This is a genomic window from Woronichinia naegeliana WA131 (assembly GCA_025370055.1).
GTDB lineage: Bacteria > Cyanobacteriota > Cyanobacteriia > Cyanobacteriales > Microcystaceae > Woronichinia > Woronichinia naegeliana.
Map to the genome: position 1 here is coordinate 2,710,561 of CP073041.1, position 115,343 is coordinate 2,825,903.

The following is a 115,343-nucleotide window of genomic DNA, read 5'->3' on the forward strand; positions in this document are numbered from 1 at the left end:
GGTCAGCGTTTTGCCAATCTTTTGGGCCAATCAGGAAATTATTGGTTGCTCTTTTTTTCCTTTGAAAATCCCCAACGTTGTCAGGAAGTTTTACCGGCAACGATCGCCCCTAATCAGTACAAGCTGTTAACGGAATGGGCAATGACGAGCCAAACCATTGAAGGTGGTAAACCCCAAATTACGAAACGATTACTGAAACAGGAATTTGAAAAGCTTAAACCTAAAATTATTGCCAAACTTTCGACGGTTAATCCTTCCTTTAATAAGGAAGTGTCAGGATTATAGTAATTGAGAGAACTTGTTTAACGCGATCGCCAACAGTCTCAGTTCTATTTCAAAAGGCTCTCAGTACTTTAGAGCAAAATAGTGCTACTCTGCCATCTGAAAACAATGATTCAAACAGCCCCCCATCCTCTCCTCGCAAAAATACTACCAGTGATGGGGATAGTAGTAATTTAGATACAGTGATTAGCCAGGCAGTTCCTGAGCCAAGAGAAATAGGGGGAATGAGCGCCGCCGCTTTGATGTTGGGTGGTTTTATCTGGAAATATCGCTCGATAAGGGCCAAGCATCACCGTCCTAAGAATATAGAATTGGTTGGTTGAGATTGTTCTACTCATCTTATTAGACCATAAGTTGGTATTTTTCCTGCGCTAAACGATAAAGGGGATGCCAGACTAAACGATTGGTTAAAACCACCAAAAAAGACATTACCGCCGTTGCAGCTAATAACACCGGATAGTTCGCACTAGCAGTTGATTGGGAAATCGTTTCTCCTAGGCCGGATGTGGTTAATAGTTTTCCCTTAAATTCCACATATTCACTGACAATACTAGCATTCCAAGCACCACCCACGGCTGTAATTATGCCGGTCATTAAATAGGGAAAAATGCCTGGTAAAATCAAATTCTGCCAGCGTTGAATGAGGGATAATTTATAAACCTTAGCAGCCTCAAAAAGTTCTGACGGAATCGCTTGGGCACCGGCAATCACATTAAAGAGAATATACCACATGGTTCCTAACATCATTAAAGCGACAGAACCGATCTGTAGGCCACCGCCAAAATTGATCAGAGCCAGTAATAAAACCGGAAATAAGGCCGTCGCTGGAACCGAAGCAGCAATTTGTACCAATGGCTGTAAGAATTGAGCAATGCGAGGATTACGCCCGATCGCCACCCCAACCGGAACTGTCCAGAGAAGAGAGAGAATCAAGGCGGTGATGACTCTAAGAGCCGTTAAGATCGCGCCTTTAATAATGATTTTCCACTCAGCAAAATCCACCATTTTTAATAGTAACGTTCCTTCCCAAATTCCCCAGAGGATGATAACAGTACATCCACTTAAAAATAGCCAATTTAACCAACGTGTAATTGTGAATGTTCCTGATACTTGCTGCGGCAAACTAACGGGATAGAATTTGACAGCGATCGCCTGATCAACAACGGACTGAATTTCTTGTACCTGTTGGCCAATGGCTCTGAGGGTTGGTGAAGCCTGTAAAAAATCTAAAATGAGGGATTGAGGAGCATCTTGAGTATTTTGGGTTTGATATTTAAACTTTTCTGCCCAGGCAATGAGAGGTTGCCAGATAAAAAAGTCGATAGCAATAATAATGGAGATCAAGACTCCTAAACCGGCAAAAATAGATCGCCAATTGCCGTGACTCGCTGCGGTTGAAAGATAGGAACCAAGACCCGGTAATTTGAAATTTTCTCCTCCTAAATTAAAGGATTCAATTGCCATCAAAAAAAACCATCCTCCCGCCATCGACATAGCACTATTCCAAACTAAGCCAATCGCCCCTGCGGGTAATTCTAATGTCCAAAAACGTTGCCAAGCATTCAGCCTAAATACTTTTGCCGCTTCTTTTAATTCGGTTGGAATACTGCACAGAGATTGATAAAAGCTAAAGACCATATTCCAGGTCATACCAGTAAAAATCAATAAGACCGCAGCAATTTCAATGCCGATTCTTTGACCAGGAAAAAGAGAAATGAGGGCTAAAACCACACCAGGTAAAAAAGAAAGGACGGGAATTGATTGTAAAATATCGAGTAAAGGAATCAAAACACTAGCGGCAAAGCGAAAACGGTAGGCTGTATAGGCATAAATCAGGGTAAATGTTAAGGAAATAAAATAGGCGATCGCCATTCTGAGTGGGTGCGACCTTTAGTTGATAAAAGCTGTTGTAATCAGGGTTCTACAGGGAACCCATATTGATCAAGTTTTGCCCAAAATTGACTCCATCGTTCCTTGGTCAATACCAAAGCTCGTAGGCTCAAAATAATTCCTGCTCCTTTTTCCTTCCATCGCATCCCTGAACAACATAATCGTTGTTTGACCAACGTCTTACAAGCTGCTTCCGTAACACCTGAACCAATCGGATACTTTTTCTCTAAGTATTCAGCATAATCCATTTGATGCTGATGATTCTCGTAATAAGTAATCGCCGCTTGTAGTTTCTCGGTAAGATTCTTAGAATGACTTTTTTCTTCTTTGACTTCTTTCATCAGATTTAGCAGTTCTCCTGCTTTTCCTTTTTCATGCTTGAGTTCTCGACAATTTTCAGTCAACCATTCTTTTTGTTTTGACACGGTATTCGGATGCAACGCTTCTGCCAAGGCACCTAAGTAACCAGAGGCATGATAGAAATCTAATATCTGTTCTTCCGTTTGCTTTTCTAAAAACTTCCAATTTGATTCTGCCCCGTCTGCTATCCCGACCAATGTTGCCTCTGGATAACGGTTTTTCGCTCGCTCAATTTCTCTTTCTAATCTTTCTAGAAAACTCTTTTTTCCATACTCTGGTGCCGCACCTAGATAGATTGTATGTTGACGTTCGCCTTCACTATCGTATAGGGAAACGGTTCCCACCATTGCTTCACGGTAGCCATCCTCACACATCAGCATACAGGTTCCATCTAATCCTATTCCCACTGTTGCAATTTGGCTATCCTCCTTGGGCGGGGCATAACTCCACGCTTCTTCTTTTGCCTGTACCACACTTCCTACTGCTTCACTCAATCTTTGGATATAGGATAGCGCTACTTTTCTACCATGATTTTCTAATAAATCATTTTTCACCTCTTTGCCTGCCATCCCTGACATTTTTGAGGATACCTGTTTTGCCAATAATGGCGTTGATGTTATGATTATCCTTGCTTCTCTTTCTAAGGGGCAATACGTTTTTCCTCAAAGGTGAACGCTGATATACATGACGATTCACTATAACCTCACCATAAGGTGTTTGATATTCTTTCGGTTGCTCTCCCTTACTCTTCCAGATTTCTTCACCGATTTTTAAGGGTGAACCATCTGTATCTAAATATTTCAAGGCTTCTTTGCTGGCGATGCAACCTACTTCGTTTAAGCCTTTTTGAATATTTATTTCTGTATCCAACATTGAACGACTGAGTTCTAATGTTAGTTCTATTTTTATCTTTGAACCCTCTACATTAATTAGTTTTGCTGTCATCATTGTTTCCTCTTTGTCACTTTTCATCCCATGTTAACACTTTTCTTTTCCTTCATCAACTAAAGGTCACACCCTTCTGAGTAGGGTTTGCAGAGTATAGCCAGGCAAAGCAGAAAGCCTCGTGCTAATAACCACATGGGGATCATAACTCGTATTAAATTGAGTAGCCGTTTTAATAATCAGAATCATGACGGCAAAAATGAGCATCATCATCAGACCATCTTGCCAATTCCAAAGACGGCGATCAGGGATTTGATTATCGGGCGTAAGGGGACGGGGCATTTTTAGTGAATAATTGATAATTGACAGTGGATAATTGATAATTGACAGTATTGACAGACAGATATTATATAAACAATGCTAAAGAAAGCATACGCTAAAAATAAGCTTAGGCGATCGCGGCTGGTTCGGGAGCTTGTTCTAAATAGATTGCACCTGCGGGTTCATCATAACCAAACAACTCGGTATAACGTCCCCAATCGATCGCCATTTTTAATTGTTTTTTAGACTCTTCAGGACTAAAATTAACTTCAAGAATTTCTAGGATTAAATCTTCCGAAATGCGTTGACTCGGATTAGCATCTAATAAGCGTTTAATTTGTTGGACAAGACGGATATTATCTAAAATGGATTGCCGAATTAAATGTTTGCGTTCGTCAATGTCCCCTTCAATAAATTGTTTACCCATTGCCGTTAGATAGATATCCCCTTCTTTGAGGGTTAACAACTTCATCATTTTAGCGGCTTCGATAATGGGAACAATATCATCTAATTCTAACAGTAATTCCTGGGCTAAACGATATAAATCCCCTTGACGATCTTCTAACAGTTCAATAAAACCCGCTACCGCACCAATTCTCACCAGGGGTAAGGATTGGGATTTTTCCACCGTTTTCTGTTTGGCTTGATTGGGGCTAAGAATGGGCTGAATATCTTCTTGGTCGGGATTGGTAATAATGCGATAAACCTGATCCACCAAAGCCTCAAAAGCTGGACTTTTGCGATCACGGTAATGGGCCAATTTAATCGGAAAATCAGCCCTAACTCGACCAGGATTTCTACCCAAAATGAGAATGCGATCGGCTAACATCACCGCTTCCTCAATCCCATGCGTGACAATCAAAATAGTTTTAGTCGGAATTCGTTTTTCTAACCAGAGATCCAATAATTCAATCCGTAGGTTTTCAGCCGTAAGTACATCTAAAGCCGAAAAAGGTTCATCCATACAAAGCAATTCTGGCTCCACCGCTAAAGCCCTAGCAAACCCGACCCGTTGCCGCATTCCTCCTGACAATTCCTTGGGATAAGCGTTCTCAAAGCCATCTAGGCCAATTACATCAATCATGTGCAGGGCTTTTTTCTGTCGAGTGGCCAGGGGTTCTCCCTTAGCCTTCAGTCCCAATTCCACATTTTCGAGCACCGTTAGCCAGGGATAAAGCGCAAAGTTTTGAAAAATAATCGCCGCCCCTGGATTTAAGCCCACTAAAGGACGTTGATGATACTTAATTTGCCCTGTACTCGGTGGGATCAGACCGGCAATCATGCGCATCAAGGTAGATTTGCCCGAACCCGATGGCCCCAATAGTGCCACAATTTCTCCCGTGGGGATCTCTAAACTAATGGCATCCAAAATCGAGATAGTTTGTCCGTTGGGCTGAAGATAGGACTTGGTAACATTTTCTAGAGCAATAAGCGTTTCTTTCATCGTTGAGACCAACCTCTATTCGCGAAGGGGTTACAATTACCTGTGGTGAAAAGGCAATTTTTTGCTAATCTAAACACGCTTTAGGCTCTCGTCAGATCGAAACAGCATGACAGGACAAGAACTCCATCAACTATTGTTCGCTAAATGGGGCCGTTCCTATGATATCCAGTTGCGTCAAGTTAAAGGCAAAATTTTTGTCCAGATCATGTGGAAATATCTAGAACAGGTTTCCTTTCCGCTTTCTGAACAGGAATATTTTGAACATTTGAATGCGATCGCTTTCTATCTAGAGGCTTGGGGCAGTAGTGAACAAGTAAGAGTTTTCTTGGCCAAGACAAAAGAGCAACCTCGATTGGGTAAAGCCGTGAGTATCCCTCTGGATCTGGGACAACGCGCATCGGAGTGGATTTTAAAGGAAATTTAACCTGAATGTAACTTGAGATTTACTTTAATTGTGATTCTATTTTTAGTTCTATTTTGATGGAGAAAAACACCAAGGATGAGTAAAATAAAAATTGTCTTGATTGAAGATGATGATTTAATTTGTTTAGGATTGCGAACAAACTTGGCTCAGGAAGCAGAAATCATTTGGTTAGGAGAGGCCCATAGTGGACAAGCTGGTTTAGCCCTATTACAGTCTGTTCAGCCGGACATTGCTATTATCGATCTGGGACTGCCCGATATGGATGGCATTGAGTTAACGCGGCAAATCAAGCATTTGCCCAATGGTAGTGACATTAAGATCTTGATTTTAACTCTCAATCACCAAGAAGAGTCCGTATTAGCGGCCTTTAGTGCCGGAGCCGATTCCTATTGTATGAAGGATATTCGTCTAGATTTGCTGTCGGAAGCTCTGAAGGCAACCCAGGCAGGAAATGCTTGGCTGGATCCGGCGATCGCTCGTATTGTTCTTTCCCATTGGCGGGAACCCCAATCTCCCCCGGCAACCACACCAGATACTCTCAAGGATAGTCCCCAGCCCTATCCCCTGACGGAAAGGGAGCTAGAAGTCTTACAACTGATTGTTAATGGTTGTAGTAATGCCGAAATTGCCAAGCAATTATTTATTACAGTGGGAACCGTTAAAACCCATGTTCGGAATATTTTAAATAAACTTTGCGCTGATGATCGTACCCAGGCGGCGGTTTATGCTCTTCGTTCGGGACTAATTGGTTAATCTCAGTTTTGGACATGGCTTTTTTTGAATGAATTTTTTGGATAAATCTGGGGGTTAAGTTGTATGCAATCCGTCACTTCTACGCTCTCTTTTACTACTTTGATTGCCGAGCAGCGAGCCTATTTTCAATCGGGTGTAACCTTACCTTTAGCCTTTCGACTGGCTCAATTACGCAAACTAAAAGCACTTATTCTTGAGCATAGAGCCGAGATTGAACTTGCCTTAAAAACCGATCTCAATAAACCCCAACTAGAAGCCTATATTGGTGAAATTCGTCCCGTCCTGCAAGAAATTGATCACGCCCTGAAACACCTCAAGCAATGGCTGAAACCTCAAACCGTTAGCACCGATCTAGCTCTTTTTCCCGCTCAAGCGCAACGCTATGCCGAACCCCTCGGTGTGGTTTTGATTCTAAGTCCCTGGAATTATCCCTTTGCCTTGGTTTTAACCCCTCTCATTGGCGCGATCGCCGCCGGCAACTGTGTAATCATTAAACCGTCGGAAATGAGTGAAGCCACTTCCGCATTGTTAACTCATTTAATTAACGAAAACTTTTCTCCTCAGCACATCCGAGTGATTCAGGGAGGAGTGGAAACCAGTCAGTCCCTATTAGCCCAGAAATTTGACCATATCTTCTTTACGGGTAGTACCCATGTCGGCAAAATAGTCATGGAAGCGGCTGCTAAACAGCTTATTCCCGTTACCTTAGAATTAGGCGGTAAAAGTCCCTGCATTGTGGAACCAGATATTGATATCCAAGAAACGGCTAAACGGATCATCTGGGGAAAATTCTTAAATGCCGGCCAAACCTGTATCGCCCCCGATTATTTGCTCGTCCATCAAGCCATTCAAGAGCCGCTTTTGGCTGCTCTAACTACCTGTATTCGAGAATTTTATGGTCAAGATCCTGCCCAAAGTCCCGATTATTGTCGTCTAATTAATGCTCAACATTTAGAGCGTTTAAGGCAGTTTTTAGCAGATGGTGACATTCTTTGCGGTGGTGAATGGGATGCCCAAAGCCGTTATTTGGCTCCCACGCTGCTGATCAATGTTGACCCGACGGCTCCCATCATGCAAAGCGAAATTTTTGGGCCGATCCTACCCATTTTTGACTATGACATCCTAGACTCCGCGATCGCTTTCATCAATGAACGTCCCAAACCGTTAGCTCTCTACCTCTTTTCCCAGAATCAATACCAACAAGAAAAGGTTTTAACCAGAACGTCTTCCGGCGGTATTTGTTTTAACGATACCCTGCTACAGTTTTCAGCCCTCAGTCTGCCCTTTGGGGGGATCGGTTCCAGTGGCATGGGTTCCTATCACGGTAAAGCCAGTTTTGACACCTTTTCTCACCACAAAAGCGTACTAAAACGTGGACTATGGTTAGAATTTAATCTGCGCTTTCCCCCCTATCTCCATAAACTGAAATGGATTCAGCGTTTATTAGGTTAACGACCCACCCTATCTCGTCCTATGAATTGCACTATTTGTTGAGTAAAATTTAGAAAATTCTGAATGAAGTCCAAGGTGAGCAAAAATAGTATGATGGAAGAATTCGTAAAAATTTTGGAAATTTGGGGATTGTTTTCTATCCCATCAAAATCAGTATGAAGTTATATTGAGTGAACGTGAGGATAAGCGAAGGACGGGCAAATTGATGAGAATCCTGGTGTTAGCTTGGGAATTTCCACCTCGAATTGTAGGCGGAATTGCTCGACACGTAGCAGAACTCTATCCAGAAATTGTCAAATTGGGCCATGAAGTCCATTTGTTGACAGTGGAATTTGAGAACGCACCTCGCTATGAGTTGGTGGAAGGGATTCATATTTATCGAGTCGTCGTCCCCTCTGGCAATGACTTTTTTCACTGGGTTGCTAATATGAACCTCAGTATGGATCAGCAGAGCCAAAGTCTGATTGCTCAAAAGGGAAAATTTGACCTCATTCATGCCCATGATTGGCTAGTGGGAGATGCGGGCATTTCCCTAAAACATCACTTCAAAATTCCCTTAATTGTCACTATCCATGCCACTGAGCATGGCCGCTATAACGGACTTTATAATGATACACAACGCTACATTGCCAGCAAAGAAGGGATCTTAATCTACAATGCTTGGCGAATCATTGTTTGTAGTAATTATATGCGTCATGAGTTGCAACGTGTCTTTGGTACGCCCTGGGACAAAATGAGCATGATTTACAATGGCATTCGTCCCGACAAAAAAAAGCGAGATCCCAATATTGACTATCAGGAATTTCGTCGTCGTTTTGCCCACGATTATGAAAAAATCGTTTATTACGTTGGCCGTATGACCTATGAAAAAGGGGTTTCGGTCTTGTTAACCGCTGCCCCTCAAGTTCTACAGCATCTCAATAACCATGTCAAATTTATTATTATCGGTGGAGGAGATACCGATCGCCTCAAACAGTTGGCTTGGAATTTAGGGATTTGGGAGCAATGCTATTTCACTGGTTTTATGTCGGACGAAGATCTTGATAAGTTTCAAACGGTAGCAGATTGTGCCGTATTTCCCAGCTTGTATGAACCCTTTGGCATTGTAGCCCTGGAAAGTTTTGCTGCCAGAGTGCCGGTGGTTGTCTCTAATACAGGGGGATTAGCAGAAGTCGTTCAACATGGTCAAACGGGGATTGTGACTCAGACCAATAATCCCGATTCCCTGGCCTGGGGAATTGTTGAAGTCTTGAAAAATCCTGATTCGAGCAAGATATTAGTCGAAAATGCGTATCAAGATTTGGACTTACGCTTTAGTTGGGAAAAATTAGCGAAGCAAACGATCGCCGTTTATCAACAGGTTTTCGAGGAGAGAAGCAACGTTCAGTGGCATTAAAAAATTCAAGCCTTTAACCAACCCTCGTCTCATCTGCTTTTTAGACTTGAGAACTTTGGGCAATAATTTCCTCAGCCTGATTGGTGCAACAACCGCACTGGGTTCCTAGGCGAGTCTGTTCTGATAACCGAGCTACAGAAGACATGCCCGCCGCGATCGCTTTGCGAACTTCCTTTTCTGTAACAGCATGACATACGCAAATATACATAGTTAATTAGCTCTATCTGGAGAAAGGCAATAATGGAGTGGGCTAAGGGGTAAACGTCAGTCCTTTATTGCAAGTAATTCTCATTATCCCGAAAAATATTCCAGCCGTCAAGTATGATAGACAAAGATTGTAAAAGTTCTAGGGAGACAAGACCGTATGCAAGGTCATCCAGATGTAAAGCGTCAACTCAATGAAGCCCTTAAGGGTCAACTGACCGCTATTAACCAGTATTTTTTACACGCTCGGATGTGTGGCAGTTGGGGACTTGAGCATCTGAATCAGCGCGAGTATAAATACTCAATCAAAGCCATGAAACAAGCCGATTTACTGATTGAAAGGGTTTTATTATTAGAAGGATTGCCCAATTTACAGGATTTAGGCAAGTTGCTGATTGGGGAAGATGTACCTGAAATTTTAGGAAATGATCTACAAGTTTGTCAGTCCATGCGATCCGGTCTTGTAGCTGGTGTACTTACCTGTGAAACTCATCAGGATTACGTCAGTCGGGATTTACTCGAAAAACTGGTGAAGGAAACGGAGGAACAGATCGATTGGCTAGAGTCTCAACTTTGGTTAATTGAACAGACTGGCTTGGCGAATTTCTTACAATCAATGGTTTAGTTATTTTTGAGGATTTTTTTGATGAAAGGTAGTGATCAAGTTTTACAACAATTATCGATTCTCTTGCGGGGGGAGTTAGCGGCCAGGGATCAATATTTTACCCATTCCCAAATGTATGCCGATTGGGGTTTAACAAAACTCTATGAACGCATTAATCATGAGATGCAGGATGAAGTTCAACACGCTGCGGCCTTGATTGAGCGTATTTTGTTTTTAGAGGGAACGCCGGATTTATCCCAGCAGGATGGCTTAAATATTGGCAAAACAGTGCCGGAAATGTTAAGCAGTGATCTGGCTTTTGAATATCAGGTCATTGGCAATCTGAAAACCGCGATCGCTGTCTGTGAACGAGAACAGGATTACGAGACTCGTAACATTTTGCTGAAAATTTTGGCAGAGACAGAAGAAGATCATTCCTATTGGCTAGAAAAACAGTTAGGTTTGATTGAAAAGATTGGCTTGCAGAATTATTTGCAGTCTCAAATGTAAGCATTCATGGTTAGGCGATCGTCTTTTCTTTTCACAAAGTAAGATTTAGGATGATCGCGCTTTGTGAAGTAGCGAAAGTGAACTATGAGATGGTTGTTATTTAAAATCAATAAGTATGAATTATCCTGAAGATTTTATAAACAAAATAATCTGTGGTGATTGCTTAGAAATTATGCAATATATGCCTGACAAAAGTATTGATTTAGTGGTTACATCTCCACCCTATAATCTCAAAAACTCCACTGGCAATGGCATGAAAGCTGGAACAAAGACTGGACGCTGGGCAGGGAATCCGCTTCAAAATGGATATGCTCATCATCATGATAATATGCCCCATCATGAATATGTTACATGGCAAAAAAAGTGCCTTAGTGAAGCCATGAGAATTTTAAGGGATGATGGTGCAATTTTTTATAATCACAAGTGGCGTGTACAGGCTGGTTTAATGCAGGATCGTGCCGATATTGTAAATGACTTTCCCATTCGTCAAATCATTATTTGGAAAAGAGCCGGCGGTTTTAATTTTAATCCTGGCTATTTTGTCCCAACTTATGAAGTTATTTATTTGATAGCTAAACCTAAATTTAAACTAGCATCTAAAAAAAACGGTTACGGTGATGTTTGGGATTTTCCACAAGAAATGAAAAATGCTCATCCTGCTCCTTTTCCTGTTGCCTTACCTTTTCGATGTATCGAATCTACAACGGCTCAAATTATCCTTGATCCATTCTCAGGCTCTGGAACTAGTGCGGTTGCAGCAAAGCAACTTGGCCGAAATTATATTTGCATTGATATTTCGCCAGAATATTGTGAAGCAGCACAAACACGGATTGATAAGACACCTAACATTTTAGGTCAAGAGAAAATCCAAAATACTCTTTTTGATCTTTCACAATTATGAAAATTTATACTAAAGAAACTCTTATTGAAAAGCTCAAAAGTATCCGCGATCTGGGTTTTATTCTTAATGCAAGACAAGGTAATCATGGTGGTATAGGAAATACCCTTGAAGATTTATTGGAAATCAAAGAAAATAATTTACCGATACCCAATGCAGCAGAATGGGAATTAAAAACACAACGCATCGGAACAAGTTCATTAACAACGCTATTCCATCTTGAACCATCCCCCCAAGCATTAAAATTTGTTCCCTCGTTGTTATTGCCCAAATATGGTTGGCCACATCAAGAAGCTGGATTAAAATATCCAACAACTGAAATGAGCTTCCGCCAAACCATTCATGGACTTTCGCCGAGTGATAGAGGTTTTAAGGTAAAAATAGCTGAAAGTGAACAAAAAATTTTAATTTCTTTTGATTATAAATCAGTTTCGGATAAACACTCTTGCTGGCTTGAATCAGTTAAAGAGCGGATTGGGCTAGGTGAACTTAATCCTCAACCTTATTGGGGGTTTGCTGATTTAGCAGCTAAAGCTGGAACAAAATTACGAAATTCCTTCTACGTTCAAGCTCAAATCAAACGAGAAAATGGTTTAGAATATTACCATTATCAGAAAATCTTAAAGTTAAGTCGTTTCAGTTTTGACGGTTTTCTAAAAGGCTTGCGAGAGAGATTTATCCTAATAGATTTTGATGCCAGAACTGGACATAATCATGGTACAAAATTTCGGCTCCGGCAAAACCGCTTACCAGATTTATATGAGCATACTGAGGAAATTTAGTATAATACAGCACCTTGCCTGATCACGGCGTACAGACAAAAAACTAAGATGCTTACTAAGCAAGGCTTACAGAAAAAATTGTACATTAAGATCCCGATAAGTTCTGTATTGTCGATAGTAACTCACTAAGCCACTGCGATCGCCATTTTCCCCTTCACCTCACTAAAAGCGATCGCTCTCGAAAAAAATATTTTATATCAAATCAAGCAAGTTCTTGTGTAGAATAAATAGATACGACTAGATGAGGTAACAGCAATGTTAGTTCGCTATGCTTTAAGCGATTATATCCAAGAAGCTCTTACTATTTCTACTATTGAACAATTAGAAGATGGTAGTTATGTTGGTAGAATCCCTAATTGTCAAGGGGTAATTGCTTTTGGAAATACTTTTGCAGAGTGTCAGATTGAGTTGCGTTCTGCGCTTGAAGATTGGGTTTTAGTGGGTTTAAAATTAGGTCATACTTTGCCTGTTATTGCAGGAATTGATTTGAATCAGGAATAGATTAATGAGTCGCCTAAGTCCCTGTAAACGAAAAGATTTTATCAATAAGTTGCGTAAGTTGGGTTTCGAGGGGCCAAAATCCGGCACAAGACATCAGTTTATGATTTATCAACAATGCCGTCTAACAGTTCCTTCTAATTCTGAATATTCTGTCCCTCAATTAAAAATGATGATTCGAGAAGTTGAAGCCATTATTTACCGTCAAATAGATGTTGATGAATGGAACAGACTTTAAATCGTCCTTTCCAATGATCACCGATTAAGAAAAACTTTGTAATTCACAAAAAGCGATCGCTATACCGCAAATCCTTTAACAGATAGATAATTGAGGAGATTGTGCTTCACCAGAGAAGGCGATCGCAGTAACTCAACGAATTAGCTAAAAACAGAGTTATAATTCTCCTACAAGATCAGTAATCAAGCTTGAGTCGTTACGCAGTAATCCACAATGAGGTTATCATTGACCCCAGTTTGGTTGCGTTCCTTAACTAAACCTACTCGGCGATCGCAATCCTTGCCCTCCCTGACCAAGAAGAAACCGAGGTAAACCAATGACAGACAGTGACAACCAACGTCTAGACCGCATCGAAAAATTAATAGAATCAAACGCCAAAAGCATTGAGGCGATCGCCAGTAGTATTGCCCAAGACCGTGAAGAAGCAAAAAAAATAAGAGACACCCAAAGAAAAGACCGCGCTCATGTCTTTGAATGGATGTCTCGCTTGGCCGCCGCTCAAGCTGATTATTATGAAGCTCAATCTGACTATCTTCGCCATGTGGAACAAATAGATGATAGGTTGACCGAACTTTTAACCCGACTAACACCGAATCCTTAACAGACTCGATAACAAAAAAACCTTAACCCAGTGTTAGGGGTTCTTTATTTTATCCCCTTCTATTTTTGAACTTTCTAATCTGTCGAGTTCATCATCAATGGTTATGAGTGGGCTGGTGGTTGCCATCAGTTTCGTTTTTTTCCGTTGAGCAATCCTTCGTTTCTATGCCATCATTTAAGATTAAAAAGCGATCGCCTTTTCCAATCTCATACCCACAAAAAAAGATCGCAGCTTTCCCCTTCAACCTCCAAAACGATCAAAATTTTCCCCTTCACCTTACAAAATCGCCGTTTTCTCCTTCACCTCTCAAAAATGATCGCCGCTTTCCCCTTCACCTCACCAAAAGCGATCGCATTTAGAAAAAGCACTTGAATATAATCTAAAATATTGGACTTTATAACATCCTTAAAAAAAGTGAAGGACTCAGAATTTGTGTACCGTGAAAATATTTTAGCGGGAGTAAATGCCGCCGATCTAAACTGACTAAATAATTTGCTTTTGCTTCGTAAGCAGCCGCTAAAAAAATATTGTCGTTGGGATCTATATTGTCCAAAATTGTTGTTTCATAAGCTCCAGGAATAAACAAGCTGGTTTTTGCAATTACTGTAATTAACGATTGAATATCAAGTAAAGAAATGCCTTGCCGATTTAAGATAACTATCAATTCTTGTAACAGTTGAGGAGACATAATAAGGGTAAATTGGCTGTTGCGCCAGGCATCTAATACTTGAGGTGGAGAACTCTGAGAATTTTTGCTGAGTAGTGCGGCAACAAATACGGAGGTATCGAGAATAACTTTAGGGAGTGATTGGGTCACGGTTGGCTATTTTAGTACGAATACTATCAAGTTCTGACCAGATTTTTTCGGGGGACTGATGGCCAGATTCTTCGGCAAGTTTCCAGGCTTTAGCGATAATAGCATCCGCGATCGCCAATTCTGTTGAGGTAGTCGGCGGCATATTTTGAGTACCGAAATTTTGAAAGTCTTCTAATTCGGCGGGGGTTAGGATGAGTTCTTGAGTCTGCATGGCAATCTTTCGCTTTTGACTCTATGATATCTTTTACCGAGAGCGATCGCCCCCTCAACACCCAAAACATCATGATCCCCTAGAAATAACGACTCACAGAAATAGCGATCGCCTTTTCCAATCTCATACCCACAAAAAAAGATCGCAGCTTTTCCCTTCAACCTCCAAAACGATCGAAATTTTCCCCTTCACCTTACAAAAATCGCCGTTTTCTCCTTCACCTCTCAAAAATGATCGCTGTTTTCCCCTTCACCTCCCAAGAACGATCGCATTTAGAAAAAGCACTTGAATATAATCTAAAATATTGAACTTTATAACATCCTTAAAAAAAGTGAAGGACTCAGAATTTGTGTACCGTGAAAATATTTTAGAGGGAGTAAATGCCGCCGATCTAAACTGACTAAATAATTTGCTTTTGCTTCGTAAGCAGCCGCTAAAAAAATATTGTCGTTGGGATCTATATTGTCCAAAATTGTTGTTTCATAAGCTCCAGGAATAAACAAGCTGGTTTTTGCAATTACTGTAATTAACGATTGAATATCAAGTAAAGAAATGCCTTGCCGATTTAAGATAACTATCAATTCTTGTAACAGTTGAGGAGACATGATAAGGGTAAATTGGCTGTTGCGCCAGGCATCTAATACTTGAGGTGGAGAACTCTGAGAATTTTTGCTGAGTAGTGCGGCAACAAATACGGAGGTATCGAGAATAACTTTAGGGAGTGATTGGGTCACGGTTGGCTATTTTAGTACGAATACTATCAAGTTCTGACCAGATTTTTTCGGGGGACTGATGGCCAGATTCTTCGGCAAGTTTCCAGGCTTTAGCGATAATAGCATCCGCGATCGCCAATTCTGTTGAGGTAGTCGGCGGCATACTTTGAGTACCGAAATGTTGAAAGTCTTCTAATTCGGCGGGGGTTAGGATGAGTTCTTGAGTCTGCATGGCAATCTTTAACTTTTGACTCTATGATAGCTTTTACCGAGAGTAATCGCCGCTTTCCCCTTCAACCTCCAAAATGATCGCCACCTCCAATCTCATCCCCACAAAAAGCGATCGCCTAACAATCATGACTCACAGGAATAGCGATCGCCCCTCCAATCCCATCTCTACAAAAAGCGATCGCCAATTGCGGAATTAACAATTATATTTAATAAACCTCATCGTGAGTTCCAATATCAATTAGGTTAATTTCTTCGTCTTTGGTTTCAGGATTTTGTTCAAAATTAAAGATAATTCGGCAATTATACTCAACAGAAAAAGCCCAAGCACCTGATAATTTTCCTTTTAATTTATGAGTGCGTAATATTGGATTATAGGGATTGTCAGCAAGTAGTCTTAATTTGGCTTCTATTTTCGATTTTAATTCGGGTTGTCGTTTAATCGTTGTTTTAAAAGCGCGTTTAAATGATTGGCTAAAAACTAAGTTAATCATTGTTCAGTTCGGCAATAATGTCATCAACATTTCCTCGAAAAACATTACCATTTTGATAGTCTTGTCGAGCTTGAGAAATATTTTGAGCAATTTGTTCTCGTCTTTTTTCGATTTGCCGATGTTTAACAATATTGATCAAGTCGTCTTGTTCATCAAAAGAGAGATAGTCAATCATTTCTAAGATTTTACTAAATTGCATGGTTTGCGGCATTGTTACTTTCCTCTTTTTCAATACAAGCTTTTATTTTACCCAAAAAATGGGTTTAAAGCCTCGTCCTTTAGGGCGACTTCGATTGTTTTTGCATTTAGTTTAGACTTTTAGTTTAGAATTGAAGGACACAGGCAAGGTATTCAACCTGTTTAAAAACCTAGCTATCTAAACGATAGACGCACCTTGAAAACTAGAGTTAGAGGGTTCTGTACAGAATGGCTTGTACAGGTAAAAGCACTAAGCTTTAAGTACCAGAGAAACCAATATTGTAGGTTTTAAACTGTATCGTAGGGCATACGAAAACAGGCTTCTGAAATGGAGTAAACGTCTGGGGAGAGATTGCCTCTGGGTTGAGTATCGCAAGGTATTTGATTTAAGCAAACTCGTAGAACCAGAAATTCTAAGGGGTGACTCTGGAAGAATCCTCGTTATTTATGACGGGGAGTATGTCAATCTGCTTGAGCGATTATGACATCCGCGATCGCCACTTTCCCCTTCACCTTACCAAAAGCGATCGACTAAAAATCACGACTCACCAAAAGCGATCGCCTTCTCCAATCTCATCATCACAAAAAACGATCGCACCTTCACTTCACTAAAAGCGATCGCTATTCCCCCCAAATTGACCATCCCAAAAATGATCACAGCTTTCCCCTTCACTCTCCAATAATCCTCTCCTCCAGTCTCATTCTCAGAAAACGTGCTTACACTGTTTTATTCAGATCTCTCGATTCTAGATTATATGCGCTAAACGATGTCGAAAAAAAGACTTGATTTCTAAAACATTACTCAATCTAATAATATTATCTTTTGATAGACTTTCTTTTTTTCTATTTAAGACAAATTCAATTTGATCTGATAAATCATCGTCATAATCTACGAGTGATTTATTCATTTGGGTGGCAAACCAATACCATAATAAATTACATGGATATATTGAGCTATTACCATCTATTTTTTCTGGTGTGCAACCCCATCTTTCAAAAATAGCTTCATTTTCTTTAATAATATCTAAATTTTTCTTATGGGTAGGATACCATTCCATCGCTATATTAATGTCCCTACAATTCATAATCACGGTATAGGGAATGTTTTTTGATTTTATAAACTCAAACATTCGTGCTTCAGGCTCACCTAAAGTTCGGTTATTGGTCAAAACAACTATGGCATAGTTTGCTTCATCTAATGAACGAGTGACATTATCCGTATCTTGCTCATTTGCATCGAATCCTGGAGTATCGATTAACTCAATTTTTTTGAGAATCTCTGTAGGTAAAGTAATTTCTGCCTGAAATGCGCTAGTTTGAGAAATTTGGTCAAGGTTAGCACACTTTAAATATTCATCCAAGGTTATAGACTCTAAGCCCTGACTAGTACGAAACTTAACACTAGTAGATTCTCCCCAACGGTAACGAGTGGATATTTTAGTAGTTACTCTTCCATCACCAGGGCGTGCTACTAGCTTATCGAGAAGACAATTAATAAAAGTTGATTTGCCATTTTGAAAGCATCCAACAACGGATATTTTAGGTAATTCTCTAAATCGACCTTTTGAGGAAGGTTCTATCTCTTCTATTATCTTTAAATAGTCTGTCCAACTTTTCATTTCTGGGTATTTTTTATTTTTGATTAAACAATTCAAAAATGTTGAGAAAATAGTTAAAGTAACCAGACTTGGTATTTCTCAACAAGTTAATTAACATCAAAGTTACTTCAAGAAGGTTCTTTCCAAATGTCTTCTACAGAAGATTTAAATTTCTTTAATTCTTGACGTAAAGGTTCAATATCACTCTGTCTAAAATCTTTTGCAATATATGCAATTTTGTCTCTTTCTGATTGAGTGCTACTAAAGATAGCCTTTGCTTCTTCAATTCGTTGTTCGAGTTGCTTACTCATTTTTTTAAATGAATTAGTTATAGAGTGCAAGTAAAAGTTGCGAACTACTTGCAATTTTTCTTGGAGTTTTACAGTTATATCTCCCTGATTTAATTTGACTCCTTTCTCTAACTCCTCGTTGATTTTGTCTGAAATGTCTGAAATGTAATCTTCCTTCGACTTAAATCGACTAATAATTACTATTGCTACAACTGCTGCTGTGAATAGAACCATACCTAAGCCAGGAAATACAAAGTCGAACAGAAAAAGAAAATATAAAGAGGCAAAAGTTATACTTATATCTTGGAATGGCTTCTCTATTGATTTGTCCACAGCTCCATCAAACCCTATACTGCTAAACTTTTCCATATCTCTTCGGATATCACCACTTAGCTTAGGTATATTAACATCAAGACCTTGCAAATAAGAATTGTGGTTAAGATCAAGACTTTCCCATTCCTTTACAAGCAATACACAAGCTTTTACAACTCTCCGAAGAATCTTTGTCTCATAATCTTGATTTCCACCTTTTTTGAGGGAGTTAAACCATCCCTGAGATTTAATATTTACATTATTTTCAAATTCATTTCTAATAATTTGACCACACCTTTCCTTTAGTGTTTCAGATAGCTCGATGTCACCAAAATTAGTATTAAAATTTTCATTAACCTTCGTTGTTAGCCAATTCATTACGGGAGTGATAGTATTACCGATGTTAGTCAATGTATCTCTAAGGGCATTTTTAATAGTAGCCTCGTTTGCAATAATAGGCGCAGCAGTTTTGCCTGTAGCTTTTATAGAAGGAACAAACACCTCTTTCCAAAAGCTTTGAGCAAGGACGATATCCCAGTTATCATCGATGTAGTCAGTAATTATTGCTTGAGATTCATCTTGAAATGAAGCAAGTTTTTGTCTTGCGTCTTCCCATTCTTGTTCAGCTTGTTCTAGACCTTTTTTTGCATTATCTTCAGCTACTTTAAGGCTAGTTTCGGTTTTTCCTAAAGTATTTATAACAGGTTCACATCCTAAATCAATCAGAACAGACCAAGCTTTAGTTTCAAAAACATACTGCTTGATTTGATCTGTGACTAAATCCCACTTAGATTCAGATTTAACAAGTTCCACCGTCCTCTCAGTAAATCCTGAAGAGAGAATATCTTTTCGTCGTGACTTAGTTACAACTTTATTTAACACATCCTCCACACTCTCTAGCCATGCTTGCTCAACTGAATCAAATTCACTACCTTCGTCAAGTATTCCCATTGCTATTGCATCTTGTTTAATTTGTTCCTGACTATAAGAATCTAAGCGATTATTAAGAAGTTTTTCTCCTTGCACAGCTCTAAGGGCAAGAAAAGCATTGAAATAAAGAGGTTGCGTTTGGTAAGAGTCTGTAAATCCTAATTTTTTGAGTTCTTGCAAAATCTCCGAAAAAACATTTTTCTTTGTGTCTGGATTATCCTTATAGTTAACACCAAAAAAAACTTTACTTGCAAGACCAGCACCATTGATGATACTTAACGCTTCTTTTTCTAATTTGGAAAGTTGCTTATCCCCAGTAAGTAAATACCAAATTGCTGAAGATTCTTGCATCGCTATACGAGCAGTCAATGTATCATAATGACTGACAAAAAGCCCAGGGCAATCAACGATTTGCGCTCCTGATTTTCTGAGATTCTCTGAGTTTACTATGTAGGTTACTTCTTCGATAAAAGCATACATGACTTCTGAAAGTCTAAATTCTTTGCCCACTAAATTCTCTTGAAAATTATCAAAGCATTTATTCCATCGTTCTCCAAATTTCGCAGGAAATTTAAGATAATTTTCTATCTCATTTGGTTGAAAATCAGTCTGTTCTTGGAGAGATTTTAGAGCAGGATTATTATGGTAAGCAAGAACAATCATCGCGAATCGTAAAAGGTCTAACTTATCTTCTATTTCTTCAGAACCTTTTTGCACACTATCGTTGCAAATTTTCAACTCTTCCATTAAAGCCTGCTCAAGTAAAATTTTACCTGATAGAGTTCTAAAGTCTATTATTGAAAAATATTCTTGATTATATTTTTCTTTCTCTTTTTCTATGATAGAGTTAGCCTTGTTTTGCTTTATCAAACGCAGCTTTTTTGAAGTTTCAGAATCAGGTATCTGACAAGCAGTCATACCAAGAATTTCATCTAAACGCAAGAGCAAATCTTTATGCGTTCTCCAAGTTATTTTAGCAGTTTCTTTTTCTCCCTGATTAGGATTACGAACCTTTACTAGACAGGCACTGGTTTTAATGCCACCACCACCTAAACCGCGTGGGGCGATTTCTCTACCATCAGCAAATGTATTCAGAGTTGTTGATTTGCCTGACTGAAATGAGGCAATTAAAGCAATAGTAAATAATCCTTCATGGCAACGCTGACTTGTAGTATTAATTTGGTTGCGTAAATCCTCAGTATCAGATGGAAAATAACCTGATTCATCAAGTCTGTCAACAATTTCGCGTGACTTGTTTAACAGATTTAACAGTTCAGTACGCTTGGCATCAAACTGATCATCCATGTTTTGTTGATTGATATTGTTCATTTTCTTGATGTCTCCTTAAAAAGTGTTTATATTTTATTAAATTAAAGGCGATTAACTAGTCGTTTTTGTTTATCTCTTGCCTTGTTGATTAGAGAATTAACAGCTTCGCTTAATAAAGCGTTTACCTTGTCTGTATTACCTTTAACTCTTTCCCATTTTGGCTTAAACTCCTCGCCAACTTCCTTTACTGCTATAGGTAATTCTCTATTTTGATAAAGGGTTTTGAGAGTAGCAACTGTAGCAACACCGAAAATAGCAAATATTACCAAACCAGGAGGTGTAAATCCAAATGTACCTAATGTTGCGATAAAAGCTATTGGTCCTAATAACAATAAAAATACAACAGCCACAAAACCAGGCCAGCCACCCTTTACAAGAATCACACTAATTATTTTAATTACGTCTCCACTGTCTAGGGCAAAGAGTTCCTCTAAGTTAACTCGACTGTTTGCAGTGTTAACAACCTCATCCATAAAAATGTTGAAGGAGTAGTATTTCGTTGCCATAACTTAAACTCAGTGATTTTGTCTTGATTAAAGCATATGCTGAAAGCATACTCTTAAAAACAGTTTGCTGTCAAGGGGAAAACATTAAGATATGTAAAATTTGTGACGCGCCACTATAGTGTGAACTTCAGCTAAACTAACTCGTCAGAAGCATTCAATCATCATCTTAAGTTCAAGAAGAGATCGCCCTCTCTAAAATTAGAAAAAAGCGATCGCCCCTTACCGATAAAGATAAAAAGCGATCGCATTATCGTTGACCACGAGGTTATGAGCTATCCAGCGATATGATCGCACATCAAAAAAGAATTATTGATCAAACACCATGCAATACGAATATGAATGGGATCACAACAAAGCACGTTCCAACCTTCGTAAACATAGCATCCAATTTGCAGACGCAGTTTCTGTCTTTAATGACAACTTCGCCATCATCATTAGCGATGAGCATCCCGACGAAGAAAGATTTATTATAATAGGATTAGACTTTTTCAGACGAATTCTGGTTATTGCTTATACCTATCGAGATCAAAATACAATCAGAATCATCTCAGCCCGCAAAGCTAACAAAATTGAACGCCAACAATATGAAGGATAAATCATGAAAGAACAATACGACTTTAGCACTGGAAAACGAGGTGCGATCGATCCCATTCCCCAAGGAAAAACCCAGATCACCCTATATCTTGATGATGAAATTATTGACTGGTTTCGAGAAACCGTCAACGCCCAAAATGGCGGTAACTACCAAACCTTAATTAACCAAGCTCTACAAGACTATATTCAACAAAAAGGAGAATCCTTAGAATCATTATTACGCCGCATTTTACGCGAAGAATTAACCACATCTAAATAAAATAATGCGATCGCCTCTTACCGATAAAGATAAAAAGCGATCGCAGTATATTTAAACTTAAATCGAGAAACTGTTACTGATCACTAAAAACAGGTTTGCGATCAGAAGCATAGCGGTTATAGTTAGTTGGTTTACCAGTAGGCTTATTGCTAAAGGTCTTACCCCCTTCCGGCTTATTAAATTTGCGTTTAATGAGGGGTTTCTGGGTTCCCACATCAGGAACTTCCCAATCTGTTTTCATCCAGTTAGGACAATTTTGATCGTAGATCATCTGGAGAGCCGCCGCGGCGATCGCTTGGGGATCATAGTCTGCACTCAAATCCCGTACCAAGGGTAAGAAAGAGGCCATCCGTTCACCCGTTAGAGCTTCTTGGATTTGATTTTGTAATTTCTCCAGACGTTTGGCTTCTACCTGGGAGCGATCGGGAATTTGAGAGGTTTCAATGCGTTGTTTTAACCGTTGTTCAATTTGACGTAATAGACGACGATCAATGGGTTCCACTAAGGCGATCGCCGTTCCAGTTTTACCCGCCCGGCCAGTACGACCAATACGGTGAATATAGGTTTCAGCATTATCCGGCAAGTCAAAGTTAATGACATGGCTGAGATTTTCCACATCTAGCCCCCGTGCAGCAATATCCGTTGCCACCACCAATTTGATCTTATTGTCCCGAAAACGTTGAACTAAGCGTTCCCGTTGGGATTGACTCAAATTACCGTGATACTCATCCACCGTGTGACCGGCTTCTTGTAGCTTGCTGGTTAACTCGGCGGCAGTTTGCTTAGTACGGACAAAAATAATGGCCGATTCAGGATTTTCCATTTCGAGGATAGGCTGAAGGGCTTTCATCTTCGACCAACCGCGAGGAACCATATAAACCTGTTGGTCAATTTTGGAGGGTGTGCTCTGTTGTTGTTTGACTGAAACCGTTACCGGATCTTTGAGAAACTGATTGACCAAATCCCGAATTTCGCGGGGCATGGTGGCAGAAAAACAAGCAGTTTGTCGGGTTTCAGCCGGAGTCTTTTTGAGAATGGTTTTGACATCATCAATAAAACCCATACTGAGCATTTCATCAGCTTCATCTAGCACCACCCAATTGACGGTTTCTAGATTTAATTTACGGCGGTCTAACAGATCAATGACTCGTCCCGGTGTTCCGACCACAATCTGTACACCCCGCTCTAAACTGCGAATTTGGCGATCAATCGCTTGACCACCGTAAACCGTCAGCACATAGAGGCGACGCTCATTGGCAAATTCTTTGATCGCTTCCGCCACCTGTTGGGCTAACTCACGGGTCGGAGTCAGAATTAAAGCCTGAACACCAGGACGACGTTCAATCTTTTCGAGAATGGGTAAGGCATAGGCCGCCGTTTTTCCCGTACCAGTTTGGGATTGGGCAACCATATCTTGACCGTTAAGCAATAAAGGAATCGCTTCGGCTTGAATGGCGGTTGGCTCTGTAAAACCCAGACTTTCTAAGTGAATAGAACGCTCTTCAGATAAACCTAAGCTTTGAAAGGAAATAGTCATAGGATGGCAATAAATTTAAGTTGACAGTTGACAATTGAAATAGGCGTTTTTATAGAACTTTTTGATTCTAGGTGACACGCCGAGGAAAACAGGGTAGGAAAAATCAGCCTCTTAAGCCACTTGACCGTAGAGATCATAGACATCAGCCGCAGTAATGTTGACGGGAACAATACTGCCGAGCGTTGCTTCTCCCGTGACGTAAACCAAACCATCTACTTCCGGGGCAAAGCGGGCCGAGCGGCCAATCAGTTCCCCCGTTGCTGGATTTTCTTGCTCAATCAAGACTTCGACGGTTTGACCTATACAGGCAGCATTGTTACGGGCTGAAATAGGCTGTTGACAGGCCATTAACCGCTCCCGTCGTGCCGTCATCTCGGCTTGAGTCATTTGATTGGGTAAATGGTAGGCTGGTGTTTCTTCTTCCGGGGAGAAGGTAAAGACTCCCACATGATCAAATTCATGCCGTTGGACAAAATCGATTAAATGCTCAAAATGAGCTTCGGTTTCGCCCGGAAAACCAACAATGAAGGTGGTTCTTAGGACGGCATCGGGGATCGCATCTTTAATACGGTGAATAATGGCATCATTGACTTGACCTTGCCAGGGTCGATTCATGGCTTTGAGGACATCGGGGTGAGAATGTTGCAAGGGTAAATCTAGGTAGGGTAAAACATTGGGCGTTTCCCGAATCGCTTTGATCACCTTGGGCGTTAATCCGGTTGGGTAAGCGTAATGAATGCGAATCCAAGGCACATCCACTTCACCCAGGGCAGACAATAGTTCAGCCAATCGGGGTTCACCGTAAAGGTCTAGTCCGTAATTGGTGGTAATTTGAGAAATTAAAATTAATTCCTGTACTCCCTGAGCGACTAATTGTTTCGCTTCTGCCACGATGGATTCAATATCGCGCGATCGCTGCTTGCCCCGCAGTTGGGGAATAATACAAAAAGCACAGCGATAATCACAACCCTCGGCCACACGAAGATAGGCAACCCCTTCCGTTGTGGTTCGATAGCGAGGCAAGTTTTCATCTGCAATAAAGGTCGGATGCTCAGAGATGGCCTTAACCCGTTGCCCCTGCTCAACCTGTTCAACAATTTCAACAATCTTTTGATAGTCTCCGGTTCCCACCACCGCCACGGCTTCAGGGATTTCGGTCAATAACTGCTCTTGAAAGTGCTGGGCTAAACAACCCGAAATAATGATTTTCTTCTTTGCTTCTGCCAGTTCTACGAGAGTCCGAACCGATTCTTCTCTCGCATCTTGAATAAAACTACAGGTATTAACGATAACATAATCCGCAATTTCTTCGTTGGCATCGACAGGATAACCTGCCTGAACCAGTAAACCGAGCATATGCTCTGAGTCTATTCGATTTTTTTCGCATCCCAGATGGGAAATGGCGATGGATGGCTTATTGCCCATGAATATTGATAGTAATGAGTCCGCTAAAGTTGCCCTAGGGACTAAAACCAAGCTGCTTGTCTCACTTTCACCAAATACGGCGATCGCGGGATCTTTCCTTGAGCTTCTTGCCCCTAATTTCGTATGTTAAGACATTGTAACAGATGGGAACAGGGAAAACACAGAGAACTGTCGAAATTTATTTAGCGATTTGCTGACAAAGGAGTTTATCGGTAGCGATCGCCGTGTGTTGATTGAGTTCTGAGCATTCCTGGGTCGTCAAATCCCTTTCTGTCAAGTCTCTTCGTATTACCCAGCCATTAACCCCCGTAATTAGACGCGGTAAAATTTGGCTATCTACCACCTTAAGGGTTCTCATGTCATAGGTGGTATAAACGGTGGTGGCAGCATTGAGATCAATGTCCACAATTGTGAGGGTCTTGGTCGGCGGAAGATTGCTATTCAGGAGTTTACGCGCCCCTGCTCCTAAGGCTCCGGTGTGTAGTAATTCTAATTTGCCTCGTTTGCCCGGATAATAGGCGTGTTGATGGCCACTGATATAGGTGTGAACGTGATATTTTTCCAGTAGAGCGCGTAGGGCATCGGCATTGCTTAAAACTTCTCCAGCCTTATTGCGGCCAACAGCAACAGCGTAGAGAGGAATATGACCGATCGCGATTCTCATTTTGGCCGATTGGGCCGCAGGAGAAGCCAGACTGTTTTCAATCCAGGCTAATTGTTCCTGAGAAAAGCGATCCGTCGAAGCATCCCAAACCAGATAAAATACCTCATTTTGCTGAAAGCTGTAATAAAAGGGAAACTTGGCTCGATCAACAAAGGTTAACCCTAAATTATGGTCAGGCCCATTCCAATAGGCGACGGCCAGTTCCCGTTCTTTTTGATAGGGTTTGACTCCTTGAACGATCGCCCCCGAAGCATCATGATTACCCAATGTAAAACCGAGCGGTAAATTCGCCTGCCGTAAAGGGGCCGCAATATGAAGGTCAAAGCCAGCCCACATGGCTTCAATTTGGGGTTTCGTTAATGACGCTTTCTGGCCAGCCACCATATCCCCACCACTCAAAACCAGATCCGGTTGCCAACCAGGAATGAGCGCGATCGCCTTATCAACTTCCGCTTCGTAATCCGTTGAACCATACTGACTATTCAGATCACTAATCACCGCAATTCGCACATCTCCTCGTGGGGGCGCGGTTAAGCCTGGAGGAGCGAGGGCCAATTTCTGGGGTTGAGCTTGAATACTGCTGGCGGCTACCTGAGATTGGGCAATGGGAGAAACCGAGTTTTGGTAAGTTCCATAACCCACCACCACCGTTAAACAGGCGATCGCGGCGATGACAATGAAGAGGATATACTTGCGAACCATAACCAACTGTCTAACCCAACAGCGATCGCTGCGTTCAAAATCATTAACAAAACCAAACTATTTGCCACTGGCTTTGGGACGAGGAAACTTAGACGCAGCCGGAAAATATTCGACAGGTAAATCCTTAACCGCCTGGGACATAAATTGTCGCCACACCGGAGCCGCATAATGTCCCCCAGTAACGCCTTTCCCTAGCTGACGGTTATTATCATCCCCAATCCACACGGCGGTTGACATTTGAGGTACATAGCCCACAAACCAAACATTGCGCTCATTATCGGTTGTGCCGGTTTTACCCGCCGTCGGTCGTCCTAAATAGGCCAATCTTCCCGTCCCACCATTGACCACTGAGGTTAGAACGGAAGTCATCGTCGCTGCTGCCCAGGGATCTAGAACTAATTGCGGTTTAGGGGTATTATCCAACAACACATTGCCCTGACTATCCGTCACTCGCAGAATCACCGTTGGGTCAGAATACCAGCCATTACTGGCGATCGTTGCGTAGGCCGTTGCCATATCAAGAGGCGTAACATCCACAGAGCCAAGGGGAAGCGATAAAACCGGTTGCAGAGGACTTTTGATCCCCATCCGATGACAGTTTTCAATCACTTTACTAATCCCCACCTTGCTACCGATCAAGACGGCTGGAATATTTTGGGAAACCATTACCGCACTACGAATCGACATGGCTCCAGAGAAACTACCGCCATAGTTTTTAGGGGTGTAATACAATCCGCCGTCACGCAGTCGGATCGGGGCATCCATAACCACCGAATCGGGGGTATATTTACCACTGGCAAAGGCCGTGTAATAGACAAAGGGTTTAAAAGAAGAACCTGGCTGTCGTCGAGATTGCGTGACTCGATTTAATTGACTCTTTTGATAATCTCCTCCCCCCACGATCGCCTTAATAAAATGGGTACTTGGCTCAACCGAAATTAAAGCCACTTGAGTGGTATTTCCACGCACCCGGCCCTTCAAATTCAGGTAAGCATTATGAATAACATTCTCAGCCTTTTTCTGAAGGTCATAATCCACCGTTGTTTGAATCCGCATTCCCCCCTTGAGAACCGCTTCCTTGCCAAATTTATCCCTTAACTCCTGCATCACCGTATCGGTTACATAGGGCAATTTACTGCCAGACCAAGCCGTGAGCTTACCCAATTTTAATTTTTCTTTCTTAGCCAAGTCTTCCTCTTGGGCCGTAATCCAACCGAGATCCCGCATCCGAGTTAAAACAACTTCTTGACGTTCCTTGGCTGCTTTAAAGTTTCCGTAGGGACTATAGGCTTCCGGGGCTTGGATCATCCCTGCCAACATTGCCGATTCAGCTAAATCTAACTTCGCGGCTGGCTTGCCAAAATAACTTTCAGATGCCGTTTGTATTCCATAGTTATTATGACCCCAATAAATATAGTTGAGGTACATATCTAAAATTTGATCTTTATTAAAAACCTGTTCTACCCGAATCGCTAAAACGGCTTCCGCTGCCTTACGGGTGAAAACACGCTTTTGAGACAAAAAGATATTTTTAACCAATTGCATGGTTAGGGTAGAAGCCCCTTCCGATACACCACCACTTTTGAAGTTTGCCAGTACAGCCCGACCAATACTATTGGGGTTAATCCCCACATGATTATAAAAACTACTATCTTCAATCGCCATCACCGCCCGCTTCAGATTAGGTGAGACTTGATCTAAAGAGACAATTTTGCGGTTCGCTTCGTCATGCAGACTTTGAATTTCCCGACCCTTGGCATCATAAATATAACTCGTTTGGGCGGGAACATAGGTTTTGAGGCTACGAACATCTGGAAGATTACGGAAGCTAATCGCCAATCCCACTAATCCACCAGCCGTAACAGCACTGGTTAATAATCCTAACCCTAAAATAGTACCACTCGTAACCTTGAGTAACCCTTTAAGAAAAGAGGTTTCCTTCGCAGGTTGTTGTTCCGTAATGCTAGGGGGGGCTGCACTAGTAGTAGATGACACGGTACGTTGACTTCCTCACGCCAGAATATTTTAGATTTGAAACGAAATGTTAACTTGATTTAGATTAAGGGAACTATTAGTAACAAATTTAATCTTGTAGTCTTACAAGAGTTTAGCAATAAGTCAACCCCCTCCTTCAGCCTTGATGTCAAAGGGAGATCGAAATGTGACTTTTCGTTACAACTGTTCAGATCCCAATCTCCCGTTTCAATCTAGCGTTTAGCCAGTTTTTGGGCGCGAACTTTGCGCAGGCGAATCGATTGAGGGGTAATTTCTACCAGTTCATCACTACCAATATACTCTAGGGCACGCTCCAGGCTCATATCGACGGGAGTCTGCAATTGCACTAATTCATCGCCAGTCGCAGAACGATGATTGGTTAACTGCTTGGTTTTGCAGATGTTCAGGTCTAAATCCTGGGGACGATTGTGTTCTCCAATAATCATGCCCTTATAGACTTTAGTACCAGGTGTAATAAAAAAGATGCCTCGATCTTCGGAGTTTTTAAGAGCGTAGAAAGTAGCCGTTCCCTCTTCAATGGCAATAATTACGCCGTTATAACGGGTTTCAACGGTTCCGCAAAGTTGACGGTATTCCAGGAAGCTGTGGTTCATAATGCCTTCGCCCCGCGTCATACGGATGAACTCACCTCGGAAACCGATTAAACCCCGCGCTGGAATCACAAACTCCAATTGGGTTCGGCCATTCGTTCCCGTTTGCATATCCTGCATTTCTCCCCGTCGTTGACCCAAACGTTCAATACAGGAACCAACGGCTGCTTCCGGTACATCTAAGACCAGATATTCAAAGGGTTCGCAAGGCTGGCCTTTAACTTCGCGGTAAATTACCTGGGGTTGGGACACCTGGAACTCGTAGCCTTCCCGACGCATGGTTTCGATTAAAATGCCCAGATGTAATTCTCCCCGTCCTGAAACGAGGAATTTTTCGGCACTGTCGCCTTCTTCTACCCGCAGGGCCACATTGGTTTCTAATTCCCGATCCAGGCGATCGCGGATTTGACGGGAAGTGACAAATTTACCTTCTAGACCGGCAAAGGGAGAATCATTCACCGAGAAGGTCATCTGTAAAGTGGGTTCATCCACCTTAATCAGAGGCAAGGCTTGAGGCTCATCGGGACAAGTTAAGGTTTCTCCAATATTGGCATCGGCAAAACCGGCCACTGCTACGATATAACCCGCACTGGCTTCAGGTAGTTCCACTCGTTTTAAACCATCAAAACCCAGTAACTTAGTGACTCGCCCCTTCACAATCTCGCCGGTATCTTTTACTAAGGCCGCCTGTTGACCTGCTTTGATTGTACCGTTGTGAATCCGACCGATAATGATACGACCAAGATAGTCGGAATAATCTAGGGTCGTAACTTGCAGTTGCAGGGGTTTATTCGGGTCGCCGGCTGGGGGCGGAACATGGTGCAGAATCGCTTCAAATAGGGGTTTCATGTCTTCCCCTTCATCTTCTAGGTTTTCTTTGGCATAACCCGCCATACCAGAGGCAAAAAGCGTGGTGAAATCACACTGGTCATCATCAGCCCCTAATTCCACGAACAGATCAAACACTTTATCAACGGCAGTATTCGGGTCAGCGCGGGGACGGTCAATTTTATTAACGACAAGAATGGGACGCAGACCTTTTTCTAGGGCCTTTTTCAGCACAAAACGAGTTTGGGGCATAGGGCCTTCGTTGGCATCCACGATCAGAACACAACCATCCACCATACCGAGGACGCGCTCCACTTCTCCCCCAAAGTCCGCGTGACCTGGGGTATCAACAATATTAATTAAGGTGTCTTGGTAATGAACCGCCGTATTTTTGGAAAGGATGGTAATACCCCGTTCCCGTTCCAGATCATTGGAGTCCATGACGCAATCTGGAACCTCTTCCCCTTCCCGAAAAATGCCAGATTGTTTGAGGAGTGCGTCAACCAGGGTTGTTTTGCCGTGATCAACGTGGGCAATAATAGCGACGTTGCGAATGGGAAGGGACATAGAGAAACTTGCGTCTGTACGCAGAACGGTAACATTTTGTAATAATTCTAGCTTACAGACGAGACTTCTGACTATAGACTTCTATTTTTCGTAGGCATTCATTTTGGTCGATAGTGGAGTCGGGACTTGTTTTGTTAATGAGTACTGTGATCTCCCCTTCCCTCAATAGTCTATGCTCCTCACGATGCCATTACGGAGCAATTGGTCATTTTAGAAAAGTTACAGGCTCGTTTTTCCTGTGACACTCTCAATATTGGGGTGATTGGCATCATGCGTCAGGGGAAAAGTACCCTATTACAAAGTTTGACGGGGCTAGGAAATAACGTGATTCCAGCCCAGAGCGGTGGAGCTTGTACTGCGGAGGGAAACCAACAATAGTAAGTGGATCTCTGTGAACTATGAATAAGAATCCCCCGTCGTTCACGCGGGGGAGTATGTCAAAACGGTTAAAAGCAGTCTGGCATCAGTGACAGATTGATGTTGTGATGATGGCTATGTTAGGGTTAATTAACAGTAAAAGTACTTTTCCCTGCTAATCCGCGTTTGTCTGTCCTGTCTGCTTGCTTCTTCTGGTAATTGTTCTTTATGGCCGCCACTCTGCCTTTCTCTCCTCTCTCCTCCCGTAAAATCGAAAGTGACTGGCGATTATTACTTAAATTATTGCCCTATCTGCGGCGGTATCCTCGTTTGTTGCCGCTCTCCATTATTTTACTGATTCCAGTGGCTTTTACTGGGGCGGTGCAACCTTTAATTGTTGGTCAGGCGATCTCTCTACTCCGCAAAGAATCGGTCTGGCCTATTTTGGCTCAATTACCTTTAACAGAAGCTCTTCATAGTTTAGTGCTCTTTTTATTGTTTACCATTGTTTTGCGACTGATTTTTGCGGGTATTCAAGGATATTTAGTGCAAAAAATTGGCCAGGAAATTACGGCCAATGTTCGCAAAGATCTATTTGACCATGTTACTTCCCTTTCATTGACTTTTTTCCATCGCACCCCCGTTGGTCGTTTAGTGACCCGATTAACGAGTGATGTGGAGGCATTAGGAGATGTTTTTGCCAGTGGTGCGATCGGGGTTATTAGTGATTTTATTTCTATTTTGGTGATTATTGTCACGATTTTTTGGTTGCAATGGCAATTGGCCTTAATGTTAGTGGCGATGTTAATTCCTGTCACCCTTTTAATTATTTATTTTCAGCAACAATATCGTATTGCTAATTATCAGGTGAGGGAAGAATTATCTAAGCTGAATTCGATATTACAAGAAAATGTGACTGGCATTAATGTGGTGCAGTTATTTCGACGGGAAGTTTATAATGCTGAACAGTTTCGAGCAGTAAATAAACGTTATCGTCATGAGGTGGATCGCACCATTTTTCATGATTCGGCCGTGTCAGCGACTTTGGAATGGATTAGTTTAGTAGCGATCGCGGGGGTGTTGTGGTTAGGGGGAATTTTAGTGTTAAAGGATGCCTTAAGTTTTGGTAGTTTAGGAGCTTTTATTCTCTATGCCCAACGTCTCTTTAATCCTCTGCGTCAATTTGCAGATAAATTTACCATGTTTCAATCTGGATTTACGGCGATTGAGCGTATTGGAGAATTAATGAGTGAACCGATTGATATCCGCGATCGCGACGTTTTAAGTAATCTCGACAGTAATCCTGAAAATCTCAGTTTGCAGGGAGAAATTCGTTTTGAACAGGTTTGCTTTGCCTATAAAGCGGATGAATATGTTTTAAAAAATCTCAATTTCACGATTAAGCCTGGTGAAAAAATCGCCTTTGTCGGGCCTACAGGAGCCGGAAAAAGTTCTATTATCCGTTTGCTCTGTCGTCTTTATGAACCGACTCAGGGAAGAATCCTAGTGGATGGTATTGATATTCGCGAACTGTCCCAAGCTCAATTACGACGTTATATTGGGGTAATTCTTCAAGATAGTTTCTTATTTGCAGGCGATGTGAAGCGAAATATTACTCTCGGTGAAAATTATAGCCTCGCGGAAGTACAAAGAGCCGCCCAGCTAACCAATGTGGATCAATTAATTGAAGCTCTTCCCCAGGGATATAATACAGAATTGCGAGAACGGGGGAGTAATATTTCTGGAGGACAAAAGCAATTATTGGCCTTTGCGAGGGTCGCTATCCGAGAGCCAAAAGTCTTGGTGTTAGATGAGGCTACGGCTAATTTAGATGTGGGAACAGAGGCCCATATTCAAAATGCCTTGATGCACTTATTAGAAAATCGTACTGCGATTATTATTGCCCATCGCCTGTCAACCATTCGTCACGTTGATCGTATTTTTGTCTTAAAACAAGGAGAAATTTTAGAAGAAGGAAACCATGAACAATTGTTAGAAAAGGCCGGTCTTTATGCCAGCCTATATCAATTACAGAGATTGGGTAAGGATTAATATTAAATTCTAGGGATAAAGACGAGATAAATTTCAGGAGACCAGAATGATTATCTCAGAACCGATTACTTTAAGTTTCAAAAATATCATCTTAAGTGACGATCAATTTTATCAACTTTGCCAAGACAATGAAAATTGGCAACTGGAAAGAACGGCCCAAGGAGAATTAATAATTATGCCCCCTGTTGGTGGAATTAGTGGTAATAGAGAAGCTAATTTGAACGCGGATCTGGTTATTTGGAATTGTCAAACTCAATTAGGAAAAGTATTTAGTTCTTCTACGATATTTCGCTTACCCAATGGTGCAGCCCGCTCTCCTGATGTAACTTGGGTTAAACGCGATCGCTGGGAATCCCTGACCTTAGAAGAACAGGAAAATTTCCCCCATTATGTCCAGATTTTGTGATTGAATTGCTTTCTCGGACTGATTCTTTAAATCAACTTCAAGAAAAAATGCAGGAATATCTGAATAATGGTTTGCAGTTAGGTTGGTTAATTAATCCCCAAGCACAAGAAGTTAAAATTTACCGTCCTAATCAAGTCGTTGAAATTGTCAAATTACCCACAACTTTATCGGGAGAAAAGGTTTTACCTTGATTTATTTTAGACATTTCTTGGTTCTTCCCCCAACTGTGTGGAAAGTGTATAATGGTAATACCACAGTAGGAGGTGGAGTATGTGGATAAACTTGGATGAGCTACTAGGTTTGCCAAAGGTAACAGTCGTAAACTATCGAGAAATAGATGGTGCTTTGTTCTTAAAATTAAAAATGAAAAACGAAGTAATGGAATGTCCAAATTGTCATAAAGAATTGGAAGATATAAATCAAATAGAATATAATTTGGTTCGGGATTTATCCCTATTGGGAAAGAAAGTATATCTGGAAGTGCCCCGCCGCCAGTTCCATTGTGAAAAATGTCAGAAATACATAACAGAAAGACTGGACTTTATGCAGCTAAGAAAACATTATACAATTCGTTATGAAGAAAAGATTTATGAGCAAGTAAAAAAGAAAAATGTAGAAGAGGTAAGGCAAGAAGAAGAAATAAGTTGGGGAACATTGGAATCAATATTTGAAGAGTATGCAAAGCAGGCAGAAAAGAAGGAATGGGAATTACCAGAAAAGATAAGTTTAGACGAATTTAGTAATAGAAAAAGAAAAAAAGACTTTATTACAACAGTGATAGATATAAATAAAAAGGAATTGTTAGAAGTAATAAAAGGACACAAAAAAGAAGAGATAATAGAAGCCCTAAAAGTGCAGCCAGCAAGGGTTAGAGAGAATGTAAAGGAAGTAAGTGTGGATATGTGGGAGGGATTTACGTCAGCAATAAAGGAGTTATTTGTAAATGCTAAAATCGTCTATGATAGATTTCATGTAATGAAAAATATAAATGAAGAATTGAATAAATTGAGAAAGAAAATGAATATCCATAAAAAGGGTTTAACATACCTATTATGGAAAAATAAAGAAGAGTTAAAAGAAGAAAAAAGAGAAGAGTTAGAAGAGATATTGAAGGGTACATCCCGGATAAAGTAGTACATAGAATCTGGGGTAAAATGGAAAAAAACTGATGAGCGAAAAAAGTATGTTACCGATTCCCCCAGAAGAAAAAGCACTGTTAAAACAGCATCTCACCGAATCAGCCCGTATCCTGCGCAAATATACGGAACCAGAGAAACAGAAGGACTTTGGAAGCATCGAAGTAGAAGTCAGAACCCAGATGTTAGAAATTGTGGGGCCAACAATGGGGGAGTTTTTTTTTCAGAAGGGGGAAAAAAACGGTCTGGAAACAAGCGAAAAATCAAAACCCTAGTCGGAGAAGTGGAAATAAGCCAAAAACAAGCCAGAAAACTAAAGGTGTCGCCAAAAATCGTCTTAAGTCCAGGTTTAGAGAAATGCTGTCTAAGAGCCAGTGCGAAAACATCCTACCAACAAGCAGAAGAAGATATAGAGGAGTTGATGGGGATAAAAGTAGGACATAGCAGTTTACATCGCTTGGTAGAACGGACAGAACTGCCCTTAGCTCAAGCTCAGTCAGAGAGTGCGGGGGTCAGTATAGATGGGGGAAAGATTTGTCTGCGGGGCGAGGAGAAGGAAGGGGGACAGTGGCGAGATTATAAACTGGTGAGTCTTCATGGCAATGTCTGTGAAGCCTTTTTCCAAGACCCAGAGGGCTTAAAGAATTGGAGCAATGTTCAACCTTTGTCTCCAATAGTGACCTTTTTGGGAGATGGTCATCCCGCAATCTGGAATGCGGTAGAGAGTTTCGCCACTCAATCGTGGCTGATACGACGAGAGGTGTTGGATTGGTATCATCTCAAGGAGAATCTGTTCAAAGTGGGTGGCTCTCTCAAACGGCTAGAAGCAGTGGAGCATTTACTGTGGCGGGGTTTTGTGAACAAGGCAATAGATGCGTTTGATGGAGTCAAAAGCAAGAGGGCAAAGAATTTTCAAGCCTATTTGACGAAGCATTATCAGCGTATCCCTGATTACCAATACTATCAACAGCTTGGTATTGTGATTGGTTCTGGTGATGTGGAGTCTAAGATTAAACAGGTGGGAGCTAGGGTTAAATTGTCGGGAGCACGTTGGCATCTTCATAATGTTTCTCGTATTCTTCGGCTACGATGTGCTTATCTCAATCACTCTCCTCTTTTGAGTGTCAATGTATTATCTTAAGTGGGATGCACCCGATATTGAAAATGTATCCTTGTTTAGGAATAGCGTATGAAATGAAGGAAGAGATTAGAGATATTTATGAGCATTCAAGAACAACAAATGGTGCAAGGAGAAAATTTGAAAAATGGATGAGAACAGCGAGCCTATTCTATAAAAAAAGTGTGGGTATGCTGAAAACTCATTTGACAGGTATATGCAATTATTTTGAAAACCATACAACTAATGGATTAACGGAAGGGATGAATACAAAAATTAAATTAATAAAAAGGAAAAGTTATGGATTTGCTAATTTTGAGCCCACATTCCGCAGGTAAGTCAAGAGACAAAGTAGTACTTTTGACATGAAGAGCCAAGAAAGGAAAGAATATGTTTGTGTTTGGAGGTCAAATTAACGATAGTTTGAATGCCGTCAATCTCTAACCAACGGATAAACAGAAAAGACTGAAAGACCCAAAGCAGAGTGGGAATGGCGGTCGGTTTACCCTTTTGATTAGGAATAGTCTGATGGGCAAGAGCCAAAGCCTGTCGTAGGCGACGTTGTGCCAAAGTATAAACCAATAAAGAGACAACCATAATCATCATCAAAGCCATAATGCGTTGAGGATTCTTGAGAAAAAGAGCAGAGGCAAAAAAGAAAGGGTCTTTGAGAAAGCGAAAGCCGCGCTCGGTGTTTTGTTGAGCCTTATATTCAGCCAACATCTGGTCGGGACTCAAAACCTGAGAATCAAGAACATTAGTAGCTAAAATAAAACGTCCAGCCCGTTTAGATGCGGCTTCCAAGCAAGAGGAATCAAGGCTTAATTGCCCAGTTAAGCGGTAATGAAAACCGAGAGGGGTAGCCCCTTGTTTCGGTCTTCCTCCCTTGGCATAGTAAGGAATAGTCTGAACCTCAACTTGACTGAGTTGATGATAAGTCAAGGTTTTTGGCCAGAGTTGAGCCTCAGTAAGAGCATCGGCCTCACAAGCAAAATTCTGTCCACAAAGTTTCTGCCATTCTTTTTTGACAACTTTATCGGCTTTCTCAATTTTTTGACTTATAGCTTTATTATCGGACTGGAGACGTTGAGCACTTTCGACCACAAGCCATCGTTGCTGTTCACCCCCATATTCCGAAGCCCTCACTTGCCAACGATAACCGTCCTGTTCACCCTGCTGCCATTGGTCTTCTGATATATTTGCCAAAGTCTCAGTGGCTTCTTTCAGAGGGACACGACTTAACCATTGAATTGACCTCGCCATGCCCACATTTTCCGCCGTATAAAAAGCTCCATCCATCACCGATAAACCTTCCATATTCAACCTTTCTGGTTCTCCTGAACAAAGAGTGATAATTAAAGCTTATCATGAAAAGCAAGCTAAAAAACGATTTCGCATATTATCAAAGTTCATAAATCCATAAGCTTGACGCTTGATTAGTTTAAGACGATTATTGATGCCTTCCATTGCCCCATTCGTCGTTCGACTCAAAAAGTAGTTACAAATAGAGTCCAAATTCCTACGAATTGTGCTAATTACATCTGTATAAATGCTCTTTGCATTCTCTAACCATTCTGTAAATTTTAATCTTCCTTCTTCCTTATCATTTACTTTTTCATATATCTCTCTAAATGACTCTTTATATTCATACGCTTTACGCAAACGAGCAGATTGCTTTAACACCAATTCTAGTTTTTCTAACTCTTCCTCTTTTAGGTCTTCTTTATTTTTTAATAATAGCCACTTTTCTCCCTTGATTTTTACATTCAATTTTGTCTGTTTACGGATTTTATTCAATTCTTCATTCAACGCCTTCATTACATGAAATCTATCTGTTACAATTACTGCATTCGGAAATACTTTTTCTATTACTTTAGGAAATCCTCCCCACATATCTACACTCACTTGTTCTACTCCTTCCCTGGGTGTGACCTTTAGTTGATGAAGGAAAAGAAAAGTGTTAACATGGGATGAAAAGTGACAAAGAGGAAACAATGATGACAGCAAAACTAATTAATGTAGAGGGTTCAAAGATAAAAATAGAACTAACATTAGAACTCAGTCGTTCAATGTTGGATACAGAAATAAATATTCAAAAAGGCTTAAACGAAGTAGGTTGCATCGCCAGCAAAGAAGCCTTGAAATATTTAGATACAGATGGTTCACCCTTAAAAATCGGTGAAGAAATCTGGAAGAGTAAGGGAGAGCAACCGAAAGAATATCAAACACCTTATGGTGAGGTTATAGTGAATCGTCATGTATATCAGCGTTCACCTTTGAGGAAAAACGTATTGCCCCTTAGAAAGAGAAGCAAGGATAATCATAACATCAACGCCATTATTGGCAAAACAGGTATCCTCAAAAATGTCAGGGATGGCAGGCAAAGAGGTGAAAAATGATTTATTAGAAAATCATGGTAGAAAAGTAGCGCTATCCTATATCCAAAGATTGAGTGAAGCAGTAGGAAGTGTGGTACAGGCAAAAGAAGAAGCGTGGAGTTATGCCCCGCCCAAGGAGGATAGCCAAATTGCAACAGTGGGAATAGGATTAGATGGAACCTGTATGCTGATGTGTGAGGATGGCTACCGTGAAGCAATGGTGGGAACCGTTTCCCTATACGATAGTGAAGGCGAACGTCAACCTACAATCTATCTAGGTGCGGCACCAGAGTATGGAAAAAAGAGTTTTCTAGAAAGATTAGAAAGAGAAATTGAGCGAGCGAAAAACCGTTATCCAGAGGCAACATTGGTCGGGATAGCAGACGGGGCAGAATCAAATTGGAAGTTTTTAGAAAAGCAAACGGAAGAACAGATATTAGATTTCTATCATGCCTCTGGTTACTTAGGTGCCTTGGCAGAAGCGTTGCATCCGAATACCGTGTCAAAACAAAAAGAATGGTTGACTGAAAATTGTCGAGAACTCAAGCATGAAAAAGGAAAAGCAGGAGAACTGCTAAATCTGATGAAAGAAGTCAAAGAAGAAAAAAGTCATTCTAAGAATCTTACCGAGAAACTACAAGCGGCGATTACTTATTACGAGAATCATCAGCATCAAATGGATTATGCTGAATACATAGAGAAAAAGTATCCGATTGGTTCAGGTGTTACGGAAGCAGCTTGTAAGACGTTGGTCAAACAACGATTATGTTGTTCAGGGATGCGATGGAAGGAAAAAGGAGCAGGAATTATTTTGAGCCTACGAGCTTTGGTATTGACCAAGGAACGATGGAGTCAATTTTGGGCAAAACTTGATCAATATGGGTTCCCTGTAGAACCCTGATTACAACAGCTTTTATCAACTAAAGGTCGCACCCCCTTCCCTCACCTCTAATTCTTTCTCCATCAGCACTTCGATGATTTTATCTTGTTGATGACTATCTATCACTTCTATTAATTCTCCTTTCTCTATATCTCCTAACACTGTTACAAAATTCTGATGACCTTTTCGTTTCGCTATTTCATCCATCCCGAGGTGTTTTACTCCTTGCCAATCTTTTTTTTTAGCTTCACATTGACGTTGGTAAATTCCATTCACTTGATCCCATGATAGAGATTCCTCTCTACCTACTTGTTCCACACTGCTCACATTTACTCGTCCATAAATATATTCTTCATACCTCACTGTGTATTTCCTACGGGCTTCCATAAATTCTAGATTTTCTGTAAAAAACCTTTGACAATCTTTACAGTAAAATTTACGACGAGGGACTTTCAGATATACCATTTGACCAGAGATAGACAAGTCCCTTACTAATACACTGTTCGTCTGATGTAATTCATCCGTTAAGCTACCACAATAATTACATTTGACTTCTTCCTCTTGACAACTCAGTATTAAAAACGCTTGTTTTCCCTCTTGAATCACATTTCTTATGTTTACCTTTGGCAAATCTACCAGATTTTCTAGAAAAAATAACATTGATGCCATCCTCATATAGTGTATCTTATTATACATCTTCTACCGCAAAGCCAGAAGAACCCCTTTCTTGACAGTCTTTGATTATCTGGGGAAACACCTTTTTATCCGATTCATTGCCATCTCCTAATTGCATAAAGAGAGGGACACCACCATCTCCACTACATATCATATTTAACATAAACTGTTTTAGGTCTGGTCGTTTATCTCTGGAATAACCAAATTTTATTTTTATGGCTTTTGTCTGCTCGTCTTCCTCATCTTCTATCCTTTCCTTATACTTCCCTTGTACAGACATTGAGGTTGAGTCTAAATGCTTTGACTTTTGTTCTATTCCAAAGATTGCTGCCGCTTTTAGGACTATTTTCGTGAACCGGTTTTTTACCCCCACTCCAAATACCTTATCCAATGACCTTCCTAGCTTGTCATCATTTAAATCTTCTGCTTTTATTCCTTCTCCTAATAGGTATTCTAATGCTTTTCCTTTAAAAAACTCACTCAACAAATATAACGGAGCATTGATACATCCTAAGCAGTTTAATATCATTGCTTTTACTATTGTACCTACACTGAGCTTTTCTTGAGGATGAGTTCCCACTTCCTCATCGATAATTTCTACTAAACCCATTTCATCTATAATTCCCGCTACGATTCCTAAGTGGTCGAGGTCTTTAATATTTAGGTTATTCATTTTTACTGTTGATTCTATCTAAGACAAGACTCCATTTTAGAACTTTATTGACATTTTTTATCCTTGCCCGAAATCAATGCACAAGTACCGATACTAGCTCGCGTGAACTAGTGCTCCTCTTCGACAACCTGCGGAATGTGGGTTCCATCTATCTGTATCAGCTCTATGTCCATTTTCTCCGTTAGACTGCTTATCCAGCTCAGAAAACTTTTTTCTAGTTCTTCTGTTTCCAACATTCCAAATACTCTTCCAAAGGTATCGTGAGAGGGAATTCCCTTTGGTAACTCTAGAAACATTTCTAGCCATTCTCGTTTGGCTTTGCCATAGGCTTCAATTGCTACGAAGCCATCTGCCCCTGACAATACTGCCAATATTCCGATGATGTTATAAACCTGTGGATCGATCCTCTGAATCGTAGTCACTTTGCCCATTAGAAAGCTATCTATCCACATATTCAGAACACTACCTAAACCCCTATGGTGACAATTGCTGTTAAGTTATGGTCTTGCCTTCTCCCTGTTCTCGGTTCTTTTAGGCACTGAAAATGTTTCAGTATGCTTCTTTTGATAATTTTGACTTCTTTTTCTTGTTGTGGGGTTAGAACTCTTGCGCCGAAGCCTTTTGCCATCTTTGACCTCACTCACTTACTTTTTTTAAATAATAAGCTGTCATCACTCTAAGTGGATATAAGGTAGAATATATAGACTTACTTTTTTGGTAATTAGTCACCGCAATAAAGAAGGAAATTATTGAGAATGAGAAGCAAATGAAAAAAGTAAAGAATAATGAAGAAAGGAAAGGCGGTTAAAGAGATAGGTTAGAATAGGGAGACTATGAAAAAACTAGACCCAGTTCCAGACTTAAACCAAGAAGAAGTGAAAATGCCATGGCAAAAAGAAGTGGCAAAAGATTGGTATGAAGATTATCAGAAAGAAAAAGAAGAGAACGAAAAGCTGAGAAAAGAATTGGTAGAGTTAAAGAAAGAGATAGAAAAGTTGAAAGAAAAGCTGAAAAAGCTTAACCAAAGAACGAGTGAAAATAGCTCTCAGCCCCCAAGCAGTGACGGTTACAAAAAGAAAGTCGCCAAAACCTTCGGTCAAAAAGGAAAAAAAAGAGGTCCAAAGTACGACCATGTGGGTAAAACCAGAAACGGGTTTGGTCGGGTAGATGAAATAGTAGATTTAAGGATGGAAAAATGCCCAAAATGTGGTGCGTCAGTGGAAAAGCAAAAGGAGACTATCATCAAAAAAAATCAAATAGCTGAATTAGTCAGTAAACCAGTAGAGGTAAGGGAATATGTTAGGGAAAAGTATCAATGCTCAAAATGTGATTGGGAAGGTTATGCCCCACTTCCTTTGGGATGTCGTGAAGATTTTAGCTACGGTGCAACCTTATCCAGCTTAGTGGGATGGCTGGGATATGGGGGAAATTTGACTTGGCTAAAACAACGATACTTGGTAGAAACGGTCTTTGGCATTCCTCTGTCTCAAGGGAGTTTAGCTAAAATGCACCGATGGTTTTGCGAAAGCTTGTATCCTAGTTATGAACAGTGGTGGACTTACATACAGGAGCCTGGAGTCCGTTGTGTGGACGAAACCAGCTATCGCGTCAATGGGGTTAACTATTGGATGTGGGTGGCTACTTCCTCCTCTGTTTGTGTTTTGTTTCTGGCTCCCAGCCGGAGTTCCGATGAGGTTCATTCCCTATTAGGTAAAGATTTTCATGGGCTTCTCAGTACGGACTGTTGGGGGGCTTACCATCGCCAAAATGCCCAGCATAAACAGAAATGTCTGGCTCATATTGGGCGGGAATTGAAGGCCTTGGAAACTTCCCACTTTTCTGAAAATAAACTTTTTGCTCAGAGAGTTTTTCCTATTCTAGAGCAAGCTCGTCAATCCCATCGAGATTATCATCAAGGCAAACTGAGCTTAGAAGCTTTACAACAACAGCGACCCCTAGTAGAAGCTCAACTTCAAGAGGTTCTGGATAATCCGCCGCCCACGGGATGGGCAAGTGATTCCCAATTGTTATCTAATCGCTTTCGACGTTATTGGCATGATTGGTTTACTTTTCTTACTTTTCCTGAAGTTAAACCTGATAACAATGATGCCGAGAGAGCCTTGCGTCCTGTTGTTATTCATCGTAAGGTTAGTGGCGGTGCTAGAAGTCATTGGGGCGGACAACTTGTTGCCATGATGTTTAGTTTTCTTGAAACCATGAGACTTCAAGGTAAAAGTGCGGTCGAACAGTTATCTCTTATTTTATCTTCCTCTGGTCTTTCTCCTCCTTCCATTGATGACTTTCTTCCTCTCTAGTATTTTTGGGGCTTAATGAGAATTAAGCCCCACTTATTGCTGTGACTAATTACAAACTTCTTAGACCAAAAGACCAAGAAAGAGCTACAAAAAGCCCTTAAAACGGAAGAGCACGCAGTTACAAGAGAGAGAATATTGATTATGTTACTGAGAAATGAAGGAAAAACGTATGATGAAATATCAGGATTATTAGGATGTTGCAAACGACAAGTGTGGTACTGGTGCAATAATGGAAATCCGAAAGAGATAGAAAGCTTAAGAGACAAAAGAAAAAAAGGAAATCACAGGAAAGTAACAGAAGAATACATAGAGAAATTGACGGAGATAATAATCAAAGAGCCTGAAGAGTTTGGATATGAATTTGGACGTTGGACAGTAGCAAGACTATCAACTCATATGGAAAAAGAAACGGGTATATTGTTAGGAAATACACAACTTAGAAATATGCTTAAAAAAAAGCGATTTGTCTACATCTGGGCAAAATATAGTCTAGAAGATAAAAAAGATGAGCAAAAAAGAGAGGAATTTAGAAAGAAAGTTGAAGAGTACAAGAAGCTTTTGAAAGAAAAGCCAGAATCAATCCAGATATGGTTTTGGGATGAAAGTGGCTTCAGCTTAAGAGTAATACGGAGAAAACATTGGACAAAAAAAGGAAAGCGTAAAAAAGTGAGGGGAGATAGAAGAAAAGGAAGAGTCAATGTAATGGGTGGTATTAGATATACTGACAAAAAACGGTGGGTTGATTTGATTCCCACTGGTAACTCTCAGAACTTCAAGAGTGTATTATTAAAATTTTACAAAGACATACAAAGAGAATGGATAGAACAAGGAAATAAAAAAGAAGACTTTGAAAAGAATGGTCCGAAGATTGTGATTATTTTAGATAATGCGAGCTTCCACAAAAAGCAAGAAATTCTAGACGAGAGCACGGAAGAAATGCCAAACATTATTTTGGAGTTTTTACCCCCCTATAGTCCCGATTATAATTTAATGGAATTGGTATGGCATTCAGCAAAAGAATATATTGCAAATAAATTATTCAAATCAATTGAAGAATTAGAATCTCTCATCCATAAACTTCTTAATGAAGGTGGATTGACAATATGTTGGGGACGTAAAATCAAAAACAAGGGCTCAAGTATTATTGCAAGTTAAACTGATGACAGCTTATCCATACCCTTTTTGTGGGGTCGGATTTGTCGTTAAAGCGTAACTCTTTGGTTAATCTGATTTTCTGGGGATTCCGTAAACGTTTTATCCCATCAATACCGGGAGTATTTTTACCCTTGTTATCTTGGGTCACTTTTCTGACAGCCAAAACTTTGGCATACCACGAATTAGTCAACAGCCTTTGTAATTTACGCACTGCCTTAACATCAACACCTTCAGAGGCTTGATAGATTCTCTTTTGAAGCTTGAAAACATATCGCTGAACCTTAGCCCAGTTTATTGTTTCCCATTCATACATCGGTTTAAAAGCCGTGTTCATGACATTTGTATCTTTACTTGATTTAATTTTCTATCTCCAAATCACCGTGATTCCGTCAGCATATCCTTTAGCTTTCCTAAAGGCGTTGGCTTCTGAATCAATCTCGCTGGGTGCGACCTTTAGTTGATAAAAGCTGTTGTAATCAGGGTTCTACAGGGAACCCATATTGATCAAGTTTTGCCCAAAATTGACTCCATCGTTCCTTGGTCAATACCAAAGCTCGTAGGCTCAAAATAATTCCTGCTCCTTTTTCCTTCCATCGCATCCCTGAACAACATAATCGTTGTTTGACCAACGTCTTACAAGCTGCTTCCGTAACACCTGAACCAATCGGATACTTTTTCTCTATGTATTCAGCATAATCCATTTGATGCTGATGATTCTCGTAATAAGTAATCGCCGCTTGTAGTTTCTCGGTAAGATTCTTAGAATGACTTTTTTCTTCTTTGACTTCTTTCATCAGATTTAGCAGTTCTCCTGCTTTTCCTTTTTCATGCTTGAGTTCTCGACAATTTTCAGTCAACCATTCTTTTTGTTTTGACACTGTATTCGGATGCAACGCTTCTGCCAAGGCACCTAAGTAACCAGAGGCATGATAGAAATCTAATATCTGTTCTTCCGTTTGCTTTTCTAAAAACTTCCAATTTGATTCTGCCCCGTCTGCTATCCCGACCAATGTTGCCTCTGGATAACGTTTTTTCGCTCGCTCAATTTCTCTTTCTAATCTTTCTAGAAAACTCTTTTTTCCATACTCTGGTGCCGCACCTAGATAGATTGTAGGTTGACGTTCGCCTTCACTATCGTATAGGGAAACGGTTCCCACCATTGCTTCACGGTAGCCATCCTCACACATCAGCATACAGGTTCCATCTAATCCTATTCCCACTGTTGCAATTTGGCTATCCTCCTTGGGCGGGGCATAACTCCACGCTTCTTCTTTTGCCTGTACCACACTTCCTACTGCTTCACTCAATCTTTGGATATAGGATAGCGCTACTTTTCTACCATGATTTTCTAATAAATCATTTTTCACCTCTTTGCCTGCCATCCCTGACATTTTTGAGGATACCTGTTTTGCCAATAATGGCGTTGATGTTATGATTATCCTTGCTTCTCTTTCTAAGGGGCAATACGTTTTTCCTCAAAGGTGAACGCTGATATACATGACGATTCACTATAACCTCACCATAAGGTGTTTGATATTCTTTCGGTTGCTCTCCCTTACTCTTCCAGATTTCTTCACCGATTTTTAAGGGTGAACCATCTGTATCTAAATATTTCAAGGCTTCTTTGCTGGCGATGCAACCTACTTCGTTTAAGCCTTTTTGAATATTTATTTCTGTATCCAACATTGAACGACTGAGTTCTAATGTTAGTTCTATTTTTATCTTTGAACCCTCTACATTAATTAGTTTTGCTGTCATCATTGTTTCCTCTTTGTCACTTTTCATCTCATGTTAACACTTTTCTTTTCCTTCATCAACTAAAGGTCGCACCCATCTCGCTTCTTGGCATCATGCGGCTTGACTGCCTACTCAGGTATTCGACCTCCTGAGAGATTACCGAGAAGTTATACCGTTCCTAATTCCTGCTTTGCGATGAGGTTAGAGTCCTGCTATCCACCGGGTTTCTTTGGGAATGCTCTAGGTCAAACTTCGAGTTGCCTAGCCCTTATCCTTGCCTTTTGGCTCAGCCAATAACCTATACTGAACACGGTCACAAGTTGCGAATTTTAAAAATAAGAGATAATATAGTAAAAATAGAAAAAGTAGTCAAGAGGCTGAGAAATGATTAAGTTAGAATTTACGGAAGAAGACAAAAGACTGTTGTCTTACGGTCGGTTTAATCACCCGCATCCTAGAGTACAGCTAAAGATGGAAGTTTTATGGTTAAAAAGTCAGGGATTATCTCATCAAAAAATTGCTCAATTCGCAGGAGTTTCAGTAAATACGGTGACAAGCTATATCCGTGATTATCAAGAGGGCGGGATAGAAAAACTAAAAGAAATAAAATTTAATCGCCCGAAAAGCGAGTTAACAGAGCATCAAGGGACAATTGAGGCATATTTTGAGTCAAATCCACCAGCAACAATAAATGAAGCAGTAAAAAGAATAGAAGAATTAACGGGAATAAAAAGAAGTCCAACGCAAGTCAGAAAATTTTTAAAGTCAATAGGAATGAGGTGTCTAAAGGTGGGAACAATTCCATCAAAAGCAGATGTAGAAGCTCAGGATAGCTATAGGAAAAAAGAGCTAGAACCAAGGCTAGAAGAGGCAAAAGCAGGAAAAAGGGCAGTTTTCTTTGTAGATGCCTCTCATTTTGTAATGGGAGCATTTGTAAATTTTATATGGTGCTTCAAGAGGATTTTTATTAAGTCACCATCAGGGAGAAAACGTTTTAATGTGTTAGGAGCATTAAATGCAATTACCCATGAAGTAATTATGGTAACGAACAGTTCTTATATTACGGGAACTCAGGTTTGTGAACTCCTAGAAAAGATAGCAGAATTAGGACTATTAATACCGATTACGTTGGTATTAGACAATGCTCGTTATCAAAAATGCCGAATTGTGCAGGAGTTGGCAGAATCATTAGGAATAGAGTTACTGTACTTACCTCCTTATTCTCCTAACTTGAATTTAATTGAAAGACTGTGGAAGTTTGTGAAGAAGAAGTGTTTATACGCAAAATATTATGAAGATTTTACGCAGTTTTCTGCAGCAATTTCAGGATGTCTTGAAGATGCTAACGTAAAATATAAGGAGGAGCTTGATTCTTTGCTCACCTTACGATTTCAACGCTTTGATAAATCTCAGATTATGAACGTTTGAAGTATATGTAGGCTGTTGTCAATGACGATGGTTCAGTCGCAGATTCAGTTTCCTTACTCATACTTATCTCAGCTAGAAGGGATTCTCTGATAGGTTTAGAGTTACCTCCGTTATGCCCCGCTTCACCCGTTTGATGGTCAGTCTCCCCAGTGGGGGCATTGCTTCGTCTCGCATTTAGACGGTGGGAATTGAATTCCAAAGATTTTGTTAAGTTTTATGTTTTTTTTCGTAACATTTCTTAAGGATCTCACCCACTCAGGAATCAAGTTGTCAAGGTTTTGTAGGTTTATACAATTCCTTGCAAACGTTACGCCATCAAGGGTTGATGACTTTTACGCTTAACGGTTCGCACCAAAGCATTTAGACTCAACCTCAATGTCTGTACAAGGGAAGTATAAGGAAAGGATAGAAGATGAGGAAGACGAGCAGACAAAAGCCATAAAAATAAAATTTGGTTATTCCAGAGATAAACGACCAGACCTAAAACAGTTTATGTTAAATATGATATGTAGTGGAGATGGTGGTGTCCCTCTCTTTATGCAATTAGGAGATGGCAATGAATCGGATAAAAAGGTGTTTCCCCAGATAATCAAACCCACATTCCGCAGGTTGTCGAAGAGGAGCACTAGTTCACGCAAGCTAGTATCGGTACTTGTGCATTGATTTCGGGCAAGGATAAAAAATGTCAATAAAGTTCTAAAATGGAGTATTGTCTTAGATAGAATCAACAGTAAAAATGAATAACCTAAATATTAAAGACCTCGACCACTTAGGAATCGTAGCGGGAATTATAGATGAAATGGGTTTAGTAGAAATTATCGATGAGGAAGTGGGAACTCATCCTCAAGAAAAGCTCAGTGTAGGTACAATAGTAAAAGCAATGATATTAAACTGCTTAGGATGTATCAATGCTCCGTTATATTTGTTGAGTGAGTTTTTTAAAGGAAAAGCATTAGAATACCTATTAGGAGAAGGAATAAAAGCAGAAGATTTAAATGATGACAAGCTAGGAAGGTCATTGGATAAGGTATTTGGAGTGGGGGTAAAAAACCGGTTCACGAAAATAGTCCTAAAAGCGGCAGCAATCTTTGGAATAGAACAAAAGTCAAAGCATTTAGACTCAACCTCAATGTCTGTACAAGGGAAGTATAAGGAAAGGATAGAAGATGAGGAAGACGAGCAGACAAAAGCCATAAAAATAAAATTTGGTTATTCCAGAGATAAACGACCAGACCTAAAACAGTTTATGTTAAATATGATATGTAGTGGAGATGGTGGTGTCCCTCTCTTTATGCAATTAGGAGATGGCAATGAATCGGATAAAAAGGTGTTTCCCCAGATAATCAAAGACTGTCAAGAAAGGTTGAATATGGAAGGTTTATCGGTGATGGATGGAGCTTTTTATACGGCGGAAAATGTGGGCATGGCGAGGTCAATTCAATGGTTAAGTCGTGTCCCTCTGAAAGAAGCCACTGAGACTTTGGCAAATATATCAGAAGACCAATGGCAGCAGGGTGAACAGGACGGTTATCGTTGGCAAGTGAGGGCTTCGGAATATGGGGGTGAACAGCAACGATGGCTTGTGGTCGAAAGTGCTCAACGTCTCCAGTCCGATAATAAAGCTATAAGTCAAAAAATTGAGAAAGCCGATAAAGTTGTCAAAAAAGAATGGCAGAAACTTTGTGGACAGAATTTTGCTTGTGAGGCCGATGCTCTTACTGAGGCTCAACTCTGGCCAAAAACCTTGACTTATCATCAACTCAGTCAAGTTGAGGTTCAGACTATTCCTTACTATGCCAAGGGAGGAAGACCGAAACAAGGGGCTACCCCTCTCGGTTTTCATTACCGCTTAACTGGGCAATTAAGCCTTGATTCCTCTTGCTTGGAAGCCGCATCTAAACGGGCTGGACGTTTTATTTTAGCTACTAATGTTCTTGATTCTCAGGTTTTGAGTCCCGACCAGATGTTGGCTGAATATAAGGCTCAACAAAACACCGAGCGCGGCTTTCGCTTTCTCAAAGACCCTTTCTTTTTTGCCTCTGCTCTTTTTCTCAAGAATCCTCAACGCATTATGGCTTTGATGATGATTATGGTTGTCTCTTTATTGGTTTATACTTTGGCACAACGTCGCCTACGACAGGCTTTGGCTCTTGCCCATCAGACTATTCCTAATCAAAAGGGTAAACCGACCGCCATTCCCACTCTGCTTTGGGTCTTTCAGTCTTTTCTGTTTATCCGTTGGTTAGAGATTGACGGCATTCAAACTATCGTTAATTTGACCTCCAAACACAAACATATTCTTTCCTTTCTTGGCTCTTCATGTCAAAAGTACTACTTTGTCTCTTGACTTACCTGCGGAATGTGGGCTAAAAGTAGTCGGATACGTTGGTAGGACTCATCTAAAAGCTGTAAAACGGTGTGAAACAAGAAAGCCAGTAAATTTAAGGTGAGCAAAAAGGTAGCAAGATGGTGGTCACCATGTCCAAAATTGTGTTCTAGATGGTAGCCCTGAGTCTTAAGAGTATTATGGTTCTCATTTTCGGTTTTCCAACGAGAGCGAGCGACACTGACTAACTCAACAATGTTATCGGCTTGGGGAAAAAGGTCGGTAATCCAATCGTTGTGAAAGAGAACCTGACCGTCAGAACGGCGAGTAACAGTGACCTCAAACCAATGGGGTGCGACCTTTAGTTGATAAAAGCTGTTGTAATCAGGGTTCTACAGGGAACCCATATTGATCAAGTTTTGCCCAAAATTGACTCCATCGTTCCTTCGTCAATACCAAAGCTCGTAGGCTCAAAATAATTCCTGCTCCTTTTTCCTTCCATCGCATCCCTGAACAACATAATCGTTGTTTGACCAACGTCTTACAAGCTGCTTCCATAACACCTGAACCAATCGGATACTTTTTCTCTATGTATTCAGCATAATCCATTTGATGCTGATGATTCTCGTAATAAGTAATCGCCGCTTGTAGTTTCTCGGTAAGATTCTTAGAATGACTTTTTTCTTCTTTGACTTCTTTCATCAGATTTAGCAGTTCTCCTGCTTTTCCTTTTTCATGCTTGAGTTCTCGACAATTTTCAGTCAACCATTCTTTTTGTTTTGACACGGTATTCGGATGCAACGCTTCTGCCAAGGCACCTAAGTAACCAGAGGCATGATAGAAATCTAATATCTGTTCTTCCGTTTGCTTTTCTAAAAACTTCCAATTTGATTCTGCCCCGTCTGCTATCCCGACCAATGTTGCCTCTGGATAACGGTTTTTCGCTCGCTCAATTTCTCTTTCTAATCTTTCTAGAAAACTCTTTTTTCCATACTCTGGTGCCGCACCTAGATAGATTGTATGTTGACGTTCGCCTTCACTATCGTATAGGGAAACGGTTCCCACCATTGCTTCACGGTAGCCATCCTCACACATCAGCATACAGGTTCCATCTAATCCTATTCCCACTGTTGCAATTTGGCTATCCTCCTTGGGCGGGGCATAACTCCACGCTTCTTCTTTTGCCTGTACCACACTTCCTACTGCTTCACTCAATCTTTGGATATAGGATAGCGCTACTTTTCTACCATGATTTTCTAATAAATCATTTTTCACCTCTTTGCCTGCCATCCCTGACATTTTTGAGGATACCTGTTTTGCCAATAATGGCGTTGATGTTATGATTATCCTTGCTTCTCTTTCTAAGGGGCAATACGTTTTTCCTCAAAGGTGAACGCTGATATACATGACGATTCACTATAACCTCACCATAAGGTGTTTGATATTCTTTCGGTTGCTCTCCCTTACTCTTCCAGATTTCTTCACCGATTTTTAAGGGTGAACCATCTGTATCTAAATATTTCAAGGCTTCTTTGCTGGCGATGCAACCTACTTCGTTTAAGCCTTTTTGAATATTTATTTCTGTATCCAACATTGAACGACTGAGTTCTAATGTTAGTTCTATTTTTATCTTTGAACCCTCTACATTAATTAGTTTTGCTGTCATCATTATTTCCTCTTTGTCACTTTTCATCCCATGTTAACACTTTTCTTTTCCTTCATCAACTAAAGGTCACACCCAACCAATGAGTATTGAGGGCGGCGGAACCATCTCTTAGGGGCAAGTGATAAGTCCAACGATAATGATAGTCATGCCAATCTCGACCATGACGACGACGCTCATGGAAAGAGTAAACTTCCCCAATCTTCTCGGCATAGTCCAAAAACTCATAGAGAGTAGGGTGAGATTCAGGCAAACAGACAAAGAGATAGTGAAAGTGGTTTTGAAGAGCCTCTTCGCACATCGGTTGACGACTATAGAGGTCATCCCCCAATCATAGTAACGCTAAACGGGTCAAAGAATTCTCGATGTCTGTGGAGCCAGCAATTCTCAGTTTTAGACACAGCAAGCCTTTTAGGGATTTAAAGAACATTTAAAAGGGGTTTTTGGGGCAATCCTAGGTGTACTATTGTGCCTAAAAGCTTGAAGACTCGTAAAATGAACTTGTTAATCCCGTTGAATTTTCCCCCGTATTACGCGAACTAAAACCTGAAACCCTTGCTACAGCGCAAATTTAGAATTGCTGTACAACAGAGCAGCAAATTGCCTTAAGGGCAAAAATAGTGCTTCTGGCAGATGAGGGAGAAAATAATCGAGAAATTGCTAGAAAATTAAAAATCAGCCGAAAAATGGCAAGTCAATGGAGAGAAAGATGGATAGCAGGACAGAAAAGTGAAATAGAAATAACAGAAAGAATCAAAGATGCTGAACGTAGTGGAGCACCCGCCAAGTTTAAACGCGAACAAATCTTGAAGTTGTTCAAATTAGCCTGTGATGACCCAAAGAATTATGAGCGTCCGATAAGTCACTGGACAGGACGAGAATTAGCCGAGGAATTAGTAAAGCAAGGAATAGTGGAAAGTATATCTCCTCGACAGGTAGGAAGATTATGGGAAGAAGCAGATATTAAACCCCATCAGTCAGGATACTGGCTGAATCCCCCCCCTGACCCAAATTTTGGGGAAAAAGTGAATGATATCTGCCAAGCCTATGAGAGTGCAATTTTAGGAGAGGAAAAGGGAGAAAAGACTATTTCTCTAGATGAAATGACGGGAATTCAAGCATTAGAGCGGAAAGCACCAGACCTTCCGATGTCTCAGGGGAAGATTCAAGGTCGAGAATTTGAATATATTCGTCACGGCACTCAAACGTTAATAGCCAGTTTTGATGTGGCCAAGGGTCAAGTAATCTGCTCTACAGTCGGAAATACTCGCACAGAGGCAGACTATTTAAGCCATATCCAAAAAACCATTGCCACCAGCCCTGATGTAGCAAAATGGTACTTGAGCATGGATTGCCTAAATACCCATCAGTCAGAATCTTTGGTTCGCTATGTAGCAGAATTTGAGGGACTTAATCTTGAATTAGGAGAGAAGGGCAAGAGTGGCATCCTTCAATCAATGGCGAGTAGAGCAACTTTTCTCAGTGACCCCAATCATCGAATTGTTTTTCACTTCACACCGAAGCATTGTTCATGGCTCAATCAAATTGAGATTTGGTTTGGTATTTTAATGCGTAAGTTACTGAAACGAGGAAATTTTCTCAGTCAAGATGATTTAAGAACGCAAATTCTTGAATTCATCGACTATTTTAACCGCACTATGGCGCATTGGTGTCAACTTAAGCCAAAAGCCTTACTAAATAAGGATCGTAGGATGGATTATGCGATGCTAATCCATCATCAATCAACGATTAATCAAGCGTTATAGTTTCTAATCCTCCGAAATAAGGCTCAACGGCTCGTCATCAAACGGTTCCAAAGCCTTAATTAGCAAGAGTTACACGTTAAGTTGACACGGATGACTATGGCGAAGCCCTTTCGATGGACGTATCGGGGGAAGGTTTTGGCTGCTTAAATTTTATAGCACCCAAACTTACGCCTTGGACTACTAGGGCTTTTATTAGCAATTATAACTGTTTTAGCTTATAGCCAAGATGAGGGTGATCGCCGATCAGTATGTCTCTGTTTCAAACGCGATCGCTCTTAATTATCTATAAAATTGTTCTCTTGAGTTGTTTGTAGATTTCATCATCATTTCGTTTGTCAATCAGTAAGATTTCTAGGGTTTGCTCCTCAACGCGATAAACAATCCGATATTCCCCCACATCTGCTCTGTGGTAAGGGTAGCCTTTCAACTTGAGAGAATCTTGAGGATACGGATTTGCCCTCATTTCATTGATTTTTGTTGCTACTTGTTTAGCGTGTTTATCTGGCAGTTTTTTCAAGCGTTTAGTTGCTTGTCGAGATAGATTGATCTTAAGCATTTAAAATTTCTGATAGTAAAGTTTCACTTTCTACAGTTCCGATGAAACCTTCCTGATGAGCATTTTCTGCTTTTAAGGCCAAAAGTTGATTTTCTAAATCTGAAAATCTCTCAAATTCTTCGATTGACAAGACAACGGCGACACTACGTCCTTTTTTGGCGATCTGGACTGGCTCTCTACGGGCTAAGTCTAACATTTCACCAAAGCGATTTTTGGCTTCTGATGCTCCCAATGTTTTCATAATTATCAGTCCTAAAAAGTTTATGGGCTATTATGACCATTTTAGCTATTATAGCCAAAATGAAGGCGATCGCTCTTTATCATCTGCAAAGCCGTTTCCAGCAAAAACTATCTATTTCAGCCAAATGTGTGATACTGAAAAAGGTTAGTTCAATCTGGCATACCTTGATTCTTCATGCAATTTGAGTGGGATGAAGCGAAAAATATTGAAAACATTCGTAAACATGAGATTGATTTTGCTGATGTTCCCACGATGTTTGACGGAAAAATGCTGATTGAGCTAGATGATCGTTTTGACTATGGCGAAGATCGCTGGTTTGGAATCGGTTTTCTCGGTTCTGGAATAGCAGTAGTAGTCTGGACAGAACGTCAACAGAATGTCTTCCGAATCATTTCAGCACGAAGAGCCAACCGTCATGAGCAGAAACGATTTGAACAGTACCTCTCGTACTAATTGGACTGCATTGGAGTCAAGGTCAGAAGAGAATATTGACTACTCGGATATTCCACCTCTGACAGATGATTTTTTTGAACGAGCTACTTTATGTATCCCAGCAGAGCAAGCGCAGGACTTGGTTCAGCTTGATCCAGATGTGAAGCAATGGTTTCAGGCTCAAGGAGAACAGTATAAAACTTTAATAAACAGTGTTCTACGCCAATACATAGAAAGCATCCAAACTCAGCGACGAGCATGATTGGTAATGTTGCAAACCTGTGGATTGATTTTTTGAATTGTAGTGAATTAAGCTATCAGGGAATGACTTATCTACAGATTTAGAACACTACCTCCTAGAACATCAAAGACAACTGCATAGTCGCAACGGTAGGGATAATCTTCAAACTCTATTCGGTGCCATCAAAATACCTAGTGACAATCAAATCCGCAATATCCTGGATAAAATCAAAGCCAATTCGTTATTTGTGGTGTTTAGTGACATTTATCAACTACTAAAGACCAGAGGAATATTGACTCGGTATGAGGTGTTAGACAAGCAATTACTAATTCCGCTAGATGACACAGAGTATTTCTCCTCCCAAAATATCCACTGTGAGCAATGTTCCCATCGAACCCATAAAAACGGGACAGTGACTTACTTTCATTCGGCAATTTTACCTGTAATTGTCTCACCTCAGCAAAAAGCGGTGATTAGTCTTGACCCTGAATTTATTACTCCTCAAGATGGGTAATGTTGCAAACCTGTGGATTGATTTTTTGAATTGTAGTGAATTAAGCTATCAGGGAATGACTTATCTACAGATTTAGAACACTACCAAACGTTTAAAGTAGCTGGTTGCAATTAAATATAAAACGTGGGATGGGCATCCTGCCCGTCCACAGGCTAGAAGCCTGTTCCACCATCTAACAATTAATTCAGCCCACTTACTTAATTGAGATGCAAAAGGTGATTCTTTAGAGAATTTTACGTCCCGTTAATAATCCTCTCACCTCTAACATGGCGGAATAGGTGGGTATGATGTGCAGGGTTTCATCGTCAGGGGTTAGCTCTAGGGCCCGTTGCACAGCAGTAGAGAGATCTTCTTCAATGATCAATGTAAAGTTTTCATTATTATTAATTTGCTCACGGCTATATTCGAGTCGTAAGGCCAGGTCATAAACGCGATCGCCACTGACAATAAAAGTTCCCCCCAGGGCAACCAATTTTTCGGTATCCACATCCCAAATCCAAGAGACATCCGTACCGTCAGGAATGCGATCGTTTAATACCAACAGGGTCGTTGAAGATTTTCCAGCCGCTTTAATATCATTGACAGCGCGAATAGTTTCATTCATACCGACGGGATTTTTCGAGAGTAAAATACGAATATGCTTACCGTCAACAGTTAATTCTTCTGCACGACCGAAGGCAGCTTTAAAGCTTTTTATATTATCAAAAATTTGTTCGTTTCCGATCCCTAACTGCTGGGCCACCAAACCGGCAGCCAGAGTATTGTACTTGTTATAAACGCCAATTAGAATCTGGGGCCATTCACTACTATGGAAAGCGGGCTGACTCTTACTAAAACCACAGCTAGGACAGCTAAAGTCTCCTAAATGGGAAAGGTAAACCCCACGATAATCCAAGGGATGACCACAACTAGGGCAGTAAATGGAATCTACGGCATGGGGAATTTCTTCTAGATAGAGTTTCGGTTCATTCAAGCCAAAATAACAGACCCGTTGCTTAAGGCGTTGGCCCAGGTGAGAAAGGGTAGGATCATCCGCGTTTAAGACAATGGTGGTTTCGAGAGGGAGAGGCGCGATCGCCGTTTGCCAGCGTTGACTAATGGTATCTACCTCTCCATAACGGTCTAACTGATCTCGAAAAAGATTTAGAGCCAGGATCACCCTGGGCTGACATTCCCGCAATACCAGAGGCAAAATATTTTCATCGACTTCCAAAATGGCGTAATCCGTTTTCAACTGTCCCACCAAATTGGCATCGGCCAATAAAGCCGTAATCAGACCATTAATGAGGTTAGCTCCCGTTGCATTATGGGTCACTTTGACCCCCTGATCTTCTAAAATCGTTCTCAAAAGTAGGGAAGTCGTGGTTTTACCGTTGGTTCCTACGACTAAAATAATGCCCTGTTTCACTTGTTCAGAGAGTAACGGCAGTAAACGAGGATGAAGACGACGGGCAATTTCTCCGGGCAATACACTGGCGGCCCCTAAACGCAACCACCGTACCAAGGTTGTCACTGCTTTAGCCACTCCGACGGCTACCCCCAAACGAATTCTATCCAATAGCTGCATCTGTTAATTCAACCCCCTGATTGCAAATCCATGAGTCAGTTTAATCGTTTTAGCCCACTAAATTACCGAATTTAACTCGTTTACCTGACGTAAGAACTCCGCTTGAAATAGCTAAAATCTTTTTGCCGGCGTTTTCTGTTCTAGAGAATGGAGTGCATCGGTGAGATTATTTCTAAAGACATTCCAAGAAAAGTTTTCCTCAAAGGCCGTCAGCGATCGCTGCTGCATAGCAAAGTAACTTTCATCCGTTAGTTCTAAGATTCCCGTTAGTAAATTCGTCCAATCCTGGTGCTGAAAATTAAAACCGCAGCCAGTTTTCTCAACCAATTGAGCCGTATCTCCTTTAGTAGAATTAAGCAAGGGTAAACCATGGGCTAAATATTCTAAGGATTTATAGGAAATAGCAACTTCTGTGGAAGGGACATAACCGTTATAGCCAAAATGACAACGTTTAAATTCCTGATCCTTAATCTTGTGATCAAAACAAATCCCATAAAATTCAGAACTAATCTGGAGAGACTCAAGATTTTGCTTGAGATAGTTTAGTCTTTTGCCTCCCCCAATGACTGACAAATGAACTTTTCTAAACTGCTGTAACTCCACCAAAATGCTAATCAGGGACTTGAGATCATTAATGGCATTAATTGAACCGAGATAGAGAATATAAAGGCAATCTTGCAAGGAACTACGATGAAAATTTCTGAACCGATTATCAATGGGATGAGTTGTTCCCATTAAAACAACCTTACATTTCGATAAAGGCAAAGCTAATTTAGACTTGAAATAAGCAGATTGGGAGATAACAAGGTCGGCTTGGCTAAATAACCAATTACGGATCGGTCTAGCGGTCAAATAAAAGAAAAATTTAACCCCAGGATTGATCAAACGAGGCAGAGGAAAGGCTTCTGGCCAGAGATCAACGACATCCAAAATAACGGTCTTTTTCCATAAAAATTTGTATAGTAAAGCCACGATCGCCAACTCATTGGGAGGGACACAAAAATAAATAAGTTGTGTGTGTTTTAAATCTTGCTTAAAAATAATTTTGGCACAAAATATCCAATAGGAGAATATTCTCATCAGGGAGATATTGCGACTATAGTGAGGAACTCTAACTGCCTGAAAATCCCGATTATAAAACTCCACAAATTGCTTTTTGTGATGACTAAAGTTAGCACAATAAACCACAACATCCATTGGATAGGTGCCTTCTTTCAGGGTTTCATAGACCATGAGAGGGCGAGAATTTTTACTGCCTTCTATAAAGTCATAGCTAATAATGGCAATCTGAGTGAATTTTGAAGACTGATTCATGAATAGATTTGGTGGCTATCAATTGGGGAGAACTTCTTGGATACAGGTTAGTTTTTATAAAATTTGATTATAAAGGTAAAAAATTAGCCTGAAATTTGTTCAATACAACTCCTTTCCTAATGAGCATTGGCAAAAGCACTGGAAAGAAAGGGCAAAATTTGCCGATTTTTGGCATTTTCCTTGCCTTCTGTAAACACAACTAAAAGGTAGGGATCTTGATTGGGGATTTCAATATAGGCGCAATCATGGCGGACTTGACTTGTCCAGCCGGCTTTTGACCAAAGATGGGCATTTTTCGGTAATGCTTCCCCTAAAAAACCAGTGACTTGATTTTCTTCACCCGCATCGGGAGGAGACACTTTCAGATCACGATGTAATAATGCCATCATTTGTTGCGATCCCTGGGAGGAAACTGCCACTCCACCAATAATACTATGCAGTAAACGGGCCATAGCATCCGTTGTTAAGCAATTGCGATTATCCAATAGTTCGCCCACAAAAGCTCTTTCTCGTCCATAGGGGCCGTCTCCCCAGGTTTTTTGATTGACATTAATCCCATTTAATTCTTCCCAACCGAGGGATTGAAAATAACGATTGACTAAATTGCGCTGATGTTGCCAAGTTTCAAAAGGGCCAGAAGATAGTTCTGGCCCACTCGTTGTTCCCGTCAAAGTATCTACCACTAAACTGGTCGCATCATTACTGGAATCTCGGATCATATCTCGCATTGCCCGTTGTAATTCTGGTGAGTCGCTGACCATTCCCCCCTCTAACCATTCCGCGATCGCCACTAAGTAAAATAATTTAACTAGACTGGCGGGATAAATACGTTCAAAACCCCGATAGGAAAATCCTCTCACCCCATATTGCCAAAACTCTGCGGCGGAAATAGCTCCTCCCGTATTAACAATGACTGGGGGATCATAGACAATCCAGGTAAGGGCAATTTGATCTTGCTTGAGACTGGGAAAAGCCTGCCAAGCACTTTCCAAAATGGCATGAGCAACTCGACTCAAGGAATCATCGGTACGAAAAAAAGGCATAACCCGTTAACTCTAAAAATCAGTTGCTAAAGAAGTTTTTCGCAATCATAACAGGTTTCAGGAATGCCTCTCACCGCAAAGCAATAAAAAAAGGAACAGTCTTGCGCTTACTGCTCATATAGCTATAGATTTATGGAAAATTCCCTGAACAACATTTTAAGCTTCATCAATCTGAAACTCGAAGAAGTTCAGGGTCACAACTATTGATTTGATCGCTATTTTTTTAAGCCGTTACAAAAGGATTAGCAACCGCTAGAGGCGAGTGAATCCGGCGTAGATTCGCTCCTAATTTGCGGAGTTTGCCTTCAATATCTTCGTAGCCGCGATCCATGTGTTTTAAACCTTGAATAACCGTTGTACCTTCTGCGGCTAATCCGGCAATGACTAAGGCCGCTGAGGCACGTAAATCGGTGGACATCACGGGGGCACCAGACAGCAAAGGAACCCCTTGTACGATCGCCGTATTGCCCTTAACGCGGATATTGGCCCCCATGCGCTGTAACTCAGCCACGTGCTGTAAGCGATTTTCAAAGACGGTTTCTGTCACCAGACTATTGCCTTCACTCACTGCCAATAGGGCCATAAATTGGGCCTGCATATCTGTGGGGAAGCCTGGATAGGGTAAGGTTTCAATATTGGTTGCTTTTAAGGAAGAGGGTAGCAGACGTACCCGATCGCGGTCTTCCACTACGACTTTAGGGCCAATTTCCCGTAATTTGGCGATCGCCGAGGCCAGATGCTCCGGTACAACCGGATAAAGACTAATTTCAGAGTGGGTAATCGCCCCCGCACAGAGAAAGGTTCCGGCTTCAATGCGATCGGGAATAATGGGAAAATCGGTCGTATGCAGTCGCTCAACCCCGTCAATCAAGATAGTATTGGTTCCGTCTCCTTGAATTTTGGCTCCCATCGAACGACAGAAATTGGCTAAATCAACAATTTCCGGTTCCTGGGCTGCATTTTCGATCATCGTTTCCCCTTCTGCCAGGGTCGCAGCCATCATAATGGTTTCTGTCGCTCCGACGCTGGGATAATCAAGATAAATTTTTGCCCCCGTTAAACGACGACGATTGCCCTTCACGGAAGCATGAACCACACCTCGCTCAATCCTCACATCCGCACCCATCGCCTGTAAACCCCGCACGTGCAAATCAACGGGACGGGCACCGATCGCACAGCCGCCTGGTAAAGGCACTTCCGTATGACCCAGACGAGCTAAAAGCGGGCCAATGACAAAAAAACTAGCTCTTAGTTGAGAAACTAATTCATAGGGAGCTTGAAAATGTCCTACATCACGGGCATCAATATCTAATACATCGCCATTACGCTTTGATTTAACCCCGATCGCCGACAAAATCTGGCACATACGGTCAATATCCGCCAAACCAGGTAAATTTTGTAAGCGGCAATCATCCGAACAGAGAATCGTCCCCGCCATAATCGCTAAGGCTGAGTTCTTCGCGCCACTAATGCGAACTTCCCCTTTCAGAGAAGCGCGGCCATAGATTTCAATGACAGGCTGCGATTCATCCGTCGAGATAGCGGTAGGCTGATAAGTAGAATTAATGGTAGGAGCCTCCAGTAATTATAGAAATTTGACTATTTAAGGAAAGTTTGCTTGTATTTTACCGAAAAGTGGTTGGTTGTCTAGGGAATTTTAGTCATTTATTGCTAGAACGATTGAACGCCGAGCGATTTTGTCTTTTAAACTCTTGACTTTAAACACGGATTACGTAACTATAGTAGATCGGTTATCTAACCTATATCTAACCGAATGACCAGCGGAACTGGCGGAATTGGTAGACGCGCTAGATTCAGGTTCTAGTGTTCGCAAGGACTTCCGGGTTCAAGTCCCGGGTTCCGCATTATTAATATTTCAGATTTAGAGTGTCCAGAAAACTGACAAGCTCAATCTAGAACTTTCTCCTTATTTTATTTGTTAACGTGTCTAGGCCGACTCTCATCACTAGTCTCCAAAATCCCCTGGTTAAAGAGATTCGTAAACTTCACCAGACAAAAGGACGACGGGAACAAAATCGGTTATTAATAGAAGGAACTCATCTGATCGAGACTGCTTACCAGGCGAATTGTTCCTTTACAATTTTTATCTATACGAACGATTGGCAAGCAAAAAATTCCTTACTTTGGCAACAGGTTAGTCAATGCTCCGAACATTGCGTGCAAGTTAGCCCTGAAGTATTAAGCACCTTGGCCACAACCGTTAATCCTGATGGTGCGATCGCCACCTTAAACCGCTCCCAATTCCTCCCCTGCTCCCTACTTTCCCCATCCTCCCCATCTCCCCGACTCACCCCATCTCCCCCAACCTTGGGCCTAATCCTCGAACGACTCCAGGATCCGGGCAATTTAGGCACGATTATGCGTACCGCAGTGGCAACAGGAGTAGAAGCTTTATGGGTCAGCGAAGATACCGTAGAGTTAGATCATCCCAAAGTGTTAAGAGCGTCGGCGGGCAGTTGGTTTAATTTACCCAAAACGACTTGTCCTGATTTACCGCAATTGTTAACTCATTTGCAACAGCAGGGTCTTCAGGTGATTGCCACCTTACCCACAGCCCAACAATGTTATTGGGATCTGGATTTTTCCCGTCCTTCGGTGCTTGTTCTGGGCAATGAAGGTAATGGCTTAAGTGCAAAGTTAACCGCTTTGGCCGATCAACGGGTACTGATTCCCCAACGTCAAACGGTTGAATCTCTCAATGTGGCGATCGCTGCTTCGGTCTTGCTTTATGAAGTGCAACGGCAAAGATGGCAAAATTCCCAGGGATCGGACTGATTGATATGAGATATGATGCGCGGTGATCGCTCTAAAATTGCCAGGCTCAGGCTTTATGTCCTTATCTGCTTCTCGAAAGGCTCGTTGGTCGCTAGAAAAAGTCCCTCATTTTCAGCTTTTGCTCATTGCCCTTTTTTTCGGGTTAGGGTTAATTGGGATTCTCAACCATGCTATGTGGCGAGACGAATTAAATGGTTGGTTGATTGCCCAATATAGTCCAAACCTAGGCACATTTTGGCAAAATATTCGCTATGAAGGTCATCCGATTCTTTGGTATGCCTTTCTTTATCTTTTAAATCAAATGACGGCCAATCCGGTGGCCATGCAATTATTCCATTTAGGATTAGCAACGGCCAGCACCAGTTTATTTGTCTGTTATGCACCCTTCACTCGTTTACAAAAATTATTATTTGTGTTGGGTTATCTGCCGCTTTATGAATATTTAGTGATTAGTCGTAATTATGCGATCGCGGTTTTAATTTTATGGGCCATTTGTGTCTGTTTTCCCACTCGTCAAAAAAACTATTTCATTCTAGCGATTTTATTAGCTCTACTGGCCAATACCAATGCCTACGCGCTGTTAATTAGCTTGAGTTTAAGCTTGACCCTCATGCTTGAATTTTTACTGCGACATCCCCTGAAATTAGAACTAAATGCTAGTTTTTTAAATCGAGGTATTAGTTTACTGATTATTCTAGTAGGAGTTATGCTTGCGGTTGCGCTGCTTATTCCACCGGCTGATAGTAATTTGCAAGGGGGAGCAGATCAATGGTTTTTTAACTGGGATTTCCATCGTTTTAGCCAATCCCTAAGCCGTATTTGGAATAGTTATATTTTGGTTTTAGTGCCGGGCGATGCTAAACCGCTAGATGTTTTTCTGTTTGCTATTTTGTCGGTTGGTATTTTCAGTTTTTGTGTTACCTTCTTTTGGGATTATCCCATTGTTTTAGCTTTTTATAGTTGCGGAACGGGAAGTATTTTACTTTTTACCTATCTTAAATTTTTGGGTTCAGCGCGACATTATGGTCATTTATATTTAATTTTAATTACAGCTTTGTGGCTCAAAAACTACTATTCTCCTAATCGTTTATTATCTTCTTTTACAGATTCTAGTTGGATCCCCCCTGCCCCCCTTAAAAAGGGGGGTGAGAATAGTAGAGATGATCAGGGGGGTGAAAGTAGTGGAGATAATAAGGGGGGTGAGAATGGTGGAGATGAGCAGAGGGGTGAGAATAGTGGAGATAATAAGGGGGGTAAGACCAATAATATAGTTAAAAAACTTTCCCGTTGGCAGGGTTGGGTTAATCGTCATTTTTTGACCTTTTTAATGATCTTGCTTTACTGTCAATTGGTTTCTGGTTTGGTGGGTTATATTCGAGATTTAACACTACCTTATTCTGCTAGTCGAGCCACAGCCCGTTATCTCCAAGCGCACCAGCTTAATCAGTTTTCCTTAGTGGGTAGTGAGGATTTTACCATGACTCCTATTAGTGGCTATTTAGGACAAAAAATTTATTATCCTGAGAGTCAAAAAATGGCAAGTTTTGTTTTATTTAATCGGCAACGACAGCCCGTTAATGATCTAGAAACGCTTCAGCAAGTACAAGCTAAGTTAAAAGAGTCCTCACCTGTTGTATTAATTCTCAATCATCCCCTAGAGACTTCGTTACCCAGCTTAAAAATTAAACCGGTTGAGAAGTTTACCCATAGTTTTATTGGCAATGAACAATATTATCTCTATCTTATTCAGTAAATGCTTGTCTAGGAAGATGCAATGATTTGACCACTATATTGACGACGAGTGGCGATCGCCACTCCCAAGACAGAAAGGGTCAGAATACCGGCTAAATAAAGAGGGTAAGCATAGGTTTCAGGATAAGCTTGGTGAATAAGCATTCCGGCAATAACGGGGCCGAAAGCATTAGAAACACCGAGATAGGAAGAATTTAAACCCAAGACCATGCCCTGATCCTCTGAGTTACTATTGAGTGAAATCAAAGCACTGATCATTGGTTGTACGAGGGAATTAAAAAGCGAAAAAGCAATACTAACGATAACAAAGTAAATAACATTAGGCCAAATTGGCATAAACAGAAAAGATAGGCCCCGCACCAATAATCCTAAAAATAGAATTTTCACTAAACTCAATTGGCGAGTGAGTAGAGAAATTCCCCCAGTTTGCATAATCACCCCTAAGATACCAAAGGTTAAAAACATTAGTGTTAGGGATTGACTATCTTGATGAAGAACGTGGATAAAGTAGGGTTGAAAGGCATAGGTAAAAATAGTGAAAGTTGTGCCAGTTAGGAAGTTGATAATTAATAAAATGCCAATTCTTGGAAACATCAAACCTTTAACTAAATTACCCAATCCTAAATCAAAAATATTATTCGCTTTTTTTGCTTTTTCTTTTAACGTTTCGGGTAAAAAAAGCAGGGTTAAAACAAAAGCGATTAGGGCAATAAACGATGAACAGAGGAAAGCTGCTCCGAGGGAAATCTTCTGAGCAAAGAGACTAATGACGGGGCCAAGCACAAAGCCTAATCCGAAGGCGGCTCCATTGATACCAAAGGCTTTAGCTCGATTTTCTGGCGTTGTGACATCGGCAATTACGGCTTGAGCAACGGAGGCATTGCCGCCGGTTACACCATCCAAAAAACGGGCAAAAAAGAGCAGACTAGCGGTAGTTGCTGTGCCAGCCAAAAAGTTAGCAATCACAGTTCCTCCTAAGCTGATCAATAGTAAGGGTTTTCGTCCCCAACGATCCGCCAGTTTGCCAATGACGGGAGTGGCAAAAAATTGAGCAAAGGAGTACATCGAGAATAGTAAACTGGTTTGAAAATCATTCAGCCCAAACTGTCTGCCATAAAGATAGATAACTGGGATCAAAATCGTCATGCTCAGAGAATTGATCAAGGAAATTAAGGCAATAATCCAAAATTGACGATTCATTATGATAGTTTGGGTTGAGTTTTTCGCTTAATAATAATTACCGACTTTGCGGTGATGAACAGCCGTTAGGGCTTCGGGCTTAGAGACCCGACCAGTACTAACTTTGCTATAGACAATCCAGTGATCACTACATTCTAAACGACTGACTACTTCACATTCTAAATAGGCGAGGGCTTCCGTTAAAATAGGAGAACCGTTGACCGCTAATTGGGTACTGACTCCTGCAAATCGATCAGCACCAGGCGGAAATCGTTTGAGGAAATGCTTCATTAAGCGTTGATAATTGCCCTCTTCAAGAATATTTAAAACAAAGCGATCGCCGACTTGCATAAGGGATTCAATCGCCCGATCTTTAGCCACAGCAACGGTAAAACCTGGCGGATCAAAACTGGCCTGAGCAACCCAGGACGCTAACATGGCACTTTTCATCTCGCCCTTAGTAGCCGTAATAATATACAGCCCACCACTGAGACGACCAACCGCTTTTTCCAGATCATTATCTAGAGATTTTAACTGTTTAATTTTGCTAGTTTGAATGAGGGTTTGTCCGAGGTCAGTTCCCGATTCTTCACAGAGTTGATAAATCGCTTCTGTGGGTAATTCTTTGACTTTGATACTTGGAAAACCAGGACTTAAACCCACTTCTCGGAATTTAGTTAATAGGGGATCAAGGGGTTCATCATTGCCACCGTAGGATTCATAAAGTCCAATCAATTGTTTAGTTTGGGCCGCCGCTAGAATCGTTCCCAAATTGGTAGTAATTTCCCCACTGTTTTCTCCGGCTAAGGGAGGCATTCCTAAGACGATCGCGGCAGAACGGTTGACAATTTCCTGCACTTCTTGGGGATCGGCAGAACCTAAATCCACTGTTTCCACCCCAACCCCCGTTTTCGTAATCCCCTTGGCGATACTCTGGGAAAGGCGATCGCTGTAACCATAGTCAGCAATATAGAAGACCACAACGGATTTTTCGGCTTTGGCTTGGGACTGACTCCAATGGCGATAGCGGGCCAATAATTCTGTCACATTATGTTGTAGAAGTGGCCCATGACCATTGGCGACAATTTGAATTGCACCTAGATCATCCATCCGTTTCATCGCCGCTAAAACAGAACGGGCGTTAGGGCCCATCAAACAATCATAATAAAAGCGATAATCCGGTTCAATTTTGCTTAAATCTTCATCAAAAAGTGTGTCAGAACAATAGTGCATTCCAAAGACATCACAGGTATATAAAATCTGGGTTCCCTGGTCGTAGGTCAGCATAGTATCGGGCCAATGCAAATTGGGCGCACTAACAAATTCAAGCACATGGCCTTGACCCAAATCCAAAGTATCTCCACTTTTAACCAGTCGTCGTTCAAAGGGCTGATGGACAAAATTATCTAAAAACTGGATCGCAACCTTAGAACCCACCACTGTGATCTGGGGAGCCAATTGCAATAAATCTTTGACTAAACCGCTATGGTCTGGTTCGGTATGGCTAATCACCAGATAATCAATGGCTTGGGGATCAATTAACCCTGTGAGGGTGTCGAGGTAAAGTTGGCGAAATTTTTCATGGGAGCTATCGACTAAGGCGATTTTGTCTCCCCGAATCAGATAGGAATTATAGGTTGTCCCATTCTGTAAGCCGAATTCAATGTCAAATCGATCTCGATCCCAGTCTAGAGAACGCAGAACCGTTGTGTCAGGGGCGATCGCTGCGGTTTGGATGGTGAGTCGCTTTTCCGCTTTGAGGGACGTTGAAACCATAACTTTCCTCCGAGTAAATAGCCAGTAAATGGGGGAATGGGGGGATGAATCCTTAGTCCTTAGTGTATAGTAGGGTGTCTAAATTTGCTATGGACAGGATGATCCAATCTAAATGGAAACAATAGAAAAAAGCGAATATTGGTTAGGATTAATGATTGGCAATTCTCGTTTGCACTGGGCAGAATTTCAGAAAGAAAGATTACTTAAAACTTGGGAAACTGATCACTTTTCTAGGGAAGAAATTATTAAAAATTGGCAAGAAACATATCCTCTCTATTTTGCCTCCGTAGTTCCTCAACAAACGGAACTCTGGCAACAAGTCCCCCAATCAACTCAGTTAACGTTGTCTCACATCCCGATGGCAGATCTCTATTCCTCAATGGGCATTGATCGAGCTTTAGCGGCTTTAGGAGCAGGTGAAACCTATGGCTTTCCAGTGTTAGTAATTGATGCGGGTACGGCTCTAACTTTAACGGCTATTAATCCAGAGAGGCAGCTTTTAGGGGGGGCAATTCTGCCGGGCTTAACAATGCAATTTCAATCTCTTCAGCAAAAAACGGCCCAGCTTCCGGCTTTGGTTTTACCGTCTGACTTACCCTCTCTCTGGGCAACAGATACGACAACGGCCATAGAAAGTGGTATTTTATACGTGCTTCTGGCCGGGATTAAGCATTTTGTTGAAGATTGGTATGCTCAATATTCTCAAGGGGCGATCGCGTTAACAGGGGGTGATGCGGACATTCTCTTTAAATATATTAAAACTCAATATCCGTCATTAGCAAAGAAAATGATTATAGATAAAAACCTGATTTTTTGGGGAATGCGATCGCTTTTGTCTGATTTGAGTAAAGGAAAATATTGATTTTCTGCCAGCAATACTTCCCTAATTTATATTTTTGGGGTTTTTAACTTTTTCAGCAAGCCTCAATTAGGGAAGGGGCGATCGCTTTTTTCTGCTGCCTTACTTTGCCATGTTTAACAGATTACTTTCTACTCATCAGGGCTTGTAACAAAATTTAACATTCGCCTCCAAGCCTTACACCTAATGGCTTTAGAGTAGTTCCGAACTAAAAGAACCTTGTTTTTTTATATTTTTTTGAAGCCCTTGTTTTTTTATATTTTTTTAAAGTATGATGCTCAAAGCAATTCCGCAGGAATCCTAAAAGTTACTCTCAATATCGCTTGACAAGCTTCTGTGTTCTGAGATTATCTTGTTTTGTTCAGGGATATTTAAGGATATTTTGCTCAATCCCATTGTACAAGCTCCGTCGATAAGTCTTAAACCATGACTATTAACTCCCCTTATGCCACTGTCCTGAACACTGCTATCAGCAACGTCATTGAGCTTTTAACGGCTTTTGCGGCAGATCCTTTATTTGCCGAAAAATATACCCTGGCGTTTGATAGTGGGATTACATCTGCACAATTTTTGCAAGCAGTGGCAGTATTGCCAGAGATTCAGGTGCGATCTGATGCTGAGTTACAAGGAGCGTTAGGCGCGTTTTCGGGACAAACCCAAACGGTTTACCTTTCGGAAGGTTTGGTGCAGGGAGATTCCGCTAATTTGGTGGCGGTATTGTTGGAGGAAGTGGGTCATTATTTAGATTTTCGGTTTAATGCGGTAGATAGTGCGGGGGATGAGGGGGCAATTTTTTCTGAGGTTGTACGGGGTTATCTGCCTGATGCCGCCACCTTGCAAGCCTTAAAAGCAGAGGATGATTCGGCTATTTTGGTTTTAGATGGCCAGTCTATTGCAGTTGAAGAGGCCAATTTGAATGGCGATGACAATCCTAATACAATTTATGGAACATCTAATGCGGATACGATCAATGGTCTCGGGGGGGGAGATACCCTTTATGGTCAGTCCGGCAATGATTCTTTAGATGGAGGGGCCGATAATGATGCTCTTTATGGGGGGAATGGCAATGATTCTCTTAATGGTGGGGATGGCAATGATGCGCTTTATGGGGAACAGGGGGTTAATAGCTATATTGGTGGTACGGGCAATGATTACGCGCAAATTGATTTTTCCTGGCGCACGAATAATGTCACAGTTGGCTATAGCAATATTAATAGCGGCACGCTTGGTGATGGTGGGACGATTAAGGAAGTCGAGCGTATTTATTTACGCAGTGGTACGGGCAATGACAATTTAGATTTATCTGCCACCAATTACAATAGTGGCAATTACGACGATAGTACTGCTTCAGCTAATGTTGGTGGTGGTGCAGGCAACGATACGATTATTGGCGGTTCAGGGCGTGATCTGCTCTACGGAGAAGCAGGAGATGACATTCTCAAGGGGGGTGATAATCCAACTATTTACTATGACTACGGTTATGGCGATCAATTGGATGGTGGAGATGGTAATGATAGTCTTTACGGTGAAGCAGGCGACGATCGCCTTTATGGTGGCACCGGTAACGATCTGCTTGATGGTGGTGATGGCGATGACTATCTCTATGGTGAGCAAGGTAATAACAGTTACGTGGGTGGAGCCGGAACCGATTATGCCGAAATTGACTTTTCTCAGCAAGTCGATAATTTAACTGTCACCTACAGCGACATCAACGCCGGAACCTTCAGTCTAGGTGGCACTATCAAGCAAGTAGAGCGCATCTATCTGTTATCGGGTTCAGGCAATGACACCATTGACGTTTCTGCCACTAACTATGACGGCAATTGGTCAGCCAATATTGACGGTGGTGATGGCAACGATACCATTACCGGCGGCACAGGGCGCGACCTCCTCTCTGGTGGGGCTGGTAACGATAGTCTTAAGGGCGGTGATAATTACGATGAACTCTATGGCAATGATGGAGACGATACCCTAGATGCCGGTCTGAGTAGTAATATCGCTGACGGTGGCGATGGAACCGACTTACTGAAAGTAGATTATTCCACTGTCACCAATGGAGGGTTTTCCCAAACCACCCCCAATGGCAATAATGGGCAAGTAAGTGCGGGGGGCAATTATGTTAACTACTCCAATATTGAACGCTTTGATATTACCGGAACTCAGTTTGCTGAAACTCTGCTAGGAGATACCTTAAGCGATCGCCTGGCTGGGGGTGGTGGTAACGATATTCTCAATGGCGGCGATGGAACAGATACCTTAATCGGCGGTACTGGGGACGACACCTATATTGTTGATACAACAACCGACACCATCACCGAATCAGCAACCCAAGGTTTAGATCTGGTTCAAAGCAGCGTCACCTTTAGCCTGGCCAATATCGCCAACGTGGAAAATCTCATCCTGACTGGTAGTGACAATCTTAGTGGCACAGGCAATAGTATCAATAATGATCTTAAGGGCAACAGTGGCAACAACACCTTAGTGGGAAATGCTGGCAACGATCTCCTAGAAGGAGGAACGGGCAACGACAGCCTCAATGGAGGGGATGGCATTGATCGTCTCTTAGGGATTGACTCCACTAGCACTGGCATTGGAGAAATTGATACCCTCACAGGGGGAACCGGTGCAGACCGCTTTATCTTAGGGGATGTTAACCGTAGTTACTACGATGATGGTAATACTAGTACCAATGGTGTGGCTGATTATGCCCTGATTACCGATTTCAATAGTGCCGAGGATGCCATTCAACTGTGGGGAGCCACCTCAAACTATATTCTAGGTAATTCCCCTATTTCCGGCATCACAGGTCAAAGTCTCTTCCTCGACAAACCTGGTAGCGAACCTGATGAATTAATTGCCATTCTCCAGGGTGTAACGGGTTTAACCCTTACTTCCGCAGCTTTTGCGCCGACAACCGTTTTACTGTCAGATAATTTTGATACTGAAAATGGTGGTTCTGGCACAGGCCCTTTAACCAGTTTGAATCAATGGAATGTTACTGACGGCTCGGTTGATTTAATTGGTAATGGCTGGTACGACTACTTACCTGGTAATGGTTTATATCTTGATCTAGATGGTGGTGCTGGTACTGCGGGTAGCACAGGAGCGCGTCTGGAATCAAAAAGCAGTTTTAGCTTTAGCTCTGGTGAATTGGTAACGCTCAACTTCTCCCTGGCGGGTTCCCAGATTTGGTGGAGTAATCCCGATACCGTGACGGTCTCTCTCGGTAATCTTTGGAGTGAAACCTTTACCGTTCCCTACTATCAAGGATTAACTACCATTAGCCGTACTTTTAGTATCACTGCCGCCAGTAGCAATAATAAGCTCATTTTTGACCAGGCTGGCGGAGATGATGCCGGTCTAAAATTAGACGCAATTCAATTAAGCAAAACGACTCGTAACAACAGCTTCTCCAATGCAGGAGTCATTGCCTTTAACAGTTCTACCTATACCGTCAACGAGGATGGAACTGTCACAGCCGCAATTACCCTGACTCGCACTGGCGGCAGTAGTGGGGAAGTTCGCACAACCGTAACGTTAGGCGGCGGTACTGCTACACCCTGGGGTGACTATAACCCGACATCTATTGATGTCACCTTTGGCAATGGCGACGCAGCCGCAAAAGTGATTACCATTCCCATTATTAATGACCTTCATATTGACGGTGGCGAAACCTTCAATTTAACTCTTTCTAATCCTGTTGGTGGGGCTGTTTTGGGCGCGAAAAGTGTGGCAACCGTCACCATTCAAGAAAGTGGTGATGGCACTCCTGTCTATTACCGCACCACAGCCGCTACCTGGACAGATGCCCAAGCTCAAGCCGTTGCATTAGGCGGAAATCTCGTTACCATTAATGACCCAACGGAAAATCAATTTTTAGTGAGTGCCTTTGGAACTTCCGAGTATTTCTGGATTGGCTACACAGATGCGGCTCAAGAAGGCGTTTGGAAATGGGTAGATAACCAACAATCTTCCTATACGAATTGGGCTGGCGGTGAACCTAACAATTCTGGCAATGAAGATTATGCTCATTTCTATTCATCAGGGACTTGGAATGATTTACCAAATACGGGAACGGGGACTCCTTTATCTGGCATTGTTGAAGTTATTAATGGCGTTTCTACCATTGCCATTGCCGACACCAGCATTACCGAAGATGGTACTAATTCCGTAACCTTAACGGTGACTTTAACAGGTTTAACCACCAAGACCTTTACCGTTAACTATGCTGTCGCGCCTGGGTCTGCCACTGCCAATGCGGACTATACTCCTGTTACGGGAACCCTCACCTTTGCTCCAGGCGAAAGCGTTAAAACCATTACCATTCCCTTATTAGATGATCTTTTAGCGGAAGGCAATGAAAACTTTACGGTCAATCTCAGTAATGTGACAGGTGGTGCAGTTTTAGGGAAAAGTAGCGCAACAGTAACCCTATTACAACCCACTCCCGTTTTATCCCTAACCCAAGCAACCTATAGTCTGAATGAATCGGGCGTTCCCATTGCTTCTGTGACGGTTGTTCGTAGTGCAGGCAGTGTTGATCCAGCCGTCAGTGCTACTATTTCCTTTACCAATGGGACAGCCTCTAGCAGTGATTACACCAATACCCCAATTACGGTTAATTTTGCCAGTGGCGAAACCATTAAAACAATACAAATTCCCATCACAGAAGACCTGTTCTTTGAAGGCAATGAAACTTTTAATCTGGCCTTAACCAATCCTTCAGCTAATGCCAGCTTAGGAACTCAGCAAACGGCCACTGTAACCATTGTTGACAATGATATTAATCAAGGTATCAATCTGCTTAATGGCGATGCCGTGATTATTGACAATAGCAAGTTACAAGTTGCCAATATTGGCGCGACAGAGTTTTCTTTAAACCTAGATGGTAACGATGATTACGTTAGCATTGCTCACAATCCTTCTTTAAGTTTAACGACCTTTACAATTGAGTTATGGGTGAAACAAACTCAACTTAAAGGCGGTTGGCAACCTTTAATTACTAAGTCCAACAGTTCTGGTGATAATGAAAACTATGGAATTTATATCCGGCCTAATGAAAGCCGTCTAGAATTTGAGTTTAAAGATGTTAATGGAAACTGGGCGGTTTATGACAGTCAAGGTGGTTTGACTCTTAACCAGTTGGCTCATGTAGCAGTAACTTACGATGGTTCTGAATTACGTCTTTACATTAATGGACAATTAGACGGTTCTGTGAGTTATGTAGGGACACCAATCTTAAATACTGAACCTGTTAATATTGGTCGAGTTTTAAATGCTTATACAGGTTTTGCAGGACAGATTGATGATGTGCGTATTTGGAATACGGCTCGCACTCAAGCTCAAATTCAAGCTAATCTCAATACCCAATTAACAGGTAATGAAGCAGGTTTAGCAGGCTATTGGAACTTTGATCAAGCGTCTAATGCAGTGGCCGAAGATGTCAGTCTTAACTCTAATAATGGCCAACTATTAAACGGTGCATCTCTGATGGCTGATAATACCGTTAAAACCCCGCAACAAATTGTTTACACTGTCACCGATTTACCCAGTCAAGGTGTTCTAACTCGCAATAGTGTCACGCTGAAAGTGGGGGATACTTTCACTCAAGCCGATATTGATAATCAAGTTGTTTCCTACAAACCCAATAGCATAACGCCCCCTAGCGATTCCTTCAAATTTACTGTCACCGATGGAATTACGACCCAAACCAACCAAACTTTCCAACTACGCGGCAACCCCACAGCCGTTAGCAGTGAATTTTTAGTTAACACAACTACGGCTAAAAACCAAACTGCACCTTCAGTAACAGCACTGAATGATGGTGGTTTTATCGCGGTTTGGGCTTCGGAAAATGCCACCACTGGCGGTAGCATCTACAGTCAACGCTACGATGTCAACCAACAAAAAGTTGGCGGTGAAGTTCTCATTGGTACCGATACAAATTATGCTCTGGGCAAACCTGTTGTGGCCAATCTTCCCAATGGGGGCTATGTCGTTACCTGGTACTCCAATCACACTGATGGCACCGCCGATTTAGTCTTCGGTCAAGTCTATGATGCCCAAGGAACAAAAATCGGTACAAACTTCCAAATTAATACCAGCAACTCCTACACCAGTGAGTGGTGGGGAAACCAGATTTGGTCTGAGGTTAAAGCCTTAAATGATGGTACTTTTGTTGTCGCTTGGAATGGTTTCAACAATGACTACTATGGCGATACTTTCGTTCAACGCTTTGATGGTCAAGGCAACAAACTCGGTAATGCCATTCAAGTTAACAGCTATACCAATCAATATCAAATGCAACCCGATATTGCTGTCCTCAATAATGGCAACTATGTCGTTACCTGGCAGTCCAATCCCCAAAATAACGGTTATTGGGGAGTTTATGGACAAATTTTCACCCCGAATGGCGACAAAGTGGGCAGTGAATTCCAAGTTCACAACTATAATTACCAACACTCTTCTGCTCCTTCTATTGTCGCTCTGAGTAATGGTGGCTTTGTTGTTGCCTATAACAAGTACGATGGTAGTTTTCATGACACGGAAGGTCAACTCTTTGACCAAAATGGCAACAAGGTTGGCTCTGCCTTTCTGATCAATAGCTACACCGATCAAAGCCAATCTGATCCAGTAGTCACAGCCTCACTTGACGGCGGCTTTTTTATCACCTGGCACTCTGAAAACCAAGATGGTAGTAGCTATGGAGTCTATGGTCAACGCTTTGATGGCACAGGCAACAAAATTGGCTCAGAATTCCGCATCAACAACCAAACCACTGATAGCCAAGACACTCCCACTGTCACCACCCTCAGTAATGGTGAAATTCTCGTCGCCTGGGAATCCCAAAATCAAGACGGAGACGGCTATGGCATCTACGCCCAACGCTATAACCTGGGAACACTCTACGGAACCAATGGCAATGATTCCCTCAAAGGCGGTGGCTTTAATGATGTCATTGATGGCCTCAACGGTAATGATACCCTAAGCGGCGGTAAAGGCGATGATACCTACTTTATTGACAGTACTAGTGATGTCGTCACCGAAGCCGCCAATGAAGGAACAGACACCATCAAATCCTTTGTCACCTACACCCTACCCACCAACGTCGAAAACCTAATTTTGACAGGAACCGCCGCCATTAATGGGACAGGCAATGCTTCTAACAATGTCATCACTGGCAACGCGGCAAGCAACACCTTGATTGGTGGAACAGGTGTAGATACCCTTATTGGCGGTCTAGGCAACGATATTTATCAAGTGGATAGCACCACTGATGTGATCACTGAAAATGCTAACGAAGGAACGGATACGGTTCAATCCTCTGTGACTTTCTCCCTAGCTGCTCTTACCAATATTGAAAATCTGACCTTAACTGGTTCGGCCGCGATTAATGGCACAGGTAATGCCAGCAACAATGTCATCACCGGCAATACAGCAAACAATACCCTAGAGGGTGGTACGGGTATTGATACTCTAATCGGGGGAACAGGAGATGATATTTATATTGTCGATAGCACCACTGATGTGATCACCGAAAATGGCAGTGCAGGAACAGATACGGTTCAATCCTCTGTCACCTTTAGTCTTGCGGCTCTCCCCAATGTTGAAAATCTAACCTTAACTGGTTCGGCCACGATCAATGGCACGGGCAATACAGGGAATAACATTCTTACAGGCAATACAGCCAACAATACTCTCAGTGGCGGTGATGGCAATGACACTCTCAATGGTGATACAGGAGTCGATACCTTGATTGGCGGTCTAGGCAATGATATTTACCAAGTGGATAGCACTACTGATGTCATCACTGAAAATGCCAATGAAGGAACTGACACCATTCAATCCTCCGTCACCTTTAGTCTTGCGGCTCTCCCCAATGTTGAAAATCTGACCTTAACCGGTTCGGCGGCGATCGATGGCACGGGCAATACAGGTAATAACATTCTTACAGGCAATACAGTCAACAATACCCTCAGTGGCGGTGATGGCAATGATACCCTAGAGGGTGGTACTGGTGTTGATACTCTAATCGGGGGAACAGGAGATGATATTTATATTGTCGATAGCACCACTGATGTGATCACCGAAAATGGCAGTGCAGGAACAGATACGGTTCAATCCTCTGTCACCTTTAGTCTTGCGGCTCTCCCCAATGTTGAAAATCTGACCTTAACCGGTTCGGCGGCGATCAATGGCACAGGTAATGCCAGCAACAATGTCATCACCGGCAATACAGCGAACAATACCCTAGAGGGTGGTACTGGGGTTGATACTCTGATCGGGGGAACAGGAGATGATATTTATATTGTCGATAGCACCACTGATGTGATCACCGAAAATGGCAGTGCAGGAACAGATACGGTTCAATCCTCTGTCACCTTTAGTCTTGCAGCTCTCCCCAATGTTGAAAATCTGACCTTAACCGGTTCGGCGGCGATCAATGGCACAGGTAATGCCAGCAACAATGTCATCACCGGCAATACAGCGAACAATACCCTAGAAGGTGGTACTGGTGTTGATACTCTAATCGGGGGAACAGGAGATGATATTTATGTTGTGGATAGCACCACTGATGTGATCACTGAAAATGCCAACGAAGGAACGGATACTGTTCAATCCTCTGTCACCTTTAGTCTTGCAGCTCTCCCCAATGTTGAAAATCTGACCTTAACCGGTTCGGCGGCGATCAATGGCACAGGTAATGCCAGCAACAATGTCATCACCGGCAATACAGCAAACAATACCCTAGAGGGTGGTACGGGTGTTGATACTCTGATTGGTGGAACAGGAGATGATATTTATGTTGTCGATAGCACCACTGATGTGATCACCGAAAATGGCAGTGCAGGAACAGATACGGTTCAATCCTCTGTCACCTTTAGTCTTGCGGCTCTCCCCAATGTTGAAAATCTGACCTTAACCGGTTCGGCGGCGATCAATGGCACAGGTAATGCCAGCAACAATGTCATCACCGGCAATACAGCAAACAATACCCTAGAGGGTGGTACGGGTGTTGATACTCTGATTGGTGGAACAGGAGATGATATTTATGTTGTCGATAGCACCACTGATGTGATCACCGAAAATGGCAGTGCAGGAACAGATACGGTTCAATCCTCTGTCACCTTTAGTCTTGCGGCTCTCCCCAATGTTGAAAATCTGACCTTAACCGGTTCGGCGGCGATCAATGGCACAGGTAATGCCAGCAACAATGTCATCACCGGCAATACAGCGAACAATACCCTAGAGGGTGGTACGGGTGTTGATACTCTGATCGGGGGAACAGGAGATGATATTTATATTGTCGATAGCACTACTGATGTGATCACTGAAAATGGCAACGAAGGAACGGATACTGTTCAATCCTCTGTCACTTTCTCCCTAGCGGCCCTTCCCAATGTTGAAAATCTGACCTTGACGGGTTTAGGGGCGATCAATGGCACGGGTAATGCTGGCAACAATGTCATCACCGGCAATACAGCAAACAATACCCTAGAGGGTGGTACTGGTGTTGATACTCTTGTTGGCGGAACAGGAGATGATATTTACCAAGTGGATAGCATCACTGATGTCATCACTGAAAATGCCAACGAAGGAACGGATACTGTTCAGTCGTCTGTCACCTTTAGTCTTGCAGCTCTCCCCAATATCGAAAATCTGACCTTAACCGGTTCGGCGGCGATCGATGGCACAGGCAATACAGGGAATAACATTCTCGCCGGCAATACAGCCAATAATACTCTCAGTGGCGGTGATGGCAATGACACTCTCAATGGTAATACAGGAGTCGATACCTTGATTGGCGGTCTAGGCAATGATATTTACCAAGTGGATAGCACTACTGATGTCATCACTGAAAATGCCAATGAAGGAACTGACACCATTCAATCCTCCGTCACCTTTAGTCTTGCGGCTCTCCCCAATGTTGAAAATCTGACCTTAGCCGGTTCGGCGGCGATCGATGGCACAGGTAATGCCAGCAACAATGTCATCACCGGCAATACAGCGAACAATACCCTAGAGGGTGGTACTGGGGTTGATACTCTGATCGGGGGAACAGGAAATGATATTTATGTTGTGGATAGCACCACTGATGTGATCACTGAAAATGCCAACGAAGGAACGGATACTGTTCAGTCTTCTGTCACTTTTAGTCTTGCTGCTCTCCCCAATGTTGAAAATCTGACCTTAACCGGTTCGGCGGTGATCAATGGCACGGGTAATGCCAGCAACAATGTCATCACCGGCAATACAGTGAACAATACCCTAGAGGGTGGTATTGGGGTTGATACTCTAATTGGGGGAACAGGAGATGATATTTATGTTGTGGATAGTACCACTGATGTGATCACTGAAAATACCAACGAAGGAACGGATACTGTTCAATCCTCTGTAACTTTCTCCCTAGCGGCCCTTCCCAATGTTGAAAATCTGACCTTAACCGGTTCGGCGGTGATCAATGGCACGGGTAATGCCAGCAACAATGTCATCACCGGCAATACAGTTAACAACACCCTAAATGGTGGTACTGGGGTTGATACTCTAATCGGGGGAACAGGAGATGATATTTATGTTGTTGATAGTACCACTGATGTGATCACTGAAAATACCAACGAAGGAACGGATACTGTTCAGTCATCTGTCACCTTTAGCCTTGCGGCTCTCACCAATATCGAAAATCTGACCTTAACCGGTTCTAGCGTGATTCATGGTACAGGGAATGCCAGCAACAATGTCATTACAGGGAACAGTGTCAATAACACGCTGGCTGGCGATGCAGGGAACGATACCCTCAATGGTGGTACTGGTGTTGATACTCTGATTGGGGGAACAGGAGATGATGTTTATATTGTCGATAGCACCACTGATGTCATCACTGAAAATGCCAACGAAGGAACTGACACCATTCAATCCTCTGTCACTTTTAGCCTTGCGGCTCTCCCTAATATCGAAAATCTGACCTTAACTGGTTCGGCAGCGATCAATGGCACGGGTAATGCCAGCAACAATGTCATCACCGGTAATACAGCAAATAATACCCTAGATGGTGGTACTGGTATTGATAATCTAATCGGGGGAACAGGAAATGATATTTATGTTGTGGATAGCACCACTGATGTCATCACTGAAAATGCCAACGAAGGAACGGATACTGTTCAGTCATCTGTCACTTTTAGTCTTGCTGCTCTCCCCAATATTGAAAATCTAACCTTAACCGGTTCGGCCGCTATCAATGGCACGGGTAATACAGGGAATAACATTCTCGCCGGCAATACAGCCAACAATACCCTCAGTGGCGTTGATGGTAATGACACCCTTGATGGTGGTACAGGAGTCGATACCCTGATCGGCGGTCTAGGCAATGATATTTACCAAGTGGATAGTGCTACTGATGTCATCACCGAAAATGTCAACGAAGGAACCGACACCATTCAATCCTCTGTAACTTTCTCCCTAGCGGCTTTCCCCAATATTGAAAACCTGACCTTAACCGGTTCTAGCCTTATTGATGGTACTGGCAATACGGCCAACAATTCTTTAACAGGCAATACAGCCAATAATACCCTAGATGGCGGTGATGGTAACGATACCCTCAATGGTGGGGCTGGTAACGATAATCTGATCGGGGGGAATGGCAACGATTTTGCTTACTATTACAGCTCAACTTCCAGCGTTACCGTGAATTTAGCAACCGGAACTGCCAGCGATGGTCTAGGGGGAACCGATAGCCTCTCCTTCATTGAAAATGTTCAAGGCTCCAATACCGCAGGAGATAATCTAACGGGAGATACTGGCGTTAACGTTCTCTATGGTTATGGAGGTGCAGATATCCTGACAGGAGGATTGGGTAATGATCTTCTCTATCTCGGCAGTGATACGGTTACTGATACTGTTAACTATGCTAGTGGTGATGGGAATGATACGGTCTTTAACTTTGTGCGTGGTGCAGGCGGGGATATCCTCAAGTTCACTGGCATAACGGCTATTGATGTACAGGTTTCTGGCACGAGTACCCTGTTTAAATTGGGTGATGGGATTTCAGGTAACTCTGGCTTTGGTTCAGGAACCTTACTGTTAACGACCAGTGCCACCACAGGTTTTGTAGCTGCTGATGTCAATGTCAATCTCTTAGGGGCAACCTTTACTTTTAGTTAGGGCTTGCTGAAAAAGTCAAAAAACGAAAGAAATGTGGGTTAGGGAAGTATGGACTGAAAAAGCATAGATAACTTATCCTTATGGAAACAAATCAAAATACAGATTTTGTTTAATCTATTGTTCCTTTCTGTCTAAAAAGGTCAACACAAATCACTCCTCACAAAAGAGAGGAAAATTAACACCATTTTTCACAAGAAAAACGACTCTACAACTTTTTACTTTTTGTCTTCTGAAGTAGAGTAGAAAGATTCATTACCAAAAAGTTCATCGCAATTACCGTTTCCGAGGTCTCAGGTAGTTTGGCCATCACTCGACCAAGACTAAATTTCCTCTTTCCCTGTCCGAATTTACCCTCAATGGCATTACGCACTCTTTCATCTGAGCGTGCCTCTTTCTTTTTTTCTTTGCTCACCTCTTTCGGCGGTCTTCCCAATCGGGGACCACTCATTCTTATATCCCTTTCTTTACAATAAGCTCGATTCGCTTTTGTTCGATAGATTTTATCCACATGAACCGATTCCGGATAACATCCTGTTTCCCTTTTATATTCTTCTATTCGCGCTTGTAAATCTCCCGATTCGTTGTAATTATCCCAACTTAATTTGTCTAAGAAGACAAAGCCATTCACATTACTTGCCGATATTTTAGCTCCAAACTCTACTGCTTTTCCCGCTTTTCCACGCACTATTGGACGCACGTGAGGTTGGCTTACACTCACAATTCTGTTTTCTACTTTATTTGTCTTTTTTTCATACATTTCTAACTGTTGCTCATACACTTTTCCTATCGTTACAAGCTCTTCTTGCTCTTTTTTCGTTAGTTTTTCTAACTTTGCTCCCTCTTCTATCATTTTTTCTATATCAGACAAGTTTCTTTTTATATATCCTAGTTGTTTTTTTGTTCCTTTTCTTCTTTCTTTTTTTGACACACGACGTTTTTTTGCTATGGCTAAGTACTCTTTTCTTGCCACTTCCCTATAAGTCCTCGGCTTTTCTTTCCTTTTCTCTTTTATTTCTTCATACAGCTTATCTATTATTTTTTCTGTTTTTTCTCTGGCATCATTCAATATTCCTATATCCGTTGGATATTTTATATCTGCTGGTGTACAAGTCGCATCTAACAATAACTTTCCTTCATTTTCTTTTTTTTCTGACGCTACACCCGTCGCTTTTTTTTCTATTTCTTTATTAATTTTATTTATTAATTCCATTCCTATTTTTTTACGAAAATGAACCATCATTGACGCATTAAATGCTTCTTTGCTACTATAGCTTTCCATTCCTATAAAGTACTGTAAATAAGGGTTCTCTTTTATTTGTTCTACTGTTTCTCTGTCACTTTTTCCTGAAATTTCTTTGATAATTAATGCTCCTAATGCCATTCTAAATGATTTGGCTGGGGCTCCTTTTTTTTCTGTGAAGTTTTTTGCATATTCTTCCTCATATTCTTCCCAAAGAATCATTTTTGACATTTCTATCCAACGATTTTCTTCGTCTAACTGCCCGCCGAACAGATTTTTCAAGTTTTCTGGTGTTTCAATTGAGTACTGTTGCTTTCGGTACATCTGCTTTCTCTCTTCTTAATGCAATGGTTTTGAGGCATTCTACCCTATTTTCGTGCATTCTAGCGGTTCTTAATTCGCCTACTATTTTTCTCCGTAAAGGTCTCAGCTTTTTTCAGCAAGCCCTAGTTAAAGGAGATAACAGGGGTGATCGCTTTTTTAATGGATAATTGAGAATGGACAATGGATAATTATCAACTATTCATTATTAACTATCAATTAATCGGCGATCGCTTTTTTAATGGATAATTGAGAATGGACAATGGATAATTATCAACTATTCATTATTAACTATCAATTAATCGGCGATCGCTTTTTTAATGGATAATTGAGAATGGACAATGGATAATTATCAACTATTTATTATTAACTATCAATTAATCGGCGATCGCCTTTTGGTTAAACAGCCAAGGCAGCTAGAGCTTGGGCCGATTTAGCGAGATCTAACTTAAAGACCAAGACCGCTAAGGGAGGTAAACAAAGATCAAGGGAATAGGGCATTCCATGAAAAGACCATTCCTCTGACCACTTACCCCCTAAATTTCCCAAATTACTACCACCATATTGACGGGCATCACTGTTAAATAACTCCGTGTAAAAACCGGCAACAGGAACACCAATCCGATAATGACTATGGGGTTGGGGCGTGAAGTTACAGACCGCCACCACAAATTCATCCGGATCACTGCCTCGACGCAGAAAAGAAACAACACTGTGACGGGTATCGCTACAGTCAATCCACTGGAAACCTTCTTCCTGAAAATCCTTGGAATAGAGAGCCGGTTCACTACGATAGAGTGCATTCAGTTCGGTGAAGAATTGTTTTAACTGTTGGTGTGGCTCGTACTGCAACAAATGCCACTCTAGATCTGCCCAAACATTCCATTCTCCCCATTGCCCAAATTCCATGCTCATAAACAGGGTTTTCTTGCCAGGGTGAGTAAACATATAGGTAAAGAGAGCGCGTACATTCGCAAATTTTTGCCACTCATCGCCTGGCATTTTACCCAGCATATTGCTCTTGCCATGTACCACTTCATCGTGGGATAAGGCCAACATATAGTTTTCACTGTGGTTGTACCACATACTAAAGGTGACATTATTTTGATGAAATTGGCGGAACCAGGGATCCATGCTGAAATAGTCGAGCATATCGTGCATCCAGCCCATGTTCCATTTCAGGTTGAAACCTAAGCCTCCCACATAGGTGGGCCAGGAAACCATTGGCCAGGAAGTTGATTCTTCAGCAATAGACAAAACACCTGGAAAATAACCAAACAGCAGACTATTGACTTGACGCAGGAAGTCCGCCGCTTCCAGATTTTCCCGTCCTCCATACTGATTAGTCACCCATTCCCCTGGTTTGCGACAGTAGTCCATATAGAGCATGGAAGCCACAGCATCAACGCGAATTCCGTCAATATGGTACTTGTCAAACCAGAAAAGAGCATTGGCCACGAGAAAGTTACGAACTTCATTGCGGCCATAGTTAAAAATCAGCGTTCCCCATTCTTTATGCTCACCTTTGCGAGGATCTTCATGTTCGTAGAGGTGTGTACCATCAAAAAAGGCTAATCCATGCCCGTCCTTGGGAAAATGTCCTGGTACCCAATCCACCAACACCCCTAAACCATTGAGGTGACATTGATCAACAAAGTACATAAAATCTTCTGGACTACCATAGCGGGAGGTGGGGGCATAATAACCCGTCACTTGATAACCCCAGGAGCCATCGAAAGGATGTTCGGCGATCGGTAATAACTCAATGTGAGTAAAGCCCAATTCTTTCACGTAAGGAATGAGTTTATCCACTAATTCGTAATAGGTGAGAAATCGCGCTCCCGTATTCCATTCTGATACCTCTACCGCATCTCCCTCTCCCGTTAAATAATGAGGGGTTTCTGATGTACTTGTATGCAGCCAGGAACCTAAATGCAGTTCATAGACAGAAACGGGTTTAGTGAGGGGGTCAGTATTACGGCGTTGCTCTAACCAGTCCTGATCACGCCATTGATAGTTATCTAGGTCAGTGACAATAGAAGCAGTTTTAGGACGTACTTCTTGATAAAAACCATAGGGGTCGGATTTTTCGTAGATATGTCCTTCCCAATTTTTAATTTCATATTTATATTTGGCACCAATACCCAGTTCGGGAATAAAGATCTCCCAGACCATGTTGTTATTTTTCCGCATTTGGTGCAGACGACCATCCCAATTATTAAAGTCTCCCAAAAGGGAAACATTACGGGCATTGGGGGCCCAGACGGCAAAATAGACTCCTTGAATGCCATCAACTTCCATCAAATGCGCCCCTAGTTTCTCATAGATGCGATGATGGTTGCCTTCTCCAAAGACGTGTAGGTCAAATTCGGTTAATTTCGGCGATCGAAAGGCGTAGGGATCATAGATGACCCGTTCATGTTCTCCTTCTTTGAGTCGTAACTGGTAGTTAGCCAGGCTCGGAGCATCCAACACACATTCAAAAAAATGAGGATGGTGAACGGATTGCATGGGGATCTCTTGAAGCTCGGTGGGAATTAATACCGAAGCTGCCTGAGCAGTTGGTAAATAGGCTCTAATCACCCATTGCTTTATGATTCCATTATCTTCTAGAGGATGACTGCCAAGAACTTCAAAGGGATTATGATGAAGATTATAGACAATTTGATTAACTTGGTCTGGGCTTATCGTGCTGGACATTCGGCTTTTTCTATGACTAAAAGGCGGGCTGATAATTTAAATGGGGGCGAACCCTTATAAAAGTTATATATACTTTACACACTTTTCAGGATTTTCCACCTAGGGGGCAGATTTTCGATCCGCCAGCCTCTTTTTCCCAGATTCAATCTTTGGGACTGGGAAATTGAAACGTTTTGATCTTAATTATTTGCAGATACTATTAACGATATTTAGTCGTCTGAGGTACACTCAAGGGGCTAAAGCCCCCTGTTAGTTGAGCTTTTGATGTACCTCACAGGTCTCAATAAACCCACCAGTGTAAGTACTGCTATAGGATGAGCTAGAAAAGCTGAACCTAATAAGGCATAGTGTATTTGAAATTCTTGGAGCCTTTGTAACCGGTTAGCTCTCCCAGTTTTTCAGGCAGTTTAACACCCGATTCCAATTTACCTTTGATTTCCCAGGTCGGAAAGGATTGGATTTTAGCGTCTATGCAGGCTTGGGTCTTCGGATTAGCACCGTTGGGATCACATTCAATATAGTTAATTTGCTTGAAGGCGGCTTTACCAAGCAGTTGCTTTTGTTCATGGCAGTGGGGACACCAGAAGGCTCCATACATTTTGGCCCCTGAGGTTTTGAGATATTTGGCTAGTTCCAGTTCTGCCGGGCCAGAAACCGTGGTAATTTCCCAACCATGAGGGGGTTGAGGTTGGGTTTGGGCTTCGGGAATGGGTGTTTTTCCTCCTAACGCGACTTTTCCGCCTTCAGCCTGGGCATATAATCCTAGGGAGCCGACCAGGGTTATCATGGCCACAACAATGCCGGTAAAAAATACTTGACTCATTTCTTCCCACTCTCGTCCAATGACTGACAAGATAAATAATGCCAGAGAACAGGTAGCGGATGTTAAACAATATAAACAAGCTTCATGAAGCTTAAAGAAGGAAATATACATTAGATAGCCGCTAAAGACGGCCATGGCTGTCCCGCCAATCAGTAGCATTCGTCCGGTTGTTTCTTCGAGTTGGTTGCGTTGTTTCTTATTGTTTTCGGCGTTAATGAGAAAAGGACTCAGGGCAAAAATAATCATTGCCAGGTAAGCTAAGAGGCCAAAAAGACTGAGGGGAAGTCCAAATACTTTGGCATAGGAACTTTGTAGGACTTGATCACAGCCAGAGACACCAGTGGCTTGATTGACAGGGCAGGCCGTTGTCCCTCCAGTGAAGGAGACAACTGTTAGATAGGCAGTGAGTAATGCGCCAATAACAGCGATCGCACCCATGATGAAACGGGAGTAGCGATGAATCCAGGGGACAGAACGGCGGCGAATCATAACAATAAGAGAAACTGGAGAAAGTACATCCAAGGCAAAAGCGGCTTGATGTTAATAGTTTACAGTTTTTAGGAGAGTTTCGAGGTCTAGGCTATGGCGGTGTTTGGATAGGAGCCTCGGCACAATTTTTCTCTGGCTGGTGGAGTTTTTGTAGAAGGCTTTGATAAGTCGTGATTGTTTGGGCGGCGATCGCTGGCCAGGTATATTGTTCACTTGCTAATCTTTGAGCATTTTGCCCCCGTCTTTTGAGTTCTTGGGGATCTTTGAGGGCTACTTGAATCTGTTCTGTAAGAGACTGAATACTACAGGAGCTAATCCAACCGGCTTCGGCGGCTTTAACGGCGGGCCAAATGTAAACCTGATCGGATATCAATACCGGCGTTCCGACAGCCATAGCTTCAGCGACGACAATGCCAAAATTTTCGTAATAGGACGGCAAAATTAAGAGATCTGCCTGCTTTAATAAATGCCACTTAGCCTCTCCCTCGACAAAACCAGCGATCGCCGTATCTGTTGCAATGGTCGAAGCTTGGACTTGGGCTAAAATTTGTTGTTCGTAATCGGGATCTTGGGGATTAGAACCTGCCAGAATAAAGTGAAAATTAGCCCCTACTTTTTTCAAATTTTCCAAGGCCGAAATTAAAAGTTCTAAGCCTTTTTTAGGATCAATTCGTGACAAAAATAAAAGAGTGGGAATCTGGTTATCAGTTGCTTCGATAATAGGAAGGGGAAAAGGTTCTAAGTCAGACAAACTAGGGGGAGTGACTCCCAACGGCAGGATAATCGCAGGACTATTGGTGCCATAACGTTCCGACACATCTGCTTCTTGTTGGGTAGTGAAATGAATGGCGGCGGCTCCCTGTAGATTAGGACGTTCTAATAGGTTGCCATAAATTTTTTTAAGAGCTTGTTTTTTCCTTAAATCTAAAGGATCTAATGTTCCTAATGGGCGCAAAATATAGGGTAACTTTCTGAGGCGACAAAGAGTGGCCGCAGCCGTGCTAATGGGAGAAAAAAGAGCATGAATATGGGCCAGATCGTAATCCTGGCCATGATGCCATAACCAGTTTAAAAGTCCCAGGGAAAATTTGTAGCGACGAAAGGGAGAACAGTTAAAGTAAATCACCTCGTAACCTTGCTCCTCTAGCGGCTGGGCTAAGGGGACAGATAGGGGTAATTGTCCAAAGTCTCCATTGCTATTGGTAGTTAAAATGGTGACATAAACACCTTGCTCGGCCAACGCAGCCGACAAACCTCTGACCATTTGACTGGGGCCACCATAGATCAGGGAAATAGAGGGAATAATCTGTAAAATTTTCAAATGCTTGTCCAGGCGATCGCCTCTCTCATTATCTTTGCTGGGACAGGAGTTGAACTAATTGCTTAACCTGTTGTTGATTAAAAACCTGTAACAGAATATTAGCCGCAGAATTGGGATCGGCAGGCAGGAGAATTTGGGGAGTTTGAGCATTAGCTAATTGCTGTAACCCTTGGCTCACCGCTATTTTCTGTCCCTGCTCCAATTCGAGGTAATCACAGCCTTGCTTGAGATCTTTTAGTACAACGGGTGCTAAGGTACGGTAAGAATGACGGGGATTGGCGATCGCGGCCTCCGCCGTTTTGACTAACTGTTGCCAGTTGTTTTGATTGGCAGCCAGTTTAAGCAAATCTCCACAGTGATGCTGTAGTTGTTGGCGATTAGCGGGGGAAGGGTTTTGCTTAAAGATCTGTAGCATTTGCCGCAGGATCGACTTAATTTGAACAGGAAGCTCTTCGAGGGGTTCTTTCAGTAAAGATAGATTGGAGGCCGGAATTGCCACCATTTCCTCACTTAATAACTGACTAAGATAATGCTGAAGTTCTATAAAATTGTTATTAGCACCTTCAACAATGGATTCTGCTTCCTCTGATTGCAATCCGAAGGGTCCCTGTAATTTTTCAACTAAATCCTGTAGAACATCGTAACCTTTGAGAAATAGGGATTCGAGCTTTTGATCCACTACTACCCGATTTTCTTTGAGAATCTTGAAAGCATCCTCTAAACGGTGGGCAATTTTTTGAATACTGCTGTAACCCAGCATGGCTGCGCCCCCTTTAATGGAGTGAGCCGCCCGAAACATTTCATTCACACGTTCCGTATCTTCCATGACTGAAGAGAGTTCCAGAATACCTCGCTCTAAGGTTTCTAAATGTTCTTTCGCCTCTTCAATAAAGTAGCCGAGGATTCTTTGCTGATCCAAGGGGTTTGTCCTCCATTGCAACCGAACTACCGCTAGATTCCCTGGTTAAGCAGGGGAATAGGTTAACTAATAGAATGCCCTAATCTTCTCCAAAAAGCATCAATTTTAGTTTACAGAATTTTAACAAAGGCTCAAACCCTGACGGAAAAGGACTTGTGCCCTTGACAATCATTAACAATTTGTTAAATCTTTTGGTTAGCGAGCTTCTCGCCGAAAAAGCCAGAACATCAGAGCCGCAACTCCCACCTGTAACCCTAAATTGGGCAAGATGGCGATCGAATCCCGTCCAGCTAGAAATTGCAAGAAAAAGATTCCAGCCCCAATTGTGGCAGAAAGACCTAATCCTAAATACAAAAATTGGCGTAATCCTTTATAGGGAGCCTTTGCCTCAGCCCGTAAGCGAGCATATTTTTCAGGGGACAGTTGCTTTGGGGAAGGTTTAACCATATTGCTTAAAGATTTTGTTGATCAACGACCGAATAAAAATTGCCCTTCTGAGTTACAATGTCTCTTTGGCAGAAAAACTGAGGTCTTTTCAGAAGTATGCTGGAACGCAAATAAAACCTACGCTAGATTAGCTCAGTTGGTAGAGCACGTCATTCGTAATGATGGGGTCAGGGGTTCGAGTCCCCTATCTAGCTTAATCTAAATTTAGTTTAACTGTAGATTTCCTAAGTACAGGACAAAAAATGTAGGGAGTCGAGAAAAAGAGAAAAATTGGGGGTAGTGATTCGATAGTAGTGGTCAGCAATTCTAAATTTGCGCTGTAGCAAGGGTTTCAGGTTTTAGTTCGCGTAATATGGGGTAAAATTCAACGGGATTAACAAGTTCATTTCTACCTGTAAATAATTCGTTGATAGCTTTTCCTGTCAAAAGGGATGATAAGACTTCCGTGATAACATCAGACATAATCAACGAAAAATTTACAGCAAGAACATTTCTGGGAATGGACTTGTCTTTTTTGTGGGGAAATCCACGACAGAGACGTAAATGCCGCCAAGAATATCAAGGTCGCGGGTCGCGGGGGGCGTGACCTTTAGTTGATGAAGAAAAAGAAAAGTGTTAACATGAGATGAAAAGTGACAAAGAGGAAACAATGATGACAGCAAAACTAATTAATGTAGAGGGTTCAAAGATAAAAATAGAACTAACATTAGAACTCAGTCGTTCAATGTTGGATACAGAAATAAATATTCAAAAAGGCTTAAACGAAGTAGGTTGCATCGCCAGCAAAGAAGCCTTGAAATATTTAGATACAGATGGTTCACCCTTAAAAATCGGTGAAGAAATCTGGAAGAGTAAGGGAGAGCAACCGAAAGAATATCAAACACCTTATGGTGAGGTTATAGTGAATCGTCATGTATATCAGCGTTCACCTTTGAGGAAAAACGTATTGCCCCTTAGAAAGAGAAGCAAGGATAATCATAACATCAACGCCATTATTGGCAAAACAGGTATCCTCAAAAATGTCAGGGATGGCAGGCAAAGAGGTGAAAAATGATTTATTAGAAAATCATGGTAGAAAAGTAGCGCTATCCTATATCCAAAGATTGAGTGAAGCAGTAGGAAGTGTGGTACAGGCAAAAGAAGAAGCGTGGAGTTATGCCCCGCCCAAGGAGGATAGCCAAATTGCAACAGTGGGAATAGGATTAGATGGCTACCGTGAAGCAATGGTGGGAACCGTTTCCCTATACGATAGTGAAGGCGAACGTCAACATACAATCTATCTAGGTGCGGCACCAGAGTATGGAAAAAAGAGTTTTCTAGAAAGATTAGAAAGAGAAATTGAGCGAGCGAAAAACCGTTATCCAGAGGCAACATTGGTCGGGATAGCAGACGGGGCAGAATCAAATTGGAAGTTTTTAGAAAAGCAAACGGAAGAACAGATATTAGATTTCTATCATGCCTCTAGTTACTTAGGTGCCTTGGCAGAAGCGTTGCATCCGAATACAGTGTCAAAACAAAAAGAATGGTTGACTGAAAATTGTCGAGAACTCAAGCATGAAAAAGGAAAAGCAGGAGAACTGCTAAATCTGATGAAAGAAGTCAAAGAAGAAAAAAGTCATTCTAAGAATCTTACCGAGAAACTACAAGCGGCGATTACTTATTACGAGAATCATCAGCATCAAATGGATTATGCTGAATACATAGAGAAAAAGTATCCGATTGGTTCAGGTGTTACGGAAGCAGCTTGTAAGACGTTGGTCAAACAACGATTATGTTGTTCAGGGATGCGATGGAAGGAAAAAGGAGCAGGAATTATTTTGAGCCTACGAGCTTTGGTATTGACCAAGGAACGATGGAGTCAATTTTGGGCAAAACTTGATCAATATGGGTTCCCTGTAGAACCCTGATTACAACAGCTTTTATCAACTAAAGGTCGCACCCGTCGCGGGAGGGCTTTCCGAGACTCAAAACGGACATGGAGGACGGCGTAAATCTAGCTTGCTAGTTGCTTCCGATGAAGTGTCAACCCGCCTATTACCTATTCAATTGACTTTAATTTAGGTAGGGCTTGCTGAAAAAAGCTGAAACCTTTACGGAGAAAAATAGTAGGCGAATTAAGAACCGCTAGAATGCACGAAAATAGGGTAGAATGCCTCAAAACCATTGCATTAAGAAGAGAGAAAGCAGATGTACCGAAAGCAACAGTACTCAATTGAAACACCAGAAAACTTGAAAAATCTGTTCGGCGGGCAGTTAGACGAAGAAAATCGTTGGATAGAAATGTCAAAAATGATTCCCTGGGAAGAATATGAGGAAGAATATGCAAAAAACTTCACAGAAAAAAAAGGAGCCCCAGCCAAATCATTTAGAATGGCATTAGGAGCATTAATTATCAAAGAAATTTCAGGAAAAAGTGACAGAGAAACAGTAGAACAAATAAAAGAGAACCCTTATTTACAGTACTTTATAGGAATGGAAAGCTATAGTAGCAAAGAAGCATTTAATGCGTCAATGATGGTTCATTTTCGTAAAAAAATAGGAATGGAATTAATAAATAAATAAAATTAATAAAGAAATAGAAAAAAAAGCGACGGGTGTAGCGTCAGAAAAAAAAGAAAATGAAGGAAAGTTATTGTTAGATGCGACTTGTACACCAGCAGATATAAAATATCCAACGGATATAGGAATATTGAATGATGCCAGAGAAAAAACAGAAAAAATAATAGATAAGCTGTATGAAGAAATAAAAGAGAAAAGGAAAGAAAAGCCGAGGACTTATAGGGAAGTGGCAAGAAAAGAGTACTTAGCCATAGCAAAAAAACGTCGTGTGTCAAAAAAAGAAAGAAGAAAAGGGTGTGACCTTTAGTTGATGAAGGAAAAGAAAAGTGTTAACATGGGATGAAAAGTGACAAAGAGGAAACAATGATGACAGCAAAACTAATTAATGTAGAGGGTTCAAAGATAAAAATAGAACTAACATTAGAACTCAGTCGTTCAATGTTGGATACAGAAATAAATATTCAAAAAGGCTTAAACGAAGTAGGTTGCATCGCCAGCAAAGAAGCCTTGAAATATTTAGATACAGATGGTTCACCCTTAAAAATCGGTGAAGAAATCTGGAAGAGTAAGGGAGAGCAACCGAAAGAATATCAAACACCTTATGGTGAGGTTATAGTGAATCGTCATGTATATCAGCGTTCACCTTTGAGGAAAAACGTATTGCCCCTTAGAAAGAGAAGCAAGGATAATCATAACATCAACGCCATTATTGGCAAAACAGGTATCCTCAAAAATGTCAGGGATGGCAGGCAAAGAGGTGAAAAATGATTTATTAGAAAATCATGGTAGAAAAGTAGCGCTATCCTATATCCAAAGATTGAGTGAAGCAGTAGGAAGTGTGGTACAGGCAAAAGAAGAAGCGTGGAGTTATGCCCCGCCCAAGGAGGATAGCCAAATTGCAACAGTGGGAATAGGATTAGATGGAACCTGTATGCTGATGTGTGAGGATGGCTACCGTGAAGCAATGGTGGGAACCGTTTCCCTATACGATAGTGAAGGCGAACGTCAACCTACAATCTATCTAGGTGCGGCACCAGAGTATGGAAAAAAGAGTTTTCTAGAAAGATTAGAAAGAGAAATTGAGCGAGCGAAAAACCGTTATCCAGAGGCAACATTGGTCGGGATAGCAGACGGGGCAGAATCAAATTGGAAGTTTTTAGAAAAGCAAACGGAAGAACAGATATTAGATTTCTATCATGCCTCTGGTTACTTAGGTGCCTTGGCAGAAGCGTTGCATCCGAATACCGTGTCAAAACAAAAAGAATGGTTGACTGAAAATTGTCGAGAACTCAAGCATGAAAAAGGAAAAGCAGGAGAACTGCTAAATCTGATGAAAGAAGTCAAAGAAGAAAAAAGTCATTCTAAGAATCTTACCGAGAAACTACAAGCGGCGATTACTTATTACGAGAATCATCAGCATCAAATGGATTATGCTGAATACATAGAGAAAAAGTATCCGATTGGTTCAGGTGTTACGGAAGCAGCTTGTAAGACGTTGGTCAAACAACGATTATGTTGTTCAGGGATGCGATGGAAGGAAAAAGGAGCAGGAATTATTTTGAGCCTACGAGCTTTGGTATTGACCAAGGAACGATGGAGTCAATTTTGGGCAAAACTTGATCAATATGGGTTCCCTGTAGAACCCTGATTACAACAGCTTTTATCAACTAAAGGTCGCACCCGAAGAAAAGGAACAAAAAAACAACTAGGATATATAAAAAGAAACTTGTCTGATATAGAAAAAATGATAGAAGAGGGAGCAAAGTTAGAAAAACTAACGAAAAAAGAGCAAGAAGAGCTTGTAACGATAGGAAAAGTGTATGAGCAACAGTTAGAAATGTATGAAAAAAAGACAAATAAAGTAGAAAACAGAATTGTGAGTGTAAGCCAACCTCACGTGCGTCCAATAGTGCGTGGAAAAGCGGGAAAAGCAGTAGAGTTTGGAGCTAAAATATCGGCAAGTAATGTGAATGGCTTTGTCTTCTTAGACAAATTAAGTTGGGATAATTACAACGAATCGGGAGATTTACAAGCGCGAATAGAAGAATATAAAAGGGAAACAGGATGTTATCCGGAATCGGTTCATGTGGATAAAATCTATCGAACAAAAGCGAATCGAGCTTATTGTAAAGAAAGGGATATAAGAATGAGTGGTCCCCGATTGGGAAGACCGCCGAAAGAGGTGAGCAAAGAAAAAAAGAAAGAGGCACGCTCAGATGAAAGAGTGCGTAATGCCATTGAGGGTAAATTCGGACAGGGAAAGAGGAAATTTAGTCTTGGTCGAGTGATGGCCAAACTACCTGAGACCTCGGAAACGGTAATTGCGATGAACTTTTTGGTAATGAATCTTTCTACTCTACTTCAGAAGACAAAAAGTAAAAAGTTGTAGAGTCGTTTTTCTTGTGAAAAATGGTGTTAATTTTCCTCTCTTTTGTGAGGAGTGATTTGTGTTGACCTTTTTAGACAGAAAGGAACAATAGATTAAACAAAATCTGTATTTTGATTTGTTTCCATAAGGATAAGTTATCTATGCTTTTTCAGTCCATACTTCCCTAACCCACATTTCTTTCGTTTTTTGACTTTTTCAGCAAGCCCTAGGTAGATGGGAATCACCGTCGCTTCAGCGCGGTGAGGATGTCAAAGTCCTATTCAGATTAGTAAATTATCCTGAAACTGGATGAACCAAGGGCTTCCGTATCTCGATCAACTTAGGAAACTAACTGCATTAATCGTTGTTTTAAGGTTTCTAGGCCAAAACCCTGACTCGCGGAAATGAAAACAGCCTGGGAATAGTTCTGTTTTGCCATTTCTAAAGCTTCATTCTCGACTTGATCAATTTTATTAAAGGCAATTAACATTGGCCCGGTGGTGATGGGCATTTGCTCAAGAATATTTGCAACAGATTCCAATTGTCTTTGCCAAGCCGGATGAGATAAATCCACAACTTGTAAAAGCGCGTCGGCTTCCGTTACTTCTTCTAAGGTGGCACGAAAGGCATCTACTAGGGAGGAAGGCAATTCATGGATAAAACCCACCGTATCAGTTAATAGCAAAAGTTGAGAAGATTGAGTCTGAGCATCGATAATTTTTAGCTTTCGGGTTGTCGGATCGAGGGTCGCGAAAAGTTGATCTGCCGCATAAATATCTGATTTAGTTAGGGCATTAATTAAGGTTGATTTTCCGGCATTGGTATAACCGATGATCGCAATACTGGGAACCTCTTGTTTTTGTCGCTGTTGACGGAGACGAGAACGGTGAGATTGCAGTTGATTAACATCTTGTTGCAATTTAGCAATGCGTTTTTGAATCGCCCGTCGTTCCGTTTCCAATTTAGTTTCCCCTGGCCCCCGCGTACCGATACCACCACCTAAGCGAGACATGGCCTGACCCCGACCCGTTAAACGGGGCATCATATACTCTAATTGAGCCAGTTCTACCTGTAATTTTCCGGCTTTGGACTGAGCGCGTTGGGCAAAAATATCTAAAATGACTTCGGTTCGATCAATGACTCTGACTCCAATCTGTCTTTCTAAATTGCGAATTTGAGAAGGCGATAAATCTCGATCAAACGCCACTAAATTGGCCCCCATTGTTTGTACTCTTAGGGCAATTTCCTCGACTTTTCCACTACCAATAACGGTTTGCGGATGGGGGCGCGATCGCTTTTGGCGCACAATTTCTAGGACTTGACCACCTGCCGTATCCACTAAGCGCATTAATTCTGCTAAACCATCTTCAAAAACCTGATCCGATAAACTATCGGTTTGTAAACCCACTAATAAAACGCGATCCTGATCCGCCTCAACTTGACGGGCAACAAATTCTCGCCGAAATTCTGCCTCTAAGCTCTCAACAAATTCTAAGAAATCCTCTTCACTGAGATGCTCTAAATTTAAAGCGGTGGAAACTTGCCAATAGGAAGCGGTTTTAGCCGAAGGGGAATTCTCTAAAACAGGCAAGATGCCTGTTCCACTATTTATCTGCTTTGTGGGATAGGCTTCTAGCCTGTCTTTGTTAACTTCTGTTTGAGGTAACAGATTAGCCAAATAAACTTCTTTAATGTAACCTGTTGCTCCCCCGCCTCGACGCTCAAAGCCTTCTCCGGTAAGAGCCAGAACAATCAACGCATCCAACCGTTGCAAAACCATTGCGGTCAAACTGGATTCCTTCGGTGGTTCTCCCTGGGGACTGGTGGTTAAACAACGAATGCCGGATAACCGCTCTTCCCCATAACGAGGTAATTCCAAGGGCGGTATCTGAGTCTGACGAGGCGTTCCCACACCGACCCGAATGACTTGACCCCGACGATTCACATAGACCGAAATCGGCTCTTGAATTTCTGTGCTAATTGCCCCCAACCGTTGAGCAAATTCCACTGTGGTAAAGCGATCGCCCTGTAACCGTTGATGATAAAGGCGTTGTAACTGCTTAACCTGACTGGATTTAAGCCCCTGTAAATTCCCAAAAATCGTTTCGATAGTGCCCCCTAACTTATTCCATATGAATTATCTCATTTTACTCCTGATCATCTGAAACTCGCACCATCTGGGGTATCTCTGTGGGATCATTGATATAGGCTGAAGTCATTGTTGAAAAATTATGGAAAGCATTTTTTTGTATCTACTCCGTCAGTCTTAGTTTTATCAATTACACATAATTTATATTGCTCTGAAGCGAAGAAAAATTTGATTAATTGCCCTGGGTTACTATCGGGAGCTAAAAAACGAACAAGCAATGCAATACCAAATAGTCCAATTGCAAAAATAATTGAGGCGACGATACTTTGTACGATTGGTAAAAATAGGTTTGTCAGGTTAATTCTTGTTTTTTTGATTTCTTGAGTGAGTTCACTTTTAACGCCTTGTAATTCTGTTGACAAAACTTCATTTTTATAACGTCCTAATTGTTCCTGAAGTTCAGCTTCTGCATACTCTTCTGCATAATCCAAGAGAATTTGCTGGGCAGAGCGCATCAATTCATTCAGTTTTTCATCATCATAAAGTGCATGGAAAGCATCAATCTGTTCACGGGAAGGATTCGGAATTTTGGTGAACCAGCGATCTTTCTCCAATTTGTATTTGGCGTAAGCCAGCATTCCCCAAAGTCGTTCTTCACTCTCCACGCTCTGTTGAACAACTAGTTTTTCCCAAATAAAGCGATAGTCAGCTTGATTTTCCTCTGGCATAGGTTTAGGATAACGACACTAAGCTTCAAAGAAATCAGCGTGTTTTTTGATGGCATGGCGCAAGGCTCGATTTGCTTTTTCTACATCAACCCGAATAAACCGCCTCTTACCGTGAATGAGTTGGAAACGAGGCTCAGTGTCTTCTGTTAAAGACATACTAGACAGTCGGGTTAGCTCGGATGGTTTTGAGCTTGTTGGATTTTGAGCGGTTGTCTGGAGATCAATTTCAGATTGAGAATTGATTGTAATTTGAGATTTTAGCATGGTTTTAAAAGAAGAATTAATAAATGAGGATGAGATTATTTTTGATTCGTGTTTTGCTCAACTTGAGACGTTTTAGGTAAGGTTTCTAAACAATTTTTAAACCATTTACCGTTATCCAACGCACTCCAAACTAAAACAGCAACTATGGGAAATGTAACAACAAAAATCCATGAGGCGACATAACTTTGCCAAACTGGCTTCCAGAAACTTGTTTTGCCATTCGTTTCTATCTGGCTATTTAAGTGAGACTCAACCGCTTTTAAATCTTGACTGATACTTCGCGCAAGACGAGTTTCTACAAGTTTCAACTCTTTTGGAATCTCTGTGTCTTGAAGCAGTTTTCCTAGTTCTCGTTCTGCTATACCAAAGGCATAACTATCAAGAATGTCGATAGCTCTTCCACGATAGGCGTTTAAGTGAAGTTCTGTACAGAAATTCCCTGAAACTTCTGGATGCTTAAGTGTTTCTAGTTTCCATTCGACATAAGCAAGCATACCTATAAACCTATCAGGACTCTTTTCATCCACACCAAGAACAAGCCTCTGAAAAATGTCAGTATCAGAAGATTTGTTTTGTTGATCTTGCGCCATGATGTCTTGATCTTCTGGATACGGTTTAAATTTCTCGCCAGTTGTTTAGTCTTTCTTCTCTAGCTTTGGCGCGTTGTTCCATTGCATAACGCATTGCTTCCCGAACCGTTTCACGGTCAATATGAAACTGATTGTCATTTTCTGTGGCAGGAAGCTCTTCACTGTCGCCTAGTAGTAGTCGTTTACGGGCTTCAGCACGTCGTTCCATTGCATACCGCATTGCTTCCCGAACTGTTTGTACATCAACAATATGCGGTTTCTTATCGCCGCCAGAGGGCAAAACCTGAAGGTCAGGTTTAGAAAATTGGGGTTTCTTAAGTGTTGAATGGGTCATAAAAACTTTTACATATAGAAACTCTATCTTCAATTGCAATTGATAGATGTCAGAGATCCTGCTGGAGTATCTGTCTGAGTTTGTGGGTGCTTGTCGGACTTTTGCCTGACTTCTGTGCAAATTAAAGCTACACTGGATGAAGATTGGAATCTAGCTAAAAAATAATACATGGGAAGATCGCTGCAAGTTAAGCCAGAATTCATTAGGAAAATCAAAGAAGCTGTTCGTCGCAATGGCTATCCCAGTCAGCAAGCTTTAGCTAGTGGGTTGGGGTTGTCGCGGGATGTGGTCAGTCGGTTTCTTAATGGCAAACCCATTGACTATCTCAACGCGGAAGAAATTTGTCGCGCTCTTAATTTGGATTTAGGAGAGATGACGGGTTATGGACAGGAAATTAACGACGAATCAGTCTTAATCGGGACTCAGACAGCATTAGTTAATATTGTTGATCCTAATTTTGTGGGACGGGAAAGCGCGATCGCCGATCTCAATGCTCTTGTGGCTAAAGAAGCAAAGGTAATCTTGATTCAGGGGGCTGGTGGTGTGGGGAAAACGACTCTGGCGCGTAAATATTTAGCGGATAAATTTGGTGACAAGGTTATTGAATTTCCCATCGCTAAGGAAACAAAAGATATTGCAGCGATTGAAGGATTATTGGAACAATGTTTGCGGTCTTTAGGAGAAGAACCAGGACGAGATTTTTTAGTATCTTTAACGCGATTAAAAGAAAAATTACAAGCTGAAGCGATGGGAGTTTTGATTGATAACCTTGAACCCGCTTTAGATAGTTCTGGGCGATTGATTGAAGCGCATCGTCGTTATCTAGAATTATTACGAATTTTGGCTGATCCAACGGTTAAGTCTATTACCTTGATTACCAGTCGAGAAGCATTAGGAGAAGGAGTAGATATTTCGCTCTATCGTTTGCCGATTTTAGATTTAGAAGCATGGCAAACTTATTTTTATAATAGGGGCATTACTCATAATAATCAGGAGATTCAGCCGATTTGGGATGCTTATCAGGGGAATGCTTTGGCAATGAAGCTATTGTCTGAGCGCGTTTTTCTCGATTATTCTGGAGATATAGATACTTTTTGGGAAGAACAACAGAAGTTGGGAGCTTTATTAAATATAGATAATTTAATTGAGGAACAGTTTGAGCGTTTAGAAAATATTTATCCCGATGCTTATAAGTTACTATGTCGGATGGGTTGTTATCGTTATCAAGATGTTGAGAATGTACCGTTAGAAGGATTATTTTGTCTGCTGTGGGATGTGGCAGAAAATCAAAGAGGTCAAGTTATTAACGCTTTGCGAGATCGCTCTTTAGTGGATTATTCTAATGGTAAATATCATTTGCATCCATTAATTCGGAATGAAGCAATTAATCGGCTAAGGAATAGTGAAGATTGGAAAAAATCCAATATTGAAGCCGCAGAATTTTGGAATAAAAGTGTTAAAAATATTGATACAGTTAAGGATGCGCTGAAAGCTTTAGAAGCTTATTATCATTATTTTAATGTTGATGATTATGAGAAGGCTAGTGAGGTTATTTTGTTATCAAGAAACAATAAATTTCAAGTATTAGAAAATCTAGGGGAAGCTTTTTGTAGATTAGGACTTTTGGAACGAATGATTGCCTGTGCAAATAAACTAATCCCGTATCTAGACAAAGGTTATTTATTAATAGATAAAAGTCTGAGTTTAGTTGCTCTTTATAATGTGCTAGGTGCCTTGCATAGTTATAGAGGAGAAATAACACGATCTATAAAGTGCTATCAAATATCGGGCGGAATTTGTGAACGATATATCCAGATGGCTCAAGAATCAGAGCAAAAACTGTTTTGGAAAAAACAACTAAATAAAGTATTCTATTTTATTGGTTTATGTAAAGTTGATTTGTTTGAATTAGAAGAGGCAAAAACTTTTTTTGAAAAAACTCTAAATTCTTATATACTGGAATTTTGCCATAAAAATGGATTTAATGAAAGTGAAATTAAAGTGGCAAAGATAGATATATTAGTATATATGACTTTTTTGCATTCCTGCTTATTACAAGAATTTAATGAAAGAGAAATTAAAATAGCAAAGAGAAGTCTATTAGTATATATGGCTTTTTTATATTCTTCTCTATTACAAGAAGAAGCAGCAAGAAAATTAGCCAATGAATTGTTAATAGATATTTTTGACAGAGACTTATTTTTTTCGTCATGGACTAAGGGTTATAATCCACTTTTCTTAGGCATAACATTTAAAAATTTAGGAGAGTTTGAAAAGTCTTTTGATATGTATGACCGTGCAATTAAATATGCAAAAGAAAGTAATTTTAACCAAATTGAAGCTACCGTTTTAATTTATTTAGGTGAACTGTATCGCATTCAGAAAAATTATGATATTGCTCTTGCTCATCACTCCGAATCCATCAAAATCCTAGAAAAAATTGGTGCAAAATGTGACCTTGCTGAAGCCTACTTTCAACTTGCCCTCACCTATCAAGCAATGGGCGATCAACCCAACAGTCAAACCTACTTTGATAAAGCTCTCGACCTCTGGGGGCCAGAAAAAATTGATGCGCCCGAACAAATCAAACGAGTTAAAAAAGCCATGCAAATACCCCCTGCGATGGAAAATGGTTAGCTAGTGCCAGTTATGACACCATCATTCGCCGCTATGAATGCCAACATATTTTTTAATGTCATGGCAAAGCTGTCACCGCGATCGCCTTTCACTCCACCGAACCCATTTTGGCCAGTAGTAGCAAAGACGGCAGCATTAAACAATGGAATTTAAACAGCTTTGACTGTATCGCGACTTGGAAATCTCCTCGACCCTACGAAAATATGAATATCACGGGGGTAACAGGTCTTAACGCGGCTCAAAAACAATCCTTAAAACAGTTGGGAGCCATTGAACACAGATCCACTCGTTAGCTTCAAAACCTCAACGCTCGTCAAAGATTCAGCCAAGGCTCATCACTCAAATCCAAACCGCGATCGCTGTCATAAGCAAAACTTATGACTATGATAATGAGAAATATTGTTAAAATCCGTTACAAAGCTTTACAAACTCAGAAAAAGCCTCTATAGTGTAAACAGTCAATCATTCGTACCTTGACAAATACATACAGGAATCATAAACCAATGACAACGACCTTACAACAACGCGAAAGCGCGTCCGTATGGGAACAGTTCTGTCAGTGGGTGACATCTACCAACAACCGCATCTATGTCGGTTGGTTCGGTACCTTGATGATCCCCACCCTCTTAACTGCCACCACCTGCTTCATCATTGCCTTCATCGCCGCTCCCCCCGTTGACATTGACGGTATTCGGGAACCCGTTGCTGGTTCTTTGCTTTACGGTAACAACATTATCTCTGGTGCTGTTGTTCCTAGCTCTAATGCTATTGGTCTTCACTTCTACCCCATCTGGGAAGCTGCTTCCTTAGATGAGTGGTTGTACAACGGTGGCCCTTACCAGTTGGTTGTTTTCCACTTCCTCATCGGCATCTTTTGCTACATGGGTCGTCAGTGGGAACTCTCCTACCGCTTAGGGATGCGTCCTTGGATCTGTGTTGCTTACTCTGCACCCGTATCCGCCGCTACTGCCGTTTTCTTGATCTACCCCATAGGTCAAGGTTCTTTCTCCGATGGTATGCCTTTAGGTATCTCTGGAACATTTAATTTCATGATCGTGTTCCAAGCTGAACACAATATCTTGATGCACCCCTTCCATATGTTGGGAGTAGCTGGTGTATTCGGTGGTTCTCTGTTCTCTGCTATGCACGGTTCCTTAGTAACCTCTAGCTTAGTGCGTGAAACAACCGAAGTTGAATCTCAGAACTATGGTTACAAATTCGGTCAAGAAGAAGAAACCTACAACATCGTTGCGGCTCACGGCTACTTCGGTCGTTTAATCTTCCAATACGCTTCTTTCAATAACAGCCGTGCTTTACACTTCTTCTTAGGTGCTTGGCCCGTAATCGGGATCTGGTTCACCGCGATGGGTGTCAGCACCATGGCTTTCAACTTAAACGGTTTCAACTTTAACCAATCTATCCTCGACTCTCAAGGTCGTGTGGTCAGCACTTGGGCTGATGTATTGAACCGCGCTAACATTGGTTTTGAAGTAATGCACGAACGTAATGCTCACAACTTCCCCCTTGACCTCGCTTCTGGCGAACAAGCTCCCGTAGCTTTAACCGCTCCTGCGATTCATGGTTAATTCCTGAATGTAGCTAACTACAATCTAAATATTTAAACAAAGGCACTCTCTAGTTTTAGGGGGTGCTTTTGCTATATTGGATTTGGGCTTTGTAAAGTTTGGGTAGGTTTCTCATGAACAATTCTCTCAGCTTTGCCGTTACAATCCTGAGTTAAGTTTAGAGCGGAACAAAAAGGGAGAAATTATTATTATGTCGGGTTCATCGGTAGTTACTATGCTAAGTCATTTTATCAACTCCTAAAATCCTTGCTGCATAAGGCTTTCGATTAAAACTGTCAGTTTTTTGCATGAATTGAGTGTAAAGGCAAGGAAACCCTTTCTTGGCATGGGTTCTGGAGTAGATAACCTCATATTTGGCATAACAAATATCGAAGAACCGAGAAATCTAATTCCATTGCCTTTATTTTAATTCGCGATCGCCGTTTTATAGACAAGAATTTTATCGGTTAGTAGAGCATGAACAGTCGCTAACAAAACCCGCTTTTCATTGACCCCAAAATTTACCAATAGCTGATCAGTGGTATTCTGAATCTGTAGATAAAATAAGTCATGATGAATAGACTGACTACGTTATAGAAATACAATCCGCCGGTCTAAAACATTACTGCTTTAGCAACTCTTCTGTTGTTTAATTGTGTCAAAATTTGGATATTTAAAAAATATAAAATTCTGTTCACTTTACCTTGATAGGGTGTAAAAATAAGGTTGCTTCCCAGAACATCAGGTTAACAAAGCGTTAATCTATCATCTCTCAAATTTTTCGCCCCCTATATCACCAGGGAAATAGTTTAGAATTGACCTATAGGACAGTCCCTATGCCTACCGCCTCCCCTGCCAAAACCGCTACAAACGATCATCCCAGTGGTGACAAACGCTTTAAAGTTCTTGATGCGACGATGAAACGCAATCAGTTTAGCCAAGATGCACTGATTGAAATTCTCCATAAAGCCCAGGAAGCCTTTGGTTATTTAGAAGAAGATGTATTGCTTTACATTGCCAGAGGGTTGAAGCTGCCCCTCAGTCGAGTCTATGGTGTTGCCACTTTTTACCATCTCTTTTCCCTCAAACCGAGTGGTGAACATACCTGTGTGATTTGTTTGGGAACTGCCTGTTATGTCAAAGGAGCCGATGCTTTATTGAGTACCCTGAAAACTGAAATTGGCATCAAATTAGGCGAAACAACGGAGGACGGTCAAGTTTCTCTCGTCGTTGCTCGTTGTATTGGAGCTTGTGGGATCGCCCCTGCTGCTGTATTTGATGGCAATGTGCTGGGGAAACAAACGGAGCAATCTGTGATAGAACACATTCGTCCCTGGGTTAAAAGTGAATAGTTTATAGTTACTAAATAAAACGGAAATAAAAGTATGGATATTACTGAATTACGCAAAATTGCCCACGAAACCCAAGAAAAACAGCTTAAAATCCGTCTTCGATGTTGTAATTCATCGGGTTGTCTCTCTTCTCAAGGAGAGGCCGTTAAAAATAATTTGGAAAAGGCGATCGCCGAAGCGGGACTCGAAAAAGAAGCCGAGGTTGTGCGGGTGGGCTGTATGGGATTTTGTGGTCAGGGGCCATTAGTCGCGGTTGATCCCCTTGGCAGTCTCTATGAGCAGGTGACACCAGAGCAAGCTTCTAGCATTCTCAGTACTCTTAATCTAAATATTCCCCCTGCCGAATCTTTACCGTTCCAAGGAGATCCCAACCATCCCTTTTTTGCGCTACAACACAATATTGTTCGGGAAAATTCTGGTCACATTGATCCCGAAAGTATCGAAGATTATATTAAAACTGGCGGTTATGAACAATTACATCATGTTATTTATGAACTCAGCCCTGAGCAAGTGATTGCTGAAATTACCAAAAGTGGGCTACGGGGTCGGGGCGGTGGTGGTTATCCAACGGGCTTAAAGTGGGCCACTGTAGGCAAAATGCCAGGGAAACAAAAATATGTGATTTGTAATGCCGATGAAGGTGATCCAGGAGCTTTTATGGATCGCAGTGTTCTCGAAAGTGATCCTCATCGCGTCTTGGAAGGAATGGCGATCGCGGCCTATGCAGTGGGAGCCAATCACGGATTTATTTATGTACGGGCCGAATATCCTCTCGCCATTAGACGATTACAAAAAGCCATTCAACAGGCGAAAAAATACGGTCTGCTCGGTTCCCAAATTTTCGACTCCACCTTTGACTGCAAAATCGATATTCGTGGGGGGGGGGGAGCTTTCGTTTGTGGTGAAGAAACGGCTCTGATTAACTCCATTGAGGGCGGTCGTGGTAATCCTCGTACTCGTCCCCCCTACCCTGCCCAATCGGGACTCTGGGAATGTCCGACCCTGATTAACAACGTGGAAACTTTCGCTAATATTGTCCCGATTATCCGAGAAGGAGGCAACTGGTACGCCGGTATTGGCACAGCGAAAAGCAAAGGAACTAAAGTTTTCGCGCTCACAGGAAAAGTCAAAAACGCGGGTTTAGTCGAAGTCCCAATGGGAATGACGGTTCGGCAAGTGGTGGAAGAAATTGGGGGCGGTGTGCCTGACGGTGGAACCATTAAAGCCGTGCAAACAGGGGGGCCATCGGGAGGATGTATTCCCGCTTCGGCCCTTGATACGCCCATTGAATACGATGCTCTTCTAGCCTTGGGAACCATGATGGGATCGGGCGGCATGATCGTTATAGATGACAGCACCAACATGGTCGATATGACGCAATTCTACATGGATTTTTGTCAGAGTGAATCCTGTGGCAAATGTATCCCCTGTCGGACAGGAACGGTGCAACTTTATGAAATGTTAACAAAACTCATCAATAAAGAGGCAAAACCAGAGGATATCGAAAGATTAGAAGCTCTTTGTCACATGGTCAAGGAAACCAGCCTTTGTGGTTTGGGGCAAAGCGCACCTAATCCCGTTTTGAGTACTTTGCGCTATTTTAAAGATGAGTATTTGAAACTCGTTAAAACTGAGTCATTCCCAGTCTGATCCGCAAGATGACAGATTGATTCACTGAAATTGATGGGGAAATAATCTTGGTTTCACCCAAAAGGTTCGTGTGATACAAAACTCCGCAAGCTTTTTAATCACAATCAAAGTCAAAATTTATTAAGGAGCAACCCCATGGCCACTAATCTTCAAGAACTAGAAGCTCTGATTCATCAGGTTTCTCTTGCTCAACAAAAATACTCGACTTTTACCCAAGTCCAAGTAGATAAAATTTTTAAACAAGCGGCAATGGCCGCCAACTCTGCCCGTATTCAACTGGCAAAAATAGCTGTCACAGAAACCCAAATGGGAATTCTCGAAGATAAAGTCATCAAAAATCACTTTGCTTCGGAAATTATTTATAACAAGTACCGTGATGAAGAAACCTGTGGCATTATTGAATCCGATGATTCCTTTGGCTTTCAAAAAATTGCCGAACCTATTGGTGTAATTGCAGGAATTATACCTGTTACCAATCCTACTTCTACAACTATTTTTAAAGCATTATTAACTTTAAAAACTCGCAATGCGATTATTTTTTCTCCCCATCCCAGAGCCAAAAAAAGCACTGTTGAAACAGCCAAAATTATTCTCAAGGCGGCTATTCAAGCGGGCGCGCCTGATCATCTTATTGCTTGGATTGAGGAACCAACCATTGAGCTTTCCCAGGCTTTGATGCAACATCCTGAAATTAAGTTGATCTTAGCAACTGGCGGGCCAGGGATGGTCAAAGCGGCTTATACCTCTGGACATCCTTCTTTAGGAGTTGGAGCGGGCAATACTCCTGCGGTAATTGATCATACTGCGGATCTTAAAATGGCAGTTTCTTCGATTATTCTCAGCAAAACCTTTGATAATGGCATGATCTGTGCTTCTGAGCAGTCGGTGATCGTTGAAAATGAAATTTACGACACGGTTAAGCAGGAATTCCAAGAGCGTGGAGCTTATTTTTTAAACCCTGATGAAGCTGAGAAAATTCGTCAGGTTCTCTTGGTGAATCAACGGCTCAATCCTGAGATTGTCGGTCAATCCATTCAGGCGATCGCGCAACTAGCGGGGATTACTTGTCCAATAGGAGCTAAGGTCATTATCGGCGAAGTAGAGAAAATTGACCCTGACGAAGCGTTTGCCTACGAAAAATTGTCCCCGATTTTGGCGATGTATCATGCGAAAGATTTCCCAGATGCCGTCGATAAAGCGGAACAATTAGTCGAATTTGGCGGGCGAGGGCATACGGCTTCCCTTTATACTGAGCCAACCAATAACCGCAATATCCAACAATTTGAAGACCGCATCAAGGTTGCCCGCATTTTGGTAAATACGCCTTCTTCTGTCGGAGCGATCGGAGATCTCTATAATTTCCGTCTAGATCCTTCTTTGACCTTGGGATGTGGCAGTTGGGGCGGCAATTCTATTAGTGGGAATGTGGGGGTTCAACATTTACTCAATATCAAAACCGTCTCGGCCCGTCGGGAAAATATGCTCTGGTTTCGGGTTCCGCCCAAAGTTTATTTTAACTATGGTTGCTTGCCCTTTGCTTTAAAAGATTTGAAGGGGCGACAACGGGCTTTTATTATTACCGATAAACCCCTCTACGATTTGGGCATTACCAAAGAAATTGAAGAAATTTTGGAGGAAATGAATTTTAAATACAACGTTTTTTATGACGTGGAACCCGATCCCTGTTTAGCCACTGTCAATAAAGGGCTAGCCGTCATGAATGCCTTTAAGCCTGATGTGATTATTGCGATCGGTGGCGGTTCTCCGATGGACGCGGCTAAGGTCATGTGGTTGATGTATGAGCATCCTGAAATTGAGTTTGAAGGATTTGCCATGCGCTTTATGGATATTCGCAAACGGGTCTATGATTTACCCCCCTTGGGAGAAAAAGCTCTGCTGGTTGCAATCCCCACGACCTCTGGTACGGGTTCGGAAGTGACTCCTTTTGCAGTCGTTACTGATGAACGGACTGGCATTAAGTATCCCTTAGCGGACTATGCCCTCACGCCTAGCATGGCGATCTCCGATCCTAAATTGGTGATGAATATTCCCAAGGGTTTGACCGCCTACGGAGGAATTGATGCCCTAACCCATGCCCTAGAATCCTATGTTTCGGTTTTTGCAACAGAATTTACGAATGGCTTGGCTCTCAAGGCGATCGGTTTACTTTTTGCCTATCTTCCCCGCGCCTATAAAGATGGGCCTCATGATGCTAAAGCACGGGAAAAAGTCCATTATGCCGCGACGATCGCTGGAATGGCCTTTGCCAATGCTTTTCTAGGAATTTGTCACTCTCTAGCCCATAACTTAGGCGCGAGTTTTCATGTCCCGCACGGACTGGCTAATGCTTTGATGATCTCCCATGTCATTCGCTATAACGCAACGGATGCTCCCTTTAAACAGGCGATTTTTCCCCAATACAAGTTCCCAAATGCCAAATTTCGTTATGCCCAAATTGCCGATTATTTACATTTAGGCGGGGAAACGGACGACGAAAAAGTTGAGAAATTAATAGAGGCAGTGGATAATCTCAAACGAGAGATCAATATTCCCCTCACCATTAAAGAAGTTCTCAACGGACAAGATCAAGACTTTTATGAGGCAGTAGAATCCTTAGCAGAACAAGCCTTTGATGACCAGTGTACAGGAGCAAATCCTCGATATCCTCTCATTAAAGACCTCAAGGAACTCTATCTGCTGGCTTATCACGGGATTCCTGCGGTTACGGAGACTGCGAAAGTGTAGCTTAATCCCCCCTAGCTACCTTTGAAAGGGGGGGAAATATCAGCTCAGACGGCAAATTCAAACCGTTTTTTCACTATCAACTATTCATTATTAACTATTCCCTATGTCTGTTATTACTTTAACGATTGACGATACTGCGATCGCCGTAGAAGAAGGAGCAACTATTTTACAGGTCGCCAAAGAAGCGGGGGTTCATATCCCGACTCTTTGCCATTTAGATGGAGTTTCTGATACCGCAGCCTGTCGTCTTTGCCTAGTGGAAATTGAAGGTATTAATAAACTTTCCCCTGCCTGTGTAACAACGGTCTAAGTACAGGACAAAAGGCTTGAAAAGTATACGAGAAAGGGGTTTCATGGAAGATGAACGTAATGTAAGAAAACCCATGAACCAATATAACGCATTGAAACAAGCCCTAAAACCCCATTTGGGATGGCATGGTGCCAGACTCTCCTTCCTAGCCTTGTTCTTACTCGCCCTCCTCAAAGTGAAAACGGTTAACCTTAAAGAATTGGCTCTGGGTTTTGAAGGTCGGGCATTGGTGGATTCTCATTACAAACGCTTACAACGCTTTTTCTCAGGATTTGAGCTGGATTACCATCACATTGCCCGTATTGTAGTCAGTTGGCTGGATATCCCTCAACCTTGGGTATTAAGTATTGACCGCACAACCTGGGAGTTTGGCAGTCATGGTTATAATATCCTCACTGTCGGCATTGTCCATGAAGGAGTAGCCATTCCCATCTTGTGGTGGATGCTTAGCAAGAAAAAGGGCAATTCTAACAGTGATGAACGAATGCGTTTTATCGAGGAGATGCTCAAGATTTTTCCCACCGCCCTGATTCGTTGTTTATGTGGCGACCGTGAGTTTATTGGTCAGGCTTGGCTTCGCTATCTTCTGCTCGAACCGCTACTGGCTTTCTGTCTGAGAATTCGGGCTACGGACAAGATTGAGCACAATGGCAAGCTTTTGGCCGCCAAAGTCATTTTTGCCCATCTTGCAAAAGAGTGAATCTCAACGTCTTCAAGGGAGTTGTCGGGTTTGGGGATATCCTGTTTCTGTAGAGGCTCTTCGCTTGCCTGATAATTCTCTACTCATCGTCATTGGACATCCCGATTCCCAAGGTCTTATTCACGATTATGCCCTGCGTTGGGGCATTGAAACCCTTTTTGGCATCTTTAAGACTCGTGGCTTTTGCTTGGAATCTACTCACTTTACTGACCCCAAGCGTCTTCGTAAGCTTTTGGCTTTACTGACTTTAGCTTTGGCTTGGTCTCTCAAAACTGGTCTAGCAATTCATCATCTTCATCCCATTCCCCTCAAGAAACATGGTCGCCTAGCGCAGAGTCTTTTTCGTCTTGGTTTTGACCATCTTCGTCATCTTGTTCTTAATCCTTCTCTACCCAATTTTTCTCTTTTTCTCGACTCCCTACATTTTTTGTCCTGTACTTAGAACAACGGTAACGGAGGAAATGGTTGTTCATAAGCTGTCATCACTCTAAGTGGATATAAGGTAGAATATATAGACTTACTTTTTTGTATGACTATGCTGACGTTAAACTTCTTAGACCAAAAGACCAAGAAAGAGCTACAAAAAGCCCTTAAAACGGAAGAGCACGCAGTTACAAGAGAGAGAATATTGATTATGTTACTGAGAAATGAAGGAAAAACGTATGATGAAATATCAGGATTATTAGGATGTTGCAAACGACAAGTGTGGTACTGGTGCAATAATGGAAATCCGAAAGAGATAGAAAGCTTAAGAGACAAAAGAAAAAAAGGAAATCACAGGAAAGTAACAGAAGAATACATAGAGAAATTGACGGAGATAATAATCAAAGAGCCTGAAGAGTTTGGATATGAATTTGGACGTTGGACAGTAGCAAGACTATCAACTCATATGGAAAAAGAAACGGGTATATTGTTAGGAAATACACAACTTAGAAATATGCTTAAAAAAAAGCGATTTGTCTACATCTGGGCAAAATATAGTCTAGAAGATAAAAAAGATGAGCAAAAAAGAGAGGAATTTAGAAAGAAAGTTAAAGAGTACAAGAAGCTTTTGAAAGAAAAGCCAGAATCAATCCAGATATGGTTTTGGGATGAAAGTGGCTTCAGCTTAAGAGTAATACGGAGAAAACATTGGACAAAAAAAGGAAAGCGTAAAAAAGTGAGGGGAGATAGAAGAAAAGGAAGAGTCAATGTAATGGGTGGTATTAGATATACTGACAAAAAACGGTGGGTTGATTTGATTCCCACTGGTAACTCTCAGAACTTCAAGAGTGTATTATTAAAATTTTACAAAGACATACAAAGAGAATGGATAGAACAAGGAAATAAAAAAGAAGACTTTGAAAAGAATGGTCCGAAGATTGTGATTATTTTAGATAATGCGAGCTTCCACAAAAAGCAAGAAATTCTAGACGAGAGCACGGAAGAAATGCCAAACATTATTTTGGAGTTTTTACCCCCCTATAGTCCCGATTATAATTTAATGGAATTGGTATGGCATTCAGCAAAAGAATATATTGCAAATAAATTATTCAAATCAATTGAAGAATTAGAATCTCTCATCCATAAACTTCTTAATGAAGGTGGATTGACAATATGTTGGGGACGTAAAATCAAAAACAAGGGCTCAAGTATTATTGCAAGTTAAACTGATGACAGCTTACCGACACTCCCAAATTGCAAGATTATCGCCGCATGACGGTGGAATTAATTTTCGCTGAAGGCAATCACGTTTGTGCAATTTGTGTCGCGAATGGCAACTGTGAATTACAGAATATGGCGATCGAAGTGGGCATGGATCACAGTCGTTTTCCCTATCGTTTTCCTAAACGAGAAGTGGATTTATCCCATCCTCTTTTTGGCATTGATCACAATCGTTGTATTCTCTGTACCCGTTGTGTGCGCGTCTGTGATGAACTGGAAGGAGCGCACGTTTGGGATGTGGCTTATCGAGGGGCAGAATGTAAAATTGTCTCAGGCTTAAATCAACCCTGGGGGGGTATGACCTTTAGTTGATGAAGGAAAAGAAAAGTGTTAACATGAGATGAAAAGTGACAAAGAGGAAACAATGATGACAGCAAAACTAATTAATGTAGAGGGTTCAAAGATAAAAATAGAACTAACATTAGAACTAAGTCGTTCAATGTTGGATACAGAAATAAATATTCAAAAAGGCTTAAACGAAGTAGGTTGCATCGCCAGCAAAGAAGCCTTGAAATATTTAGATACAGATGGTTCACCCTTAAAAATCGGTGAAGAAATCTGGAAGAGTAAGGGAGAGCAACCGAAAGAATATCAAACACCTTATGGTGAGGTTATAGTGAATCGTCATGTATATCAGCGTTCACCTTTGAGGAAAAACGTATTGCCCCTTAGAAAGAGAAGCAAGGATAATCATAACATCAACGCCATTATTGGCAAAACAGGTATCCTCAAAAATGTCAGGGATGGCAGGCAAAGAGGTGAAAAATGATTTATTAGAAAATCATGGTAGAAAAGTAGCGCTATCCTATATCCAAAGATTGAGTGAAGCAGTAGGAAGTGTGGTACAGGCAAAAGAAGAAGCGTGGAGTTATGCCCCGCCCAAGGAGGATAGCCAAATTGCAACAGTGGGAATAGGATTAGATGGCTACCGTGAAGCAATGGTGGGAACCGTTTCCCTATACGATAGTGAAGGCGAACGTCAACATACAATCTATCTAGGTGCGGCACCAGAGTATGGAAAAAAGAGTTTTCTAGAAAGATTAGAAAGAGAAATTGAGCGAGCGAAAAACCGTTATCCAGAGGCAACATTGGTCGGGATAGCAGACGGGGCAGAATCAAATTGGAAGTTTTTAGAAAAGCAAACGGAAGAACAGATATTAGATTTCTATCATGCCTCTAGTTACTTAGGTGCCTTGGCAGAAGCGTTGCATCCGAATACCGTGTCAAAACAAAAAGAATGGTTGACTGAAAATTGTCGAGAACTCAAGCATGAAAAAGGAAAAGCAGGAGAACTGCTAAATCTGATGAAAGAAGTCAAAGAAGAAAAAAGTCATTCTAAGAATCTTACCGAGAAACTACAAGCGGCGATTACTTATTACGAGAATCATCAGCATCAAATGGATTATGCTGAATACTTAGAGAAAAAGTATCCGATTGGTTCAGGTGTTACGGAAGCAGCTTGTAAGACGTTGGTCAAACAACGATTATGTTGTTCAGGAATGCGATGGAAGGAAAAAGGAGCAGGAATTATTTTGAGCCTACGAGCTTTGGTATTGACCAAGGAACGATGGAGTCAATTTTGGGCAAAACTTGATCAATATGGGTTCCCTGTAGAACCCTGATTACAACAGCTTTTATCAACTAAAGGTCGCACCCCCCTGGGGAACGGTGGAAGCCTGTACTTCCTGCGGTAAATGTGTGGATGCTTGTCCGACTGGTTCGATTTTCCATAAGGGTATGACCACCGCCGAGGAACATAAAGATAGCGAAAAATTAGAGTTTCTGGCCGCCGCCCGCGATCGCCAACAATGGACAAGATAAAGAGTTATTAGGATGACTCAAAACTCAGACCGATGGCAACATTTGGAACCTTTTATTCGCAAACTATTTAGGGTCTGCTGAAAAAGTCCACAAAACGAACCTAGATGCCACAGGAGGCGAAAAATGGTGACTTCAGAGAGTAGTTTCCAATTTCAACCCCCAGTTTTCCAACGACGTGCATGGGCTTTGAGCCTCCAAAGGCCATAACCTTGCACCTGATCGTTTTTAAAATGCTTGAAAGCATTATCTGGCAAGGGTTCTATACTTATTCAGCAAGCCCTATTTAGGGCTTGCTGAAAAAAGCTGAAACCTTTACGGAGAAAAATAGTAGGCGAATTAAGAACCGCTAGAATGCACGAAAATAGGGTAGAATGCCTCAAAACCATTGCATTAAGAAGAGAGAAAGCAGATGTACCGAAAGCAACAGTACTCAATTGAAACACCAGAAAACTTGAAAAATCTGTTCGGCGGGCAGTTAGACGAAGAAAATCGTTGGATAGAAATGTCAAAAATGATTCCCTGGGAAGAATATGAGGAAGAATATGCAAAAAACTTCACAGAAAAAAAAGGAGCCCCAGCCAAATCATTTAGAATGGCATTAGGAGCATTAATTATCAAAGAAATTTCAGGAAAAAGTGACAGAGAAACAGTAGAACAAATAAAAGAGAACCCTTATTTACAGTACTTTATAGGAATGGAAAGCTATAGTAGCAAAGAAGCATTTAATGCGTCAATGATGGTTCATTTTCGTAAAAAAATAGGAATGGAATTAATAAATAAAATTAATAAAGAAATAGAAAAAAAAGCGACGGGTGTAGCGTCAGAAAAAAAAGAAAATGAAGGAAAGTTATTGTTAGATGCGACTTGTACACCAGCAGATATAAAATATCCAACGGATATAGGAATATTGAATGATGCCAGAGAAAAAACAGAAAAAATAATAGATAAGCTGTATGAAGAAATAAAAGAGAAAAGGAAAGAAAAGCCGAGGACTTATAGGGAAGTGGCAAGAAAAGAGTACTTAGCCATAGCAAAAAAACGTCGTGTGTCAAAAAAAGAAAGAAGAAAAGGAACAAAAAAACAACTAGGATATATAAAAAGAAACTTGTCTCATATAGAAAAAATGATAGAAGAGGGAGCAAAGTTAGAAAAACTAACGAAAAAAGAGCAAGAAGAGCTTGTAACGATAGGAAAAGTGTATGAGCAACAGTTAGAAATGTATGAAAAAAAGACAAATAAAGTAGAAAACAGAATTGTGAGTGTAAGCCAACCTCACGTGCGTCCAATAGTGCGTGGAAAAGCGGGAAAAGCAGTAGAGTTTGGAGCTAAAATATCGGCAAGTAATGTGAATGGCTTTGTCTTCTTAGACAAATTAAGTTGGGATAATTACAACGAATCGGGAGATTTACAAGCGCGAATAGAAGAATATAAAAGGGAAACAGGATGTTATCCGGAATCGGTTCATGTGGATAAAATCTATCGAACAAAAGCGAATCGAGCTTATTGTAAAGAAAGGGATATAAGAATGAGTGGTCCCCGATTGGGAAGACCGCCGAAAGAGGTGAGCAAAGAAAAAAAGAAAGAGGCACGCTCAGATGAAAGAGTGCGTAATGCCATTGAGGGTAAATTCGGACAGGGAAAGAGGAAATTTAGTCTTGGTCGAGTGATGGCCAAACTACCTGAGACCTCGGAAACGGTAATTGCGATGAACTTTTTGGTAATGAATCTTTCTACTCTACTTCAGAAGACAAAAAGTAAAAAGTTGTAGAGTCGTTTTTCTTGTGAAAAATGGTGTTAATTTTCCTCTCTTTTGTGAGGAGTGATTTGTGTTGACCTTTTTAGACAGAAAGGAACAATAGATTAAACAAAATCTGTATTTTGATTTGTTTCCATAAGGATAAGTTATCTATGCTTTTTCAGTCCATACTTCCCTAACCCACATTTCTTTCGTTTTTTGACTTTTTCAGCAAGCCCTAACTAATTTTTGCCAAGCTGTCCTTAAGCCAAGCTGACACCAAGAGCCTAAAATCTGTTAGCCTGATAACAGCGATCGCATCATTCTTTTTAACTATTATGGCCAGAGACTTACGGGGATTTATCCAAATACTGGAAAACCGAGGACAACTACGACGCATCACCGCCGAGGTGAATCCCGATCTAGAAATTGCTGAAATTGCTAATCGTCTATTACAAGCCGGTGGCCCGGCCCTCTTATTTGAAAATGTTAAAGGTTCAGCCTTTCCCGTCGCAGTCAATTTAATGGGAACAGTGGAACGGATTTGTTGGGCCATGAATATGAATCATCCCCTCGAATTAGAGGATTTAGGCAAAAAATTATCGCTACTGCAACAACCTAAACCGCCGAAAAAAATTTCCCAAGCTATTGATTTTGGCAAGGTGTTATTTGATGTACTTAAAGCCAAGCCAGGTCATAGCTTTTTTCCCCCTTGTCAGCAAATTGTCATTGAAGAAAAAGATCTGGATCTAACCCAAATTCCAATGATTCGTCCCTATGCTGGCGATGCAGGCAAAATTATTACCCTCGGTTTGGTGATTACCAAAGATTGCGAAACAGGAACACCGAATGTAGGCGTTTATCGCTTGCAATTACAATCTCCCCAGACCATGACCGTTCATTGGTTATCTGTAAGAGGAGGAGCCAGGCATTTACGCAAGGCAGCAGAACAGGGCAAAAAACTAGAAATTGCGATCGCCTTGGGGGTTGATCCCTTAATTATTATGGCGGCGGCTACACCGATTCCAGTGGATTTATCGGAATGGTTATTCGCTGGTTTGTATGGCGGTTCAGGCGTGACTTTGGCTAAATGTAAAACCTTAAATTTGGAAGTGCCAGCTGATGCCGAATTTATCCTAGAAGGAACCATTACCCCTGGCGAAATGTTACCGGATGGCCCCTTTGGTGATCACATGGGTTACTACGGTGGCGTGGAAGATTCTCCCCTGATTCGTTTCCATTGTTTGACCCATCGACAAAATCCCCTTTATCTCACCACTTTTAGTGGCCGTCCTCCTAAGGAAGAAGCCATGATGGCGATCGCCTTGAACCGGATTTATACGCCTATTTTGCGGCAACAGGTATCCGAAATTACTGACTTTTTCCTACCGATGGAAGCATTGAGTTATAAAGCAGCAATTATCTCCATTGATAAAGCCTACCCAGGCCAAGCAAAACGGGCCGCCCTAGCTTTTTGGAGTGCTTTACCCCAATTTACCTATACCAAATTTGTGATTGTGGTGGACAAAGATATTAATATCCGTGATCCACGTCAGGTGGTATGGGCCATTAGCTCAAAAGTTGATCCGGTGCGCGATGTCTTTATTTTGCCGGAAACGCCCTTTGATACCCTCGACTTTGCCAGTGAAAAAATTGGCTTAGGCGGTCGCATGGGCATTGATGCTACGACTAAAATCTATCCCGAAACAGATCATGATTGGGGTGAGGTTTTAGAATCCGATCCGACTATGGCAGAACAGGTTTCTCAGCGTTGGCAGGAGTACGGTTTAGGGGATATTAATTTAACCGAAGTTAACCCTAATTTATTCGGTTATGATGTCTAACCAATCCTACAGGAGGAACTCCCACTAGAAGTCGCATACCCGAACCGTTATGAGGTTGTTATGCAATGTCAGAAATGGGCTATTACACTTTTGTTTAATTCGCAAGAGAAGTTAGAACATCGTCTTTTTAAAATTGTTATATACCTAGTTCATTATTATTTTTTGGACAAATGTCGGATCTCTGATCTTGATGCGACAGGTAACTTGGGCGATCAGCTTACAAATGAAATAAATCACAAGACTTTTATTCATCTATCTTCTAGAGAATTTTTAAATTTATTAAATCAAGAAGGACAAATCATTGAATTAGAAGCAACTTTAATGGAAAAAGAGCAGGAATTATTTAAAATAATTATTCGTGATGGTATTTCAGTTGATATCTTAGGTTCTGGAAAAATGATTCCTAGACATATTTTAGGTGATTTTATCTCACTTGATCCTGAACTATTTCTAGGACAAGATGAGTTGCTAATCGGGGCTGCAACCGATAAAAACCGATAATCATTATTTCTAAGTACCTTTAAGGCCAAGTTAGGATTATTCTCCTGTCTCACTGATCGCCTTTTTCACCTCACTGACAAAATTTTCATGATCCACCACCGGCTTGGCAATATAACCATCAGCCCCACTGTTGGCCAAAAATAATTCGCGATCGCCTTCCATCGCATGGGCTGTCACCAAGATGACAGGAATCGGAGCCGTTTGAGGATTACTTTTTAACAACTGAGTAATACGGATACCATCAACCGATTTTCCCTCGTAAACACTGCGACAAAGGGAAACATCCATCAAAACAATATCCACTTGTCCCGTACTGGTCAATTGCAAAATCTCTTCCACATCCTCTGTTCCCAACACCGATAATCCTCCCCGTTTGGTGAGAATTTTGGAAAAAACCCGAAAATTCATCGGATCGTCTTCTACAATCAAAACGGTTGCCATTCTCTTCTCCCACAACAACAGAAATTAGCAAAGGAAGTAACTCAAAGCCTCTCAATGCTAACATTGGCCGCTATAGAAATAAGACACGAGAGCTTTCATGACAACACAGCTAAAGCTTTTAGCGACAGGTCAAATTATCCCCACGGCCCTTCACCTCGAAATGGAACGCTCTTATTTAGAGTATGCCATGAGCGTTATTGTCGGCCGCGCTCTACCGGATGTCCGAGATGGTCTCAAGCCTGTTCATCGGCGCATTTTATATGCCATGTATGAATTGGGTTTAACGCCAGATCGCCCTTTTCG

At 41.5% G+C, this 115,343-nt stretch carries 84 protein-coding genes, 2 tRNA genes and 21 pseudogenes (2 of these 107 only partly in view); 56 read left to right on the forward strand and 51 right to left on the reverse strand.

Features of this window, described 5'->3' with window-relative positions:
• On the forward strand, positions 1–285 hold the 3' portion of the coding sequence (locus KA717_13925) for a serine/threonine protein kinase (protein ID UXE63602.1). 1,260 nt of this gene lie to the left of the window's left edge; only the last 285 of its 1,545 coding nucleotides appear in the window; its start codon lies beyond the left edge, outside the window; its stop codon occupies positions 283–285.
• A 339-nt stretch (positions 286–624) separates the two neighbouring features.
• On the opposite strand, the gene KA717_13930 is transcribed toward KA717_13925, so the two are convergent.
• From KA717_13930 to KA717_13945, 4 genes and pseudogenes are all read right to left on the reverse strand, one after another.
• Positions 625–2,154, reverse strand: coding sequence for an ABC transporter permease subunit (locus tag KA717_13930; protein ID UXE63603.1), 1,530 nt, complete (start codon positions 2,152–2,154; stop codon positions 625–627).
• 41 nt (positions 2,155–2,195) lie between these two features.
• Positions 2,196–3,477: pseudogene (locus tag KA717_13935) on the reverse strand (ISKra4 family transposase).
• Positions 3,478–3,543: 66 nt separating this feature from the next.
• Complete coding sequence (locus KA717_13940; protein ID UXE63604.1) at positions 3,544–3,759, reverse strand: hypothetical protein; 216 nt, start codon at positions 3,757–3,759, stop codon at positions 3,544–3,546.
• 106 nt (positions 3,760–3,865) lie between these two features.
• Entirely contained in the window at positions 3,866–5,182 is a 1,317-nt protein-coding gene (locus KA717_13945; protein ID UXE63605.1) for a nitrate/sulfonate/bicarbonate ABC transporter ATP-binding protein, read from the reverse strand.
• 106 nt (positions 5,183–5,288) lie between these two features.
• Here KA717_13945 and KA717_13950 point away from each other — a divergent pair, with 106 nt between their 5' ends.
• The 4 genes from KA717_13950 to KA717_13965 all read left to right on the forward strand — a co-directional run bounded on the left by KA717_13950 (position 5,289) and on the right by KA717_13965 (position 9,207).
• Positions 5,289–5,606, forward strand: a complete 318-nt coding sequence (locus KA717_13950; GenBank protein ID UXE63606.1) for a DUF3067 family protein — start codon at positions 5,289–5,291, stop codon at positions 5,604–5,606.
• Positions 5,607–5,681: 75 nt separating this feature from the next.
• Positions 5,682–6,359, forward strand: a complete 678-nt coding sequence (locus KA717_13955) for a response regulator transcription factor (protein ID UXE63607.1) — start codon at positions 5,682–5,684, stop codon at positions 6,357–6,359.
• A gap of 63 nt (positions 6,360–6,422) precedes the next feature.
• On the forward strand, positions 6,423–7,811 hold the full coding sequence (locus KA717_13960) for an aldehyde dehydrogenase (GenBank protein UXE63608.1): 1,389 nt from the start codon (positions 6,423–6,425) through the stop codon (positions 7,809–7,811).
• 205 nt (positions 7,812–8,016) lie between these two features.
• A complete protein-coding gene (locus KA717_13965; GenBank protein UXE63609.1) occupies positions 8,017–9,207 on the forward strand; it encodes a glycosyltransferase family 4 protein in 1,191 nt (396 codons plus the stop codon).
• Between the two features lie 40 nt (positions 9,208–9,247).
• Here the strand turns inward: KA717_13965 and KA717_13970 are convergent, their stop codons facing one another.
• Positions 9,248–9,415 (reverse strand): (2Fe-2S)-binding protein, encoded by a 168-nt coding sequence (locus tag KA717_13970; GenBank protein ID UXE63610.1) that lies wholly within the window; start codon positions 9,413–9,415, stop codon positions 9,248–9,250.
• A 156-nt stretch (positions 9,416–9,571) separates the two neighbouring features.
• On the opposite strand from KA717_13970, the gene bfr (KA717_13975) reads away from it, so the two are divergent.
• From bfr (KA717_13975) to KA717_14005, 7 genes are all read left to right on the forward strand, one after another.
• The gene (gene bfr, locus KA717_13975; GenBank protein UXE63611.1) at positions 9,572–10,036 is read left to right on the forward strand and encodes a bacterioferritin; all 465 of its coding nucleotides are present in this window, start codon (positions 9,572–9,574) and stop codon (positions 10,034–10,036) included.
• 21 nt (positions 10,037–10,057) lie between these two features.
• Complete coding sequence (bfr, locus tag KA717_13980) at positions 10,058–10,525, forward strand: bacterioferritin (GenBank protein UXE63612.1); 468 nt, start codon at positions 10,058–10,060, stop codon at positions 10,523–10,525.
• A gap of 115 nt (positions 10,526–10,640) precedes the next feature.
• On the forward strand, positions 10,641–11,426 hold the full coding sequence (locus KA717_13985) for a site-specific DNA-methyltransferase (GenBank protein ID UXE63613.1): 786 nt from the start codon (positions 10,641–10,643) through the stop codon (positions 11,424–11,426).
• Positions 11,423–12,205, forward strand: coding sequence for an MvaI/BcnI family restriction endonuclease (locus tag KA717_13990; GenBank protein ID UXE63614.1), 783 nt, complete (start codon positions 11,423–11,425; stop codon positions 12,203–12,205). The genes KA717_13985 and KA717_13990 overlap by 4 nt, the downstream gene beginning before the upstream one ends.
• A 255-nt stretch (positions 12,206–12,460) precedes the next feature.
• The gene (locus tag KA717_13995) at positions 12,461–12,706 is read left to right on the forward strand and encodes a type II toxin-antitoxin system HicB family antitoxin (protein ID UXE63615.1); all 246 of its coding nucleotides are present in this window, start codon (positions 12,461–12,463) and stop codon (positions 12,704–12,706) included.
• Positions 12,707–12,710: 4 nt separating this feature from the next.
• Entirely contained in the window at positions 12,711–12,941 is a 231-nt protein-coding gene (locus KA717_14000; GenBank protein UXE63616.1) for a hypothetical protein, read from the forward strand.
• A 316-nt stretch (positions 12,942–13,257) separates the two neighbouring features.
• Complete coding sequence (locus KA717_14005; GenBank protein ID UXE63617.1) at positions 13,258–13,542, forward strand: hypothetical protein; 285 nt, start codon at positions 13,258–13,260, stop codon at positions 13,540–13,542.
• Between the two features lie 394 nt (positions 13,543–13,936).
• On the opposite strand, the gene KA717_14010 is transcribed toward KA717_14005, so the two are convergent.
• The 9 genes from KA717_14010 to KA717_14050 form a co-directional block, all read right to left on the reverse strand.
• Entirely contained in the window at positions 13,937–14,359 is a 423-nt protein-coding gene (locus KA717_14010) for a putative toxin-antitoxin system toxin component, PIN family (GenBank protein UXE63618.1), read from the reverse strand.
• Positions 14,340–14,570 carry a hypothetical protein gene (locus KA717_14015; protein UXE63619.1) on the reverse strand — a complete coding sequence of 77 codons (231 nt, stop codon included), beginning with the start codon at positions 14,568–14,570 and terminating at the stop codon, positions 14,340–14,342. The genes KA717_14010 and KA717_14015 overlap by 20 nt, the downstream gene beginning before the upstream one ends.
• Positions 14,571–14,881: 311 nt before the next feature.
• Positions 14,882–15,304 (reverse strand): putative toxin-antitoxin system toxin component, PIN family, encoded by a 423-nt coding sequence (locus tag KA717_14020; protein ID UXE63620.1) that lies wholly within the window; start codon positions 15,302–15,304, stop codon positions 14,882–14,884.
• The gene (locus KA717_14025; protein ID UXE63621.1) at positions 15,285–15,515 is read right to left on the reverse strand and encodes a hypothetical protein; all 231 of its coding nucleotides are present in this window, start codon (positions 15,513–15,515) and stop codon (positions 15,285–15,287) included. Before KA717_14025 ends, KA717_14020 begins: the two co-directional genes overlap by 20 nt.
• A 205-nt stretch (positions 15,516–15,720) precedes the next feature.
• Entirely contained in the window at positions 15,721–16,005 is a 285-nt protein-coding gene (locus KA717_14030; protein ID UXE63622.1) for a type II toxin-antitoxin system mRNA interferase toxin, RelE/StbE family, read from the reverse strand.
• Positions 15,998–16,216, reverse strand: coding sequence for a hypothetical protein (locus KA717_14035; protein ID UXE63623.1), 219 nt, complete (start codon positions 16,214–16,216; stop codon positions 15,998–16,000). The genes KA717_14030 and KA717_14035 overlap by 8 nt, the downstream gene beginning before the upstream one ends.
• Before the next feature lie 733 nt (positions 16,217–16,949).
• Complete coding sequence (locus KA717_14040; protein ID UXE63624.1) at positions 16,950–17,822, reverse strand: dynamin family protein; 873 nt, start codon at positions 17,820–17,822, stop codon at positions 16,950–16,952.
• Positions 17,823–17,929: 107 nt separating this feature from the next.
• Positions 17,930–20,662, reverse strand: a complete 2,733-nt coding sequence (locus tag KA717_14045) for a dynamin family protein (GenBank protein UXE63625.1) — start codon at positions 20,660–20,662, stop codon at positions 17,930–17,932.
• Positions 20,663–20,703: 41 nt separating this feature from the next.
• Positions 20,704–21,168, reverse strand: coding sequence for a hypothetical protein (locus KA717_14050; GenBank protein UXE63626.1), 465 nt, complete (start codon positions 21,166–21,168; stop codon positions 20,704–20,706).
• A gap of 322 nt (positions 21,169–21,490) precedes the next feature.
• Between KA717_14050 and KA717_14055 the strand changes: the two genes are divergently transcribed.
• Positions 21,491–21,763, forward strand: a complete 273-nt coding sequence (locus KA717_14055) for a BrnT family toxin (protein ID UXE63627.1) — start codon at positions 21,491–21,493, stop codon at positions 21,761–21,763.
• A 3-nt stretch (positions 21,764–21,766) separates the two neighbouring features.
• A complete protein-coding gene (locus KA717_14060; GenBank protein UXE63628.1) occupies positions 21,767–22,021 on the forward strand; it encodes a BrnA antitoxin family protein in 255 nt (84 codons plus the stop codon).
• A gap of 73 nt (positions 22,022–22,094) precedes the next feature.
• Here KA717_14060 and KA717_14065 read toward each other — a convergent pair whose 3' ends face one another.
• The 5 genes from KA717_14065 to typA form a co-directional block, all read right to left on the reverse strand.
• The gene (locus KA717_14065) at positions 22,095–23,558 is read right to left on the reverse strand and encodes a DEAD/DEAH box helicase (GenBank protein ID UXE63629.1); all 1,464 of its coding nucleotides are present in this window, start codon (positions 23,556–23,558) and stop codon (positions 22,095–22,097) included.
• A gap of 111 nt (positions 23,559–23,669) precedes the next feature.
• On the reverse strand, positions 23,670–24,983 hold the full coding sequence (gene rimO / locus KA717_14070) for a 30S ribosomal protein S12 methylthiotransferase RimO (protein ID UXE63630.1): 1,314 nt from the start codon (positions 24,981–24,983) through the stop codon (positions 23,670–23,672).
• Between the two features lie 178 nt (positions 24,984–25,161).
• Positions 25,162–26,349 (reverse strand): metallophosphoesterase, encoded by a 1,188-nt coding sequence (locus KA717_14075; GenBank protein ID UXE64658.1) that lies wholly within the window; start codon positions 26,347–26,349, stop codon positions 25,162–25,164.
• A gap of 57 nt (positions 26,350–26,406) precedes the next feature.
• A complete protein-coding gene (locus KA717_14080) occupies positions 26,407–28,344 on the reverse strand; it encodes a penicillin-binding protein 1A (GenBank protein UXE63631.1) in 1,938 nt (645 codons plus the stop codon).
• 212 nt (positions 28,345–28,556) lie between these two features.
• Positions 28,557–30,350, reverse strand: coding sequence for a translational GTPase TypA (typA, locus tag KA717_14085; protein ID UXE63632.1), 1,794 nt, complete (start codon positions 30,348–30,350; stop codon positions 28,557–28,559).
• 201 nt (positions 30,351–30,551) lie between these two features.
• On the opposite strand from typA, the gene KA717_14090 reads away from it, so the two are divergent.
• From KA717_14090 to KA717_14120, 7 genes and pseudogenes are all read left to right on the forward strand, one after another.
• Positions 30,552–30,728, forward strand: a complete 177-nt coding sequence (locus KA717_14090; protein UXE63633.1) for a hypothetical protein — start codon at positions 30,552–30,554, stop codon at positions 30,726–30,728.
• A gap of 207 nt (positions 30,729–30,935) precedes the next feature.
• On the forward strand, positions 30,936–32,759 hold the full coding sequence (locus KA717_14095; protein ID UXE63634.1) for an ABC transporter ATP-binding protein/permease: 1,824 nt from the start codon (positions 30,936–30,938) through the stop codon (positions 32,757–32,759).
• Positions 32,760–32,805: 46 nt separating this feature from the next.
• A pseudogene (locus KA717_14100) lies at positions 32,806–33,356 on the forward strand (Uma2 family endonuclease).
• Between the two features lie 79 nt (positions 33,357–33,435).
• A pseudogene (locus KA717_14105) lies at positions 33,436–34,293 on the forward strand (ISL3 family transposase).
• A gap of 40 nt (positions 34,294–34,333) precedes the next feature.
• The gene (locus KA717_14110; protein ID UXE63635.1) at positions 34,334–34,576 is read left to right on the forward strand and encodes a hypothetical protein; all 243 of its coding nucleotides are present in this window, start codon (positions 34,334–34,336) and stop codon (positions 34,574–34,576) included.
• Positions 34,564–35,442 carry an ISKra4 family transposase gene (locus KA717_14115; protein ID UXE64659.1) on the forward strand — a complete coding sequence of 293 codons (879 nt, stop codon included), beginning with the start codon at positions 34,564–34,566 and terminating at the stop codon, positions 35,440–35,442. Before KA717_14110 ends, KA717_14115 begins: the two co-directional genes overlap by 13 nt.
• Positions 35,443–35,456: 14 nt before the next feature.
• Positions 35,457–35,756: pseudogene (locus KA717_14120) on the forward strand (transposase).
• 1 nt (position 35,757) lies between these two features.
• On the opposite strand, the gene KA717_14125 reads toward KA717_14120, so the two are convergent.
• Both KA717_14125 and KA717_14130 read right to left on the reverse strand, forming a co-directional pair.
• Entirely contained in the window at positions 35,758–36,735 is a 978-nt protein-coding gene (locus tag KA717_14125) for an IS1634 family transposase (protein UXE64660.1), read from the reverse strand.
• Between the two features lie 48 nt (positions 36,736–36,783).
• Positions 36,784–37,323: an ISL3 family transposase gene (locus tag KA717_14130; GenBank protein UXE63636.1), complete on the reverse strand. Its 540-nt coding sequence runs from the start codon at positions 37,321–37,323 to the stop codon at positions 36,784–36,786.
• Between the two features lie 92 nt (positions 37,324–37,415).
• On the opposite strand from KA717_14130, the pseudogene KA717_14135 reads away from it, so the two are divergent.
• Positions 37,416–38,697, forward strand: a pseudogene (locus KA717_14135) (ISKra4 family transposase).
• Positions 38,698–38,712: 15 nt separating this feature from the next.
• Here the strand turns inward: KA717_14135 and KA717_14140 are convergent.
• From KA717_14140 to KA717_14150, 3 genes and pseudogenes are all read right to left on the reverse strand, one after another.
• Positions 38,713–39,336 carry a transposase family protein gene (locus tag KA717_14140; protein UXE63637.1) on the reverse strand — a complete coding sequence of 208 codons (624 nt, stop codon included), beginning with the start codon at positions 39,334–39,336 and terminating at the stop codon, positions 38,713–38,715.
• Positions 39,337–39,364: 28 nt separating this feature from the next.
• Positions 39,365–40,024, reverse strand: coding sequence for an IS1634 family transposase (locus KA717_14145; protein UXE63638.1), 660 nt, complete (start codon positions 40,022–40,024; stop codon positions 39,365–39,367).
• Between the two features lie 107 nt (positions 40,025–40,131).
• Positions 40,132–40,419 (reverse strand): annotated as a pseudogene (locus KA717_14150) (ISAs1 family transposase).
• A 516-nt stretch (positions 40,420–40,935) separates the two neighbouring features.
• On the opposite strand from KA717_14150, the pseudogene KA717_14155 reads away from it, so the two are divergent.
• A pseudogene (locus KA717_14155) lies at positions 40,936–42,339 on the forward strand (IS66 family transposase).
• A 48-nt stretch (positions 42,340–42,387) separates the two neighbouring features.
• On the forward strand, positions 42,388–43,494 hold the full coding sequence (locus KA717_14160; GenBank protein UXE64661.1) for an IS630 family transposase: 1,107 nt from the start codon (positions 42,388–42,390) through the stop codon (positions 43,492–43,494).
• Here the strand turns inward: KA717_14160 and KA717_14165 are convergent.
• Both KA717_14165 and KA717_14170 read right to left on the reverse strand, forming a co-directional pair.
• Complete coding sequence (locus KA717_14165) at positions 43,481–43,828, reverse strand: reverse transcriptase N-terminal domain-containing protein (protein ID UXE63639.1); 348 nt, start codon at positions 43,826–43,828, stop codon at positions 43,481–43,483. The genes KA717_14160 and KA717_14165 overlap by 14 nt on opposite strands.
• A 142-nt stretch (positions 43,829–43,970) precedes the next feature.
• Positions 43,971–45,252: pseudogene (locus KA717_14170) on the reverse strand (ISKra4 family transposase).
• A 363-nt stretch (positions 45,253–45,615) separates the two neighbouring features.
• Here KA717_14170 and KA717_14175 point away from each other — a divergent pair.
• The 3 genes and pseudogenes from KA717_14175 to KA717_14185 all read left to right on the forward strand — a co-directional run bounded on the left by KA717_14175 (position 45,616) and on the right by KA717_14185 (position 49,006).
• Positions 45,616–46,659, forward strand: a complete 1,044-nt coding sequence (locus KA717_14175) for an IS630 family transposase (GenBank protein ID UXE63640.1) — start codon at positions 45,616–45,618, stop codon at positions 46,657–46,659.
• A gap of 357 nt (positions 46,660–47,016) precedes the next feature.
• Positions 47,017–47,247: pseudogene (locus KA717_14180) on the forward strand (IS1634 family transposase).
• A gap of 148 nt (positions 47,248–47,395) precedes the next feature.
• Positions 47,396–49,006, forward strand: coding sequence for an IS1634 family transposase (locus KA717_14185; GenBank protein ID UXE63641.1), 1,611 nt, complete (start codon positions 47,396–47,398; stop codon positions 49,004–49,006).
• On the opposite strand, the pseudogene KA717_14190 reads toward KA717_14185, so the two are convergent.
• From KA717_14190 to KA717_14200, 3 genes and pseudogenes are all read right to left on the reverse strand, one after another.
• Positions 48,991–49,335, reverse strand: a pseudogene (locus KA717_14190) (ISNCY family transposase). The gene KA717_14185 and the pseudogene KA717_14190 overlap by 16 nt on opposite strands.
• Before the next feature lie 34 nt (positions 49,336–49,369).
• Positions 49,370–50,651, reverse strand: a pseudogene (locus KA717_14195) (ISKra4 family transposase).
• Positions 50,652–50,706: 55 nt separating this feature from the next.
• On the reverse strand, positions 50,707–50,979 hold the full coding sequence (locus KA717_14200; GenBank protein ID UXE63642.1) for a hypothetical protein: 273 nt from the start codon (positions 50,977–50,979) through the stop codon (positions 50,707–50,709).
• Between the two features lie 289 nt (positions 50,980–51,268).
• Between KA717_14200 and KA717_14205 the strand changes: the two genes are divergently transcribed.
• The gene (locus KA717_14205) at positions 51,269–52,414 is read left to right on the forward strand and encodes an IS630 family transposase (protein UXE63643.1); all 1,146 of its coding nucleotides are present in this window, start codon (positions 51,269–51,271) and stop codon (positions 52,412–52,414) included.
• Between the two features lie 283 nt (positions 52,415–52,697).
• Here KA717_14205 and KA717_14210 read toward each other — a convergent pair whose 3' ends face one another.
• Complete coding sequence (locus KA717_14210; GenBank protein ID UXE63644.1) at positions 52,698–52,970, reverse strand: type II toxin-antitoxin system RelE/ParE family toxin; 273 nt, start codon at positions 52,968–52,970, stop codon at positions 52,698–52,700.
• Positions 52,963–53,211, reverse strand: a complete 249-nt coding sequence (locus tag KA717_14215; protein ID UXE63645.1) for a type II toxin-antitoxin system Phd/YefM family antitoxin — start codon at positions 53,209–53,211, stop codon at positions 52,963–52,965. The genes KA717_14210 and KA717_14215 overlap by 8 nt, the downstream gene beginning before the upstream one ends.
• A 174-nt stretch (positions 53,212–53,385) precedes the next feature.
• On the opposite strand from KA717_14215, the gene KA717_14220 reads away from it, so the two are divergent.
• The 3 genes from KA717_14220 to KA717_14230 all read left to right on the forward strand — a co-directional run bounded on the left by KA717_14220 (position 53,386) and on the right by KA717_14230 (position 54,398).
• Positions 53,386–53,664 carry a BrnT family toxin gene (locus KA717_14220; protein UXE63646.1) on the forward strand — a complete coding sequence of 93 codons (279 nt, stop codon included), beginning with the start codon at positions 53,386–53,388 and terminating at the stop codon, positions 53,662–53,664.
• Between the two features lie 10 nt (positions 53,665–53,674).
• Complete coding sequence (locus KA717_14225; GenBank protein UXE63647.1) at positions 53,675–53,905, forward strand: BrnA antitoxin family protein; 231 nt, start codon at positions 53,675–53,677, stop codon at positions 53,903–53,905.
• A 229-nt stretch (positions 53,906–54,134) separates the two neighbouring features.
• A complete protein-coding gene (locus tag KA717_14230) occupies positions 54,135–54,398 on the forward strand; it encodes a hypothetical protein (GenBank protein UXE63648.1) in 264 nt (87 codons plus the stop codon).
• A gap of 223 nt (positions 54,399–54,621) precedes the next feature.
• Here KA717_14230 and KA717_14235 read toward each other — a convergent pair whose 3' ends face one another.
• The 4 genes from KA717_14235 to murA all read right to left on the reverse strand — a co-directional run bounded on the left by KA717_14235 (position 54,622) and on the right by murA (position 59,889).
• Entirely contained in the window at positions 54,622–55,965 is a 1,344-nt protein-coding gene (locus KA717_14235; GenBank protein ID UXE63649.1) for a Mur ligase family protein, read from the reverse strand.
• 111 nt (positions 55,966–56,076) lie between these two features.
• Positions 56,077–57,279, reverse strand: a complete 1,203-nt coding sequence (locus KA717_14240) for a glycosyltransferase (GenBank protein UXE63650.1) — start codon at positions 57,277–57,279, stop codon at positions 56,077–56,079.
• A gap of 116 nt (positions 57,280–57,395) precedes the next feature.
• Positions 57,396–58,322, reverse strand: coding sequence for a class A beta-lactamase-related serine hydrolase (locus tag KA717_14245; GenBank protein ID UXE63651.1), 927 nt, complete (start codon positions 58,320–58,322; stop codon positions 57,396–57,398).
• A gap of 223 nt (positions 58,323–58,545) precedes the next feature.
• Positions 58,546–59,889: a UDP-N-acetylglucosamine 1-carboxyvinyltransferase gene (gene murA / locus KA717_14250; protein UXE64662.1), complete on the reverse strand. Its 1,344-nt coding sequence runs from the start codon at positions 59,887–59,889 to the stop codon at positions 58,546–58,548.
• A 214-nt stretch (positions 59,890–60,103) separates the two neighbouring features.
• On the opposite strand from murA, the gene KA717_14255 reads away from it, so the two are divergent.
• The 3 genes from KA717_14255 (at position 60,104) to KA717_14265 (ending at position 62,871) form a co-directional block, all read left to right on the forward strand.
• Positions 60,104–60,187, forward strand: a tRNA-Leu gene (locus KA717_14255).
• A 79-nt stretch (positions 60,188–60,266) separates the two neighbouring features.
• Positions 60,267–61,118, forward strand: coding sequence for an RNA methyltransferase (locus KA717_14260; GenBank protein ID UXE63652.1), 852 nt, complete (start codon positions 60,267–60,269; stop codon positions 61,116–61,118).
• Between the two features lie 22 nt (positions 61,119–61,140).
• Positions 61,141–62,871: a hypothetical protein gene (locus tag KA717_14265; protein UXE63653.1), complete on the forward strand. Its 1,731-nt coding sequence runs from the start codon at positions 61,141–61,143 to the stop codon at positions 62,869–62,871.
• A gap of 8 nt (positions 62,872–62,879) precedes the next feature.
• On the opposite strand, the gene KA717_14270 is transcribed toward KA717_14265, so the two are convergent.
• Positions 62,880–64,016, reverse strand: coding sequence for an MFS transporter (locus tag KA717_14270; GenBank protein UXE63654.1), 1,137 nt, complete (start codon positions 64,014–64,016; stop codon positions 62,880–62,882).
• A gap of 81 nt (positions 64,017–64,097) precedes the next feature.
• The gene (locus KA717_14275) at positions 64,098–65,825 is read right to left on the reverse strand and encodes a diflavin flavoprotein (GenBank protein UXE63655.1); all 1,728 of its coding nucleotides are present in this window, start codon (positions 65,823–65,825) and stop codon (positions 64,098–64,100) included.
• A 112-nt stretch (positions 65,826–65,937) separates the two neighbouring features.
• Here KA717_14275 and KA717_14280 point away from each other — a divergent pair, with 112 nt between their 5' ends.
• A complete protein-coding gene (locus tag KA717_14280) occupies positions 65,938–66,687 on the forward strand; it encodes a pantothenate kinase (protein UXE63656.1) in 750 nt (249 codons plus the stop codon).
• 423 nt (positions 66,688–67,110) lie between these two features.
• Positions 67,111–78,843: a hypothetical protein gene (locus KA717_14285; GenBank protein UXE63657.1), complete on the forward strand. Its 11,733-nt coding sequence runs from the start codon at positions 67,111–67,113 to the stop codon at positions 78,841–78,843.
• A 226-nt stretch (positions 78,844–79,069) separates the two neighbouring features.
• Here the strand turns inward: KA717_14285 and KA717_14290 are convergent.
• From KA717_14290 to KA717_14315, 6 genes and pseudogenes are all read right to left on the reverse strand, one after another.
• A pseudogene (locus KA717_14290) lies at positions 79,070–80,407 on the reverse strand (IS5 family transposase).
• Between the two features lie 396 nt (positions 80,408–80,803).
• Entirely contained in the window at positions 80,804–83,104 is a 2,301-nt protein-coding gene (glgB, locus tag KA717_14295) for a 1,4-alpha-glucan branching enzyme (protein UXE63658.1), read from the reverse strand.
• A gap of 334 nt (positions 83,105–83,438) precedes the next feature.
• Complete coding sequence (locus KA717_14300) at positions 83,439–84,416, reverse strand: vitamin K epoxide reductase family protein (GenBank protein ID UXE64663.1); 978 nt, start codon at positions 84,414–84,416, stop codon at positions 83,439–83,441.
• 91 nt (positions 84,417–84,507) lie between these two features.
• A complete protein-coding gene (hpsP, locus tag KA717_14305; GenBank protein UXE63659.1) occupies positions 84,508–85,737 on the reverse strand; it encodes a hormogonium polysaccharide biosynthesis glycosyltransferase HpsP in 1,230 nt (409 codons plus the stop codon).
• A 28-nt stretch (positions 85,738–85,765) separates the two neighbouring features.
• On the reverse strand, positions 85,766–86,656 hold the full coding sequence (locus tag KA717_14310; GenBank protein UXE63660.1) for an Hpt domain-containing protein: 891 nt from the start codon (positions 86,654–86,656) through the stop codon (positions 85,766–85,768).
• A gap of 195 nt (positions 86,657–86,851) precedes the next feature.
• Complete coding sequence (locus KA717_14315) at positions 86,852–87,103, reverse strand: DUF3493 domain-containing protein (protein ID UXE63661.1); 252 nt, start codon at positions 87,101–87,103, stop codon at positions 86,852–86,854.
• 121 nt (positions 87,104–87,224) lie between these two features.
• Here KA717_14315 and KA717_14320 point away from each other — a divergent pair.
• Positions 87,225–87,297, forward strand: a tRNA-Thr gene (locus tag KA717_14320).
• A 112-nt stretch (positions 87,298–87,409) separates the two neighbouring features.
• On the opposite strand, the gene KA717_14325 is transcribed toward KA717_14320, so the two are convergent.
• A complete protein-coding gene (locus KA717_14325; protein UXE63662.1) occupies positions 87,410–87,565 on the reverse strand; it encodes a hypothetical protein in 156 nt (51 codons plus the stop codon).
• 190 nt (positions 87,566–87,755) lie between these two features.
• Here KA717_14325 and KA717_14330 point away from each other — a divergent pair.
• From KA717_14330 to KA717_14345, 4 pseudogenes are all read left to right on the forward strand, one after another.
• Positions 87,756–89,010, forward strand: a pseudogene (locus tag KA717_14330) (ISKra4 family transposase).
• Between the two features lie 280 nt (positions 89,011–89,290).
• A pseudogene (locus KA717_14335) lies at positions 89,291–89,942 on the forward strand (transposase).
• An 86-nt stretch (positions 89,943–90,028) separates the two neighbouring features.
• A pseudogene (locus KA717_14340) lies at positions 90,029–91,310 on the forward strand (ISKra4 family transposase).
• 33 nt (positions 91,311–91,343) lie between these two features.
• Positions 91,344–92,051, forward strand: a pseudogene (locus tag KA717_14345) (transposase).
• Positions 92,052–92,370: 319 nt separating this feature from the next.
• Here KA717_14345 and hflX read toward each other — a convergent pair.
• The 5 genes from hflX to KA717_14370 form a co-directional block, all read right to left on the reverse strand.
• Positions 92,371–94,038, reverse strand: a complete 1,668-nt coding sequence (gene hflX / locus KA717_14350) for a GTPase HflX (GenBank protein UXE63663.1) — start codon at positions 94,036–94,038, stop codon at positions 92,371–92,373.
• A gap of 221 nt (positions 94,039–94,259) precedes the next feature.
• Positions 94,260–94,847: a hypothetical protein gene (locus KA717_14355; GenBank protein UXE63664.1), complete on the reverse strand. Its 588-nt coding sequence runs from the start codon at positions 94,845–94,847 to the stop codon at positions 94,260–94,262.
• Between the two features lie 18 nt (positions 94,848–94,865).
• The gene (locus tag KA717_14360; protein UXE63665.1) at positions 94,866–95,111 is read right to left on the reverse strand and encodes a hypothetical protein; all 246 of its coding nucleotides are present in this window, start codon (positions 95,109–95,111) and stop codon (positions 94,866–94,868) included.
• Between the two features lie 35 nt (positions 95,112–95,146).
• Positions 95,147–95,701, reverse strand: coding sequence for a hypothetical protein (locus KA717_14365; protein UXE63666.1), 555 nt, complete (start codon positions 95,699–95,701; stop codon positions 95,147–95,149).
• 25 nt (positions 95,702–95,726) lie between these two features.
• Positions 95,727–96,035, reverse strand: a complete 309-nt coding sequence (locus tag KA717_14370) for a hypothetical protein (GenBank protein ID UXE63667.1) — start codon at positions 96,033–96,035, stop codon at positions 95,727–95,729.
• A 168-nt stretch (positions 96,036–96,203) separates the two neighbouring features.
• Between KA717_14370 and KA717_14375 the strand changes: the two genes are divergently transcribed.
• Entirely contained in the window at positions 96,204–98,672 is a 2,469-nt protein-coding gene (locus tag KA717_14375) for a tetratricopeptide repeat protein (GenBank protein UXE63668.1), read from the forward strand.
• Here KA717_14375 and KA717_14380 read toward each other — a convergent pair.
• Positions 98,669–98,815 (reverse strand): hypothetical protein, encoded by a 147-nt coding sequence (locus KA717_14380; GenBank protein ID UXE63669.1) that lies wholly within the window; start codon positions 98,813–98,815, stop codon positions 98,669–98,671. The two genes, KA717_14375 and KA717_14380, sit on opposite strands and share 4 nt — an antisense overlap.
• 360 nt (positions 98,816–99,175) lie before the next feature.
• Between KA717_14380 and psbA the strand changes: the two genes are divergently transcribed.
• The 13 genes and pseudogenes from psbA (at position 99,176) to KA717_14445 (ending at position 114,599) form a co-directional block, all read left to right on the forward strand.
• Positions 99,176–100,258, forward strand: a complete 1,083-nt coding sequence (gene psbA, locus KA717_14385; GenBank protein ID UXE63670.1) for a photosystem II q(b) protein — start codon at positions 99,176–99,178, stop codon at positions 100,256–100,258.
• 815 nt (positions 100,259–101,073) lie between these two features.
• Entirely contained in the window at positions 101,074–101,589 is a 516-nt protein-coding gene (gene hoxE, locus KA717_14390) for a bidirectional hydrogenase complex protein HoxE (protein UXE63671.1), read from the forward strand.
• Between the two features lie 33 nt (positions 101,590–101,622).
• Positions 101,623–103,239, forward strand: coding sequence for an NAD(P)H-dependent oxidoreductase subunit E (locus KA717_14395; GenBank protein ID UXE63672.1), 1,617 nt, complete (start codon positions 101,623–101,625; stop codon positions 103,237–103,239).
• Between the two features lie 135 nt (positions 103,240–103,374).
• Positions 103,375–105,984: a bifunctional acetaldehyde-CoA/alcohol dehydrogenase gene (adhE, locus tag KA717_14400; protein UXE63673.1), complete on the forward strand. Its 2,610-nt coding sequence runs from the start codon at positions 103,375–103,377 to the stop codon at positions 105,982–105,984.
• Positions 105,985–106,087: 103 nt separating this feature from the next.
• Positions 106,088–106,285: pseudogene (locus KA717_14405) on the forward strand (2Fe-2S iron-sulfur cluster-binding protein).
• Positions 106,286–106,367: 82 nt separating this feature from the next.
• Positions 106,368–107,436, forward strand: a pseudogene (locus KA717_14410) (IS4 family transposase).
• 93 nt (positions 107,437–107,529) lie between these two features.
• Complete coding sequence (locus KA717_14415; GenBank protein UXE64664.1) at positions 107,530–108,642, forward strand: IS630 family transposase; 1,113 nt, start codon at positions 107,530–107,532, stop codon at positions 108,640–108,642.
• 14 nt (positions 108,643–108,656) lie between these two features.
• A pseudogene (locus KA717_14420) lies at positions 108,657–108,992 on the forward strand (bidirectional hydrogenase complex protein HoxU).
• A 73-nt stretch (positions 108,993–109,065) separates the two neighbouring features.
• Positions 109,066–110,320, forward strand: a pseudogene (locus KA717_14425) (ISKra4 family transposase).
• 46 nt (positions 110,321–110,366) lie between these two features.
• A complete protein-coding gene (locus KA717_14430; protein UXE63674.1) occupies positions 110,367–110,519 on the forward strand; it encodes a 4Fe-4S binding protein in 153 nt (50 codons plus the stop codon).
• Positions 110,520–110,928: 409 nt separating this feature from the next.
• A pseudogene (locus KA717_14435) lies at positions 110,929–112,266 on the forward strand (IS5 family transposase).
• A 326-nt stretch (positions 112,267–112,592) separates the two neighbouring features.
• Positions 112,593–114,098 carry a UbiD family decarboxylase gene (locus KA717_14440; GenBank protein ID UXE63675.1) on the forward strand — a complete coding sequence of 502 codons (1,506 nt, stop codon included), beginning with the start codon at positions 112,593–112,595 and terminating at the stop codon, positions 114,096–114,098.
• A gap of 204 nt (positions 114,099–114,302) precedes the next feature.
• Positions 114,303–114,599: a hypothetical protein gene (locus KA717_14445; protein UXE63676.1), complete on the forward strand. Its 297-nt coding sequence runs from the start codon at positions 114,303–114,305 to the stop codon at positions 114,597–114,599.
• 36 nt (positions 114,600–114,635) lie between these two features.
• On the opposite strand, the gene KA717_14450 is transcribed toward KA717_14445, so the two are convergent.
• Complete coding sequence (locus tag KA717_14450; protein ID UXE63677.1) at positions 114,636–115,040, reverse strand: response regulator; 405 nt, start codon at positions 115,038–115,040, stop codon at positions 114,636–114,638.
• A gap of 97 nt (positions 115,041–115,137) precedes the next feature.
• Here KA717_14450 and KA717_14455 point away from each other — a divergent pair, with 97 nt between their 5' ends.
• Positions 115,138–115,343: the 5' portion of a DNA topoisomerase 4 subunit A gene (locus KA717_14455; protein ID UXE63678.1), read on the forward strand. 2,464 nt of this gene lie beyond the right edge of the window; only the first 206 of its 2,670 coding nucleotides appear in the window; it begins with the start codon at positions 115,138–115,140; its stop codon lies off the right edge, out of view.

What these genes read in the sequence shown, in the direction of transcription:
- KA717_13930 (UXE63603.1), bottom strand. Translation starts at nt 2,154, where the DNA reads ATGGCGATCGCCTATTTTATTTCCTTAACATTTACCCTGATTTATGCC.
- KA717_13940 (UXE63604.1), bottom strand. Translation starts at nt 3,759, where the DNA reads ATGCCCCGTCCCCTTACGCCCGATAATCAAATCCCTGATCGCCGTCTT.
- KA717_13945 (UXE63605.1), bottom strand. Translation starts at nt 5,182, where the DNA reads ATGAAAGAAACGCTTATTGCTCTAGAAAATGTTACCAAGTCCTATCTT.
- KA717_13950 (UXE63606.1), top strand. Translation starts at nt 5,289, where the DNA reads ATGACAGGACAAGAACTCCATCAACTATTGTTCGCTAAATGGGGCCGT.
- KA717_13955 (UXE63607.1), top strand. Translation starts at nt 5,682, where the DNA reads ATGAGTAAAATAAAAATTGTCTTGATTGAAGATGATGATTTAATTTGT.
- KA717_13960 (UXE63608.1), top strand. Translation starts at nt 6,423, where the DNA reads ATGCAATCCGTCACTTCTACGCTCTCTTTTACTACTTTGATTGCCGAG.
- KA717_13965 (UXE63609.1), top strand. Translation starts at nt 8,017, where the DNA reads ATGAGAATCCTGGTGTTAGCTTGGGAATTTCCACCTCGAATTGTAGGC.
- KA717_13970 (UXE63610.1), bottom strand. Translation starts at nt 9,415, where the DNA reads ATGTATATTTGCGTATGTCATGCTGTTACAGAAAAGGAAGTTCGCAAA.
- bfr (UXE63611.1), top strand. Translation starts at nt 9,572, where the DNA reads ATGCAAGGTCATCCAGATGTAAAGCGTCAACTCAATGAAGCCCTTAAG.
- bfr (UXE63612.1), top strand. Translation starts at nt 10,058, where the DNA reads ATGAAAGGTAGTGATCAAGTTTTACAACAATTATCGATTCTCTTGCGG.
- KA717_13985 (UXE63613.1), top strand. Translation starts at nt 10,641, where the DNA reads ATGAATTATCCTGAAGATTTTATAAACAAAATAATCTGTGGTGATTGC.
- KA717_13990 (UXE63614.1), top strand. Translation starts at nt 11,423, where the DNA reads ATGAAAATTTATACTAAAGAAACTCTTATTGAAAAGCTCAAAAGTATC.
- KA717_13995 (UXE63615.1), top strand. Translation starts at nt 12,461, where the DNA reads ATGTTAGTTCGCTATGCTTTAAGCGATTATATCCAAGAAGCTCTTACT.
- KA717_14000 (UXE63616.1), top strand. Translation starts at nt 12,711, where the DNA reads ATGAGTCGCCTAAGTCCCTGTAAACGAAAAGATTTTATCAATAAGTTG.
- KA717_14005 (UXE63617.1), top strand. Translation starts at nt 13,258, where the DNA reads ATGACAGACAGTGACAACCAACGTCTAGACCGCATCGAAAAATTAATA.
- KA717_14015 (UXE63619.1), bottom strand. Translation starts at nt 14,570, where the DNA reads ATGCAGACTCAAGAACTCATCCTAACCCCCGCCGAATTAGAAGACTTT.
- KA717_14025 (UXE63621.1), bottom strand. Translation starts at nt 15,515, where the DNA reads ATGCAGACTCAAGAACTCATCCTAACCCCCGCCGAATTAGAAGACTTT.
- KA717_14030 (UXE63622.1), bottom strand. Translation starts at nt 16,005, where the DNA reads ATGATTAACTTAGTTTTTAGCCAATCATTTAAACGCGCTTTTAAAACA.
- KA717_14035 (UXE63623.1), bottom strand. Translation starts at nt 16,216, where the DNA reads ATGCCGCAAACCATGCAATTTAGTAAAATCTTAGAAATGATTGACTAT.
- KA717_14040 (UXE63624.1), bottom strand. Translation starts at nt 17,822, where the DNA reads ATGAAAAGTTGGACAGACTATTTAAAGATAATAGAAGAGATAGAACCT.
- KA717_14045 (UXE63625.1), bottom strand. Translation starts at nt 20,662, where the DNA reads ATGAACAATATCAATCAACAAAACATGGATGATCAGTTTGATGCCAAG.
- KA717_14050 (UXE63626.1), bottom strand. Translation starts at nt 21,168, where the DNA reads ATGGCAACGAAATACTACTCCTTCAACATTTTTATGGATGAGGTTGTT.
- KA717_14055 (UXE63627.1), top strand. Translation starts at nt 21,491, where the DNA reads ATGCAATACGAATATGAATGGGATCACAACAAAGCACGTTCCAACCTT.
- KA717_14060 (UXE63628.1), top strand. Translation starts at nt 21,767, where the DNA reads ATGAAAGAACAATACGACTTTAGCACTGGAAAACGAGGTGCGATCGAT.
- KA717_14065 (UXE63629.1), bottom strand. Translation starts at nt 23,558, where the DNA reads ATGACTATTTCCTTTCAAAGCTTAGGTTTATCTGAAGAGCGTTCTATT.
- rimO (UXE63630.1), bottom strand. Translation starts at nt 24,983, where the DNA reads ATGGGCAATAAGCCATCCATCGCCATTTCCCATCTGGGATGCGAAAAA.
- KA717_14075 (UXE64658.1), bottom strand. Translation starts at nt 26,349, where the DNA reads ATGGTTCGCAAGTATATCCTCTTCATTGTCATCGCCGCGATCGCCTGT.
- typA (UXE63632.1), bottom strand. Translation starts at nt 30,350, where the DNA reads ATGTCCCTTCCCATTCGCAACGTCGCTATTATTGCCCACGTTGATCAC.
- KA717_14095 (UXE63634.1), top strand. Translation starts at nt 30,936, where the DNA reads ATGGCCGCCACTCTGCCTTTCTCTCCTCTCTCCTCCCGTAAAATCGAA.
- KA717_14110 (UXE63635.1), top strand. Translation starts at nt 34,334, where the DNA reads ATGAGCGAAAAAAGTATGTTACCGATTCCCCCAGAAGAAAAAGCACTG.
- KA717_14125 (UXE64660.1), bottom strand. Translation starts at nt 36,735, where the DNA reads ATGGAAGGTTTATCGGTGATGGATGGAGCTTTTTATACGGCGGAAAAT.
- KA717_14140 (UXE63637.1), bottom strand. Translation starts at nt 39,336, where the DNA reads ATGTTATTTTTTCTAGAAAATCTGGTAGATTTGCCAAAGGTAAACATA.
- KA717_14145 (UXE63638.1), bottom strand. Translation starts at nt 40,024, where the DNA reads ATGAATAACCTAAATATTAAAGACCTCGACCACTTAGGAATCGTAGCG.
- KA717_14165 (UXE63639.1), bottom strand. Translation starts at nt 43,828, where the DNA reads ATGAACACGGCTTTTAAACCGATGTATGAATGGGAAACAATAAACTGG.
- KA717_14175 (UXE63640.1), top strand. Translation starts at nt 45,616, where the DNA reads ATGATTAAGTTAGAATTTACGGAAGAAGACAAAAGACTGTTGTCTTAC.
- KA717_14185 (UXE63641.1), top strand. Translation starts at nt 47,396, where the DNA reads ATGAATAACCTAAATATTAAAGACCTCGACCACTTAGGAATCGTAGCG.
- KA717_14210 (UXE63644.1), bottom strand. Translation starts at nt 52,970, where the DNA reads ATGCTTAAGATCAATCTATCTCGACAAGCAACTAAACGCTTGAAAAAA.
- KA717_14215 (UXE63645.1), bottom strand. Translation starts at nt 53,211, where the DNA reads ATGAAAACATTGGGAGCATCAGAAGCCAAAAATCGCTTTGGTGAAATG.
- KA717_14220 (UXE63646.1), top strand. Translation starts at nt 53,386, where the DNA reads ATGCAATTTGAGTGGGATGAAGCGAAAAATATTGAAAACATTCGTAAA.
- KA717_14235 (UXE63649.1), bottom strand. Translation starts at nt 55,965, where the DNA reads ATGCAGCTATTGGATAGAATTCGTTTGGGGGTAGCCGTCGGAGTGGCT.
- KA717_14240 (UXE63650.1), bottom strand. Translation starts at nt 57,279, where the DNA reads ATGAATCAGTCTTCAAAATTCACTCAGATTGCCATTATTAGCTATGAC.
- KA717_14245 (UXE63651.1), bottom strand. Translation starts at nt 58,322, where the DNA reads ATGCCTTTTTTTCGTACCGATGATTCCTTGAGTCGAGTTGCTCATGCC.
- KA717_14270 (UXE63654.1), bottom strand. Translation starts at nt 64,016, where the DNA reads ATGACGATTTTGATCCCAGTTATCTATCTTTATGGCAGACAGTTTGGG.
- KA717_14275 (UXE63655.1), bottom strand. Translation starts at nt 65,825, where the DNA reads ATGGTTTCAACGTCCCTCAAAGCGGAAAAGCGACTCACCATCCAAACC.
- KA717_14280 (UXE63656.1), top strand. Translation starts at nt 65,938, where the DNA reads ATGGAAACAATAGAAAAAAGCGAATATTGGTTAGGATTAATGATTGGC.
- KA717_14285 (UXE63657.1), top strand. Translation starts at nt 67,111, where the DNA reads ATGACTATTAACTCCCCTTATGCCACTGTCCTGAACACTGCTATCAGC.
- glgB (UXE63658.1), bottom strand. Translation starts at nt 83,104, where the DNA reads ATGTCCAGCACGATAAGCCCAGACCAAGTTAATCAAATTGTCTATAAT.
- KA717_14300 (UXE64663.1), bottom strand. Translation starts at nt 84,416, where the DNA reads ATGATTCGCCGCCGTTCTGTCCCCTGGATTCATCGCTACTCCCGTTTC.
- KA717_14315 (UXE63661.1), bottom strand. Translation starts at nt 87,103, where the DNA reads ATGGTTAAACCTTCCCCAAAGCAACTGTCCCCTGAAAAATATGCTCGC.
- KA717_14325 (UXE63662.1), bottom strand. Translation starts at nt 87,565, where the DNA reads ATGTCTGATGTTATCACGGAAGTCTTATCATCCCTTTTGACAGGAAAA.
- KA717_14355 (UXE63664.1), bottom strand. Translation starts at nt 94,847, where the DNA reads ATGCCAGAGGAAAATCAAGCTGACTATCGCTTTATTTGGGAAAAACTA.
- KA717_14360 (UXE63665.1), bottom strand. Translation starts at nt 95,111, where the DNA reads ATGCTAAAATCTCAAATTACAATCAATTCTCAATCTGAAATTGATCTC.
- KA717_14365 (UXE63666.1), bottom strand. Translation starts at nt 95,701, where the DNA reads ATGGCGCAAGATCAACAAAACAAATCTTCTGATACTGACATTTTTCAG.
- KA717_14370 (UXE63667.1), bottom strand. Translation starts at nt 96,035, where the DNA reads ATGACCCATTCAACACTTAAGAAACCCCAATTTTCTAAACCTGACCTT.
- KA717_14375 (UXE63668.1), top strand. Translation starts at nt 96,204, where the DNA reads ATGGGAAGATCGCTGCAAGTTAAGCCAGAATTCATTAGGAAAATCAAA.
- psbA (UXE63670.1), top strand. Translation starts at nt 99,176, where the DNA reads ATGACAACGACCTTACAACAACGCGAAAGCGCGTCCGTATGGGAACAG.
- hoxE (UXE63671.1), top strand. Translation starts at nt 101,074, where the DNA reads ATGCCTACCGCCTCCCCTGCCAAAACCGCTACAAACGATCATCCCAGT.
- KA717_14395 (UXE63672.1), top strand. Translation starts at nt 101,623, where the DNA reads ATGGATATTACTGAATTACGCAAAATTGCCCACGAAACCCAAGAAAAA.
- adhE (UXE63673.1), top strand. Translation starts at nt 103,375, where the DNA reads ATGGCCACTAATCTTCAAGAACTAGAAGCTCTGATTCATCAGGTTTCT.
- KA717_14415 (UXE64664.1), top strand. Translation starts at nt 107,530, where the DNA reads ATGCTGACGTTAAACTTCTTAGACCAAAAGACCAAGAAAGAGCTACAA.
- KA717_14440 (UXE63675.1), top strand. Translation starts at nt 112,593, where the DNA reads ATGGCCAGAGACTTACGGGGATTTATCCAAATACTGGAAAACCGAGGA.
- KA717_14450 (UXE63677.1), bottom strand. Translation starts at nt 115,040, where the DNA reads ATGGCAACCGTTTTGATTGTAGAAGACGATCCGATGAATTTTCGGGTT.